Origin of the sequence: Acinetobacter sp. IRS14 (assembly GCF_034650275.1) — a bacterium.
GTDB lineage: Bacteria > Pseudomonadota > Gammaproteobacteria > Pseudomonadales > Moraxellaceae > Acinetobacter > Acinetobacter oleivorans.
In genome coordinates, this window is record NZ_JAOVFN010000013.1 from 1 (window position 1) to 95,014 (window position 95,014).

General features: G+C 36.9%; 49 protein-coding genes and 1 pseudogene. 24 read left to right on the forward strand and 26 right to left on the reverse strand.

Annotation, left to right across the window (positions count from 1 at the left end):
- Positions 1–117 precede the first annotated feature (117 nt).
- Positions 118–1,539 carry a cysteine--tRNA ligase gene (gene cysS / locus ODQ17_RS12445; protein WP_111854818.1) on the reverse strand — a complete coding sequence of 474 codons (1,422 nt, stop codon included), beginning with the start codon at positions 1,537–1,539 and terminating at the stop codon, positions 118–120.
- A 213-nt stretch (positions 1,540–1,752) separates the two neighbouring features.
- Here cysS and ODQ17_RS12450 point away from each other — a divergent pair, with 213 nt between their 5' ends.
- The 11 genes from ODQ17_RS12450 to ODQ17_RS12500 all read left to right on the forward strand — a co-directional run bounded on the left by ODQ17_RS12450 (position 1,753) and on the right by ODQ17_RS12500 (position 12,499).
- Positions 1,753–2,730 carry a KpsF/GutQ family sugar-phosphate isomerase gene (locus ODQ17_RS12450; protein ID WP_013198420.1) on the forward strand — a complete coding sequence of 326 codons (978 nt, stop codon included), beginning with the start codon at positions 1,753–1,755 and terminating at the stop codon, positions 2,728–2,730.
- A 3-nt stretch (positions 2,731–2,733) separates the two neighbouring features.
- Positions 2,734–3,273: a KdsC family phosphatase gene (locus ODQ17_RS12455; RefSeq protein WP_004793423.1), complete on the forward strand. Its 540-nt coding sequence runs from the start codon at positions 2,734–2,736 to the stop codon at positions 3,271–3,273.
- A 37-nt stretch (positions 3,274–3,310) separates the two neighbouring features.
- Positions 3,311–3,859 (forward strand): LPS export ABC transporter periplasmic protein LptC, encoded by a 549-nt coding sequence (lptC, locus tag ODQ17_RS12460; RefSeq protein WP_005303748.1) that lies wholly within the window; start codon positions 3,311–3,313, stop codon positions 3,857–3,859.
- Positions 3,843–4,391, forward strand: a complete 549-nt coding sequence (lptA, locus tag ODQ17_RS12465) for a lipopolysaccharide transport periplasmic protein LptA (protein WP_005303751.1) — start codon at positions 3,843–3,845, stop codon at positions 4,389–4,391. Before lptC ends, lptA begins: the two co-directional genes overlap by 17 nt.
- Positions 4,391–5,137, forward strand: coding sequence for an LPS export ABC transporter ATP-binding protein (lptB, locus tag ODQ17_RS12470; protein ID WP_003650837.1), 747 nt, complete (start codon positions 4,391–4,393; stop codon positions 5,135–5,137). Before lptA ends, lptB begins: the two co-directional genes overlap by 1 nt.
- Positions 5,138–5,410: 273 nt before the next feature.
- A complete protein-coding gene (locus tag ODQ17_RS12475; protein ID WP_192833678.1) occupies positions 5,411–6,877 on the forward strand; it encodes a TolC family outer membrane protein in 1,467 nt (488 codons plus the stop codon).
- Positions 6,874–9,012 (forward strand): type I secretion system permease/ATPase, encoded by a 2,139-nt coding sequence (locus ODQ17_RS12480; RefSeq protein WP_005303757.1) that lies wholly within the window; start codon positions 6,874–6,876, stop codon positions 9,010–9,012. The genes ODQ17_RS12475 and ODQ17_RS12480 overlap by 4 nt, the downstream gene beginning before the upstream one ends.
- Positions 9,009–10,205, forward strand: a complete 1,197-nt coding sequence (locus ODQ17_RS12485) for an HlyD family efflux transporter periplasmic adaptor subunit (protein WP_322903992.1) — start codon at positions 9,009–9,011, stop codon at positions 10,203–10,205. Before ODQ17_RS12480 ends, ODQ17_RS12485 begins: the two co-directional genes overlap by 4 nt.
- A gap of 92 nt (positions 10,206–10,297) precedes the next feature.
- Positions 10,298–10,897, forward strand: a complete 600-nt coding sequence (locus ODQ17_RS12490) for an IMPACT family protein (RefSeq protein ID WP_322903994.1) — start codon at positions 10,298–10,300, stop codon at positions 10,895–10,897.
- Entirely contained in the window at positions 10,890–11,501 is a 612-nt protein-coding gene (locus ODQ17_RS12495) for a chloramphenicol acetyltransferase CAT (protein WP_005303760.1), read from the forward strand. Before ODQ17_RS12490 ends, ODQ17_RS12495 begins: the two co-directional genes overlap by 8 nt.
- 155 nt (positions 11,502–11,656) lie before the next feature.
- Entirely contained in the window at positions 11,657–12,499 is an 843-nt protein-coding gene (locus ODQ17_RS12500; protein ID WP_322903996.1) for a universal stress protein, read from the forward strand.
- A gap of 116 nt (positions 12,500–12,615) precedes the next feature.
- Here ODQ17_RS12500 and ODQ17_RS12505 read toward each other — a convergent pair whose 3' ends face one another.
- The 6 genes from ODQ17_RS12505 to ODQ17_RS12530 all read right to left on the reverse strand — a co-directional run bounded on the left by ODQ17_RS12505 (position 12,616) and on the right by ODQ17_RS12530 (position 19,348).
- Positions 12,616–13,284: an O-methyltransferase gene (locus ODQ17_RS12505; protein ID WP_322903999.1), complete on the reverse strand. Its 669-nt coding sequence runs from the start codon at positions 13,282–13,284 to the stop codon at positions 12,616–12,618.
- Positions 13,285–13,423: 139 nt separating this feature from the next.
- The gene (locus ODQ17_RS12510; protein ID WP_174746768.1) at positions 13,424–14,146 is read right to left on the reverse strand and encodes a D-Ala-D-Ala carboxypeptidase family metallohydrolase; all 723 of its coding nucleotides are present in this window, start codon (positions 14,144–14,146) and stop codon (positions 13,424–13,426) included.
- 131 nt (positions 14,147–14,277) lie between these two features.
- A complete protein-coding gene (gene fdxA / locus ODQ17_RS12515; RefSeq protein WP_003650851.1) occupies positions 14,278–14,601 on the reverse strand; it encodes a ferredoxin FdxA in 324 nt (107 codons plus the stop codon).
- 344 nt (positions 14,602–14,945) lie between these two features.
- The gene (locus ODQ17_RS12520) at positions 14,946–15,476 is read right to left on the reverse strand and encodes a GNAT family N-acetyltransferase (protein ID WP_322904001.1); all 531 of its coding nucleotides are present in this window, start codon (positions 15,474–15,476) and stop codon (positions 14,946–14,948) included.
- A gap of 61 nt (positions 15,477–15,537) precedes the next feature.
- Positions 15,538–18,177, reverse strand: coding sequence for a DNA mismatch repair protein MutS (gene mutS, locus ODQ17_RS12525; RefSeq protein WP_322904005.1), 2,640 nt, complete (start codon positions 18,175–18,177; stop codon positions 15,538–15,540).
- A gap of 259 nt (positions 18,178–18,436) precedes the next feature.
- Entirely contained in the window at positions 18,437–19,348 is a 912-nt protein-coding gene (locus tag ODQ17_RS12530; protein ID WP_322904007.1) for a LysR family transcriptional regulator, read from the reverse strand.
- A gap of 103 nt (positions 19,349–19,451) precedes the next feature.
- Between ODQ17_RS12530 and ODQ17_RS12535 the strand changes: the two genes are divergently transcribed.
- The 3 genes from ODQ17_RS12535 (at position 19,452) to ODQ17_RS12545 (ending at position 60,336) form a co-directional block, all read left to right on the forward strand.
- The gene (locus ODQ17_RS12535; protein ID WP_322904009.1) at positions 19,452–20,642 is read left to right on the forward strand and encodes an MFS transporter; all 1,191 of its coding nucleotides are present in this window, start codon (positions 19,452–19,454) and stop codon (positions 20,640–20,642) included.
- Positions 20,643–21,679: 1,037 nt separating this feature from the next.
- Positions 21,680–59,167, forward strand: a complete 37,488-nt coding sequence (locus tag ODQ17_RS12540) for a CARDB domain-containing protein (RefSeq protein ID WP_322904011.1) — start codon at positions 21,680–21,682, stop codon at positions 59,165–59,167.
- A 71-nt stretch (positions 59,168–59,238) separates the two neighbouring features.
- The gene (locus tag ODQ17_RS12545; RefSeq protein ID WP_322904013.1) at positions 59,239–60,336 is read left to right on the forward strand and encodes a hypothetical protein; all 1,098 of its coding nucleotides are present in this window, start codon (positions 59,239–59,241) and stop codon (positions 60,334–60,336) included.
- Between the two features lie 71 nt (positions 60,337–60,407).
- Here ODQ17_RS12545 and ODQ17_RS12550 read toward each other — a convergent pair whose 3' ends face one another.
- The 6 genes from ODQ17_RS12550 to ODQ17_RS12575 all read right to left on the reverse strand — a co-directional run bounded on the left by ODQ17_RS12550 (position 60,408) and on the right by ODQ17_RS12575 (position 69,523).
- On the reverse strand, positions 60,408–61,214 hold the full coding sequence (locus ODQ17_RS12550; RefSeq protein ID WP_322904015.1) for an efflux RND transporter periplasmic adaptor subunit: 807 nt from the start codon (positions 61,212–61,214) through the stop codon (positions 60,408–60,410).
- A complete protein-coding gene (locus ODQ17_RS12555) occupies positions 61,215–63,215 on the reverse strand; it encodes a preprotein translocase subunit SecA (protein ID WP_322904017.1) in 2,001 nt (666 codons plus the stop codon). It abuts the gene before it with no gap.
- Positions 63,208–65,376: a site-2 protease family protein gene (locus tag ODQ17_RS12560; protein WP_322904019.1), complete on the reverse strand. Its 2,169-nt coding sequence runs from the start codon at positions 65,374–65,376 to the stop codon at positions 63,208–63,210. The genes ODQ17_RS12555 and ODQ17_RS12560 overlap by 8 nt, the downstream gene beginning before the upstream one ends.
- Before the next feature lie 4 nt (positions 65,377–65,380).
- Positions 65,381–67,075: an efflux RND transporter periplasmic adaptor subunit gene (locus ODQ17_RS12565; RefSeq protein WP_322904021.1), complete on the reverse strand. Its 1,695-nt coding sequence runs from the start codon at positions 67,073–67,075 to the stop codon at positions 65,381–65,383.
- Positions 67,065–68,462 (reverse strand): TolC family protein, encoded by a 1,398-nt coding sequence (locus tag ODQ17_RS12570; protein WP_322904023.1) that lies wholly within the window; start codon positions 68,460–68,462, stop codon positions 67,065–67,067. Before ODQ17_RS12570 ends, ODQ17_RS12565 begins: the two co-directional genes overlap by 11 nt.
- Before the next feature lie 623 nt (positions 68,463–69,085).
- Positions 69,086–69,523, reverse strand: coding sequence for a DUF2147 domain-containing protein (locus ODQ17_RS12575; protein WP_322904025.1), 438 nt, complete (start codon positions 69,521–69,523; stop codon positions 69,086–69,088).
- A 330-nt stretch (positions 69,524–69,853) separates the two neighbouring features.
- Between ODQ17_RS12575 and ODQ17_RS12580 the strand changes: the two genes are divergently transcribed.
- The gene (locus ODQ17_RS12580; protein WP_322904026.1) at positions 69,854–70,066 is read left to right on the forward strand and encodes a transporter suffix domain-containing protein; all 213 of its coding nucleotides are present in this window, start codon (positions 69,854–69,856) and stop codon (positions 70,064–70,066) included.
- A gap of 273 nt (positions 70,067–70,339) precedes the next feature.
- Complete coding sequence (locus tag ODQ17_RS12585) at positions 70,340–70,810, forward strand: Csu type fimbrial protein (RefSeq protein WP_267531790.1); 471 nt, start codon at positions 70,340–70,342, stop codon at positions 70,808–70,810.
- A 136-nt stretch (positions 70,811–70,946) separates the two neighbouring features.
- Here the strand turns inward: ODQ17_RS12585 and ODQ17_RS12590 are convergent, their stop codons facing one another.
- From ODQ17_RS12590 to ODQ17_RS12600, 3 genes are all read right to left on the reverse strand, one after another.
- Positions 70,947–71,624, reverse strand: coding sequence for a hypothetical protein (locus ODQ17_RS12590; RefSeq protein WP_322904027.1), 678 nt, complete (start codon positions 71,622–71,624; stop codon positions 70,947–70,949).
- Between the two features lie 47 nt (positions 71,625–71,671).
- On the reverse strand, positions 71,672–73,846 hold the full coding sequence (locus ODQ17_RS12595) for a TonB-dependent siderophore receptor (RefSeq protein ID WP_322904028.1): 2,175 nt from the start codon (positions 73,844–73,846) through the stop codon (positions 71,672–71,674).
- A gap of 156 nt (positions 73,847–74,002) precedes the next feature.
- Entirely contained in the window at positions 74,003–74,587 is a 585-nt protein-coding gene (locus ODQ17_RS12600; RefSeq protein WP_322904029.1) for a GNAT family N-acetyltransferase, read from the reverse strand.
- Positions 74,588–74,767: 180 nt separating this feature from the next.
- Between ODQ17_RS12600 and ODQ17_RS12605 the strand changes: the two genes are divergently transcribed.
- Positions 74,768–75,196, forward strand: a complete 429-nt coding sequence (locus ODQ17_RS12605; RefSeq protein WP_005303853.1) for an MAPEG family protein — start codon at positions 74,768–74,770, stop codon at positions 75,194–75,196.
- Positions 75,197–75,321: 125 nt separating this feature from the next.
- Here ODQ17_RS12605 and ODQ17_RS12610 read toward each other — a convergent pair whose 3' ends face one another.
- Complete coding sequence (locus ODQ17_RS12610) at positions 75,322–76,236, reverse strand: LysR family transcriptional regulator (RefSeq protein ID WP_322904031.1); 915 nt, start codon at positions 76,234–76,236, stop codon at positions 75,322–75,324.
- Between the two features lie 134 nt (positions 76,237–76,370).
- Here ODQ17_RS12610 and ODQ17_RS12615 point away from each other — a divergent pair, with 134 nt between their 5' ends.
- Positions 76,371–77,759: an amidohydrolase family protein gene (locus tag ODQ17_RS12615; protein ID WP_322904033.1), complete on the forward strand. Its 1,389-nt coding sequence runs from the start codon at positions 76,371–76,373 to the stop codon at positions 77,757–77,759.
- A 24-nt stretch (positions 77,760–77,783) separates the two neighbouring features.
- Complete coding sequence (locus ODQ17_RS12620) at positions 77,784–78,242, forward strand: DMT family transporter (protein ID WP_322904035.1); 459 nt, start codon at positions 77,784–77,786, stop codon at positions 78,240–78,242.
- Positions 78,243–78,349: 107 nt separating this feature from the next.
- On the opposite strand, the gene ODQ17_RS12625 is transcribed toward ODQ17_RS12620, so the two are convergent.
- The 4 genes and pseudogenes from ODQ17_RS12625 to ODQ17_RS12640 form a co-directional block, all read right to left on the reverse strand.
- Positions 78,350–79,048, reverse strand: a complete 699-nt coding sequence (locus ODQ17_RS12625; RefSeq protein WP_322904037.1) for a DUF1826 domain-containing protein — start codon at positions 79,046–79,048, stop codon at positions 78,350–78,352.
- Between the two features lie 153 nt (positions 79,049–79,201).
- A complete protein-coding gene (locus ODQ17_RS12630) occupies positions 79,202–81,733 on the reverse strand; it encodes a TonB-dependent siderophore receptor (RefSeq protein ID WP_322904039.1) in 2,532 nt (843 codons plus the stop codon).
- Between the two features lie 58 nt (positions 81,734–81,791).
- Positions 81,792–82,758: pseudogene (locus ODQ17_RS12635) on the reverse strand (FecR domain-containing protein).
- Between the two features lie 30 nt (positions 82,759–82,788).
- Positions 82,789–83,295, reverse strand: a complete 507-nt coding sequence (locus tag ODQ17_RS12640; RefSeq protein ID WP_322904043.1) for a sigma-70 family RNA polymerase sigma factor — start codon at positions 83,293–83,295, stop codon at positions 82,789–82,791.
- A 366-nt stretch (positions 83,296–83,661) separates the two neighbouring features.
- Here ODQ17_RS12640 and ODQ17_RS12645 point away from each other — a divergent pair, with 366 nt between their 5' ends.
- Together ODQ17_RS12645 and ODQ17_RS12650 are read left to right on the forward strand one after the other, a co-directional pair.
- A complete protein-coding gene (locus ODQ17_RS12645; protein ID WP_322904044.1) occupies positions 83,662–85,035 on the forward strand; it encodes a putative bifunctional diguanylate cyclase/phosphodiesterase in 1,374 nt (457 codons plus the stop codon).
- 144 nt (positions 85,036–85,179) lie between these two features.
- The gene (locus tag ODQ17_RS12650) at positions 85,180–87,126 is read left to right on the forward strand and encodes an acid phosphatase (protein ID WP_322904046.1); all 1,947 of its coding nucleotides are present in this window, start codon (positions 85,180–85,182) and stop codon (positions 87,124–87,126) included.
- Between the two features lie 121 nt (positions 87,127–87,247).
- On the opposite strand, the gene ODQ17_RS12655 is transcribed toward ODQ17_RS12650, so the two are convergent.
- The 3 genes from ODQ17_RS12655 to ODQ17_RS12665 are packed head-to-tail and all read right to left on the reverse strand — an operon-like array spanning position 87,248 to position 90,119.
- On the reverse strand, positions 87,248–88,162 hold the full coding sequence (locus ODQ17_RS12655; protein ID WP_322904048.1) for an alpha/beta hydrolase: 915 nt from the start codon (positions 88,160–88,162) through the stop codon (positions 87,248–87,250).
- Positions 88,146–89,045 (reverse strand): alpha/beta fold hydrolase, encoded by a 900-nt coding sequence (locus tag ODQ17_RS12660; RefSeq protein WP_322904051.1) that lies wholly within the window; start codon positions 89,043–89,045, stop codon positions 88,146–88,148. Before ODQ17_RS12660 ends, ODQ17_RS12655 begins: the two co-directional genes overlap by 17 nt.
- 21 nt (positions 89,046–89,066) lie before the next feature.
- A complete protein-coding gene (locus ODQ17_RS12665) occupies positions 89,067–90,119 on the reverse strand; it encodes a sugar phosphate isomerase/epimerase family protein (RefSeq protein ID WP_322904054.1) in 1,053 nt (350 codons plus the stop codon).
- 180 nt (positions 90,120–90,299) lie between these two features.
- On the opposite strand from ODQ17_RS12665, the gene ODQ17_RS12670 reads away from it, so the two are divergent.
- Positions 90,300–90,899 (forward strand): TetR/AcrR family transcriptional regulator, encoded by a 600-nt coding sequence (locus ODQ17_RS12670; RefSeq protein ID WP_322904057.1) that lies wholly within the window; start codon positions 90,300–90,302, stop codon positions 90,897–90,899.
- A gap of 79 nt (positions 90,900–90,978) precedes the next feature.
- On the opposite strand, the gene ODQ17_RS12675 is transcribed toward ODQ17_RS12670, so the two are convergent.
- Together ODQ17_RS12675 and ODQ17_RS12680 are read right to left on the reverse strand one after the other, a co-directional pair.
- Positions 90,979–91,599: an NUDIX hydrolase gene (locus ODQ17_RS12675; RefSeq protein WP_322904060.1), complete on the reverse strand. Its 621-nt coding sequence runs from the start codon at positions 91,597–91,599 to the stop codon at positions 90,979–90,981.
- 238 nt (positions 91,600–91,837) lie between these two features.
- On the reverse strand, positions 91,838–92,725 hold the full coding sequence (locus tag ODQ17_RS12680) for a LysR family transcriptional regulator (RefSeq protein WP_013198349.1): 888 nt from the start codon (positions 92,723–92,725) through the stop codon (positions 91,838–91,840).
- A 106-nt stretch (positions 92,726–92,831) separates the two neighbouring features.
- Here ODQ17_RS12680 and ODQ17_RS12685 point away from each other — a divergent pair, with 106 nt between their 5' ends.
- Entirely contained in the window at positions 92,832–93,752 is a 921-nt protein-coding gene (locus ODQ17_RS12685; RefSeq protein ID WP_199942339.1) for an alpha/beta hydrolase, read from the forward strand.
- Between the two features lie 24 nt (positions 93,753–93,776).
- On the forward strand, positions 93,777–94,691 hold the full coding sequence (locus ODQ17_RS12690; protein ID WP_322904067.1) for an alpha/beta hydrolase: 915 nt from the start codon (positions 93,777–93,779) through the stop codon (positions 94,689–94,691).
- Positions 94,692–95,014: the final 323 nt, after the last annotated feature.

Here is a 95,014-nt window from a genome sequence, read left to right on the forward strand (position 1 = left end):
ACTCGCGACCCCAACCTTGGCAAGGTTATGCTCTACCAACTGAGCTATTCCCGCAATGTGAGCACATTATAGAGTGTTTCACTAAAGTGTCAACACTCTTGTGATTTAATTGAACATTTAATCGGCACGACGCCAAACTGTACCTTGACGAGTGTCTTCTAATACAACACCTTGGTCGAGCAAAGACTGGCGAATACCATCTGCTTTAGCAAAGTCTTTTGCTTTTTTCGCATCCACACGTTGTTGAATAAAATCTTCAATTTCAGCATCAGACAAAGTAAGCGCTTCTTGTCCAATATCTGATTTTAAGAAATCATCTACATTGTGTTGTACCAAACCTAAAATGTTGGTGAGGTGACGTAATGTCGAATAAAGCACAGTCGCTTGGTCAGCTTGCTCTTCTTTTACAGCACGGTTTAATTCTTTGTTCAGTTCAAACAACACAGCCATAGCTTCGGCAGTGTTGAAATCATCACACATCGCATTGTTAAAACGTTCAATAAAGCTTTGATCAAGCGTTTCAGTTGTCGTTTGACCGTACACTTGTTGGTAAGCTTTAAATGAATGATAGAAACGAGTTAAAGAAGTTTTTGCTTCTTTAAGTGCCACATCAGAGAAATTCACAGGACTACGATAGTGTGAAGACACAATAAAGTAGCGGATCACTTCAGGGTGAAATTTTTCCATCACGTCACGAATAGTAAAGAAGTTGCCTAAAGACTTAGACATCTTTTCACCATCAACGTTAATGAAGCCAACATGCATCCAGTAGTTTACATATTGTTCGCCAGTTGACGCTTCACTTTGCGCAATTTCATTTTCATGATGAGGGAACATTAAATCTGAACCACCACCATGAATGTCAAAGTGATTGCCTAAGCAGCAAGTCGACATTGCAGAACATTCAATGTGCCAACCCGGACGGCCATTGCCCCAAGGAGATGCCCATGAAGGTTCATTTTCTTTAGCATGTTTCCAAAGTACAAAGTCAAACGGATGTTTCTTTTCAACTTCTACGTCAACACGCTCACTCGCACCAGCTTGCATGTCATCAAGCTTACGGCCAGAGAGGCGACCATATTTTTCAAATTTGGTGACTTCAAAATAAACATCGCCGTTTGCAGCAGGATAAGCCGAACCTTTATTAACCAGATTGCCAATCATGTTTTGCATCTGATCAATATATTCAGTCGCTTTAGGTGCTTCATCAGGTGCAGCACAGCCTAAGTTAGCTGCATCTTCGTTCATTGCATCAATGAAACGAGTAGTGAGCTGCTGAATGGTTTCACCATTTTCATTCGCGCGTTTAATAATTTTGTCGTCAATGTCGGTAATGTTGCGAATATAGCGAACATTCCAGCCTTGACTACGTAAGAAACGAATAATGTAGTCAAATGCAACCATAACTCGAGCATGCCCGATATGACAGTAATCGTAAACGGTCATACCGCAGACGTACATATCGATGTGACCTTCTTTGCGAGGTACAAATTCAACTTTTTTTCGTTGCTCAGAGTTATATAAAACAAACGGTTGCATAAGGGTTTTCAAACACTCAACAAAAACAGTGTTACATCATAACTGATGCATCATTTTTCACAAAGGTTTATGCAAGAATTTTATAAGCTTGTGAAATCTTATACATTTAAAAACGTGTAGATGATTGAGTTATGTTAGAATGCCCCCAAATCTTTTGATTAAAATCACCGATCTTCATAAGAGATCAGATCAATTATTTTGAGTCAAACTCGTATGCCCAATCCTACAGATTTTCAAAGCAGCGCATTAGCAACCTTGCGTATTGAGCAGCAAGCCCTAGACGTGTTAGCAACACAAATTAATGACAGTTTTAATCAGGCTTGTGAAATATTGTTACAGTGTAAAGGCCGTGTTGTGATTACTGGCATGGGTAAGTCAGGGCATATTGGCCGTAAAATGGCTGCGACTTTTGCTTCAACTGGTACACCATCTTTCTTTATGCATCCGGGCGAAGCTGGGCATGGCGATTTGGGGATGCTGGTTCGCGGTGACGTTTTAATCGCGATTTCCAATTCTGGAAAAAGTGATGAAATCATGATGTTGATGCCACTCATCAAACATCTTGGTGTACCTCTTATTACCATTAGCCGTACTGATAAAGGGCCAATGCCTCAAAATGCTGACATCGCTTTAACTTTAGGCGAGTCTGATGAAGCATGTCCACTAGGATTAGCCCCGACATCGAGCACGACAGCAACCTTAGTATTGGGTGATGCGCTGGCTGTTGCTTTACTTGAAGCGCGTGGTTTTACTGCAGATGATTTTGCTCGCTCGCATCCTGCTGGAGCATTGGGTAAGCGTTTACTTTTACATGTAAAACACCTCATGCATACAGGCGATGAATTGCCAAAAGTTTCACCAGATACGCCAATGAATCAAGTGCTTTACGAAATTTCTAATAAGCGTTTAGGCTTGACCACGATTGTAGATGAACAGGAACATTTGCTTGGTATTTTCACTGATGGTGACTTGCGTCGTTTAATTGATAAACAGCAAGGTTTCGATGTGAATTTACCTGTTTCTGAAGTAATGACAAAAAAACCGTCAACTATTTCTCAAGAAGCACGTGCGGTAGAAGCTCTACAACAGCTTAACCTGAAAAAAATCAGTCAATTTGTTGTGGTTGATGACCAAAATAAAGTGATTGGTGTAATTAGTATGCATGACCTTATTCAGGCAGGGGTAAATTAATCAATGGCATCTTATGCATTGTTAGAACAAGCACGTCACTTACAGGCATTGGTTCTGGATGTCGATGGTATTTTGAGTGATGGCTTTGTAACTTTAACCAATAGTGGCGATGAGATTAAATCATTCGATATTCGTGATGGTTTAGGCATGAAACTTGTGCAGCAAGCAGGCATGAAAGTCATCATTATTACAGGCCGAAAAAGTAATATTGTTGAAAAACGTATGTCTGATTTAGGCGTAGACCTCGTTTTTCAAGGTCGTGAAGACAAAGGTTCTGCGTTACGTGAAGCTTGTGCACAGTTTAATATTTTGCCTTCCGACTGCTTATATATGGGCGATGACTGGCCTGATTTATCTGCTTTTGCAATCGCAGGAATGAGTGTTACCGTGCCAAATGGTCATGAAGAAGTGCGTCGCCGTGCGCATTTAGTTACCCAGTCAATGGGCGGACGTGGTGCTGTACGTGAAGTCTGTGATATGTTGCTGATCGCAAAAGGCATTTACCAAGAACTTCTTGAAAAATATCTTGCAGTACCGCATTAATAATAAGATTACTTAAAAAGGTAGGCTATTCCTGCTCATGGATACCAGAGTTTTATCTATTGTTGCTGTAGTTATTGCTGCTATAAGTGGTGGTTATTACTACTATAGTGGCAAAGCAAAAAAACTAGACATTGGTTCTGCGAAGAATATGACATATTCGGCGCAGGGCGTCCATTTGACTCAAACTGATGATCAAGGCAATTTGTATATTCGTGCTGAAGTTCGTCAGCTTGAACAGGATATGCAACAAAAAACATCAAAGTTGGATCAACTTAATGCCTCTATGTATAAAGATGGCAAGGTTGATGCGACGTTCTTTGCGAAACAGGCAAATGGCTATGATGATAATCGTAAAGTTATATTATCGGGTGATGTGGTCGCAACTAAACTTGCTCCACAAGGGAAAATTGAATTCAAAACCGATGAGTTAACGGGTTATCCAAAGACCAGAGAGATTGAAACGGATCATCAAGTGGTTGTTCAAGCTCCACAAGGCGATTTTGTTAGCAAAGGATTAAAAGCCAATTTGAATAACGGTCAGTACGAATTTTTTAATATTCGAGGAAAGTATGTACCAAAGTCTTAATTTAAAACGTTCTTCAGCTTTCCTAAAACAAGCTGCGGTTATTACATTCGTTGCTTTATCATCAGCTTCGACTTTTGCGTTGCCGTCTGACCGTAATCAACAAATTTCACTCGTGGCAGACCGTGCAACTTATAACGAAAAAACTGGTTTGACGACTTACACCGGTAATGTCGTGATTGAGCAAGGTACGATGAAGCTTCAAGCAGATTCGATTGTTGCTACGCTAAACTCTAAGCGTGAAATTCAAACCATTACCGCTAAAGGCCGACCATCTAAGTTTCAGCAACAAATAAGTGCTGATAAGGGCGTGGCACGTGGTGAAGGACAGACCATTGTTTATAATGCAGATACGGGCATTATTACATTGAATGGTGGTGCATATTTATATCAAGATGGTTCTAGTATTCGTGGTAACTCATTGAAATATAGTATGAACAAAGGTGATGTTGAAGCTCAAGGTTCATCATCAAATCGTGTACAGATTATTATTCCACCATCAAGTTCAAAAAGCTTTCCAGGAGCGCGTGACTAATGCAACAAGCTCTTCAACAACCCCAAACTTTGTGTATTAAGCACTTAGGAAAAAACTATAGTAAGCGTTGGGTCGTCAAAGACGTATCTTTTAGTATGCAAAGTGGACAGATTGTTGGTTTGCTTGGCCCTAACGGTGCAGGAAAAACAACAAGCTTCTATATGGTTGTAGGGCTAGTGCGTATGGACAAAGGTGAAATTCACCTTGATGATCTTGATATGTCCGATTTGGCAATGCATGAACGGGCACGCAAGGGCATTGGATATCTTCCGCAAGAGGCTTCTATTTTTAGAAAGCTAACCATTGCTGAAAATATTATGTCCATTTTAGAAACACGTAAGGACTTAAATAAGCAACAACGCCAGCAACGTCTTACTGAATTATTAAATGACTTTAAAATTAGTCATATTAAAGATTCATTAGGAATGAGCGTGTCAGGTGGTGAACGCCGCCGTGCTGAAATTGCACGTGCATTAGCTGCTGATCCTAAATTTATGTTGCTTGATGAACCATTTGCCGGCGTTGACCCAATCTCGGTTGGAGATATTAAAGATATTATCCAGACTTTGAAGGATCGTGGCATCGGTGTACTCATTACGGACCATAACGTACGTGAAACTTTAGCAATTTGTGAACGTGCATATATTGTGAGTGAAGGAGCTGTAATTGCAGAAGGTACACCACAAGAAATTCTGGATAACGAGCAAGTTCGTAAAGTCTACTTAGGTGACGATTTCACAGTTTAAATAACAAAGTTAATCTATTTGTCTAAAAAGAGGTCAATGCCTCTTTTTAGTTTTTTTATATTTAGTTTTTAAAAACAATGATTTAACTTATTCATTTAATAGAACTATAATGTGTGAATTATTCCTGCAATTATGCTTCTTTATGCAAAAAAATATGTAGAATGTAAAAGCTTTTAAACGATAACAAACAAGATCAACAAGACAAGCATGATTGGATATAACCAGAGAAGAGTAACAAGGACATGTAAAAAGCCGGCTTTCCTGAAAGGGTTGATGCTTTTAACTTCATTGCATGTACCTATGGTGATATATGCTGCTAAACCAAGTGAGCAATATCACACCTTAAAAGACAACTTATCACAGCTTTTTGCCCCAAAAAGTAGTGATGAATTTAAAGTTGCCAAGATGCAAGAGCTGAGTAATTTTAAGTTAGATCGTTCTAGAGTTCAGGAGTTTCCGACTGTTCAACTCAATGATCGATCGGCTGGATCTTATTCAAGTTTGCCATCAAGCAAAATGACTTTGCAGGAAGCGGTGAAAATCGCAATCCAGCGTAACCCTGATATTTCTCAAGCCATTTCTACTTTAGCTGGCCAAAATGCTGGTATTGATTATGCCAAGGCTGGTTATTATCCACAGCTTTCAGGTGGTATCACTACAGGTGACTTGACTAGTGGTGAGCGTGGTAGGCAGTTATTGACCCTAAATGCGACTCAAATGCTCTATGATTTTGGCAAAGTTAAATCAGGTGTTGATGTTGAGCAAGCCAAGGTTCAAGTCGAGCAGGCCAATGTTCTAGTCAGCATTGATGATATTGCACTTGATGTTGCACAGTCGATTATTAATATTCAGCGCTATCTTCAATTAAATAAAATTGCCGAGCAACAAATTGCGGGTATTCAGCGAATTCAGGAAATCGCTAACTTACGTGCAAATGCGGGTATTAGTAGTCAGGCTGACCCGATTCAAGCTCAGTCTTATTTACAAGCTGCCCAGTCTGGTTTGATTGCACAACAATCATTATTGCGTCAGTACCAACAACATTTAAGAACATTATTGGGTGCAGATGTCTCGCGCACGGGTTGGATTATTTCAGATGATTTGGTGAAACAATCTGATTTATATGGCGAACCTGAGTTTAATACCATCCCAAAAATGATTGCGGCTCAAGCCAGTGTTGAAGTGGCTAAAGCTCAAAAGGAACAGACTCGTTTAACACGTTATCCGACCTTGTCTGTTAAAGGTTCTTTGAGTCAAGCCATCAATGGTAGAAACCCAAACAATGATAAAGACGACGGTCTATATAGTTCAGTCATGCTTGAAGCAAGCAGTCAGTTTTATCAAGGTGGAGCCGTTTCTTCTCAGGTGAAAATGGCAAGTTATGCCGAAGAAGCAGCAAAGTCTAAAGTCAATTCAGTTTATCTGGACGTTCTCGACCAAATTAGAACCAGCCGTGAACAAATTGAAAATAAACAACGTCAAATGTTGGTTTTAGCAAATCGCCAAGCCACTACAGTTCGTACACGTGAACTTTATCAAGAGCAGTACAAGCTTGGTACACGTTCATTGGTTGACTTACTGAACGCAGAACAAGCCATTCATAGTGCTAACTCAGAACTCGAGACGGCACGTTACGATATCTATAACAGTATTGTTCAGTATATTTCGGCAACAGGACGTTCCCGCCAAGCTTATGACTTAAATAATATTTCAATTCAGGGGTTCGAAGTACAACCATGATGACAAAAATAAACTACCAGCCCTGGTTACAGGCGGTCTTAACGATTGCTAAACATTACCGAATTGAGCCTTCAGAAGAAAGAATCCGTTTACAACTTGATTGGAACCAGAATCAAAACCTTGATGATGTTTTACAGCTCATTACACGTCAGGTTGGACTAAATTTACGTAAAGTACCTTTTTCTTTAGAGGTACTGAATCCGTGGCGCCTACCTGTTATGGTCGAGTTTAACGACGGACAGGTTGGTGTTGTTGATAAAGCTGATACTCAAGGAAATGTCAGTATCCAGTTGAGTGGAGATCACGGCCTTTCCCAAAATTTAAGCTTGGACGTCTTAAAAACGACAATTAAAAATGTCTATATTCTGCGTCCTGAAACTTCTATTCCTGATGCGCGTATTGACGAATATATCAAACCGTATGAAGCAAGCTGGTTCTGGTCAATTGTACTCAGAGACTGGAAGCGCTACGTTGATATTATGTTTGCCTCACTGATTGCCAATATTTTGGCACTGGCAACCATTATTTTCTCAATGCAAGTCTATGACCGCGTTGTTCCATCACAGTCTGTTCCAACTTTATGGGTGCTGGCAGGTGGTGTACTCATTGCAGCGCTCTTCGAATTTACCTTACGTATATCACGAGTGTACTTATCCGATATTATTGGTAAACGCGCGGATTTACGGGTTTCAGACCGTGTATTTGGTCATGCCTTACGCATCAAAAATAAAGACCGCTCAAAGTCTACAGGTAGTTTTATTTCCCAAATTCGTGAGCTTGAAGGTGTGCGTGAACTGGTGACTTCAACCACCATTAGTGCAATTGCCGATTTCCCATTCTTTTTCCTGTTCCTGACAATCTTTGCGATTATTGGCGGAAAATTGTTTTGGGTGATGTTGCTGGTTGTACCACTTATGCTTTTGCCGGGGATTCTGGCACAGAAGAAGCTAGCTCAACTCGCACAAGAGGGTATGAGAGAATCATCAATTCGTAATGCCATTCTTGTGGAAGCGGTACAAGGTATTGAAGACATCAAGCTTTTACGTGCTGAATCACGCTTCCAGAACCAGTGGAACCACATGAATGAAGTTTCAGCCGACATTGGTATGAGACAACGTAAAATCGTTGGTACCTTAATGGCATGGACTCAAATGCTTCAGGGTTTGACCTATGCGATCGTAGTTTTAGTAGGATGTTTTGCGGTGATGGATGGTGAAATGACTACAGGTGCGTTAGTGGCTTGTTCAATTTTATCTTCACGCATGTTAGGTCCGATTGCACAGATTACCGGTGTTCTAGGACGTTTACAGCAGGCGAAAGTTGCAAAACAAAGCCTAGATGAGCTTATGCAACGTCCAATCGATCAGGCTGATCGTTCACATCTGGTACATAAAGCTGCTTTAAATGGCGATTACGAACTAAAAAATGCTTTGTTCCAATATGGAGAAGAAGACCCAAGACCAAGTTTGGCAATCCGTCATTTAAAAATTCGCGCTGGTGAAAAAATTGCAATTCTAGGGCGTAATGGGGCGGGTAAATCAACATTGCTTCAGCTTTTATCAGGCATGCAAGTCCCAACTCAAGGTTCAGTGCATTTAGATGGTCTGGATCTGTCTTTAATTGATCCATCCGATGTACGTCGTGATATGGGATTACTCAACCAGAATGCGTATCTTTTCTACGGTACGATTCGTGAAAACCTTACTTTAGGTGCTCCGCTTGCAACCGATGAAGAAATTCTTCGGGCTTTAGTGGTGACGGGCGCATTACCTTTTGTTCAAGAGAAAAAAGAAGGATTGGATCACCTGATTTTAGAGGGTGGCGTTGGTTTCTCGGGTGGTCAGAAACAAGCATTATTATTGGCTCGTCTATTGATTCGTCAACCTAACATTTTATTGTTAGACGAACCAACAGCAGCCATTGATGATGTGGCAGAGAAACAACTGATTGATCATTTAAAAGGATGGCTGGCGCATCGTACTTTGGTCGTTGCGACTCACCGCCGAGCTGTTTTAGAACTAGTGGACCGTATTATTGTCGTTAACGATGGCAAAATCGTGATGGATGGTCCAAGAGATCAGGTCCTTAATCAATCAACAGCCCAACAAAAACAAGTGCAAGGGGGTAATTCATGAGCGAACCACAACAAGAACAACAACTCACCCGTTCAATGAATGTCTCTTATAGTGAGCCACCTTTACCACGTGCCAGCTTAGTGATCTGGATTGTGGGGATTGGTTTGGTTATTTTCTTTATCTGGGCATGGGTATTTAAACTTGAAGAAGTTTCTACCGGTACAGGTAAAGTGATTCCATCGTCTAAAGAACAGGTGATTCAGTCTTTAGAGGGCGGTATTTTAACCAAGCTGAATGTACAAGAAGGCGACATTGTTCAAAAAGGCGAAATTCTTGCGCAACTCGATCCAACCCGTTTTGCATCTAACGTTGGTGAATCAAGATCTTTACTTATTTCGGCTCAGGCGACAGCAGCGCGTTTGCGTGCGGAAGTAAACGGTACACCATTGGTTTTTCCTGAAATTGTGATGAAAGAACCAAAACTTGTACAAGAAGAAACAGCGCTATATCATTCACGCCGTGCTGATCTTGAGCAAACACTTTCAGGTTTAAAACAGGCTTTGCAACTGGTGCAACAAGAGCTGGCAATGACAGAGCCGTTAGTTGCTAAAGGTGCGGCAAGTGAAGTTGAAGTTTTACGTTTACGTCGTGAAGCAAACGACCTTAGAAACAAAATGAACGATGCGCAGAACCAGTATTATGTTAAGGCTCGTGAAGAGTTATCGAAAGCAAATACGGATAGTGAAACGCAACAACAAATCGTGTTGGGTCGTAGTGACAGTTTAGATCGTGCGGTGTTTAAAGCACCGGTACGTGGTGTTGTAAAAGAAATTGCAGTCACAACCCATGGTGGTGTTATTCCACAAAATGGTAAATTGATGACGATTGTACCGATTGATGAGCAGCTGCTGATTGAAGCGCGTATTTTGCCACGTGACATTGCATTTATTCGTCCGGGTCAAGAAGCACTGGTTAAGATTACCGCTTATGACTACTCAATTTATGGTGGTTTAAAAGGTAAGGTTACGGTTATTTCACCAGATACAATTCGTGATGAAGTGAAACAAGACCAATTCTATTATCGTGTTTATATCCGCACTGATTCTGACAAGCTTTATAATAAAGAAGGTAAAGCATTCGGAATTACACCGGGTATGGTGGCAACAGTAGATATTCGTACGGGTGAAAAAACAGTACTGGATTACTTACTTAAACCATTTAATAAAGCTAAAGAAGCTTTACGAGAAAGATAATCAAAAAAGCCCCGAGATTCGGGGCTTTTTTATGGGTTTGATTCTATTAAATTCACGTTATAATTTGATTTTTATTATGCTTTATTTAATTTATGGCTTTTACGATTGCATCACAGATTACATTTGAAGAAGAAATTAAAAAAAGCAGATTTCAGGCTATCGCTGCGCCAGTAGAAAATGAACAGCGAGTTAAAGAATTTTTAGAACTCAATAAAGATATCTCTACAACTCACCAATGTTGGGCTTGGAAAATTGGCCATAACGTACGCTTTAATGATGACGGCGAACCGTCAGGAACAGCAGGCCGTCCAATTTTGGCGACCATTGAAGGGAATGACCTGACGAATATTATTGTGATGGTTAACCGCTGGTATGGTGGAATAAAACTTGGAACAGGTGGCCTTGTTAGAGCATATGGCGGCTGTGCTGGGCAATGTTTACTTTTGGCTGAGCGTATTGAACTCATTGCAAAGAAAACGATTTACTTTTCTTGTCACTTTAATGAGTGGGCGATATTTCAATATGAGCTTACTCAACAACAAATTGAATATCAGGAAACCTACACTGCAACGGGTGTAGATATCGGAGCAAGGCTACAAATACATCAAATTGAACCGCTTGCTTTAAAACTTAGAGACGTAACGCGTGGTCGTGAAGAGTTAAAGATTGAAGAGGAATTAACTGATGACTGATTCCTTATTGAAATATCGTGAGCAACACAAGCACCGCTTAAACTATATGCCATGGTTATATTGGACTTTAAAACCGAAACATCGTGCTTGGGCCGAAGAATGGCAAAAAGAATATCAAGCTTATTTGATGGATATGGAAACTGTTGAGATTGGTGAAAACTGTTTTATTTCACCGTTAGCTCATATTTTTGCTGAGCCGGGACGTAAAATTATTATTGGTGATAATTGTTTTATCGCAGCAGATTGTAGTTTGCATGGACCACTTGAAATTGGTAATGAGGTCGCGATAAATCATCATTGTATTTTAGATGGTGGGCGAGCCGGCATAAAATTGCATGACCAAGTTCGTATTGCAGCATATTGTCATTTATATGCATTTGATCATGGGATGCAGTTAGACCGTCCACTTTACCAACAGCCTGTAACTTCTAAAGGAATTGAAGTTGAGCAGGACGTTTGGTTGGGGGCACATGTGGGTATTAAAGATGGTATTAAAATAGGAAAACATGCCGTAGTCGGGATGAATAGTATGGTGACCAAAGATGTTGAGCCTTACCATATTGTTGGTGGAAATCCCGCAAAATTTATTCGTTTAAGAGAATAATGCAGTCTTAAGAATGTAATAAAATGTTTGATCTTTAAACAAAAAAGTTGATTTTTATACATAAACCTTAACATACCAATTTTTATCTATGTTAAGTTAAAGCTAAGTTTTAAGAATAATCTCCAAGGCAATAGACCTGAAGAAGAGAGGCTAACATGAACCGTGTTATTGCGTGTATTGACTCATCACCGTGTATTAATGCTATTGCCGATGCAGCAGCATGGGTTGCTAAAGCAACCGGACGGGAACTTGTATTATTACAAATTCTAGATTATTACCCAGCCAGTTATCATCTTGGTGAAATTAGTGGGGTAATTGGCTTTGAAAGCAATGCAATGCTGCTAAAAGAGTTAGCTGAGCTGGAACAAAAACAAAGTGAACTCGCTTTAGACTATAGCAATAATTTACTCCGTCACATTTCTGATCTTATTCAAGAAAAACATGGGATTACGAGTTCAAAAATTCAAGAAAAAGGTGATTTTTTAGAGCAAAGTTTTAATCTCTTGCATGAAAATGACATCGTCATTTTAGGTCGAGTTGGGGAGCGGGCTGCCGAGAAACAGAAACCAATCGGTAGTAATGTTGAGAACTTTATCCGTGGTGCTAACTGTACAGTTTTGACTATTGGTGAAAACTTTAAAGTGCCAACCCGTTTTATCTTTGCCTATGAATATTCACCAACTTGTCAAAAAATGATGCGCCGTATTGCCCAAAGTGATTTATTGCGAAAACTGCAATGTCATTTGGTATATGTAGGTGATCATCCGGAAATATTAAATGAACCTGAGCATTACCTGAAACAAGCGGGCATTGATGTTGTGACTGTATATCGCTATGGTGATGTTGCACAAAATATTTTAGAGTACCAACAAGAACACGGTATTCAAATTATTGTGCTAGGGGCATTTAGTCATAGCAAGATTCATCAATTCTTCTTAGGAAGTATTGCGACAACCATATTCCGAAACGCGACTGTACCGTTACTTGTGGCTAAATAATCAGATTTCCATATAGTTATCCGCAAATCTTGTGGATAACTATATGGAAAAGCAACAGTAATAAAAGTAATTTATTGATTATAAATAATAAAATAAAAAAGATGATTTTTTAACCATTATTTCACAATTGCAATTGCGAAGCCATCATGACCTTTTGAGCCGACTGTTTGTAAGGCTGTACAAGACAATATTTGTGGGTGATTTTCGAGCGCTTTAAACATTTCACGGATGCCTTCAATACTCGGTTTTTTATTATCTGGATTTAAAATATCACCTGCGCGAATGACATTATCCAGCACGATAATCGTACCCGATCTAGAGAATTTCAGGCTCAATTCTAAATATTCAGGATAACCCTGTTTATCTGCATCAATAAAAATAAAATCAAAAGGCTCGATGGATTGAGGATCAATTTCAGACAGAATATCAGCGGCGCGGCCAGCTCTAAGATCGACTTTTACTGGAAGGTCAGCATGATCGATATTTTTTTGAGCCATTTCTGCATGAGTAGCACGGCCTTCAATTGTGAGTAAATAACCATCTTCAGGCAAAGCACGACCCAACCAGATGGTACTGTATGCAGCAAAGGTACCAATTTCTAAGACTCGTTTGCATTTATTCATTTGAATAAGCATTTGCAAGAACATACCTTGGTTAGGCGCCACTGCAAGATGATTTGAAAAGCCGTGTTCATCGGTATTCTTTAATGCATATTCGAGTCGCGGGTCTTCAGGAATTAAATGTGAATCGATATATTGGTCAATGTCTGTCCACATCTGCTGCATAATCAAATTTACCTATATGTTGATCGGGCTATTTTAAACGTTTATGCATAGAGTGCAAAAATCTTCGTTTCAAGAAATTTTGGTTGATTGAGAAATGAACAATAAAAAAACTCCTTTCAGTTGAAAGGAGTTTTTTGAATTAGAAATTACACATCGAACTGTTTCGGGTGAGGTCTGGTCCCCAAGTACGATAGCCTTGAGTATCAATATGAATTTGTCCAGAGCTATATAATCCAATACCCATATTTAAGCTTTGGCCATGCTGAGCCCAGAATTGACAAAGTTTAAATTTGGTATTTTCAATAAATGCATAATCTTGAGCTTGTGGGAACTCAGGGCCAATACGGAAATCGATTGCCGAGTTAAATAAATGTTTAGATGAGCTTGCGCCACCAGCACATTCATTTAAAGGTAAGTCACGGTAAACCGAGGTTACTTCAAAGTCAGTTAGAACTTTTGCTGCAACTAAATATTTAAATACGCGTAGGGTTGATAAAGAGTTGCCCCAAAGTTCGCGATTAGGCACGGCATATTCTGAGCGGCCACATTTTTGCCAATCACGTGCTGAGCGTAATAACTCAAAACTTGGCACAATGCCTGCGACGTTGTTTCGGGTTAAGAAGTTTTCGTATTCACGAACACGTTGGTAATTTTCACCAGAACTTAACCAGCCTCGATAAGACGCAGGCTCAACTTTAGGGGGGATCGGGCGCTCGATAATAACGCGCTCTTGTGGAATAAAGATTCGTTTACCACTTGGAGAGGTTTTGCCTGTTGTTGTGTGTTGGGGAGAGCTGACACAACCTACCATAACCGCTGGGATTATGCATAAGGGCACCAGACTCTGCAAAAACTTCCGCATAAGAAAAATTAAGCACTTATAAATATTGCGGCTATTTTAATGCAAAACAGTGCACAAATTACGAGGAATTTGCAATGAAATGTTTGAATAGGGTATAAAAAAGATCAGCGGTTGCTGATCTTTTTTTGAAATTACTTTTCAAGATATTGTAATTTATCAGGTTTGCCATTCCATTCTTCACGGTCAGCTGGTTGATCACCAATTTGCGTAATGTTAGGCCATTTTTGAGAAAGATCAGCATTTAATTCAATAAACACTTCTTGACCTTCTGGTAACTCATCTTCAGAGAAAATTGCATTTGCCGGGCACTCTGGTTCACATAATGCACAGTCAATACATTCATCCGGATTAATCACTAGGAAATTCGGACCTTCGTAGAAACAGTCAACAGGACAAACTTCTACGCAATCTTGGTATTTACATTTAATACAATTTTCAGTGACAACAAAGGTCATGGCGACAGCTACCTAAAAAATATGGTTTCATTTCGAATAGCTTATTTTAGGCAAAAAAGGGGTAAACAAACAATTGCTTTTATTGATATTCTTTATTCATGCATATGAAGATAAGTTAATACGTTGATAATCAAACAGATCTTTCAGCCTTGTGAACTACTTGTCTATAAAATTAAAATAATAATATATTTTATAAAACAATAACTTAAAAATTATTTTATTTAATTGTTTAGATGTCATTTAAGTCAAGACATCTATTTTAATAAATACCTTAACTTTTCATTTTTTCTTTTACAAATTTTGATTTTCAGCTTTTTTAGCTAAAAATCTTCAAATATTTAGAGCTAAACCTTACACAGTAAATGAATATCTTCAGGTTCGAGCTGCCAAAGTTGTTGATCTGGAGCACTTAAAGGTTGTGCACCATGCTTCATATAGAAGTCTACAGTGCGCCGACTTGGGGTTGCTGAAATATATAGTTGGTGCGCACCGAGTTGCTTGGCGGACTCTTTTGCGGCTTGCATAAGCTTAGCACCAATGCCTTGACCTTGTAGGTCTGCATCGACATAGAAATAGTGGAGTAATTTAGCGTAAGGGTAGTCCGCTATAAGTTGATTTGAGACTACGCTTACACCAACCAGTTTTTCAGAAGCATCAAATGCGCCGACAAATATTGAACCTTGTTCAAAGAGCTGTTTCAGTTTAGGTGGGTCATTTTCTAGATGATATGAGTCCCAATGTTGTACATTAAAAAAACAATCAACTAAGTCTAGATGTTGCTGTTTTTGTATGTAGTTTTGAGTAATTAATTCACGGCGGCTAATCTGCTGCCAAATAAGATCGATTTCTGAATATTGCAAAGATCTTAAGATCATATAAATATTATTCTCCGAGATGAATAAGCAGACCTAAGCCTGCTTATTCGGATGTGATTTATTAAGATTTGAGTGCAGCTTTCAGCTCATAGAGTTGTTCAAGCGCCTGACGAGGCGATAAGTTATCGACTTCAATTTGCTTAAGTAAATCTAGAGCAGGGGATGAAACTTCGATCTCGACAACTTTTTCTATGATTTGTGAACCAGAGTTTGCATCTGGTGGAGCAAACAAATCATTTTGAAAACTGGTTTGTAGATGTTGCTGCTGCTGTTTTTCCAAAATGCGTAAACGCTTTTGTGCTTCTTTAATAACATTGGCAGGAATGCCCGCTAATTTTGCGACTTGTAAACCATGACTTTGACTTGCAGGGCCTTGTTGAACTTTATGCAATAAAATCAGATTGCCATTAAGTTCTTGCGCCGTAACATGATAGTTATCAATTCCTGCTTCACTACCAAGTTCAGTCAACTCGAAATAATGAGTGGCAAATAAACATAAACATTTTACGCGCTTTGTTAAGTCAACTACGCAAGCCCATGCTAAAGATAAACCGTCATAGGTACTGGTTCCACGGCCAACCTCATCCATTAAAACAAGTGACTGATTGGTGGCGTGGTGCAGAATTTGTGAAGTTTCTGTCATCTCAACCATAAAGGTCGATTTGCCTGTAGATAAATCGTCGGCTGAACCAATACGAGTGAAAATTCGGTCAATTGGACCAAGCTTGGCTGCTTTAGCTGGAACGTAGCTACCGCAATAAGCAAGCAAACTAATTAATGCTGTTTGACGCATGAAGGTTGATTTACCGCCCATGTTTGGACCAGTAATAATTGCCATACGGTGCTGAGCATCAAGGAAAGTATCATTTGGGGTAAATGGTGCTTTATTTAATGCTTCAACCACAGGGTGACGACCCGCCTGAATTTTAATGCCCGTTTCGGGAGTAAATTCAGGACGTGCCCAATTGTTTAAACGTGCTTGATGAGCAAAGTTTGCCACCACATCAATTTGAGCAATTGCCGAACTCATCATTTGTAGGTGAGCAATATTTTCACGAAGGTTTTCAAGCAAAGCTTCGAATAATGCTTTTTCACGTGCTAATGCGCGCGACTCACTCGACAGAACTTTATCTTCAAAACTTTTTAGCTCTGGCGTAATGTAGCGCTCAGCATTCTTTAAAGTCTGGCGACGAATGTAGTCAGCAGGGGCTTGCTCTGCTTGAGCACGAGTGAGTTCAATATAGTAACCACTTACACGGTTATAGCCGATCTTAAGGGTGTTAATGCCAGTACGTTCGCGCTCTTTAATTTCTAAATCAATAAGGAATTGACCAGCATGATCACGAATTTGGCGTAATTCATCGAGATCAGCATCATATCCTTCTGCAATTACATTGCCATCACGAAGTAATACAGGAGGGTTTTCAACAATAGCTGCCATCAAATGCTGATGAAGCGCTTTAAAATCTCCAAGTTCTTGATCAAGTTGAACTAATAACTTAGATTTTTTCGCATGAATAACTGGAGTTAACGCCGTTCTTAAAGCTGGAATTTGTGCACATGCATGACGAAGTTGCACCAAATCACGTGGTCGCGCACTACCTAGTGCAACGCGGCTAAGCACACGTTCAATATCGCCAATTTCTTTAAGCACTAAACGAACAGGACTTTCATGGTAGCCTTGAATGAGTTGCTCAATCGCATCTAAACGAGCATCGAGCAAGGCTGTATCACGAACAGGTTGCATGAGTGTACGGCTTAATAAACGACCACCCATTGCAGTTTGGCAGTCATTTACCAGTTGGAATAATGAGGTGCCATGTTCAAATAGCGGTTCGATAATTTCTAGGTTACGGCGCGTGATTGGGTCGAGCGCGATAAAGTCTGTACTTTGCTCAAGCTGAATTGAACGGATATGTGGTAATGCAGTTTTTTGTGTTTCTTTTGCATAGTGAATGAGTGCAGCAGCAGCAGCTTTAGCTAAAGGTAATGGGTCTAAACCAAAACCTGAAAGCGTTGATACCGTAAATTGGTCACATAAAGTTTTTTGTGCGTTATTTAGATTGAAGTCTACATTTGGACGTTTGGTAACAGGGCATTCTAAGTGTTTTTTAATTTGCTCGATAATATTTGTGTCGACCAGGTCTTCATCAATCAAGATTTCACTTGGCATTAAACGTGCAAGCTCAATAGGCAATTGTTCGGGCTTGTAATCTTGTTGTTGAACTTTAAAAATGCCTGCACTTAAGTCGAGTAACGCGAAACCAATCTGGTTTTGATGAATGCATAATGAAACGAGATTAGACGATTGATAACTGCTGAGTAATGCATCATCAGTTAAAGTACCAGGGGTCAGAATACGAACAACTTTACGATCAACCGGACCTTTACCTGTTACTTCTCCCACTTGTTCGCAAATAGCTACAGTTCGCCCAGCTTTGACAAGACGTGCAAGATAACCTTCTGCTGAATGATAGGGAACGCCTGCCATTGGAATTGGGTTGCCGTTTGCTTTACCACGATGGGTTAAGGTAATACCTAAAAGTTTAGCTGCTAAATGGGAGTCTTCAAAGAAAAGTTCATAAAAGTCACCCATACGATAAAACAGCAACGCATGTTGATAGTCTTTTTTAACCTTGAGATATTGCTGCATCATTGGAGTGTGAGTGGAGAGATCGGCCATGATTTCAGCGCTATTCATGCGTAATAAACCCTTAAAAAATCAATAATATTTTACGTTTGGTCATCTAACCAATTCTAACAACTTCTGTATGAATTGGACTTAATCAAAGAAAAAAGTATACCTTTTAGTGTACCTTTTTTATGTCAAAATTGAGTCAACAGTGTGTGAGAGCTTAACTTAATTTCTCAAGCTTGCCATCTTAACAAATTGCGACTGATTGGCAAAAAGGATTCCTAAAATGAGCGAGGAAATAAACAGCAAAAAAAAAGTGACCTTATCAGCTCGGACTATCACTCAATTTCTGCTGCATGAAATCAATGAGCGCTCTTGTTTTAGCGGGTAAGTAACGACGATTTGAATAAAGTGCGAACAATTGCAATGGGGCTGCCGATTGTTCAAACTTAATTTCGATTAAACGTCCATCGCTAATGTATGGATGGCAGGCTTGTTTCGATAGAATTGCGAAACCGACACCCGATACTGCCGCTTGTCCTGCCATCTCTCCACTGTTTACCCGATAATGTCCTTTAACCTTGATGGTCTCGAATTCCCCCTTTTTATTGACAAATTGCCAAGGAGCACCTTTGAGTGCACTTACCGTTGTAATACAGGGCAACTCTTCAAATTGCTGGATATGAGTCGGGGTGCCGTAACGCTGAATGAGGGATGGGGCTGCAACAATGGTGCAAGGGATAATTACCAGATGACGTGCGATGTAGTCACTGTTATCCATCTGACCACGGGTAATAATGATAGCTAAATCCAGATCATCTCGCAGAGATTCGAAACCTGACAAATTGGTAACACAGCTGATCTCAAGGTCTGGGTGCTGACAGGCAAAATCAGCAATAACAGAACTCAGCAATGCAGGACCTATTTCATTGGGAATACAGATTCGCAATGGGCCTTTGAGTTGCATTTGCCGCAATGTTAATTCTGTCTCAGTTTGCTCAAGCGCCTCCAGTAATGGCTTCGCGCGGGTGTAGAGTAGCTGCCCTGCCTGAGTGAGTCTCATATGTCGGGTGCTACGCTCAATGAGCTGAAGATCCAGTTTTTCTTCTAACTGAGAAATACAGCGACTAACGTTTGATGTCGGCATTTCAAGGATTTTCGATGCCCCAACAAAACTTTCTCTTTCAACCACCGCAATGAACACTTTCAGGGCATTAAAATCCAGAGCAGAACGCATCAATTATCCCATATTTGATAATAATAAGTGCCATTTCTACCATATAATAAACATTATTGATAGCAGCTAAGCTTGGATATCTTTCATCCATAGGTTGCTTGCTATGCTCCCAGTCATGCAGATATTTAATCATAAAGCTCTCATGCGGATAGCCCTTGTAATTGCTTTTGTCCAGTTCACCAATGCACTGGAATATATGGTGTTCAACCCTGTTTTTGTTTTTATGGCAACAGATTTCGCAGTGCCTGTATCATTCTCAGGCTATGTGTCCGGCATGTACACACTAGGTGCTGTTCTTTCGGGAATTATTGCTTTTTACTGGATTGATCATTTCAATAAAAAACATTTTTTAATCGCCAATATGGCGTTGTTGGGTCTACTAACACTTTTGACTACCTGCATATCCAGTTTTAGTCTTCTGCTTGCACTACGATTTTGTGCAGGGTTGGTTGGTGGTACGACAATGGGTGTGGGTATAAGTATATTAATAAACAACGCGCCGCCTAACTTACGCGGAAAAATGTTGGCGACGGTGATCGCGTCATTTTCGATAGTAAGTATTGTAGGAATGCCCACGATATTATTTTTGTGCACACATTATGGCTGGCATGTGGCTTTGTGGCTCATAAGTGCCTTGTGTGTATTGGCACTGCCATTGATTGTATCCATCATTCCCCAAGATCCAGTCTCTTTAGATACGTTTCCTAAGCAGCCTCTTGATATGGAAACTTTACTGTTCGCTTCCTGTAATGCGTTTGTTCAGTTTAGTCCTATGCTGGTTATTCCTATTTTGGCACCCTTAATGATACAGCAGTTGGGTGCTTCCCAAGATCTACTGCCTTGGCTCTTCTTTAGCGGGGGCGTGATAGGTTATCTGTCTACAAAAATCACAGGGGCGTTAACCTCCCGTTTTTCTGCTTTAATGCTGGCTACAGCTTCAACGATCGTCTTTATACTGAGTTTGCTGATACCAATTTTAGGCTATCCGCATGCGACGTTATTTATTAGTTTATTTCTCGGTGCATCTTACAGTCGTTTGGTGACATCTTCGGTGGTTTCGATTCAGTTTCCTGATGATAGACAACGAGCTGGATTTTCTTCATTACAGACCTCAATCATGTATCTGGTTACAACCAACGCATTTTTCCTGTCTGCTTTTTTATTGCCTGATCATGGCATGGCACCACAAAATGTAAACAAGTTACTGGTGATATGTGCAATTTCCGCAGCAGGGTTCCCAATTCTCATTATTATTCTGCAAAAGAAACTGGCTAAACGTTTTCTACCAACATAATTTTAAAGTTGTTATTTTCGATCCATTAAAAGGGTGGTGACTAAACAGATTTGGCATTTGTTTAATCACTAACTTTAAGACTACATTTTTGTGAAATTATTTCTATACATTCTGGGGCATGAGTTTTTGAGGGATAAAGGTTTATTTGCAGCAATAATTAGGCTAAGGGTGTTTTTGTACCATTATCAAGTTGGATTAAATGGTTAATCGAATGACTTTTATGGTGAACACTCGTTCTTGCTATTGAGAAAGAATCAAATTGATTTGACATATTCTTTCCATTTTATTGTATTGAGTACTTTGAAAATATAAATAAAGATAATGAAAATTTCAAAGTATAAAAATTATTTCTTGGATGATAAAAGTAAACTAATCTTAGAGAAATCTATTAACTAAAATTTTATAATTATCATTCACGAAATCGAAAAATGATAGATTTATTCCGTTACAAGATTTGATGTCTTTATATTAATTGTTGTAAAAAGAGATTATAAGTTAGTTGTAAATACAGATGGGATCATAGGGGTAAATATACAAGACTGAATGAAAAGGTAATTTTTTCTTCAAGATGATTAATGGTTGAATTTTATAACTAGAATAAGAAAAATTATTTAATTTAAATTCTTTAAAAATGAATTTTAGTTAACTGGATTGAACTGTGATTAAAATCAATTAATTTTAAAAAAAGTTGATGTTTTTGTGGTATTTTAAATGGTTACTATTTATAAATTTTAATTTTAGTTTTTCTTAAAATTTTTATGAAAAATATAAAAACAATTCTACTTGATAAAATATTATTGTTTAGTTTAATTTAATATATTTGCACATTTTTCATGATTTTGTTTTGTTTTTATAAAGATTAATTAAATTTAGATATCCGAGTGAAAGTTAATAAGGTGTTTTATTTTGTTTAAAGATCTGATTTTATTAACTTAAATAATTAAAAATAAATTGATCCTTATTAAAACAATCTTTACAATTCATATATAAACTTGTTTTAACAAAAATTCACAAATTAGTAACAATTGGGGTGAGGCATGAGCCAACAACAAACGAATACAAATGCACAAGAGCAAATGTGGACAGTTGAACAACTTGAACCAAAACTTTTGCTTTCTGCAGATTTAATGCCAGGAATACAAGAAATTACTGGAGCTATTGATCAACCAGGTCAACAAAAACAATATGAGTTTGTTATTAAAGAGAAAACAAAATTCTTTTTTGATGGTGTAGAAGGTGAAAATTTTAACTGGTCATTGCAAGGTAAAGAATATGGTAAAAATTTTTCTGCAATTGAATTAAATCAAGATAGCCATAAATTTTTAGAGCTTATTCCTGATACATATAAACTAACTATTGATGGTAATAATGATCAAGTTGGAAACTATAAATTTAGATTATTTGGCGAAGAAAGTGCTATAAAATTAGAGCCAAATCAAGAGACACATCTGAATCTTAATCCTGTAAGTCAAGCTGTTTTATATCAAATAGATGTGGCAGCAGGAGATCGTATATTTTTTGAAAGTCATATTAATGATGCAACATGGAGTATTTTTGATAATAATGCTCAATTAGTCAAAAATCGTTTAACTACAAATGATAGTCAAGGATTTGTAGCAGAAAAAAGTGGTTCTTATTGGTTATCTATAGATAGTAGTACTCATTATAGTAATTTAGAAGGTAACTTTACTTTACATGTTTTAAAGCCTGAAATTTCATCATTAAATATAAATGAAGAAAAGACAGTAAACTTTAATAAACCATTTGAGTCAAAGCAATTTAATTTTAAAATAGATCAGGATCAATGGGTGGTATTTGATCAGATTACAGAAGGATTAAAAAATACAGAATGGTCTATTAAAGATGAAAGTTCAAATATTATTTTCTCATCTCTCATTACATTAGAAAGTAAAAGTAAAGCAGTACCCAAGTTTTTAAAAATAGGCACTTATACTTTAGAAATAAATAGCTTAAATATTACAGCTGGTGAAATTAAATTTATTGTAAAAACAAACTCTAAAGTCGATGATCTTATTGATGAAAACAATAAAGGATTGATATTAAATAATATTGGTACTGAGTCAAAATTTGTAAAAATTAACAGTGGGAGTAATGAACTCATTTCACTTATTTCTGAAAGATATATTTCAGAAATTGGATATGCTAAAAATATTGATTTAGAAAATTTCACTGAGAAGTTAGTAAACAGTCACTTCGCATTAAGTAGCTATGATTTATTTGAATTAAAGCTAAACAAAGATGATAAATTACTTCTTGAAAAAGAACAATCTAATACACTCATAAGAATTTTTGATAGATATGGTAATGAGATTGTCAAAGCTGAAGCAAATAGCTTAAGCTTTAATGTGACTGAGAATGGTTTATATTATATAGGTATCAGTACAACTGATAATAATAATTATAATATTAATAGTAAACCAGAAAAAGGTATCGATCAAAACGTACTATTAAAAATAAAGTATAAATCGGCTATTGAAAGTGACAATCAGTTAGATGATGTGAGAGATTCGATTTGGACAGCACAAAAACTTGATATTTTAAAAACAGAAAGATTACAAGTTACTATTGGTGATAACGAAACGGATTATAATGATGTTGATTTTTATAAATTCCAAGTGAAAAAGGGTAACACAATCAATATATCAGTACCACGTAGTACTGAAATACAGGGATTTTTAAAAATCTTTGATATAAATAGAAGAGAGTTAGTACAAACTAGTAATTCAGCAATTTCTTATACATTTAGTGCAGATGGTGAATATTACTTAGCATTTAGTTCAGAAAGTAATAGATATTACAACCCAAATTATGAAAATTCTGGTAATTATGGAAAATCAATTAAAGGAACGATAACTGTAGATATAAAATTAACTACTACAGATATTCCTAAAGTATATTTGCTTGATCGTTATGGGAATCTAATTTTAGATACTAATATTCATCAGCTTGATTTAATCAAACAGAAAATAAATTTAAATGAAGAGTACTATCTTTGGATTAAATCTTCGTCAAAAAATGTGAATAGTTTTGAGTATAGTATTGGACTTTCAAATTCAAAAGAAGATAGACTTGATTTAAATGATAGTAAAAAAATAGAATATAAGTTTGATAGCATTGTTCAGACATATGACGTAGAGTTGAATGTCACGGAGTCTGGAACATATTTTATTTATCCTGAAAAAACACAGGTAAATACAAAATGGAACTTAAATGGACCTGGACTAAAAAATTTAGAGTGGAGTAATAATGTTAAAAAAGGAGATAACATAGTACAAGCAGTATATTTAACAAAAGGTTTTTATAAGCTTTCTATTTCAAACTATGATTCAGTCGGAAGTTTTGGTCTAGATTTCATTTCCAGTAAATTAGCAGCTCCAATTCAATCAGGTCAGGACTACACAGTAGAACATTTACGACCTGGTCAATTTATTACTTACCAATTAGATTCAAGAATTCTAGATGAATATAGCTTTCAACTAAATACAGCAAATCCTGATCTGAATATGACAGTTTGGGATCAATATGGAAAAATTCTTTCTAATTATTTAACAGATAATACCAATTTTTATCAAGATTATGAGCAAAATAAAATCTATATAACTATCGCAAACGATAGTCTGGTAGAAGCTATTGATAATATTTCTTTTAAAGTCAATACAATTAAACATGATCAGCTAGTAAACGTTGTTAAGTCAATCTCTTTAGGACAAACTGTAGAAGATTTTGCTAAAGATTTACCACGAAATATTAATTATGACTTTAAACTTGAAAAAGATAGTTTTGTTAGTTTTGAGTTTTTAAAGAATGTATATGAAGAAGTTTTAATTGTAGGTCCAGAAGGGGAAAATTTATTAAATCAAACTAATATATATGCAGGGTGGTTAATTGCAGGGCAATATTACATTGAATTTAAAAATAAAATAAAAAATAGTAATTTTATTTTTCAAGTAAGAGATGTTAGTCAGTTTGAAACTTTAGATAAAAATATTACAAGACAAGTTGAGCTTTCATCACAAGCGGATGTCTACCATTTTAGTATGGATGAGGAGCATGATTACTCAATTAGTGCGAGTCAATATTCTGAGGATTACAACTTTAAGATCTTAAGTATAGATGGGTTTACACTATTTGATGGCAAACTTTCGAATTATAATTTTTACTTAAACAGAAAAGATTTAATAGATGACTATATATTAATTATAGAATCAACCAATAATGAAAATTCCGAATTGAACTTTCGTTTAAGTTCATTCCCTAAAAAAGTAGAAATTAATGATTCTACTGTTATGGATTTCATTAATTTGTCTTCTGGACGAGAGCAGGAATTTGAGATTAATGTTGATGCTGATGGTCTATACTTTTTTGATTTGACTTATACAGGTTCGTTGAACTTTCGATTTGATGAAAAAAATTTTTATCAAACAATCGGATCACAGAATAGTGAAGAGTCTAACGATCAAGTGCTATCCTTTGCGCTGACTAAAGGAAAGCATAAAGTTTACTTAACAGCGTTGGATAACAACGATGTTAGAGCTAAGCTCAACCTTCAGTCAGTTGCTAATATTCCAGTTCTGGAAAAGGTAGGTTCCGAATTAATTGTTCCTACTCTTGAAGCTAATCAAACTTCTTGGTTGAAATTAGCTACACGTTCTTATGAAGACTTTAAGTTAAATTATATTAATAATCCAAATGTAACTATTCAAATTTTTAATGAAAATGGAGAGTTATATAAATCATTTGATAATGATTTTACGTTAAATGTGGAAGATAACTTAGATTATCTGTATTTTTCTATATATAACAAATCTAGTAATGAAGTTAGTGGGTTAAAGTTTGGTGTAGAACCCAAATATCAATATATTGATATCAATCAAGAGTTACAATTCAATTACTCGAGTTCAGATGTTGAACCATTCTTTTCATTTGATATCGTAAATGATGGTTTCATAACCATTGAATTTTTAAGTAAAAACTATCAAAGTTTTAAAGTAATTGATACACATGGAGAGGTTTATTCAGGGGCTGCTGAATATGTTAATAATATCAGTGGAATGGCTTATCAAACTCTATGGCTACAATCTGGTAAGTATAAATTAGAATTTGAATTAACTAATACGGTAGAAAACAGTTCAATAAATGATTTTTACTTGAACATATCTGATGATAGTCAAACTCAATTAATTAATCTAAATCAGGATACTGAAGTTGATTTAATTGGTAGTGTTGCTTATCAAGTTTATGAATTTAATGTATCTAATTCAAAAAGTTATAGTATAAAGCTATTAAATGATGTAAGTAATATTCAAATCCGTTTGCTAACAATGGATGGCACTGAATGGTTTTCTGGTCAGCTAACATCTGAGTCAACTGATTTAGGACCTGTTGTTTTTTCTCAGAAATATAAGTTGGTGATATGGAGTGCAGCAGATCAAAATTTAGTTAATCCGATAGTTTTACTTGAAGAAACAGAAAATTTAAACAATAGTATTTCAGTCATTTCAAAAAAGATGGTTGAACCAGGCCAAGAACTAATTTTGGATGGGCAGGTTGATGTTAATCAAGATTTTCAAATTGTTACACTTGAGATCAAGCAAGATGGTTTGTATTTTCTTAACCAATTACAGCAAGGTAATCTATTAAACTGGAGTTTGTTAGGTCCAAGAGTTCAATATAATAGTATTAAATCACTGGATGGTTTACATTTAAGAAGAGGAGTCTATTTTTTAGCAATTGCTAATAGTAATCACGAAGCTCTTAATTATAAGTTTAGTATTTTTTCTTCAATATCTATAGAAAATGAATTATTAAAAGATAATTCTATTAATATAAATTCTCTTGCTAAAAATGAGTCTGTTTTTTATAAACTATCTGTTGATCTAGACGAACAATTATCGTTCAAAGCTCTTAGTGATTTTTCTAGGCTAAAAATTGATTTTTGGTCTGATAATGGAGATTTTATTGGTTCTTATATTAATATCGAAAGCGTTTTTGATATTATTTTAAAACAAAAACAATTGTCGAGTGCAATATACTTAAGCATTACTAATATATCCCCTGATATTATTGAGAATATTAATTTTACTGTGGTAAATAAAAGGCCATACATTGATATTTATCGTGACAACATAATTGATTACAACGATCTCTATGATGGTGTTGAATTTGAATTTAATGTTGATGATAAAAGATTATTCTCTGTTAATATTGATAAAAATTTAGGTGTTTCATATCAATTTTTTAAATTAATTAATGGTGATGAGTATGCTGTTAACTCATTATCGGATTCAAGTAATAAATTGTATTTATTTGAGAAGGGTAATTATATAATTAAAATTTACTTTGATTATATTCCCGATTCTGATGGTGCTATAAGTATTAATTTTAATAAGTTTGACGAAAATAAAACTATTGATTTGGTTGAGCATAATACTGTTTCAGAAGATAGTTTGCAAATGTATGAATTCGTTGCAGATAGTACCTTACAATATTTTATTAATTTTCCTGGTCATAATAATTCTGAATATGCAAGCTTTTTGTTGAAGTTGGTGGAAGAAAATGGTCAAATTATAATGTCTGATTATTATTATAGAACTTTATCCTTACCTTTACTTGAGCATAATAAAAAATATTGGTTGATTGTTGAAAATCTTAACGGAGTTGAAGCAAATTTAGATTTCTATAAAACTGAAAGGCAGCAGCAATTTACAGTTAATTATAATACAGCCTTAAAATTTGATGAAAAATTTGATTTTCAAAATCAGCAACAGGAAACTATTTTAAATGTTGAAGAAGCTGGAACTTATTTCATTAAAATTTCTGCTTTTGAAAGTTTCTATTATAGTCTGGTAGGTCTTGGGTCTGATAGTGCAAATAGAGGGCCTATCCATGCAAGTGAATTCAATACTGATTATGGTGCTTTTAGCTTGCAAGAAATGATACATTTACAGAAGGGTACTTATAAACTCATTTCTAATGCTGGTTGGCAAACGGGGTACACCTCTTTTGAAATTTTATCGGCTAGCCAAGCTAATAATTTACTTGTTAATAAGGAAACTATTATTGAGCAATTAGAGCTAGGTGAGACAGTTTTATATAAAGTCTCTCAAGACTATTTTGCTACTTATACAGATAACTATAACCGTTTTACCTTTAAAACTATATCAGAAAATTATGGTATTGAATTCAATTTTTGGACTCAAGATGGAACGAGAATTGATAATAATCCAATTGAGTTATTAAAAACACAGCCATTTTTCTATATTTCAGCAATGAACATTGGTTCTGAGAAGCAAACTGGCGTTAAGTTTTCATTGAATAAAGAAGATTTAATCCATAAGCCAGTTCAAAGTGAGATAATTAGCGTAAATCAGAAAATTAGTAAAAATAGTAGTGAATTAGATGATCGTATCTCGTATAGTTTTGCTTTAAAAGAAGATAGTTTTATCTCATTTAACTTTATAAAAAATGCTTTTGATAATATTAAAATTACTGGTCCATCAGGATTATTGTTTGATGGTTCTCCAAGAATTTTGAATGACATAAATCGTAAAGGATTAGAAGATTTCTGGTTTAAAACAGGCGTCTATAAAATTGAGTTCTATGGGAAAATTGACGGAAATAATTTTGAGTTTATTTTGCAAGAGCAAAGTAGTTTCTTAAATATTGAACAAAATCTACCATCATCAGTGAGTTTAGCCACAAAAGGTGATTATCAATTCTTTAATTTATCTATTGAGAGTAATACTGAATACTGGTTGCACTATAATACATCTGGCCAGAATATATCTAACCTGAAATTTAGTTTATATAGTCAAGATGGTATTATAATATCTACTGGTACTCTTTCATCGTTGTACCAAACGTTACCTAAAAATAGCCTAAATTCTAAATATATATTGTTAATTGAAAATTTAGGCAATACTCAGGCTGTTTTTAAAATTGATTTAATTAAAAAGAAAGTTTCACAGCCAAAAGTTATCGATTTAAATACTACTGTAAATGATCAATTTGTAGGGCTTGAGCAGCAAAGTAAATATTCATTTACTGTTGATAAAATGACAGCTTTAAAAATTATAGATCAATCGACTAATAGTTCGAGTAATACATATAAAATTATAGATAGTAATGGTTTGATTGTGAAATTAAGTCATAGTGTTTATATTTTATCTACTGGTAACTATACTCTTTTAGTTGAAAGTAATAATGAGCCGAATGATATTGTTGGTGAAATTAGTTTTAAAACACTTATAACTAATAGTTTTTTAGATGTTAATTTTGGTTCTAATATGTCTATTAATATTAATCAGGGCTTGCCTGGTAATATTATTAAGGCTGTTTTTGATAAAAATAGAATTTATGATTTTGAGACTAACTATAATTCTGGATTTATTATTTATGATGAAAAAGGAAATGTTGTAAAAGAGATTGGTAGTTATTATGGTTATAATGGTTGGTTTGATGTAAAAGAAACAAGCACTTATTATCTACAAGCATTTAATTATAACGATGATTATACGGGAAGTGTCTCTTTTTCTTTAAATAGTAAAGATAAGTATTTGAATTTAACTGTAGGTGAGATTGTTTCTAATGTTTCCATTAAGAGTAATAGTTTGCAGAAATATAATTTTACTATTACAAAGGACTCTTTATATAAAATAAATAGTTATTTAAATGATTATTCTTCGCAAATTTTTATTTATAAAAAATCTTCTCAAAGTCCTTTGGTTAATTCTAATTTTACTTTTAATGAAACAGAAGCTATTAATTTAGATGCTGGTGATTATGAAATAATTATTTATAATTATAATAATTATCCTGCTAGTTACTCTTTGGAAGTTATTGATTTATTGAATTCAAATATTCCAAGTTTTAACCTTGAACATCCATTTACTATAAGTGCTAATAATAGCCGCAAAGCTAATGTACAGAGTGTTTCTGGTGTAGCTGGTGATTCTTGGCTAATTGATTTAAGAAATATTGGAAAAATTGATCAATATATTCGTTGGGAGTTATATGACCCTTCAGGGAAAAAAGTTATATCATCTTATCAGTATGATAATAATGATAGTGCTGTTAAATATACATTAACTCAATCTGGTCAATATATTTTATTAGTTTTTGGAGTGCTACAAACTACACAACGAGAGACTTCAATACTAATTACGAAACCTGTTGAAGTAAGAAAAGCAATTCAAATTGGTGAGCAAATTTCTGGTCAAATTATGAATGGTGGAGATGTTCACTACTATGATCTGAAGCTTGATAAGGCAACAAGTTTTATTGTTGATGCTACATTAGGGCAAACAATCTTTAATATTTTAAGAGAAGATGGTTCTCTGATTGATTCAAATGCTTATTCAATCCAATATTTACCAGCTGGTACTTATCACTTAGTATTTAAAGGAGTAAATACGCAGACACCTAAGTATTCATTTAAATTAATTGATTATATTGAAAAAGCTCAAGAAATTTCTGATTTAAGTAATATTTCTTTAACATTGCAAGAAAATGAGAGATTTAAATTCTTACAGCTTAATACTATTGCTGACCAAAAATATAGCCTTGATTTTTTGTCATCTACAAATCTTTGGTATCAAATAGTTGATATAAATGGACAGGTTTTACAGTCAGGAAATGACTATAATACTTCTGCTTTTACTGCATTAGCAGATAAATATTATATTGTTATTGGTAGAGACTATAATATTAATACTGTTGATAATTTTAATATTAAAATTTTACCAGTATTGAATACTACTCGGCAGTTAGAATATGGTGAATTAATTGCAACTTCATTTTTAACTCAATTTGATCAGATAGATTATACCTTTAGTATAACTAAAGAGGGTTGGCTGGATCTTAGTGATGTATCTTCTAGTCATTCAAATATTTCTTTAAGACTATTAAATCAAACTAAAGAACAGCTTTTTTACCGTAGTGATTTGCCTGCTATTAATGGAAGTAGTCGTATCTATCTCTTTGAAGGAAACTATACCTTAAGATTAAACTCTAATACTTCACAATCTAGTTATTTGAAGTTGAGGGCTTCTGTACATGAGGCAGATCAATACGATCAAGCTGGTCAAAGTCTTGCTACGGCTTATGAACTATACTTACCAACGCAATCTAAAACAGAATTGTTACAACCAGTTGTTGAACAACCTTACTTATATCGATTTGTTTTAACTCAGGGTGATGTTTTTGGTCTTAAGCTTTCTGACTTACAAGGAAGTCTATCTTTACTCGATGTAGCAGGTAGTGAAATTGCAATTAGCTCTACAGGTGAACTGCAATATAGCGCTACCTCTACGAGTATTTATTATCTTAAAATTGTTAATAAAACTAAAATTGATAAGCAAGTCTTAAATTTCACTCGTAGCAAATTAAATCAATTAATGAGTGATGATGTAGGTGATACTACTGAAAATGCTAAAGAGTTGAATTTTAAGACAGGTACTAAACTTGAAATTAAGACTAATATTGGTAATGGTATAAATGCAAATAAAGATGTTGATCTTTACCAAATTATGCTAGTTGCGGGTGAAAAATTAAATATAGATTCTTATTCAAACTATGGTTTCTTAACTCAAATTTTTAATTCTTCTGGTAATCGTGTTTATAGTACTGGTGGCACAGGTTCATATACTGCTGAGCAAACTGGTGTTTATTATATTGGATTTAGTGGAAGTGAGAATAATCACTACGACCCGATTACTGGAAAAAATACTTATAGTTCTAATACTGGGCTAAATACTGTTGTATTAAGCCGTCAAAGTGGCTTCATTCATCCTATTACTCAATTTTCTGAGCAAATTTTAATACCTGATAATGCAACTTCAACAGAAAGTTGGTCTGGAAGTCTAACTGCTGGTACAACCCAAGACTTCTATCTAGATGTAAAAACTGATGGTCTGTACTATTTAGATCGGACAACTTCTGGATATTATGCTTCAAATTATGATCAAGTGACTTTAATAGATTTACAGTCTAGAGTACTAGGGACTAGCTTTAATGCAGCATATTTTCTTAAAGCAGGTAAGTATAAATATACGATTTTAAAGAGATATAATAATGATTATATCGATTTTAAATGGGTAAATTTAAGCTCACAAGCAAAAGAAATTCAATTTGGTCAGTCAGTTTCATTAGGTTTTTCAAAAAATGCAGCTGCTGATCGTATTTATAAGTTCTATGCAGACGCGAATCAAGTCCTACAGTTTAATAGTCTAGGTAATATATCTGGAACTGCGCCAAAATATAAAATCATAAACGAATATGGTCAAAATATTTCGGATGTTAATTTAGATGCATCTTTAGATAGTCAACCAATTAATATTAAATATTCTGGAAATTATTATATTGTTTTTGATGATGTATCTACAGGATATAGTTCTGAATATTACCAGTATTCAGGCTCTGTGTCCTTTCAGATAGATCATGTCGATTTGAAAAAATTACCAGTACTAAGTTTTAATGAAAACGTAACAGGTATATTAAATCCAGATAAACAGGAAGTGACATATCAATTAAATATAAATGAAAAGTCTAATCTATTATTTGATTTATTAACTCTAACTGATCCAGAAGTGCAGATTTCAATTGCTGATTATAATGGAAGTATTGTTTATTCGAATTATTCTAATAATATAAATGCTTCATTATTCACTTTAAATGTAGGTAGCTATACAGTTAAGGTTAAAACGACAAGTTTAGTGCAGCAAAAATATGGTTTTAAACTCCTCAATTTGGCTCAAGTACAGCAGATTGAAAGTGGTCAAGCAGTAGAAGGCCGCCTTAAACCAGAAGGTGAAATGCTTTCATATCAGATTGATGTGGATGCTGGCGATAGAGTGTTTATTGATTTTGATCAGTTGATTACGCAAACATATGGCTATTTCAATGGAGTCTGGAAACAAAACTATCTTACTAGCTTAGTCGTAATTGATCCTTATGGTCGTAAGCAAACAATATCACGAAATGATTTAAATAATTTGGGGTCTGAATTTGTTGCTAGTGTCTCGGGTAAGTACACCATATTATTTGATGAATTAGATCGTTATGACATTGAACTACCATTCCATATGGCGGTATATGTTCATGCTCCATCAAACCCAATTGTGATTGATTTAAATAATAATGCATCAAAAGTTGATTTTTCTGTTCAAAATTTAACTGTTCAGAGTAGTGACCGTGAAACCATCAAATCTGGAAGCCAGTTAGAAATTAACTGGATATTGGCAAATATTGGTAATAATAGTTCGTTTGGTGACTTTACAGATCGAGTTCTGATCAAGAATAAAACTACTGGAGAGATTATTGCAGAGAGTCTAGTGCCTTATTCTGAACAGAATGATGGTTCTATATCTTCTAATCAATCTATTACGCGTACTACTAAAATTAAGTTGCCTGAAGGTATTTCAGGAGCTGGAGATTTTGAGGTTATAGTTGAAGCAGATGTCTATAATCAACAAAATGAAACTGTAGAATCAAGAAAAAACAATCAAACATCTTACGTTTTTAAAAGTGAATTAAGAGCTTATCCTAATTTAACTGTCGAACATATTTCTCTGTCACCTGCACTTAACTGGCAGGCGGGCGATTCAGTTACTTTAAATTGGGAGGTTAAAAACTCTGGACAGGCTCCAGCGACTGGATCATGGGTAGAGAAAATTGAAATTATCAATCTCACAACAGGAACAGTTGTTGTTAGTAAAGATCTTCTTATCTCTAATCAAACCCTAGAGCAAGGCAACTCTACTCAACGTCAATTTAATTTTATTTGGCCTTCGGATAAATACGCTGTTGGGCAATTCGCTATAAAAGTCAAAGTAGATGCTCTTAATACTATTTCTGAATTTAACCAAAGTGGTTCATTAGAAAATGACAATGAAGGAATGATTGAAGTAGTCGCAGGACCAGACCTAGTTGTTAAGAACATCCAACTGTTACAGCCGCAAATCCAAGCAGGGGAACGTGTGACAGTGGTATGGCAGGATGTGAACCAAGGTAGTGTTACAACCCCAACAAACTTTCAAGATCGAATTATTATTCGAGCGCGAAATACAGATGGTAGCATCGGTAAAACCATATTAAATTTTGCTGTGGCATTTAATGGTCAAGATGCTTTGCCAATTAAAGCTGGTGAAGTGCGCAATCGTAGTTTCAGTTTCACTATGCCGGAAGGAGTGGCAGGTGCTGGACAATTTGTTATTGAGGTCGTTGCAGATAGCAATATTACTGGCCAAGGAATTATTTATGAAGTAAATGCATTAAATAATGCAGAAATCAATAATAGCTCGACTGAAGCATTTATTTCATCGCCTAAAATGTATGCTGACTTAGCAGTATCTCAAATTATTGTTCCAGAAACTATTGGTGCGGGTAATTTAACTCAAGTGCAATGGACTGTGACAAACCGTGGCGATAAAGCCGCGGAGGGCCAGTGGGTCGATCGTATTATTTTAAGTCGTGACTCTGTCATTGGTAATGCTGACGATATTATTTTGGCTAGCTACAATAGAGTGAAAGATTTAAATGTTGGCGAAAGTTACCAGCAAAAAGCTTCGATTACTATGCCAGCTCGTCTTGAAGGAAGCTACTATATTGCTGTAATAAGCGATATTAATCAAATTGTTAAAGAACCAGATACTAGAGCGAACAATCAGGCAATTTCTGCTCAGTTTAATGTTGTTAGAACTTATTCTGATCTTAGTCCTGAAATTATTTCTTCTCCAACAGTATTAGGGAAAAATGAATCTGGACGTATTGCCTGGAAAGTAACAAATAATGGAACTTTAGCAACAGATGTAAATCGTTGGGTGGATACAGTTTATATTTCAACTAAATCATCTTTTGATTCAAGTGCAAGTGTGCTGGGTTCTGTTACACATACGGGTGGTCTAGCTGTTGGAAATGCTTATCAAGCATATCTAGATTTTGCTTTGAATGGGAATGTTGATCAATATTATTTATTTGTTAAAACAGATAGTTATGGCGCTGTATATGAGCCAGACCATACTGAAAATAATATTGTTGTTTCTCAATCAATTGCTTTAGAAGCGGAAAAGCTTCCAGATATTCAAGTATCTGATATTTCAGTCGAGAGCCAGTGGCGGTCTGGAAATCAGGTTCAATTAACCTATACATTGACGAATATGGGGACAGCTGACTTTACAGGTTTTGTATATGATCGTGTCCGTTTAGTAAATATTACAAACCCAAGTCAAACTTATGCGTTAGCAACGCCTTCTTTTAATCGTAGCATTCAAAAAGGAGATAGCTTTACACAGCAAATGACGATAAATGTACCTGCGCTTAGTTTAGGAGCTTGGCGTTTAGAAGTTATTTCTGATGTTAATAATTATGTTCGTGAGCTAGATTTAGTAAGCCATCAAGGTACACAAAACATTGAAATTGTGAGTCCTGATCTTGTTGTTGGTAATGTAAAAACAACAGGAGTTTTACAAGGTGGACAAAATATTGATATTTCATGGACAACGTATAATCAGGGAACTACAAAAGCTGCTCAGGTTAAAGATATCGTTTATTTATCACTTGATGATGTGATTGATTATAAAGATATTAAAATTGGTGAAGTAGTTCACTCAGCAATAGAGAGTCAACAATCTATTTCGTCTATTTTAAATTATAAAATCCCAGAAAGTTTATCTGGGCGTTGGCGTTTACTTATTGTCACTGATGCTGACAATAAAAACTTTGAATACAATGCTGAACAAAATAATCAATATCAGCAAAGTCTAGAGATTGCTAAAGCAGAATATGCAGACTTGATCGTAAGCAATATTAAGGCTCCAACCCAAGTTATTGGTGATCCTGCTTCTTTAAGTGTTGAGTGGACAGTGTCTAATATTGGAACAGGCACTGGATTAAACACGACTTGGACAGATACGGTTATTTATTCTACTGACGATATTATTGGCAATTCGGATGATATTGTTTTAGGCAAAGTTGTACATGATGGGACTTTGGAAAAAAACAATAGTTATACCTCGTCTATTCAGTATCGTTTTGGTCCTAATTTTACTAGACATGGTCACGTTTTTGTTCAAACAGATAGCTTAAAGCAAGTTTGGGAAAATGATCTCGAATCGAATAATACAGTGGAATTCGATCATCTTGTTGATGTAATGCCAAAAGCTTATGCTGATTTACAATTAACTTCATTATCAATTGATAATGCAGAAAAGTTGATCAGTGGTTCATCTACAACTGTTCGATGGTCAGTAAGTAATAACGGTATTGGTATTACAGACAAAGATTCATGGTTAGATCATGTATGGCTAAGCAGTCAGGCAGATGGAAAAGGGCAATTATGGGATCTTGGTTCAGTTCAACATTTAGGTTATTTGGCAGCGAGTGATAGTTATGAACACTCGCTTACAGTTACATTACCGGATGGATTGTCAGGAAATTATTACTTAAATGTCGGTACGAATGTTGGTCATAGTGTATTTGAGTTTATTTATAATGATAATAACCAAAAAACCGGTTTAGCTATTCCTATACAACTTGCTGAATATCCTGACCTTGTTGTAACAAATATTACTTTACCAGATATGGCAACTGAAAGTTCAGAAGTTGAGTTTACATGGACTATTACTAACCAAGGTCCAAAGAATGCAAATGGTAGTTGGACGGATAGTCTTCGCCTGATTTCTCTCGATGGTAGTAAATCAGCAATTTCTTTAGGTAATTATACTTATACTCAAGGTTTAGAGTCAGGTAAGACTTATAGCCGTACTGAAAAGGTTCGCCTGCCTTCTCGTATGGAGGGAGCGTGGCGTTTAGAAGTTATCACTAATGCTGAGCTAGGTAAAAATTCAGCTAGTCAAATTTATGAGTATGCTACCGCCCGTCAAAATAATAGCTTAATTTCAGATGATATTTTACAAATAAACCTAAATCCAAAACCAGATTTACGAGTTACATCGATTGAAGCACCAGATAAAGTTATTGCTGGTGGTAAAGCAAGTGTAAAATTTACAGTAAGTAATATGGGTCCTTTAGTGACGAATACTCAATGGAGTGACTCTGTATACTTATCGCTTGATGGGAATCTCAGTTCAGATGATATTTTAGTAGGTCGTTATAGCAGTGGAGCAGCTTTAGCACCTACGCAGAGTTATACAACTATCACTGATGAATTTACTGTACCTTTACGTTATAGAGGGGATGTTTACATTATTGTGGTAGCCGATTCTGGTAATGCTTTAGATGAATATCCAAATGAAAACAATAATATTCGAGTAGAAAAGCTTTATATTGAACCTATACCTTTTGCTGATTTGGTGACAAGTGATGTAGTTGCGCCAGATCAAGCAAGTCATGGTAGCAAAATCACAGTTGACTACAAGGTGACAAATAAGGGATCGGCAAAAACTCAAGGCGATCAAAGTAATATTAATAGTTGGGTAGATAGTGTTTGGTTAACTGTAGATAAACATCAACCTAATCCATCAAAAGGTGATATTAAGTTAGGAGATATCCGTCATACAGGACATCTTGAGGTTGGTGAAGATTATCTAGGGCAAGTCACAGTAACCATACCTGAGGGAACATATTCAGGTAAGTACTATATTACTGTCTGGAGCGATACTTACGATGCAATTTTAGAAGATACGCTTGCGACAAATATCAATTTGGATGATCCAACTCAGGTAAATAACAATAACTTCAAAGCTAGAGCTATTGATATTTTAGGTTTTGCACCTCCAGATCTGTCTGTAATTGATATTCAGGCACCTCGAGAGGCAGTTGCTGCAGGCAGTTATCAATTTAGTTATACGGTTCAGAATCTAGCCGATGAGTTTGAAGGTTCATGGACTGATGAAGTTTGGTTAGCTGACCAAGCTGACTTATCTAAAGCAACCATAAAATGGAAGTTAGGTGAGTTTTCTCAAAAGAGAAAATTAGGTTACAAGGAAACTTACACTGTTGAGCAGACGATTCCTTTATTGGCGCCATCGGTGACTGGTCTTCAGTTAGTTGTACAAACCAATGTAACTGATTTAAAAGACTCGAATGGCAAATCAAAAATAGAAAAGAACAAACAGAATAATACGTTTGCTGTTGCTTCTCAGGTAACAGCATCAGCTTCAGATTTGGCTGTTACTCAAGTTGTGGTCGATCAACAAGTATTTTCAGGCGAAGCTGTTAATGTTACTTGGACTGTAGAAAATAAGGGCGCAGATGTTTGGGCAGGTACAAGGTCTTGGAATGATTATATTGTTATCAGTGCATATCCGGAATATATGCCGGAGTATTCAAAGCTAATAGGTGCTGTGCAGCATTCTAATGCACAAGGTTTGAAGACTGGAGAGCGTTATACTGCAACTGGCCAATTTAAGCTACCGGTCGGCTACGATGGACAATATTATATTTTTGTAGTGAGTGACGCTAAATTAGATTTGGATGCTAAACCTTATTTTGAAAGAGATGCTCTAAATGGTTTTCATAATGATGCTATTTTAGAGTTTTATCAAGGAACTGTATTTGAGAAGAATAGTATTCAGAATAACCTTTCTGCAACTTCATTAAATATTATTTACCGTGAGCCCGATCTGGTTATTAAAGATATTCAGATTTCTAATCCGAATCCAAATGCTGGGGATACTGTTACAGTCAGTTGGACAGTTAAAAATGAAGGTAGTCGAGATACACGTGTATCGTCTTGGTTTGATGGTATTTATCTATCAAATGATAAAACTATTGATAGATCAGATTATCCATTATTTGATCGGGGTAATGAATTTGAAGTTAACCTAAAAGTTAAGCAAACACTTATTCGAAATGCGGAAGGTAAAGTAGATGTTCTGAAAATTGGTGAGAGCTATACTCAAACGGCTACCTTTACTATACCATCGGCAATCGGTGGAGACTTTAATATTATTGTCAAAGCAGATACTAACTATGTTCGTGGAAAAGAGGTATCTTCAAGTATTCGAAAATCTTTAGATACACTTGATAAGATATTTAATTATGATCAAGGTGCTGTTTTAGAGTTTAAAGACGAAGCGAATAATGAAAAATCAATTGTTTTAACAATTAATTATGTTAGTCCACCTGATTTACAAGTTGTAAAAGTTACTAGCCCAACCAGTGTCATTTCAGGGCAAAAAATTGATATTACATATAAAGTCAAAAATCTTGGAGGACAAACACCTTCGGATCAAGGTGCTTGGACTGATCTTATTTATTTATCTACTGACCGAGTGCTAGATTTAAACAAAGATAAACTTTTAGGTTTCGTTGATCATAGTGGTGGATTGGCTACAAATGCCGAATATTCAGCCTCTATTCAAGCGCAAATTCCTACAGAACTCAAAGGGACATATTATGTCTTTGTAGTAACAGATCCAGCCTATTATAGAGATGGTGCAACAGGTAAGGTTTTAGAGTTTGAAAATGATTTAAATAATACGCTTACATCTGAACAACCATTATTAATTATTCAACCTGATCCAGTTGATTTACAGGTCACTGATGTTTTATTGCCTAAACAAGTAAAAACAGGTGAAAAAGTTCGTATTGAATACACTGTAAAAAATGTAGCTGATTACCAAGCTCATGGTCAGTGGTCAGATGCGGTATATCTGTCTAGAAATAATAGCTGGGATAACCAGGATATTTTGTTGGGAAGATTTACACGTCAAGGTGGTTTAGATGCTCATCAACAATATACTGGATTTGTTGATGCACTTTTACCAATGATTCAGGATGGGCAATGGTACATTGTTGTTCGCTCAGATATTTATAACGAAGTATATGAAGGCGATATTGTTTATACCGAAACCGGTTTGAACATTGCTCCTGCTGAAGCGAATAACGAAACAGCTTCAGCCACTACTTTTAGCGTAACGGTTCCTAACTTATTGTTGAATACCAGCACTGACTTGCAATTAAGTAGTGGCGATAAATACCTTTATAAACTTCAGGTTGGAGAGGGTGAAACGCTTCGTGTTCGTCTAGACTCTAGTGCATTGAAAGGCTCTACGGAACTGTATATCCGTTACAAAGCCGTACCTAGTGCAGGGCAATATGATTATGCTTATAGCGTGCCTAACTCTTCTGATCAGGAATTGATGATTCCAACTACACAGGCGGGGACTTATTATATTCTTGTAAAAGCGAGCAATTCTCCTAAAGGCACTGCTGCAACAATTCTTGCGGAAACTTTACCACTCTCTATTACTAAAGTGACGCCAGATCAGGGTGGTACAGGTACAGATGACTATCGTTGGGTAACCATGGATATTTATGGTGCTCAATTTGCAGCTGGCGCTTTAGTCAAGCTAAGCCGTCCTGGCGTTTACGAAGTTGAACCAGAACGTTGGCAAGTTTTAGATGCTACACATATTCGTGCAATATTTGATTTGCGCCAAGTACCACATGGTCTCTATGACATTATAGTGACTAATCCAAATGGTGACCGAGTTGTTGAGCCATATCACTATTTAGTTGAACGTGCGATTGAACCAGATGTCACTATTGGTTTAGGTGGCTTAAGCCAAATCGCCCCAGGTGAAACAGGTATTTATAGCGTTTCACTTCAAAGTTTAACCAATGTTGATACACCATATGTCCGTCTAGATATTGGTGCTGTGGAGATGGGTTATAACGAATCACTCATTGAAGGGCTAAATCTACCTTTCTTAATTTTTGGTTCAAATGTAGGGGGACAGCCGTCAGGTATAGTCGTTGGTGATCAGGCAAATACTCAGCAATACGGTGTTACTCCAACAGATAAAAGTAAAATTAATCAAATTCCTTGGGCAAGCCTAGATGGAACATTAAATACTTCTGGAATTAACTTAGCACCTGGCTATGCTTTTGATGTTAATGCTGCTGGATATACTGGATTTACCTTTAATATTAAAACTTATCCAGGTTTAGCCGAATGGATGAAAATGGATTTTGAAGGGTTACGTGAGCAACTCTATATCATACATCCAGAGTGGAAATTACAAGGTCTATTAGATCGAGGAGTTTCAGATCTAGATAATATTCAACGTGGACTTACAGCACGCTTCTTAGATCCAAAGGAACGCTTAACTAAAAAAGAAACTTTAGCATTAGATTTCCGCTTCAATATTGCTGCAGCGGCAACTCCGATTACCCGCAATGAATTTATTCAAGATCAAATCAAACATGCGTTGAAAATGCGTGATGCAATTTTGAAAGATACTTCTGCTAGTACAAGTCTGAAAGTATTAGCAGCAGATGAAGCTCAATGGACACAGGGTTGGTTAGCTGCTTTAGAGGATGCAGGATTATTACGACCTGAAAATCAGGCACCAGCTGTTAAAGAAAGTATTCAAGTCCTTAGTCTTACTGCAAATTTAGCAACAGGCATTTTATTATCTAAAGCTGGTGAAAATTTCCAAACGAAAGCAAGCGTATTGGCTTTCTTTGAACAAATGCAAAAGTGGTATGGTGATACTTCTAAACGAACAGGTGATCCAGAAGCTTCGAAAGCTCAAATTGAATATACCGAATATCGTATAGATGATGAAGGAAATGTTGTATTAAGCCCAGTTCCTAAAAATATTACTCAAGAAGATCTTATTTTAAATAATGAGAGCAATAAACATTTTATCAATTTTAATATTTTTGCTGGGGATAGGTCTCAATTAGAGTATTTACGTCATTTAGGCTTATTGGATAGTGAGTTTCGCCCAATAGGCGCCCAAGCACTTGCTTTGAGTCAGTATCTTCAGCAAATGGCTTCTGTAAATACAGATATAGTACATGTACAAGGTCCATCAGTAATGCCACATACTGATGGTAAGAGCTATGTCCCGAGCGAGACGGCGTTACCATTTAAACTGAATTTCCAAAATACTACAGAGCAGTCACTTCATGAAATCCGTTTAGTTACAGCAATTGATGAGCGGCTAGATCCATATAGCCTACGTTTAACGGATATGAAAATTGGTGATATTAATATTCATGTTCCAGAAAACCGTAGTAGTTTTAGCAGCGACTTTGATTTTACAGGTAGTTTGGGCTTTATTTTACGAGTCAGTGCAGGTGTTGATACTGCAAGCCATATTGTTACATGGTTGATTCAAGCGATTGATCCAAATACAGGTGAAGTCTCAACTCAAAATTTACATCGTTTATTAAAATTGAGTGAAAATAACAAAGGTTTTGTTGGTTATACCATTCAAGCAGCGGAGACAGCAAAATCTAATGAAGAAATTATCACGCAAGTTCGTATATATCTAAATAATACACCACCTGTTGATAGCCAAAGTTCAACGTATATTTTAGATAATCAACGTCCTGTTTCTACAGTACAGGTTGTATCTGAGCAAAGTACCGTTGAAAATCAAGTACATTACAAAGTCAAATGGTCTGCACAAGATGATGTAAGCGGCATTAAACATGTCACCTTGTATGTTGCAGAAAATGGCAGGGACTTTAAAATTTGGCAGAAGCAACTGACACAAGCCAATGGTGAGCTACTATTTGTAGGGCAAACAGGTACCCAATACGAATTTTTAGCAGTTGCTACAGATGTGGCTGGTAATCAGGAAATTGCTAAAGTATCTAATGCAGTAATTCCAGATGATGGTTCACGTCAACAACTACTAACTCAAATTGGTAGTAATGAGGCATTACAACAAACTGCTCAAATCCCTCAAGCAACGCAAGATCGTAGTTATTTAAATAACACTATTTTTGCAGAGGCTCAAAAAGGTTTAGTGGGCCAAACTGATAAAAATCAAAACACCGATTTAAATACAGTTTTATCTCCATTTACTTTAAATGCATTTGCTAGTGGTTTTAATGCTAGCCAAGGTGAAGTAGGCGCACTCGCCATGGTTGAGTTGCCTGACCATCGTATTTTAGTCAGTGCTGGGCAATATCGTAATCAGCTGTTTATTTATGGGGAGCATGGAGGAACCCAACAAAAACCTCTCTATACTTTTGAACAGCCGATTATGGATATGGCCTTAGATTCTAAGGGCCAACTATGGGTATTAACTGGTCAAGAGTTGTGGTTATTGGATTATTCAACTGGTCAGATTATTGAACGTATTAAAGGTCCTGCTAATGAACCTTTAACACATGCGTTAACAATTGAGCCTGAAACTGATCGTATTTATGTTTCGTCAGGAAATGGTATTGAGATTTTTGACGCTAATGCGCCAAAAGGACAGCAATGGACGCACTTCTCTAATGCATTAGTCTCAGATCTAAGTTTTGCACCAGATGGACGTTTATGGGCTGTACGTTGGACGAGTGCCAATGTTCTGTCTCATTTAGCTAAAACCGATATTATTAGTTTGCCATTAACTGGGAAAACGAAAGGTCGTGCTGAAGTTGAATATACGTTAAATGGATTAATTGATAGCTTAGTCTTTGGTCAAAAGGGCACTGCATTTGAAGGTTTGTTATTTGCTTCTGCAAATAATAGCCAACAATTAAGCAATAGTAGTAAGTCGTTGCCAAAACTGGATAATGCCGCCGTTTGGATGATTAGCTTGGCAAAACGTCAAGCGGTTCAATTGGCTCAAGGTGGTTCTCGTGGTGAATCAATTCTGATTACTCATGACCAACGTATTTTAGTTGCTCAAACCAATCGCATTGATGAAATTGCCTTACTTAAAGCACCAACCATTACTGCAAGTTCAATTCAGGATGGGGCATATATTCCACTACCACTCGCTAATGCAACTATTACTTTCGATCAAGCAATGTGGTTAGGAAATAATGGAAATGATAGTACGGATATTGCGAGTGTTTTAAATCCAACAAATTACAGATTTGTTGGGATGGGCAAAAATGTTAATCAAGTCTTGTCTCCTGAGTCTGTGCGATGGGATAACGCAACCAATAGTGTCATTTTAACTTTGCCAAATATTGCAGCTGGACAATGGCGTCTTGAAGTGTCATCCAATGTGCAAAGTGCAAAACAAACTCGCCTAGAGGGAGTGTACACCGCAGCTTTCACTACCGTGACCGATTACAGTGCTTTCGTTAGCATTGAGTTTGATAAAACTCGTGCAGACCGCTTAAATGGTACAGTGAGTTATGATGTAAAAATCACTAATATCGGTCAGGATAATATTCAAGGTCCATTGCTGTTATTACTCGATCCAGGGCATTATTTTAATGGTGGGGTTGTTTCGGCAACGCAAGGGCAAGGCATCCAAAATGAATTATGGTTACTCGACGTCAGCAGCTATTTACAGGCTCATGGTGGATCTCTAAAAGTTGGAGAGAAACTCACAGGCATTACTGTATCTGTAGTTAAACCTGAAGATTTAGCATTATCTAATAATGCAGCTCGCTTATTAAAATTTGATCTGACACACCAAATTTATGCACTTCCTTATGACAATCAGCCACCTGTAATTAGTTATGATGAAACTAAACTCAAGGCCAAAGTAAATGAGAGCTGGAATTTAGATTTAACAGCCATTGATCAGGATGGTAAACAGTTCTACTGGAGTATCGTAGAAGCACCTAAAGGTGTCAGTATCGATGCTGGGACTACAGGGCAAGCTTCTGATCAAGGTTATCAATCACATGCGCACTTGCATTGGACACCAACGGCTCAAGATCGCGTAGATAGCGAAATTCTGGTCAAAGTCGTTGATAGTCGCGGAGGTTTTGCACTTAAACGACTTAAAATTCAAGTTGATGGCGCGAATCATGTGCCAGTTATTACTACCATACGAGATATTGACTTAACTGAAGGACAAAGTCTCAGTCAACAGTTATTGGCTGCAGATGAAGATGGTGATCGTATCAGTATGGTGGTACGTAATTTACCTGCTGGAGCTGAGTTTGATGTGACTACAGGTATGTTGACTTGGACACCTGCTTATGATCAGGCCGGTAAATATGAAAATATCGAGTTAGTTGTATCTGATGGAAAACACGAAAGCCGTTATCAGTTTAATATTACGGTAAAACAAGGTTATGAAAAACCTGTGTTATTGCCAGTGGCAGCACAGCAATTGCGTGAAGGTGAGCGTTTTAATTTGCAGTTAGCAGGAAGCTTACCACATGGACTAATGCAGTATGCTGGTCAGGATATTAAACTGAACTATAGCGCTGAGTGGTTACCAAATGGTGCGGTCTTAAATAAAGATACCGGTTGGTTGGAATGGACTCCGGGTTATGCACAGGCGGGTAGTTATGATATCCCAATTCGCTTAGTGGCAACATATACCCCAACTAATGGCGGTATTCCTGTTCGCACAGTTGCAACGCAAACACTATCTTTGGTAGTCGACAATGTTAATGCTACGCCTCAATTTGAATCTAATCCAACATGGACTGTGCTCGAAGGTGCAAGTGTTCGTTTAAATATATTTGCTTTTGATCCAGATAATCCAGGATTTGAACCTGCTTTTAAATCGCATCCGCAAAGTAAAGCAGTTCAAATGTCTGATGTTCCAGCTTCTGTAAGTTATGAGGTAACAGGTTTACCAGAAGGGGCGACATTTGACCCTGAAACACTAGAAATTGAGTGGAATCCAAATTACCAGCAATCAGGCATTTACAAGATTAAAGTAGTCGCAACTGATGATGGTAACGGTACTGGTCAACCACTTTCTACAGAACGTACTTTTACGATTAACGTACTTAATGCGAACCGTACACCTGAAATTGGTGATGTTCAAAGTGTGATTGTTGATAAGGGGGCTGTGATTGAAATTCCAATTACAGCAACAGATAAAGATGGTAATCCGATTGAATTACAAATTGAAGGCTTACCAAACTTTGCTACATATACTCAAAGCCAGTCGGGTAGTAATGTTAAGGGAGTAATCCGTTTTGCTCCGCAAGCAAGTCACCGAGGTGATTACACGATTACCGTGACAGCAAGAGATAATGGTGATGGTGATATTAATCAAGTACAGGTAGAGCGTAAGAGTTTTATCGTTACAGTTAGAAGCTATAGTGAAGCACCTAACCTCAGTGTGCCTACACGAAACGTCGCCGTAGTTGGGCAACAAATACGTGTACCAATTACTGTAGCCGATTTAGATCAGGACACGTTAAATTATATCGTGCAGGGTTTACCTGCGGGTGCACAACTTGTTCAAAGTGCGAAATATGGTTATGCAGAAATTGTTTGGACACCAACGGCAAATCAAGTAGGTCAATACGATTTAAGTGTTCAGGTATCAGATCAGGGCTTACCGCCAAAAGATTTAGGTTATCCAGTTCCAGAAGGTTTTGTCGCTGTACCAAATGTAGTTGCACAAGATATTCGCATAGTGGTACGTGCAACCAATCTTGCACCAGAATTACTCGATGTGCAGGTACAACAAGGTGGAAGTGTTGTACAACAAGCAGATCAAGTTATTCTTCAAGCACAAGAAGGACAGCCGCTTACATGGACTATGACGGTTAAGGATGCTGATCTAGATCAACTCTACTGGTCCTTTAGTGCTTTACCAAAAGGTGTCAATATCACCACTCAAGCATTAGGCAATGGACAAAGCCAGCTTGTATTGAAGTGGTTGCCATCTATGTTTGCTGCACAAAGCAGCTTGGGAAGCAGTCAGTTAGGTAACTACAACTTTACCGTAACTGTAACCGATGGTAGTGCCAAACTTAATCGCAATATCCAAATACAGGTTGCAAATGTTAATCAACAACCTGTATTTACAAGCCTGCCATTACAACTGGTTTATGAAGGTGAAACTCTTTCATTTAATTTATTGGCCCAAGATGGTGACAATGATGCTCTGCGCTACCAATTAGTACATGATGCTAATACGCCAGCAGATATCTATGTTGATGCAACGACAGGCTACGTTGAGTGGACGCCAGCGAATAATATTGTCGATAACCAGTTTGGTGATCAGAAGGCCTTTGACTTGACCTTTATGGTGACTGATGGACAAACATCAGTTCTCAAAACTGTACAGGTTCGTGTTCTTGATGTGAATAAGACACCAAAAATTCAAAGTAGTAACCGTACTTTAGTGGTAGGCCAACAGTTCCAACTTGACGTTGTGAAGTCGGCTCAAAATAGCTTAAACAATAATAGAAATATTTATGTATCTGATATTGATGGGCAAACGCAGACTCAAGGTTTGATTGTAAGCTTTGACCAATTGCCACAAGGCGCAAGCTACGATGCTGTTACAGGACGCCTATCATGGACACCAAATGCAGGACAAATTGGGAAGTTTGTCACATATGTTAGGGTTTCAGATGGCTATGATACAGTTCGTCAAGCTATTACCTTTAATGTAGTTGCAGACCGTAATGCTTATGAACCTGCTTTACATATTGAAACTACGCCAGCAATTCCAGTGGTTGCGGGACAAATTGTAACAGCGACGGTACGAGCAGATAGCTTTAGTATTATTGCTAATACTATGGTTGAAGTTCGAGGCAGCGCGTTAGGAACTGATCAATGGCAAGTTGCAAGTTTGGATTCTACTGGGCGAATTAAACTGACTGGGCAACAGCCAGGACTTATAGAAATTCGTGCAACTGCTATAGATATTGATGGTTTTAGTCAGCAACAAGTTCAAACAATTCGTGTTAAAGATCCGCAAGATAATTTGGCACCAGTTTTAGCATGGCAAGGACAACTTAAAGGTGCAGCAATTACGACGGCACCTATTGTGGTACAAAACATTACTGACCTGACTGCATCAATTAAAGAGCAGCAGCTTATGGGCTATAAATTAGAAATTGCCCATAATACGACAGGACTATTGCAATGGCATACATTGCAAGATGTGTCGTTGAAAGCAAGTTATAGCAATCAAACGCTAGATATTTTTACAATTGATCCAGCATTGTTTGTAAATGGGGCATATCAATTACGTTTAACTGCTTGGGATTTAGTTGGTCGAGTTGAAGAACTATATGCCAATATTGAGATCAATAGCAGTACAAAACAACTGAACCAAGCAACACATGTAGATGCTAGCTTACAAATTGGTTCGCAAACAATTGATGTGGTTCGCTCAATTACGACAGATAGCCATGGCGATTTCGCCAACTGGACAACTGGACTATTTGATACCCAACTGACTCATAACCAACGTTTAAATAACAGTATTGGTACTGTTGCTGCTTGGCAAACTGGAGCAAAAGTCTGGTTGCAAATCCCACAAGGTTTAGCAGGTGTAGCTGCAATACAAACTCAATATTTGAATTTTACGCTGAATTTGCAGACGCAAAATGTGACTAGCGAAAATACGGGTATTCATCAATTCACACCACAGTTTAGTAATGCTCAAGGTTGGAGTTTAACTGCACATAGCTCGGCCGATCTTCATATCGATAACTTGATTCAACAAGGTCAGAGTTTATATAACGAAAGTACAGGTCTGGCTTGGGTTCCGAGTTATTTCAATCTGACTGCACCAGATGGTACACGTTATTTACTAGACCAAGCAGGCAAAGTGCTTTCTATCCACTTTAATACAGGCGAGCAATGGCTTGTTAGTCAAAATAATATTGTGTTGGTAAATGGAAAAACCTCTCAAAGTATTGAGTTTAAACGTGATAGCCAAGACCGTATTAGTCAGATTCTTGGGCAAGGTAGTCAAGGTGAACCGATCAGCTTGTTGTATAAATACAATAGTGCCAACCAACTTGAGTTAGTGCGGAACCTAATCACTGGAGAAGTAGTTCAACGCTATAGTTACACTTCAACAGGAGAAGTCCATCTAGAAAAAGCGATAGCTTATTTAGGTGCAAGTGTTGATTGGTTGAATCAAAATCATTCTGCATCACAATGGCAAGGCGATCTAAATAATCAAACTCAATATTTTGATTTTGCTATTCGTGAATCAGAACTGGCATCAACCATTAAAGCGATGGGTGCAACAGGAGCTGTTTTAGTTGCAATTGAAACTCAAGGTAATGTTCAAAATATTAATGTTGCCGATGCAACTATTGTGTCACAACAACGACATGGTGAGCATACAGTTACCTTAGTACGTATTACGTCAGCAGGCTTTAAGCAATTAGCTATAAGTGGAGTTGGTGCAGTCGCCGTCCGACTGTCTATTGTTGGGGATCTTAACCATGATGGTAATGTTGATGGTTTAGATAGTGCCTTGTTGCAACAAGCACAAGAAGGACAAAATCAGTTTGACCTAAATGGTGATGGTCTTATTAATAATACTGATCTGCAAATCTTGTATGCAAACTATGGTTGGAAATCAAATAAGGCACCTGTCAACGTTGTAGCACAAGGGACACAAGCTTTAAAAACACATCGTGATTTATCTGTAACTGGTCAATTAGACCAGATCGCAGTTGATCGCGAAGGTGATGCAGTTTATTGGAATATCTTAAGCAGTACTCATGGTGTTGCTCAGCTTTCATCTAATGGTAAAAATTTAAGTTTTAAACCTGAAGTAGGTTTCTCAGGTTACGCAACGGTAACTTTGCAAGCCGATGATGGATATAGCAAAGGACAGCCAATTGAACTGAAAATATATGTCAGTGATGCAAAACTTGTCTTAATTCATATTGAGCGTTTAGCTGCTGTCGCTTTGGGCAATAGTGCAGGCTTGCATGTAACAGGTGATTTTGCAGATGAAGATGACGTTACTTTAACTGCTGATTATTTACAGTTTGTAAGTGATAACCCTGATGTGCTTACGATAGATGCTAAAGGTAATATCACAACGAAAAAGTCGGGTATTGCTACAGTCCATGTGTCTGCTAGAGGTATTGAGGGGGTGAATGTCATCTCTGTTGATCACAGTATTTATACTCCTTATGCTGACCAAGATGGTTTTGAAGTAGATGTTTATCCAAGAGCAGTAAATTTACCTCTTTCTGCTACAAGACAGCTCAAAGTTCATGATGCTGATGGTAATTATATTTCTCAAGCAACTACAGGGATTAAATACTATATTAGCGATAGTAATATTGCAGATATTACAGCAGACGGTTTAGTGATTCCTAAAGTACTTGGAAAAGCAAAAATCACGATTATTTATCAAAACATGCAGACAGAAATTGTACTTAATGTTCAGCAAGAACTCTTGGGTACAATTAAAGTATCAAATAAAGAGGGAGGAATTACATCTGATTCTTCGGGGAATATTCTTATGGTTGCCTCAGGCTCCTTACCTGATGGTACAGCCGTATCAATCGAAAAAGTTGCTTTAGATAGCGTTGGTATTCCATTGCCAGCCAAAGAATATTTAGCTGGTTTAGGTGCCTTCGCAATTGATTTATCTGGTGAAACCGCAACTAAACCATTACAGCTCGGAATCAAAGTTGGTGATTCTTATATTGATCCTCAAACAGGAAATACAGAACAGCTGAATGAAGGAACAGAGGTATTGTTTTGGAGGAAAGGTATATTTACTGATGCCAATGGCGTTGAACGTGAAACATGGTGGTTACTGGATAATGGATTTGTTGATGCGAATGGGATGGCAAGAACAGCAAGTCCACCATTTGGAGGAGTGACAGTTTCAGGAACAGTGGTTATTACAACACGGATAAAAAATGTGGATAAAAAGACTGGAGCAATGACAATTGTTCAGTCATCTACTGATTATTCCTTCATATATAGTATGGCAGCTAATGCTGTGATGAGCGTTGGTCGTGGTGGTTTGATAGGTTTAGCGATAGACTCGGCTTTCACACTTTATGACAGTTTCTCTGTCGTGACTTATACGCTTGCAGGTAGCTATAGCAAAGAAGTGCCAGTAAATAAAGATGATGGTGGAATAACCATTAATAAAATTGAAGTTCCAAAAAATAATAATGTAGAGGAACCAAGTATTTCTGGATATTCATTTAATGCAAATACAAATGAGTTAACTGTTGATGTACAAAATGTATCTAATGCATTTGATCTAAATATATGGCTGGTCCCACAAGGTGATCAACTTGACCATCCACGTGATAAAGCAGAACATGGGCTCATATGGAAGTCTTATAAAGCTAATTGGAAAAGTGGAAATACGTATTCAATTGTAATAGATGATGGTATTGCTCTAGGTTTACATAATATTTACCTCGAGAAGAAATTATATACTTACACAGATAATGGTATTCGAATAGCGAGTGATTATTCTGAGTACTCAGATTTTGTAAGTTTAAAAGTTCAAGCACCAAAAGTTTCAATAGCATTGAGTAATAAAGAAATTATTATTACAGAGCAAGGTAAGCAAACTTCAGATTTTGGAGTTAAGCGTACTGTTAATGCTGATGAAAAAGGTAATGGATTATTCTTATATTTGCCATCAAATAAAACTGATCCAATTACATACAATGAACAAGGAACCTTAGCATTTATTGCGGGGAGAAACACAATTTATGTGTTAGATATGATCTCTTATAAGATCATAGACTCAATAGAGGTTAAAAGTTCTGGTGATCATATTTCGGCACTTTTATATAATGATGGATGGTTATATGTAAGTAGTTTTGGTCCGTCATCTCTTGTTCGCATTAATGTTGATGAGTTATCGTCAGAGTTCCTTAAAGTGCAGCAAACTCTAGATATTAAAACTTCTAATGCAGTAGGTTTTGGTGATATGGCTATAAGCCAAGGACGATATTTAGCTGTTATTGCATCAGTTTCAGAGTATAGACTTTTGGGTGGTATAGGTGGCGCTGTATATAAAACAAAAGATCCAGTAGGCAATGTTTATATAATTGACTTAAATAAACTCAACTATCAAGGTGAGTTTATAGAAGAAAATGCAATAGATATTATTAATTCAAATGACTTAGGCATTATAGGACAGTCTCCAGTACGTATTTCCGAAGGGTTATATGCTGGTGAATTTATAATGACGAGTTTAAAAGACGTTAATCGCGGTGTAAGTACAATTAAAGTTGGATTAGATAGTAAAGGTAATTTCACACAAACATCTATTCATAAACAAATAAAATTAAAACCAACCTATAAAATGGCGGATTTTAATCCAAGAGCTAGGACTAATCGTCAGGAAATACAAAATTCTTCTGATGTGGTTTTAGTTAATTACAATAATATGCTTTATGCATTAGTTGCTGATTATAATTTTTGGTTTAATGATCCATCTGTAACAGAAGAAGGCTTATGGGGAGTCAATAAAAGAATAGGTGGGAAAATTGGTATTATCCAAGACCCGTTTGGTTATTATGGCGAACCAATGTTTATTGGTTCAACAATACCTATTATAGGTGCATCTATAGAGACATTGACGATTACTGACAATGGTTTATTACAAGCTAGTGTCTGGATGGATGAAATGGGAGGCCCTGATGATAGCTATTATTCAAGGATGTTTAGAAGTGTTTTTGTCTGGAATGTTCAAGACTTATTAGATTCTGCTGATAGGTTTATTAAAGCTGGGAAGGTGGATACTCAAAAGCCAATTGATGCGGCTTTACCTTCTCGATTTGATGATTTAACAGGAACTAATGTTTTCTATAACTCTGTGAAAACTATTCAAAGTTATTCACATGAGCATAGTTCTATATTTGATTTAGATAGTTATCTACATTCTGAATCAGATAAGGATGATCAACCAACTGCACCTACACCTTCTTCAGAAAAACCTGATTATAGTGGTCTTGACATTAAATCTATGGGTTCAGTAGGAAATTCTCTAGTTAGAGAATATGCAAAAAATCTATATATTTCATCTATGGTTCAAGCTGAGCTTGTAAAGAACTTGTATGGCTCTGCGACTCCAGAATTAGAAAAAGTAGATATTGCTAAGCAGCTATTCTTATCAACATTTGCTGATGCTAAAAGTGCTGAATTTGCTTTAACTACAGCTGATACCGAGTTATTTGGTGTATTCAGCCAGCTTATTAATATGTCAATTCAAGAGATTGAAGTTACGCTCAGACTTTCAATTTTAGGGGAGCATCTATTAAATAAAGATATGAAATGGATGTTGGATCAATTAAATATTGTTTTTCCAACTCCAACAATTTCAATTGAGGCATTAAACGACTCAATTAATTTAGAATCTTTAAATGGTTTATTAAACGGTGAAGATGTAGAAATCCAACTCACTGATAATGCGATGTCATTAAAAGGAGCTGGGCAGGCTTTGGTTGTGATCTTAAGTTTAACTAAAGGTGCTCCACCAAATACTATATATATGGCTTCGAAAGCAGAAACTGTGGTGGCGACTAATGTTGTCAGAAGTTCATTCCGTACCGCTGCTCAAATCGCAAAAGAGGTTAGTCCTCAACTCCTTAAGCAGAGTCTACAGCGATCTAAAAATTTAGCTGCAACAGCTGCATCTGTAGCAAGTAAAAATGTTTCAAGTATCATTAAAGAGCAAAATCAGATTGTAAAAATACAAAAGAGTGTTGCTACTGCTATTAGAGATGCGATTGCAAAGAATGCGAAGACGATTAAACAAGTTGCAGCGACTACAGCAGCTATTGCATCTGTATCTTCAATAATTTCTCAATCAAGTGGTGTGACTAATCCTGGTTCAGGTACTTCAAGTGGTTCGGAGAAAAAAGAGCAAAAGCGTAAAAATACAGATTCATATTTTGTTGGTGGTAATTCCATTCTAACTGACAAGACTTACAATATATTTAAAGATCTGATAGAGAACAGCGATGGCATTAAATATGATTCTGCAACGCAAGCGAGTTTATTGAAGGAGTATTTAGAAGATTTAATCAGCCGCAAAATTTTATTTGCAGGTTGGAGTAATCTCGTTGAAGCGAAAGTTGTAACATTATCGACAACTGGACAAAAAACTAGTGATAGTAAAGGATTTGCTCAAATTGCCATAGAACTATATTTACCTATGAGTCCAACAGGTAGCAAAAATGAAGGTTTAGTGGTAGAGAGTAATGTTGTTACATCATCTAAAGTGCTATGGAAAACGATTCAGATCAATACTAGGAATTTAAGTTACTTATTTGATCATTACATTAGTAAGAAAGATTTAAAGGGAGAAAAATATCAGTACAACTACACCTATGATACGAGTGCTTTAGAAAATAAAAATAAAATTATGGCCGGTTTCACAATTAATGTGAGAGCTGAAAATAACGAAGTTGTATTTGATGCAATGTGGAGAGATACAATTGAAATTGACTTAAATCTTAAGGCTTTAAGAGATAAAAATTTATTTGCTTCTGTAATTCAGCACGAGCTTACGGAAATAAGTCAATTATATATGAAAGCCAGTAAGTTGAAGTCAAATGCTGCTGCATTAAAACTAATATTGACAGACGAACGTTATGATGAGCATGAGACTGCAAAGCGTGCTAGCGATGAACTGCTGGCAGAACAGTTAGCTGTGGAGTTTGATGATGGCACAACATTACATCGCTATTTAAATGATGAAACCTCTCCTCATGGTGAGCCTAAATGGATGGGCAGCCTACATGAGGAAGCTGTACAAAAGCATATACAAGAAACGCATGATCTTTCTAGTGATGAGTATTTTGGACAGGTCAATTACCAGCTATATGTCAAGTCAAAAGATGCAGACGGTAAAGATATTTATGTACCAAAAGTATATAAGTTTATAGATTCGAAAACAGGCGCGTATGAACAATCAGTTCGTGGCTATTTTGATGGACTTTACTTTGATGCTAAAAATATGGCTTTGCAAATTGTTGAAGCAAAGTCTTCATTACAACAATATATGGAAGATATATTTAAAGATGGCATAAATAGTTTAAATGCCCAGCTCTTAGATAATCTGTATGAAGAAATCAAAAATTCAATTGGTTATCAACCAAATCAAAAATATCTTTATCGAGATATTTTAAAACAGGATGATGAAAATGAAGAAATTGTTATTCGAATATTTAATGATGATTTAATTAAAAAATTAAAAACCATTGAAGAAGATAGTGGTATTAATATCCTTGTTGAGGGAGATGATGGAGGCTATTATCTTAAAAAACAAGGTAATATCCAAAAAAATAGTGGTTCTGTTGGTGTAAACCAAAGTCTAGAACTGTATTTACGTTTTTATGAAAAAACTACTTATTCTGATACGGCTGAGCAAAACATTAAAAAAGCGACTCCATATGATAAATATTATATTGTAAATAGTAGTAACTACACTCAATTTGCAGATGGGACAGTGAAGCGAGCTAAAAATCAAGATCAGGCTATGCAGATACTTCTTTCAAGTGTAGTGGAACAACAGTATCAGCTTAATCGTGTGTCAATAGAGCATTTGTTGAAGTCGGCTCAGCAATATTGGATTAATTTAGGTGTAGATGCCGCATTATTTGATCAGGTTAGCCTATCTATTCAAGATATTAATATTAATGGAACAATTGCTTATGTAGAAAACGGTAATCACATTGTTTTATCACCAAATGCAGCAGGTTATGGTTGGTTTATAGACGAATCTCCATTTGAACATACTGAGTTTACAATGAATTCCCCCCAAAATTATGGAGTGGCTTCAAACAGTCAGATATCGACTCAAATTGATTTACTTACGGTACTTATTCATGAGTTGGGTCATACAATTGGTTTGACTGATACATTTATTAGTCAAGATTTAATGGGTGGGTTTATTCAACAAGGTATACGTTTATTACCAACCCAGCAAAACTTACAAGGTTGGCAAGCGCAAAAACCATCAAATACTCAACAAGAAGATAATGGATCAACCCATTATTTTGTAGTGGGTGCATTGAGTATTAACCCTAAAATGGCACCTTTATGGAATAGTCAAAATTTACAGATTCAGCAGATGTTCCAAAATACCAATACTGGATTATCAAGCTGGACAACTTTTGGAGAAATAAAACAAAATCAAGAAGATATTGTTTTAAATGAAACTCAGCAACAACACACCAATCTTTCACAAGCCTTTAAACTTGGTACACAAGATAAGGTATTAACATTCACTGTAAAAGATCAACATTTAACAGACTATAACAATAGTCCAGATGATGCTTTTGAGGTGGCATTGTTAGATGCTCATACTGGCGAAGCATTGTTTAAGGTGAGTGACCTGAACAATACCGATGCCTTGTTTAATCTACAGGCAAATGGTCAAAACTATTTGGCACAAGGAATTGAGAGAGTAATCAATAGTGATGGTAGTCAAACTTTCTTTATTAACTTAGACCAAGCACTAGTGGGTAGAGATGTTTTATTATCCTTTGACTTACTTGGTTTTGGTGCAGCAGATAGTTCTGTCACACTCAACAATATCCGTTTAGTCGCTGAACCATTAGCAGTGAATGATCACTACCAGTTCGATGAAGATACAACTATTACAGGCAATGTATTAAATAATGATTTATTGATTGGTAAGTCAATTGAAAACGTTATGTTAGTGACTGCACCACAACATGGTGAATTGGTATTACTTGCCAATGGTGAGTTCAGTTACGTACCGCACGCGAATTATTTTGGTCAAGACCAGTTTAGCTATTACTTTACGACTGTTGATGGTCAACAATCTAAAGTTGCTACAGTGCAATTAGAGATTAACGCAGTAAATGATGCGCCAGTATTCAATACACAACCGCAATGGGAAATTGTGGCAGGTGAGCGATTAGTATTAGATTTTGATGCTTATGTTCAAGATGCTGAGAACAACCCGATTACTATACAAATTGCCCAGCAGCCACAAAATGGCTTGATCAATTATGATGCAGTAACAGGGCATTATGTTTATTTGGTTGATAAAGCTTTTGTTGGTGATGATACGTTTAGCGTTGTGTTAACGGATGGTGCAGACTCTTCACAACCTTATACTTTTACTATTCATGTATTGGCATCAAATACAGCCCCTGTGTTACATGAACAGATTATAAGTACTGATGAAGATCAAACTTTAGCTTTCGACCCATTAGCAAGTGCTTATGATACAGAGGGCGACCAACTGACTGCCCAATTCAGCGCCTTACCACAACATGGTCGTTTAGAGCAGTTAGCAAATGGCCATTACCAATATGTGCCAGACGCAAATTACTTTGGTTCCGATAGCTTTAGTTACTTTGTGACTGATGGCAAATTAAACTCGCAAGTAGTGAATGTGTCTATTACAGTAAACGCAGTAAATGATGCACCAGTAGCAGTTCCGAAAACTATTTATGGTTCAGAAGATCAAGTTCTGCTACTACACTGGAATGACTTTTTGGTAAGTGATGTCGATGGTGATTCATTAACTATTAAAATTACTGAGTTGCCAGCCAATGGTCAATTACAGCACTTAACTTCAGAAGGTCAATGGGTTGCCGTTCAAGTTAATGATGTATTTACTCAGTCTGAAATAGAGTCAGGAAAATTGAGATTTATACCGGAGCTTAATGTTTCGGGTGGTCAAGGTTCTCTCGCACAAGGTTTGGGTAACAAAAAACAGCACTATGCTCAATTTGTGTATGTCGCATTAGATGGAAAAACACAAAGTCAAAACACTGTAATGACTATTGACATTGAAGCTGTTGCTGATAAACCAGAATTAGTTGTTGGTGAGCCTCAAACAGACCAAGAGGAATTGTTCCGCACCACTTGGGAAGCTGCTCCAAATAAAGATAAAACATCTACACTTTTAGAACGTCGTTATTTGGATGGCTGGCGCTTAATTAAAACTCCTAATCGTTCGCAAACAGGACGTGATGGATTTGAAATATGGAGTAATGGCGATCAAATGCAAAATGCAGCTGATCAGATGATTACTGTATATGCGAATAAGACGGCAGCTGGACAAAACTGGTTAGAACTCAATGACGCTGATGCATTTGTCGCACAAACTTTAGGTATTGAGCGTGAAGTACAAACTGTACTTGGTCAAAAATATACGCTGACTTTTGACTATGCAGGACGTTTAGGTTTCAGCCAAAGCTTTACTCAAATTGGTATTTATGTAGATGGCAAGCGTATTGCAAGTTATGCCAATACGAGTCCAAATGATCAACTGAACTGGCAAAATATTCAGTTTAGCTTTATAGGAACTGGGCAGATACAAAATCTTCAAATTATCATTGAGGCTCCGCTCACTCATGCAAGTGGTCGAGGAGCAATGATTGATAATATTGTTTTATCTAAATCTAAGCTTTTAAACCATGGTAAAGAAGATCAGCCAATTGCGCTCTCAAGTATTCATGCCAAGTTGACAGATAACGATGGTTCCGAACAATTGAAAATTGCGTTAGCAGGCTTACCATTAGGTAGTAAACTTAATGATGGTGTAAATGAGTTCATAGTAACCGAACTGCATACGGTAGTAGATATTACCAATTGGAATCTCGATACCTTGAAATTGACACCTCCAAAAGATTTTAGTGGAGAGTTAAAGTTACAAGTCATTGCAAGTAGTATTGAACAATCAAATTCAAGTATTGCTACATCTACTCAGGAGCTTACTGTATTTGTAGAAGCAGTTGCAGATGCGCCAAATTTAGAAACTCATCAATCGCAGCATGCTCTAACGAGTCGAGAAGTTTTCCATACAGAATGGCGTGGAGTGTATAACTCAATCCTAAATAAGAATCCGACCGTTGTTTATGGTTGGAACTTGGATAGTTGGACAACACACAAAGAGCAATTGTTTAAATTAGATGCCTTTGAGGTGTGGCACTCTGGTGACCAACTCAAAAATACTTCTGGCCAAAACATTCCTTTACAAGGTTTAAACTCAAATGTCTGGATTCGTTTAAATGATGGTAAAGATACGCTATATCAGCAAACTGCTATAGAACGTCAACTAAATACAGTCGCTGGTACAACTTATAGCTTAAGTTTTGATTTAGCTGGTCTGTTGGGGCAAGCAGCAAATATGGGGCGTGTCGGAGTTTATGTTGATGGGCAGCAGATTGCGGTATTTGATGCTGCTAGCGGTCAAAATGTATTAAATTGGCAAGAGCAACATGTGTCTTTTGAGGGGAATGGTTGTAATCGTACAATTCGTTTACAGCTAGAAGGTAATACATTTGGTCGAACTGCTTTTGTAAGCAATATTCGCTTAGTTGAAACTTACACCTCAACTGAAAATTTGGTTTATGCAATGATTGGGCAAACCAGTTATTTACCAATAATTGCTGCACGTAGTAATGACCAAGATGGTTCAGAGCAACTGAAGCTAGAGCTTAGTGGTTTTAACCAAGGTACGGTGCTCACTGATGGAACACATTACGTTACTGTAAGTTCAACTCAACAACTAGTTGATATAACACTATGGGACTGGACTCAAATCCATTTTGCAAGTGACCGTAATCTGGATATGACAATTCAGATTAAGGCCACATCAATTGAGCAAAGTAACCAGCAAAGTGCAAGTACTCTAAAAACAGTCGTAGTGAAAATGATAGGTGGACAAGCATGTGTAAGCCCTTGGCAATTGGTAAATGGTTTTGTTTCTACATGGGTGAACCACGTTGAATCTATTCCATTACAGGTTAAAGCGCATTGGTCATGTCAGATTCCACTGCTTTCAACCCAGTTAGATTTAAATATTCTGCCAAAAAATGAAGACGAAGATCTGATTATACTTGGTCAGGAAGAGCAATCTGACGCATGGTTAAAAGCCTTGGAGCAGACTGCACAACAAAACTGGAAACAATTGTTTTAATTAAAAAAGTAGGGATGATTCATTCATCCCTACTTATCTATCTATAATTTACATTTAAAAAGGGGAATCGCGTGTCATCATTATTTTATATTTGGGATGCAAATGAGCATCATCCTGATGTGAAAATTACTACATTAGAACAAGCAGAATATTATGCAACTCATGCACAAGTAACAGGTTTAACAGACAAGTTAAAAAAATGGTTATTGACAGTTGAAAGTATTGTGGGGCAGCCAGAACTAGCGGTTAACTTTGATGAAGAAATTATTAGCTTATTCACAAAAGTAAAAGCTTATTTTGATTATTCTGAAAATGTATTTTGTATTGAACAAGGCCTATTAGCTAAAAGTAAATATTTATATAAAGTTTTAGTTGAAACTTTACGCCAACATGACTTGGTTGCCTTTGATGCAAGGTCATATATATTTTTTAGCCGTGAAAAAATATTCCCTGATCAGCAAAGCATTGAACAAATGCTAGATGCGGTAAAGCCTGTTACTAAAGAAGAACTTGAACAGTTTAAAGCAATACCTTCAACTAAAGAAAAATTGAGTATATTTGCAGATCACTGGATAGAGTTAAATAAAGCAGCTTTAGGTTTTACACGAAAGAGAAAAATTAATCAATTTAATCAAATAACTAATTATTTTAGAGAGTTCGATGATCAAATTTATGAAGGGATAATAATATTAGGGACTAATAAAACTGATACTTTAGCTTATTGTCAAGTGAGCTTAACAAGCTACATTCAAACTACACCTGAAAAAGCAATACGGATATTACGTCAGCATTTAATTAATGATGACACCTTACAATATTTACCAAAAGTTCATGGTACAACAGGTGAGCCAAGCCATTTTAGTGAACCAAGTCAATTAAAGCATGTTTTAGATCAAGTACATGATTTTTTAATCTATGATGCAAAGAAACATCAAGATATAGAAACATTAAATCAATGGCTGAACCATGGTGATGAAAAAGAATATATTACAGGTTTGGGGGCAATCTCTCGTTTAGTGTTGGCAAAATATGTGAATGATCCTTTATATGACCAATTGGTTCGCGAAGCTATGCCTTATGTAAATAGAAATAGGTATTTTAAAGATATGACGGTAGAGCAGTTTCATGAAAGATTGGAACAAGAAATTCAGAATATTTTAGGAAGTTAATGTAACGAATGAGTATAAAAGGATCTTCACGTCTTTTTATACTCATACATTTAAAGAAAGTTAGCACAAAGTTATAAATACATCTTACAACGAATACCACTTGGAAATTTTACACTATTACTTTTTATAGTTGCACCTGTACTAAAAGTACCAGAGCTTGCATCAATGACTTGATCAACATGGTCAAGTTGAATGTTAGTAGCAAACTTATCAAATGGGCTTTCAGGCACAATTTTTACTTTTTGACCCTTTTTAATCTGATTAAAGTACTTTAAAGGCACAATTGCATTTATTTTAAATTGGTCAGTTTGAGCAATTTTTAAAATTGGGTTTTTACCCTCGGTTGGGCTGACTAAGCTACCTGCATGAATGTACTGTTGTATAACTACACCATTGAAAGGACTGTAAATTTTTCTACGGTTCAAATCAGCTTGGCTTTGCTTGTATTCATATTCTGCTTGCTTGATATTTTCTTGAGCTGATTGTAGCTCTGAGCGAGCTTGTTGTAGCTCACTATAAGCATCTTCATAGGCCTGACGGGAAACGAAATTTTCTGCTAATAGTTGTTTCATGCGTTGCACTTTACTTTCAGCATGTTCAATTTTAGATCTTGCTATGTTGGCTGAACCTTTAAGTTGGGTTTTATAGTAAGCAGATTGAGTTGCAGATTTTTCAACACTCGATTCGATTTGAGCGAGAACTTGTCCTTTTTTAATCGGACTTCCTGCTTTTACAGGAATATTCTGTAAGACCCCCGTAATTGGACTTCGTACTTCAACAATTTTTGCAGGTTGTATCATGCATGCGAAATTGATAGCTTCCGCATAAGTCGTACTTGATAAAAGAAGTGTAATAGGAAGAATAAGAGAATATTTCATTTAATAAATTTTTCCTGCAAAGCCAATTTGAGAATTTAATTTTTTGTCATGTTTAAACATGGATATACGGTTTCGGTAAGCACGTTTTTGACATTTTTTTTGCATACGTTTTACCGCAAAAATTAAAAAAATATATTGCAAATAAATGAATGGAATGAAGTTTATAAACCGTATAAGCCATGGGATATTTTGTTGCATTAACTGATCTTCACCAGAAATATAGGCAACACATGACCCTTGATCGCCTTGACGACCAGCTCGACCATAAAGCTGTCGGTCAATTCGAGCTGATTCGTGAAACTCCGTCAAAATGACATGGAGGCCACCAGCTTGTTTGGTTTCAGGACGCAATTTAATATCTGTACCACGCCCAGCCATATTGGTGGCTATTGTAATTTTTCCACTGTGTCCTGCTTCAGCAATAATTGAAGCTTCGTGTGCATCTTGGCGGGCATTTAATACAATATGTTCAATGTTAAGTCGGGTAAGTGCTTCTGAAATAGCTTCGGAGGCTTCAATGCTACGTGTGCCGACTAAAACTGAGCGTTTGGTATCGGCAATTGCTTTAGCATGTTTAGCAATCGCCTGATATTTCTGTTCATTATTTTTAAAGTATCGGTGTCTAAATTGTTTACGCTTGGACGGAATATTAGGAGGAATCTGACATACTTTTAAACGGTAGATCATCCACAGTTCCCGTGCAACTTCAAGTCCAGTTCCTGTTAACCCTGATAAAAGTAAATATCTTCTAAAGAAACGTTGAAAGGTCATTCGGGCTAGAGTGTCTCGGCCTTTGGTGAGCTCAATATTTTCTTTAGCTTCGATGAGCTGATGTAATCCTTGTTCCCATGAGCGATCAGCCATAATTCGGCCTGTAGACTCATCCACAATCTGAATTTTATTATCCTGAATAATATAATGCTGGTCTTTATGATAAAGATATAAAGCAGTAAGTGCTTGTTTAACCAGTAGCATTTTCCATGCATGGTTATACCAGATTGGTCTGATATCTTGAGGTAAGGGAACCTTTTTTTCTGGGACAATATTTTCTATTTCAACATGGTGCTCAGCCTCAAGTATCGTGAAATCGACATCTCGAATAAGTTCTCTTGCTTGGGCAATTGCCCAATGAATAACTGGCGCTTCAATAAGCCCTTCGGTTTCTTGCGAAATCACCATTGGTGTTTGGGCTTCATCAATAAACACGCTGTCAGCTTCATCTACAATACAAAAGTGTAGGGCTGGTACAATCATCGTCTCATCAGCGATTTTTCCAGTTGCCAATGAACGTAAATTTTCAATTTGTCTAGGTTGAGTACCTTTTCCAGAAATGTGATCTTTTAAGTAATCAAAGACGATTTCATTTGCACTGACATAGCAAATTTGTTTTTGATAATTTTCCTTCCTTTCAGGAACTTCCATTTCACTCTGGATTGCACCGCTGCTGAGTTGGAAAAACTCAAATAGTGGACGTAATTCTTCTTCATCGCGCTGAGCCAAATAAGCATTTGTAGTCAAAACATGAACGAAATTACCAGTCGCAGCCATAATGGTTGCCGCCATACTTGCGACAAGCGTTTTTCCTTCACCTGTAGGCATTTCAGCAAGTCTACCTGTTAGTAATATATATGCCCCCATAAATTGAACAGGGTGAGGATAGATATTAAAAACGCGAGAAATCGCTTCTCCCACACATGCAAATATTAATGCGATAGACTGATTGTGATTAGCCTCGCGTGATAATAATTGAACTGTATGTTGGAATTTCTGTACAAGCTGTGATTGGTCCAGCTCTTTTAAAGCATCTTTATGAACTGTTATTGCTTGTGCAAATTTATGAATATGTCTTCTGGAAATTTTCTTTGCTGGAATCCAGCCTAATAAGTTTGCAAAAAATATTTCAAGCTTATGTAGCTCTATATCTTTTTGTTCTACTCGCGCCACATTTGATAAATAAAAAGGGTGCAGTGACATATTTTTGATAGCACGTAGATTAGACATAGAATTGCTCCAAAAATAATTGACGCAATTTTCTAGTCCACTGCCATGCAAGAGGCGAGTAACCTAAATGATAACGAACATACGCAACATCACCGAAAACAGAAGAGTCTAATGGTTGTGACAGTTGAATATCTAAATCAAAATAATTCTGTAAAGCTGTTTTGCCTTCCTGATCATTAGGATCAACTGTAATATTTCCACCCGCTTGACTACCTAATGCTGAAGATAAAAGTTTCTTTTGTGTTTGCGGGGTACTTCTAATGATTTTGCCTGTATAAATCACATCAAAATGATTTTTAAAGCGGATTTCAATATTTTTTAAGCGGTTCTGAATTAAATCATAATCTTGCTGTAAAACCGCACTACGAACAATTTGTGCTGGTTGGTTAATAACATAACCAATAATGTCACCACGTTTATAGTATCTTTGCTTGATCTCAATAGCATCTTTAGCAAACCATTTTCCAGAAACTGTGCTCGTGACTTGAAGCTGTTTAATTTTATATTGGTACTGTTGAAGCTGCTGAACGGCACCTTGCTTTTGATATTCTAATTTGCGGCGTTGAGCCAGATCATCCAAAGAGGCTTGTCTTAGCTTGTAATCTAACTCTTCAACTTGAAGTTTTTGTAACTCATATTTTTCAAGTAAATCGGGATTAGAAAGTTGAAAAAGAATTTGGTTTTGTTGAATCTGGTTGTTCTTAAAATTAATGCTTTGGATATGCCCTGACTCATTTGCACGAATAATCGATTCTTCTGGCATCCATACAATGGCTTGTTGGGTACTGTAATATGGAAACGGGATAATAAAAAATATAAGAACAATTGCCGCAATAATAATCCATAAACGTTGAATGGCCTGTTCACGATATTTTGACAAGGTCGCTCCTTGATAAATATGTTTTATTCCTTTGTATATAGGTAAAACAATAGTCATAAAACCAGAGATAGCAGCCAGTATCACACCAAAGAAAAAGTACTTTTGTGCTATAAACCAGACTAAACTGAACATGATGGTAATGCGGTAAATAGGGGACAGTAAACCGTAAATGAATAACCAAAATCTTTCATTTTCAGTTGCATAAGGTGGCTGTACTGTTTTTGCACCAAACAAATAATGGTCTGATAAATAAATCCAATATTTAGTCGCTCGACCTGCCAAATTGGGAATCTCAAGCAGGTCTGACAAAATGTAGTAACCGTCATAGCGCATGAGTGGGTTACCATTTACTAATACTGTAGAAATAGTGGCAATAAAAATGACGTTATAAGCAAATGCATGAATCAACCCTTGTTCAGTCGATAGCCAGATATAAATTGCGATTGCGCCCAGTAAAAGCTCAGTGAGAATTCCGGCAGCCGATACCACAATCCTTTGCCATTTAGAAACAAAGTGATAAGAAGAGGTCGCATCGACGTAGGGAATGGGAATGAACATAATGAACATAAGGCCCATTTCTCTGACATTTCCATTCCAGGCTTTTATTGCTAAACCATGAGCAAATTCATGGATTAATTTAACAATTGGATACGTTAGCCAAAGGATAAAAAGGTTACTGGTTGATAGCACTCGATCCGATAAATTACTCGTTAAACTTTGCCAGTGCTCACTCAGCAATAAAAGTGCAGGAGTTACGACTAAAAACCAGAGTAAAAATCCCCATACACTAAAAATGGAACGCGCTAATTTACTTAATTGACCAAAAAAAACATCGGGATAAAGCAGAGGTATTTTTAAACTAATTGGGTTTAAAAATGATTGCTTTAATTTATTAAATTTTTGTTTTTTATAACGCTTAAATAGTTCTTCAGAGTCAAAAGACACTTCAGTTTGTAATAAGTCATTATTATAAAGCTGAGTGAGTAATTGTACTAACTCATTTTGACTAATTGCTCGGTAGTGTTGGTCGAGATTGATATTTTGTTTTTCAATATATTCGGCCGCTTTATCCCATATTTGTTCAACATTAGTTTTGCCATCTAAAAGAGTAATCACATACCATGTTTCGGGGTTAACTCTGACGAAGCGTTGTGACATCGGTTCAAATAATAAAAACCAAGCACGGCCTCGTAAAATACGTGGTAAAACCTCAACATTTTGTCGCAATTGAGGTTTTAAATGACGTACAAGATGCCAGTGTTCTGAAAACAAACTTTGCATGACTTTACCAATTTGACCAGATCTTTAATTTCATCCAGTTAATGAAATCTCGTGACCAGCGAAAGAGTAGATTGGTTTTACCCACTGTAATTTTCCCAACACCTTGCATACCGGGGGTTAGGGCAGACGGAGAACCTATCCATGCAGCTTCGACTTTAAAGCCATTTATATTGTTTTGAACTGAAGCAACCGGAGTAATACGGGTGATACGAATTGGAAAAGTTTGATCTGGTAAGCCTGTTAACTTTAAAACGCCGTTCTGGTTTTTTTGAATGAAGTGAATGTCTTTATCAGCAACATGCAAAATGACTTTATAGGCATCTTGTGATGCGATCTGGAATAATTCTTTACCATCTTCAACAGGTGTTCCAATTTGTTGAGCCCAGTCGCCGTCAATAACGGTTCCAGTAATTGGCGCAGTTACTTTAGTTTGATTAATCTTTCTTTGGATGGTCTGGATTTTTGCCTCTTGTTGCCTAATCTGATTGGCAGCTAAACCACTATCTGTCAGGTTCTGATCTGCCATAGCCACACGAAACTGATGTTGTGCCTGATCAAGTAAACTTTGTTGCTCAGCAATTTGTATTTTTAGATCAGTATTATCGAGTTGGATTAATGCTTGATCTTTTTTAACTTTATCTCCAGGTCGGACAAAGACCGTTTGTATAAAACCTTGAGTTGGGGCTGAAATAATCCAGCGAGTTTTACCTTCAACATTTAGGTTGGCAGTGACTAACTTATCAACCGGAATCAAAGTAATACACAGCAAAAATACAACGATAAGGCCTGTAATAATTTTCCAAGCATAGTGACCTTCAGTACTGTATTTTTTTAATATATTTTTTCCAGACTTGACGCTATGTTGAAGAAGGCTTTGTTCGGATTGATACCAATGTTGTAAAAGTGGATGAATTAAATCGATATTGCTTTTTAAGTATAAGCTTAACGCATTATGTACTTCATATTGTTCAAAATCACGGTCTTTCGCCACTAAAATAGCCTGAATTTTTCCATGATGAAAAATAGGATAGGCAAACCACTGATATTCTTTGAGGTCATGCTGTAAAAATAATGCTTGTAATGCGATTTCATTAAGTTTTTGCATTTCTGCTGCTCCTTTTTCTGTCCATGACAGTTCAGAGGAGACAACCCATTTCACTTTATGAGCATCTTTAACTAAAAAGTAATTTAATTGAATATCCTGATATTGTGCAAACTGTTTACGAATTTGGGTCGTGGTTTGATTGACCCATTCTTGTGCCGCAATTTGGAACTGTGTTTGATTAATGACATGTGCAAAAATTTCAAGAAGTTGTTCAGCTTGAATCGCATGTTGAAGCTTTTGACTTTGTTGCTCGTAAAATAACCACCCCATGCTGGTTCGTATAAGTTCCAGCGTTGTTTCATGAATAGGTGGTGTGATGGATAACCCAAGATACGAGGATGAGCTAGAATTTATCAGTAAATAGCCAATAAGATAACCTTGTTCACTTTTTTGAATAGCAACAGGTTTATCTAGCGTTAACTGTTGTTTGATTACATTCCATAACTCATTAATTTGAGAGTCTTCAAAAGCATGACTACCAAAATCTGTTAAATTTTCATAACAAACAGCTAATACATTAATATTCAGACGTTTAAGGTTAAGTAACCAGTGCTGAATAGTATCTGGTAAATTTTGTAAATTATTATCTGTCATAACGAGAACTTAATTGGGAAGAGGTTGAATAAAAAATATGGTCTATATCAATGATTTGCTGTTCAGTTAAAATACCTGTCGTAATTTTCAGTTTGATATAGTTTTGCCAAGCCTCATACCAAGCACTTAAACGTTCTTGTTTGTTTTCAAAATATTTTGCTTGTGCTTCCAAGACCTCAGCATTTACTCGCATTCCTACTTCATAGGCACGCTTATTGGCAATCCATGCTTTTTGAGATGAATCTTCGGCATCTTTCATGCCGTTTGCTTTATTAATTGCAGATAAAGTGCTGTAAAAGGCATCGAGCATCTGTGCTTTTTGTTTTTGAGTTGAGAGTTGTAGTTCATATCTACTTTTTTCTAAACTTGCTCTTTTCTCCTTAATTTTATAAGACGTTTCAGTGTTATACATTGGAATATTTAATTCAAAGCCATATAAGTAATCTAGGCCATTTTGTTTACTGGTAAACGCAGAATCTTGTGAATCCAGATTTCTAGTTAATTTCGCAGAAAAATTTAAAACAGGATATCTTTCTGCTTCAGATTGTTTAATCTCACCTTTAGCTACATCTAGATTGAGTTCTGATAATTTAATTTGATTATTCTTCTCTAGTAGTAACTGATTGTAGTGTGCCTGATCGGTATATGAGAGAGGAGGGAGTTTTTCTAAAGATGTTTTATTTTCAACAAAACTGATGGCATCAGTTCCTATAAACTCGGCTAATATACTTTTTTCTTTCGCAATTTCAAAACGCATACTATTTTCTTGACTTTGCAGGGTAGATAGTTTTGCTTCTGCTTCTCTTAAATCAGTAATAGATACCATTCCCTGATTAAAATTTGCAGTTGCCATTTTCTTTTGTTCAAGAACTAAAATTTGCTGTTGTTGAATAAGATTAAGTTTAGAGTTGAGATTTAAAATTTTAAAATACTGCTCCACAATATTTTGTAAGAGTTCATTGTAGTTTGCTTGAAGTTGCTCTAAAGCAATTTTCTCTCCAATTTTATTTGTTTTAATTGCTTCATCTTGAGATTTATTATAAACGGGAATCGAAAACTGAACTGCATAATTTCTTGAACGATAATCAGTTTCTTCGCGGGTTGGTTGTTTATTAACTCCCTTTTTCTCTTGAGCTGTAAAATTGATTTTGGGATCTTTACTAGCAAGTGCTTGGTTTGTTTTTTGTTTAGCAATTTCACTTTGAGTATAGGCCAATGGTAAATGTGGAGAATATAATTTTGCTTTATTAAATAATGTATATAAATCATCTGCCTGAGCAGAATTTATTGCTAAAAGAGAGAGTGCCCCAGCAAATGTGTTTTGTAAAAATAAAGAGGTAAATTTGTTCATCATGTAAAAAATTGTATGTTTTTGTAATTTTCTCATAAAAATAATAAACTTGGTAGAGGGATTGAAAATTGTTTTATTAAAATTATTTGGGATTATCTCAGTATTGAAGTTATTAAATTAAAAAGGAAAATTGAGTAATTAAAAATCTATTTAAGTTTTAATAAACTGAGTTATTACTCTTATATTAAAATTGAACTTTAAATTAAAGAATAAGTCCTATTTTATCTTTAAAATGTTGATTGGTTAGCATTTGTAAATATAAAATTTTTAATTTAAGTTAATGAATTTTGATTTTTAAATAATAGAAATCACATAAATTTTAGTCTGAAATAGGTTGAAATATAACAGGTGATATTTTAACAAAATGATAAATCCAACTATAGATGAGGTTTTATGCCTAGGCGTGTGCTTATCAATTTTCTGATAAATAGAGAATGTACCTGATAAATAAAATTTATAGCCAGTTCATAGAACTAAAAGTTGAGGCTAGCTTTCATGTAAGCTCAGATGAGGATGATGAGAGGAAAAAGGTGCTGGATCGTTTTTTGGTGGCTTTGTTTAATATCAATAAATAATTGAAATAAAAATCACATGGTCCTTGAGGTAAATGATCACTTCAAAACCATGCAATTTATAAAGGCTTTTAAGAATTTAGGAGCTTATTTAATTCGATACCACGTTTGGTTTCGGCCAATTGCAGAAATGCCAATATATCCGCGAGCAATAAGTTTTTCCCCATCTGGTGATACGGTTACACTAAATTTATAAGTCTTATCTGACTGTGGGTCGAGGATAGATCCCTTGTCATATTTATTTTGACCAACATTTTTTAAATTTTTGACAATGGTTAGGCCAATCAAAGATTTGTTTTTGTAGGTACCTTCACACATCGTACATTTGTTAGCCTCATTTGGAACAAGTATTTTTTCGATATTCGCAGACAGATTGCCATTTTTATCTTCGCTAAATCTTACCAGTGCTCTCGGTTGATTGGTTGCATCATCAATTGTTTTCCAAACACTGCCATGTAGTTTGTCCGAAGCAAATGAATGAATCGAATAAAAGCTAAGTAAAAGTAAGAGTAAATATTTTTTCATATCAATCATTTCTCAAATTAAAAATTGATGGTTTTAAAGGTCTGAATTATTCATTTTAAATTTAACTTCACAGTTTTCTTAGTATTGAAACTTTAAGCTAAACAATATGTAAAGTTGTAATCTATTTGTATGGATATTATTTTGATCAATTTATTTATGCAATTGCGAGAATGGACAGAATTATTCATCTTTTAAAGATTACGCATGAACTGACAGATTTGATGATTAAAAATATTTTAAATCTCCATGCTCTTTACACACTTCTTAAACGTTCTTTACACAAAGAAATAAATAATGGAATTTATGAATTTTTAAAATGAAATGAAGTTGATGCCAAAACCAAAATTGAATCTCAAAAAGAAAATTGGCTTAGTCTTATTAGGATTTGTAGCCCTGTATTGGATCTCTTTTCCTATTCTTCCTTTTTTAGATATTCCTTATAAAGCAGTCGTGATCACGGGGCTGATGGTACTAGGAGAGGTTCTATTTTTAATTGCAATTGCTCTATTAGGTAAGGAATATTGGGGCAAGATTAAACAATGATTTTCTAAAATATTTCGGAAAATGAAGTTAAAGGAAAATTAAAACGCTCCTAAGAGTAATAAAAAACATCAACTAATTTTTAAATTAGTTAGATTGCGTGTAATACGTCACAAATTATAAAAATAACATTCAAATCATGTGTTTAGTATTTATTGACAGTGTGCAATATTAAGTTTTATAACTAAAAGATCCTGAAGCTGTTTCTTTAACCAGAACAGAAAAAACACAATATAAAGATGAATAGACATTAGAACAAAAAGTTAAGGAGAAGAAATGAAAGTCCTTAAATACACTTTATTTTCTCTGATGAGTATGCTGACAATAAATAGTGCAGATGCTGGAAATGCATCTACATCATTAAGAGTCAGTTTAACGATTATTGAAACGTGTGAAGTTTCTACACAAGGAAATTTAGATTTTGGTTCAGTCGTTCGTTCTCAGCCAGTTGCTACTGCAAGAACGGATGTATCTGTGCAATGTAGTCAAAATACACCGTATCAATTGGCGGTAACTTCAGACAATAACTTTGAACTTAAATCTGCTGCTAGCCCAGCATCTGTTGCATATGTACTTTATCAAGATGCTGGCCATACTCAAATTTGGGGAGGCCAGGGAAGTAAAATATATTCAGGAGTTGCCACAGGGATGAAAGAAAATATTCCTATTCATGGGGCAATTACATCAAGTACCAATGTTCAGGCGACCAAGTATGAAGATTGGGTCCGTGTGAACGTTATATATTAATAAAAGAATAATAAATAAAGCGCTTCTGCTGTAAAGCTGAAAGGCCAATATTTTAATCACCGTGATTTGAGATCAAATTCTTGCCTAGCTCAACAAGGTGCGATGAGTAGAACCTTCTTGAACTACATAAATGATTTTATTTATTGCTCAACCATTGAATTGAGGCATCAAACAGTTTTAATCCATCGTCAGATAGATTGGTAAATGTGTCGTTGTTAAGAAAAAACATAAGTCGTTTTGCTGGCGCTAAAGATTCATAGTCCATGGTTGCACCTTTCTCATAACCCCAGATTGCCACTTTTTCAGGTTGCCCATACACAGTCGCGATAATGGTGGCACCTAAACCGGGTTTGCCCCAACTCATAGGTGCTTGGGCTTTATACACATTGTGAGTTCCCGCAGAAAGATGTGCAGAGAGAGGATGTGGCGCATTGACCAACCACAAATAACGTTCTTTCTCGACTTCGCCAAAATCACTATTAATTCGTTTACCTGTCATAGCCAAATCATCAAGATAATCGTTTTCCCACGTCATCAGTGGAATGGCTAGTTGGCGCCAACCCGATTGAAGATTTTTAGACGCGACTGTAGAAGAAATAATGACTAAATCTGTGTTCTTTAAATTATTCGGTGAAACAGATTGATCTAATACTTCAACTTGATAGCCTTTACTCTGCAAGTATTTTTGAATAGCGACATCTGTACTGGCCGATGAACCCTTGATCTGTGAAATCAGGGCAATTCGTGTTTGGGCGTAAATAGAAGAACTAAACAGTGTGCCAATCAACACCACCGTAGAAAGAAGCTTTTTCATATTGTTCTCGAAAGAGCAGTGATTTAACACTGCTCTGATCCTGTGTTTTAAAATTTAAAGGTTGCGCGTAATACTGCTTGGCGAGAGTCACCTTGAGACACGGTCACATTACTTACGCTGGCTGTGTAGTAAGTGGTGTCAAAGATATTATTTAAATTAAATTGGAAAGTGACCGCTTGTTTAGCAATGGTTGTGTCATAACTAACAAAGGCATTGGCAAGCGTATAGTCAGGTAGGTCAAAGTTATTTTTTGAATCTCCAGCGCGTTTCCCAACATAATTACTGCTTACACCAAAACGTAAATTACCGTTGTAAAGTTCGCCATAGTTATAGGCTAAGGCTAGAGAAGCGGTATTTTTCGCTACATTATTTAAGCGATTGCCCTCTAGGCCATTTTCATCCTCAGTCACTTTCGCGTCTGTGTAAGCATAGGTAAGGGTTGCATCAAGCTGATCGGTCACACGTCCTGTCAGGTCGAGTTCAGCGCCTTTAGAACGCACTGCACCTGTAGTATGTAATTCTGTGTTCTGACCATTAGTGATTGTGACTAAAACATTACGTTTTTTAATATCGTAGAGTGCAAAGTTGGCTTTGATACGGTCATTTAACTCGTATTTTGCACCAACTTCATAAGACTTGGCTTGTTCAGGTTGAACACTAGAATCGATGATAGCATTACCATTGTTACCTAAAGGAGCGATTGATGAAGATGGTTTAAGCGACTCGGTATAACTACCATAGAATGAAAGCTGGTCATTCCATTTATAAACTAAACCTGCATGTGGAAGCCAAGCATCATCATTGGTATTGGTATTTTCTTTAAAAGGTCTGCCACGTCCAGCAGTTTGCTGGTAGTTCAGGTAACGACCACCAAGTACAGCAATCCATTTCTCATTTAAATGAATGGCATCTTGAACATAAAAACCATAGGTATGCAGTTTATCGGTTTGATCACTCTCTGATGCGACAACATTTTGAGATGGTTCGACATTTCCATAACTTGGATTCAAATAATCTATTGTAGAGTTGGTACTACTACGGACCATATCTGGACGGAAATATTTGCGATATTCAATGTCTGAACCGAACTGAATATCATGCTTTAAACCAAACAGATTGGTTGAACCATTAATATAGGCTTGGGCATTACTGTCTATACTTTCTGCATTTAAAGTCGCATCAGTACGGCGTGTAACCGTGTGATTAGTCGTATCTAATGAAAGTACACGTAATTGGTTGGCATCATAGGTTTCGTAGTTGTAGGTATAACCAAAGTGAGCCGACCAATTATCATTAATTTGGTGATCTACCAACAGTTGAGCTAAATGATCTTCACCTTTCATTTGGTTAAAAGCTTCATCTAGACGTTGATATTTAGCAATGGGTAAGGCTTTGTTTGTTTTTGGATCAAAAACGGTAGAGCGGTCAAAAGGTACATCAAAGTGGCGGTATTGATAGCTCAGGTTCACTTTAGTTTGACCATTATCCCAGGCTAAAGATGGAGCAATTAATGACTGTTTGAGGTTACCGAAATTACGCCAATAGTCTGCATCTGAGTGATCGGCAATAAAGCGATAAGAAAAGTTACTATCACTAATCGCGCCCGTGGTATCTATGCTTGCGCCTAAACCATTTTTACCCGCTGCAAAGCTTGAACCATATATTGAAAGTTCAGTTTTCTGGGTAGTCTCAGGTTTCTTTGTAATGACATTGACCACTCCGCCCGGGTCCATAATGCCATAGAGTAACGAAGACGGGCCTTTTAAAACTTCAACTTGTTCAACAGCCGCATTCATGGTTCGGCCTTGCACAATCGGCATACCATTTACGGTAATTGAACCATCACGGTTATCACCAAAACCACGCTTCATTACGGTATCTTGCGTACCGCCTAAAGTATTACCTTGCGTAATGCCGCTGACTTGGGTCAGTGCATTGTCCAGATTTGCAGGTAAATAGTCTTTCATATATTGCTTAGAAACGACATTTACGGTTTGTGGGCTTTCTAGATTTTTTTGATTGCCTCGTAAGGTCGATGCCGTTTGATTTTCGATATAGCTTGAGTTCGCTTCCGCCTGAACTTTAATAGTCTCTAGCTGCGCTGGTTGGATCGCGGTTGTTTCTGCCCAAGACACGATAGGGATGAGGGATAAAAGCAAGGGGCTACTATGTTTTAAAATTTCAACAGTAATTAAATTTTTACGCGGGGAGAAAGAAAACATACGTATACCTAAGTGATATAAACATCGTGAAAGGCTAAAAAAGAGCGACTATTCAAGCGAGCAAGAGAGCCGACTAGACTCAAAAAAAGTGTGTAAAGTATATATAAATGAGACTCATTTGCAATGTTTTTAAAGAGGAATAAAAGAGAAGAAAAATTAATAATAATTTAACTTTTTAATAAGATTCTCTTTTATGCTCGGCCACTCTTCATCAATGATACTAAATCTGACAGAATTCCTTTTTCTTCCATCGGGCATAATTCTCTCATTTCTTACAACACCTTCCTTTTGAGCACCGAGTCTTAAAATCGCATTCTGTGATTTTTCATTGAGTACATCTGTTGTAAGCTGAACCCTCACACAATTTAATTCCTCAAAGGCATATTTAAGAAGCAAATATTTTGCTTCCGTATTTGCGTATGTTCGCTGCCAAGATTTTGAGTACCAAGTACTTCCAATTTCTAACTTTAAATTTTTTCTATCTATTTTCCAAAATCTTGTAGACCCAATGATTTTTCCTGTAGCGATATCTTCAACAACAAAAGGAAGAACTGTACCTGATTGATAACCTTCTAGCGCAAGGTGAATATAGTCATCTATTGTTTCTGCTGAAGGTACGACAGTGAAAGGGAGGTTCCATAGCTCTCCGTCTGAAGCAGCGGCGACTAAATCTCTTGAATCTTCAATCTTTAAAAGGCGTAACCGAATACGATCACTTGAAAGTATGATGTTTGGGGGCATAACAGAGGTCCTGTCTGAAAGTTATCAAAAAAGAGTTTTACCCAAATCTTATTTAAATCGACTTTGGATCGTATTTAAAGTCAAATTACCATAAGTACTAAAGGAGTATTTTTTTATTAATAACAATGTGATAAATATTATATAGTTACATAAATTATAATTTGTGCCTCAGAGAAATAAATGAATAGTCTTTTATATGTTTACGCATTATGTACGGTTTTATTATTTGTAAAAATGTTCGGAATATCTGCATATCAAGGATATTACAGAATTAAAAACAAGGCTTTTAAGAATATAGAAGATGCGGGCTTTTTAAGAGTGCCAGCACATACTGCCGAGTTACCACAAGTGGCTAGAGCGCAACAGGCTTGGTTGAATGATTTAGAAAATATTCCAATTTTCTGGGTATTGGGTGCTTTATGTATTTTCTTAAATACAGACTATATCATCACGAAGTGGTTATTTATTATTTTCACATTTTCTAGAGTCACTCATACTTTGACATATCTAACTTCTATGCAGCCATGGCGCACAATTTCATATAGCGTAGGAGTGCTTTGTTTATTTGTTATGGCTAGTCAGATCATATATAGGGTTATTTCTTTCTAAAAAAGTGGATGTTTTCTAAATAAGACTGTTTCATATAAGTCCTTTCAGTTGAAAGTAATATATATAATTAGTAGTAACTTACTTTAAAGGACTATTTTTAATTATGAAGCCTTAAAAATAACCCTTTAAATTGAGTCAGATTGTTGATCACTTATTAGCTCTGCCATCCAGTCTGCAAATACACGTACTGCGGGTGAAAGAAACCGCTGATGCGGATAAAGTAAAGTCACAGCAACAGGTGGTGGGCACCACTCTTGTAATACTGCGATGAGCCTTCTTTCTTTTAAGTGTTCTATCACAATACTTTCAGCAAGTTGAGCGAGTCCATATCCCTCAAGACACATTTTTATATAAAGTTCAGTTTCATTAACAGCAACCGTACCTTGCATTTGTACAGTTTTTTTCACTTCGTTTCGTACAAAGCGCATTTCACCCGCATGTCTGTTGTTCCCTGAAAAATAATGAATAGCTCGGTGATGTGCTAAATCATCGGGAGTTTGTGGAGTTCCTTTCTCTTTTAAATATAGTGCCGAAGCGCATGTTACCCAGCGGAACTCACCAAGAGGGCGGGCAACCAGCGTGGAGTTCTCCAAATTTCCCATGCGGATTACACAGTCTACACCTTCCTTAATAAGGTCTACTTGTCTATCGCTGACACCTATCATTAGGTAGATATCGGGATAACGCCTTTGAAACTCTTGCAGGTTCGGCATAATCACCGAATGAGCTATGCCCGCAGGCATATCAACTCGTAATCGACCCTGTGGTTGTTTGATAGCGTTAGTCAGGTTAGATTCGGTATGTTCAATCAAGTCGAGTATTTCTCGGCACTGGGTCAGATATTCTGCTCCCTCTGGCGTCAGGCTAACGCGTCTTGTTGTTCTGTTTAACAGACGCACTTGTAAATACTTTTCAAGATTTTTAATTGTACTAGTGACTGTTGAGGCAGGTAGGGAAAGTGCTTCTGCCGCATGGATAAAGCTTTCAGCTTCTGCCACCCGAACAAAAATCTGCATTGCTTGAATACGATCCAATCTCATACCTTTGTCCCAATACTATACTCACACTCTTAGATTATTCGCTTTCACTGAATAATAAAAACAGTTTAACCAGCTTTTTCAGCATTATCACTTCAGATAGATTTTCAGCATACATTTGAGAAGTTGGAATAATGATGACTGATTACAACAGAAATATAGTGCAGCTGACTGAGTCTTCACCAAATAGAATGCTCATTCGAGGGGCGACGATCCTAAGCATGGATAGTGTGATTGGGAACATGGTTCGTGGAGATATTCTTATCGAGAGCGGCATGATTACTGCCGTGGATGAAAATTTAGAAGCCGAAGGTGCAGCTCTTATTGATGCATCCAATATGATCGCGATGCCGGGTATGGTCGATACTCATCGACATTCATGGGAAGGACAACTGCGACGGATTAATCCGAATGCCCAAACGTTAGAAGACTATTGCAACGCGACGCACTATTCTTTTGCGAAGTACTATCGCCCAGCAGATATGTACATTGGTAATTTACTTACAGCTCTAGGCTGCATAGATGCCGGTATTACAACAGTGATTGATAACTCGCACAATAGTCGTAGTTCCGCTCACTCTGATGCGGCTGTTGAAGCTTTACTAGATGCTGGTATTCGAGCTGTACATGCTTCTGGTGCACCAGTCTCAGGAGACTGGGACAGAGCCAACTGGCCTAGCAATCTCGAACGTCTTCAAGAAAAATATTTTAAAAATAGTAAAAACGGTTTGGTGTCATTAGCTGCCATGGCTCAGTTAGAACCCGAATTATGGGCTGAGGCACGCAGATTAGGGCTACCAATCATTACTGAATTTTTTGGTGGGGAAATGGCTGCTGCATTAGAGGGTCTGCATCAACAAGGTCTGTTAGGGCCAGATAATATCTTTAACCACTGTACCTCGCTGCCAGATGCTGGATGGAAAATTTTGCGCGAAGCTGGAGTGCGAGTAAACGTATGCCCACGATCAGATGCTCACTATGGTATCGAAGACGGTATGTTTGCCATGCAATCGGCTCTACGTCATGGCATTAGACCTGGTTTGAGTGTAGATAATGAAACATCATACAGTGGCGATATGTTCATGGAAATGCGTGTAGCATTTTACTTACAGCGTGTAATGGGCATGCATCAAAACAAATGTTGTGGCTCAGCACATTCGCCAGTGACCTTTCAGGCGCAAAACCTTCTCAAAGCTGCAACGGCTGATGGTGCTGCTTGTGCAGGTCTGCAAGAAAAAATTGGCAGCCTGACACCTGGTAAACAAGCTGACCTGATATTAATTCGAACGGATGACATTAATCTTTATCCGTCTGGTAATGCATTTGGCACGGTTGTTCATGCAACTGAACGCAGCAATATCGATACGGTGATGATTGGCGGAAGAATCGTTAAACGTGATGGTAAAGTGTTGGGTGTGGACAGTGAGCGACTTCGTGCAGCGATTGATGAATCTCGCCAGCAACTTTTCGTTGCGGCTGGTTATACTCCAGATATTTTTGCCGAGACGTTTCTACCTCTGGAATAAGTTGTCTAAGAGGGAGCAAACAATATGTCTATAAATGTTATCTATTACCTCATGGCTTTTGGTGCGGGGCTGGGGATTACTCTACAAACCACATTGAATGGCCAACTGGCTAAAGGTATAGGCGGGAATTCTGTCGCTGCGGCATTATTTTCATTTACTGCTGGTGCGGTATGCCTTGGGTTTTATTCTCTGGTTCGAGGCGGAATAGCTTCTTCACTGATCGCTATTCCTAATCAACCATGGTGGAGTCTTATGGGCGGAGTTCTAGGTTCTTGCGCATTACTGAGCTACGTCGTCCTTGCACCTAGAATCGGGTTATCGGCTTTGCTGGGGCTGGCAATTGCTGGACAAATTATCTCGTCATTGTTGATTGATCATTTCGGGCTGATGGGAGCGGCTGAACGACCAGTTTCCATGATTAAATTGGTTGGAACAGTGGTCATGCTAATAGGTCTAGGGATTGCTCTTTTCGGTGACAGATAAGAGGCTTTAAAACCAATATTGTTGATATAAAGTGACTTCAAGCCATTCCAGTCATGGGGTGGCAATATATATTTCAGTCATTAAAGACCAGTGAGCCACCTAAACATTTAACAAATCAAAAGCAATCGATATTCACCATCTTTTTCAACAGGTGCTCGATGAACACAAGGCAAAACCTTTTGAGTTGGATGATCTACGGCCAAACGCCAAATATGTCCCGTGCCTAAATTTACAGGTTGAGCATTGGGTTTAGGCTGATAATGCAAATCAAAGAAATACTCTGCCAAGAAAGCTTCAAATTCAGTCTCTGGACCGTCATGTAATTCTTTGAGCTTTTCTCTAATTTCGGAAATAAAAACTTTTTGTTCAACCTGATCATTGGAAACAATATCACTGGCAGCGCCGTGATAGGTACATAAGAATGTATCGGTTTCAATGGGAGAGCGGTCAACATGAAATGAATATACATCTGTTGAAATGAAATCTAGCTCTTCATCACGCTCATAATGTTTAAGTAAGTTAAGTACGGGCGATGCACCAAAATCAGTTAACTGCTCGATATCTTCTAAAATAGTTTTTCTTGCCAGATTGCCTTTTTCAGAAAGTTGTAGCGCTAAAAGGTCTTCAACAGAAACTTCTGTAATATTTTCATTTAACTGAAGCTTATTCACAATTTCTTTAAAGTCGCCAACCAAATTTCTGTGCCAGCAAATCGCATTTGTCTCTCCTTGGAACTTTGTATTTACAAGTTCAGGGAAACTAGACACTTGTCTAATTTGTTTGCTGTCAGAAAACACATTCTTCATAGGAGAATTAAATAAAATAATAGTGCATGTCTAATATTATAGCCTGAGCTTAGCCAAAAATATTCCATTCCAATTGATTAAGCCAGTTTAACCTTACTTCAGAAGAACATTATTTGCCTCTGAAGTAAGACCTTTAAACGTCGAGTAATTTATTTACCATTCATATTTCACACCCACTCGGAAATTAGTCGGAGCGCCGTAATAGCTATTTGTGGTGGCTAAATGGTATTTCTCATTAAATAAGTTATTCACATTAAAGTTGAGCATAAGATTATTATTGACCTTATAACGTGCCATTAAGTCGACCAAAGCGTAACTTTCTTGAGTAAATCGACCTGTTGCAGAGATCGCATTTTTTTCATAAATTTCGCTTTGCCAACGAATACCGCCACCAATGGTGAGAGCTTCATCAAGATAAGGCAGGGTATAGGTGGTAAACAGTTTGGCTGTATTATTCGGCACGCCGGTATTTAATCGGTTGTCTTGGCTATCTTTTGATAGGTTACGGCTAAAGCTTGTGGAAACTTGCCATAAATCAGTCAATTTACCTGTCGCCTCAATTTCAAAGCCGCGGCTTTTTGTGCCAGATTCTGTGCGATAGGCTTGGGAACCATCTGGGGCAAATACATCTGCTAATGCAATCGCTGTGTTGTCCTCTTTAGTTTCATAAATAGCGGCGCCAACATTTAACTGATTATCAAAAAACTCACCCTTAATACCCAGCTCGCTACTATTACCTATTAATGGGTCTATGTATTCGCCTGTAACGGCTTTCTTATCTTGTGGTGAAAAAATATTGGTGTAGCTTGCGTAAGCAGTCCAGTTGTCAGTGAAATCATAGGTAATACCGACATATGGAATTACCTTGCCACTTTCTTCTTGTGTTGTGTAGGTGGTCTTATTGTTAGCATCTGAATGGTTGCCAGTTACGCGCTCCCAGTCTTCAATTCGAGTGCCTAAAATGACTGCAAGATTGTCGGTGGCTTTAAGACGAACAGCACCAAAAATAGATTGGCTACGATCATCGCCACTGTACCAACCATCTATTTTTGTTTCAGGGCGGTTAGGTGTACTGCCATCCCAACCAAAAATATTTTTTAGAGTTCCATCCCATGTCATCCCATTATTCCAGCCAGAATAGGTAGGGCGTTTATTTTTACTTTTTGTGTAAGTCGTGCCCAACACCACGTCATGAGTTTGATTAAATAAATCAAATGAACCGTTTAAGGTTAAATTGAATAAGTCTTGAGTAGGGCGATAATCCCAACGGGTTGCATATAACATTGCCCCGCTACCAGTAGCTTTATCGATCCCTTTACTTGAGAAGGTATAGCCTACAATTTCATCTGAATCGGTAATGGTTCTAGACACTACACCTTTTAATTTCCAGCGGTCACTAAACTGGTGTTCAATGTCGGCAAAGTAAGATGTCGTTGAGCGGTCTGAACCCGTCCAACTTGCTGCTGCTGAATCTGAGCGTGACCAATTAATGAGTGTGCCATCTGTATAAAAGCTTGGCAAACCACCTCTAGCCACACCAGACAAGTCGATTTGTTGGTAACTTGCACCTAAACTTGCTTTGGTTTGGTCTGTTAAATCAGCTTCTACAACTGCATAAGCAACTTTACGTTCTTCATTGTAGCGGTCGATATAAGAGTCTGACTTTTGGTAGGCAAAAAGAGTACGACCACGAATAGTTCCAGACTCATTAAGGGGTGTAGAAACATCAATATCGGTACGGTAGGAATCCCATGAACCAATGTCAGCACTCACCGAAGCCTTAAAGTCTTGTAATGGTTTTTTTCGGACCAGATTAATACTTGCGCTTGCACTGCCAGCACCTGTCATTAAGCCATTTGCACCGCGCACGACTTCGACTCGGTCAAATAAAGCCATGTCCTGACTTTGGAAAATACTTGCATATGAACTCATGAGCTTCACGCCATCGAGTAAATAGCTATCTACTTCTTTGCCGCGAGCGTAAATAGGTGAGTTATCACTACCAATATTGCCGCCTTGTTTAATAGAGAGTCCTGCTGCTTGACTGACAACATCGGTTAATTGTGTGAGGTTCTGATCTTTCATCTGTTGGTTGGTGATTACACTGACCAGCTGAGGTGTTTCTCGCAAACTTAAAGTTAAGCCATTAGATGCGGTGGTCGCTTTCGCCGTATATAAACCTGAACCTTCGGTTGTTAGGTTTTCACCATGATCAGCATTAACATGAATTGTTGCTAAATGCGCCGTACCGGTTTCACTGCCTGCCGTATCAAATTCATTATTGTTATTCGCTTTTGTTTTAATGGCTTCTAACTGGAAAACTTTGGGTTCAATTGGAGCGGGTGGAGCCTTCACTCGGATGCTGTAACCACCATTGTTGACTTTAACGGCTTCAAATGGATGGTTTTGTAATAACAGACTTAAAGCATCTTCAACAGCGTAATTGCCTTGAAGCGCTTTGCTTTTTGTTTTTGAAAGACTGGCATTATCGTAGCTAATGGTTGTGCCTGTTTGAATAGCCAGTTGTTTAATGGCCTGATCAAGCGTGCTCTGGCGAATTGAAATACTATAAGTTTGCGCAGCGTAAATAGAAGTTGAGGTAAGCGCCGTGACCACCAATGGCGTACTCCATAGCACTGCACGTATAGCCAAAGCCAATTTACTTTTTGCTTGATAATCCTTCATGTGGTCTTCTCGACAGGGAGTGTATTTCTCTATAAGTCGAACCAGATCAAAAAAAGGGTCACATTTTTTTATCTTTTTTTAATATTTAACAAATAGGGACTGTAATAATTCAGTTCAAGTTGATGGCTATAGGCTAAAGTTTCTAAGCTTTGCTCAGGATTTTTTAGAGAAAATACGCCCGAAATTTTTATATTTTTTAATTCTGGGTCGAGATGGTAGCTTCCTTTTTTATAACGAAATAGCTCATCCAACACTTTTTGAAGTGGCCATTGATCTACAACCAAAAGTTGTTGGGTCCAATACGGTTGATCATTATCGAGAGGAAGAGCTTTTGATATATATTTTTCGTCAAAAAAAGCACGTTGACCTTGTTTTAATATTTGCCGTTTAGAAGCGTTCTCTGGCTCAATGGCTACCGCATGTTTATAGACTTTGACTTTGGTCTGTTCGGTATTTTCTTGGCGAACCGTAAATTGAGTACCTAAGGCTTCTACTGAACCATTCTTGGTTTCGACAATAAATGGTCGATGTTGAGCATCCTTTGCCGTTTCAATATAAATTTCTCCATCAATCAGTTTTATCTGACGTGTCTCTTGCGTGAAATTTACATCGACATAGCAATCACTGGCCATAATCAGTTGAGAACCATCTTTTAACGATACTTTTCTAATTTCACCCACTTTGGTGTGGTAGTCCGACTGCCATTTTTCCCAAGGTATGAAATAGGCAGACAAGCCAACGATCATTAAACCTGAAAGGCTTAACAGCATATTGCGTTTTGCAGCAAGATTAAATTTTTGATTAGACTGAACTAAAGCTTCGGAAGGGAAGTTACCTGCAAGATTTGATAAACCATGGCTAAATTTTTCCATTTGCTGGAGTGCTAGCTGGTGTTCTTTTTTTTCGACTTTCCATTGCTCAAATTGTTGTTGCTGTAATGCGGTCATTTCACCCGAATGTAAGATTACCAACCAGTCTGCGGCCGCATCTAAAACATGAGGAGGGATTTTAGTAATATCAGACATAAGGTAACAAATTAAGCGCAGCTAACAGGGTTAATTATAGAGGTCTATACAAGCTAAAAAAGCTTGTTTCATATCTCTTTTCACAGTGGCTTCAGAAATATTCATTTTTTCACTAATTTCTCGATAAGTCATGCCATCTAGTTGAGACATTAAAAAGACCTGAGCTATGCGGGTAGGCAGTTTTTCTAATATTAAATGGACCTGATATAAAGTTTCTTGAATATAAACTTCATGTTCAGCGGAGGGATAATATTCTTCTGGAAGATGCTGTAGGGCATCTAGATAAAGGTTTTCAATATGCTGACGGCGCCAATAGTCAATCATGACATGCTTGGCGATGCCCATAAGCCATGCCTGGGGTTCCTTAATTTTTTGAAAACAATATTCACTTTTTAAAGCACGATAAAACACTTCCTGACTCAGGTCTTCAGATTGATGATGGTGCTGAAGTTTGTGTTTAAACCATGATAAAAGCGTAGTTTGCTGAGAACGGTAAATTTGGCTAAACCATACCTGTTTGTCTACATCGAGGTTCATAGCAGTGAAGTCCACAAATTGGCACTGAGTAGCGCAATTAAACACACATTTAAATTATTCTTAAATAGTAATGATAATTATTATTAATATCAATCATTGGAACGATATATTCTAGAAACAATAATGTTCTAATTTTTCGCTATTTAGAGCCTGTACCTTAGTCGCAGACACATGTATCGTTAGGGGATGATCCTTTAAAATTATAAGGTGTTTGATAAGCAACATCGTTCAATTAAACAACCAAACTATACCACCACGATAAAACAACAACGTTCTCAAGATGAGTCGTATAAATAACAAGGAATAAAACATTTTGTTTTATTGGTGAATCTTGAAGTGGGGTATCAATGATCCAGATGGGGGTCTATGAAGAAATATTTTATGGTTGATTTATTTATGTTAGCTTCGTCTTTTTTTAAGAAACACAAGAAAAATTACCGCAGCGTAAAGGACCAGCAGCTTACAATTGCAGCCAAAGCAAATATCTTTATTTGCATCATTTTTTGCTTGTTTTGGACCATATATTTTGCATTTGCACAAATATGGTTGATTGTTTACATGGATATCTTTTTTACATTGATCTCCATATTTAGCCTTTTTCTTATTTATATAAATCGAATTTCAGCGGGTATTCTTCTTTCACAGGTCGTACTGCTGGTTTTTCCAGTGGTGTTCTGCCTATTTTTTGATATAGCTACCGTTGATCGTCCGCAGGTAGCTCATTTATTTTTACCTGCTGGAGCGATATTGGGGTATTTGAATTACCGCAGAGACCCAAGCTATTTACAATTCATTTTAATTTTATTGTCGATTGGGTGTTTTATATTTTTTAGTGGGAGCTCTTTTAATCTTGAGAGTGCTATACCGCTGCCTGAAGATATTCGCGATCATGGCGGATGGATTGCAACTTGTGCTGCCACATTAATGATTTGTATTTCAATTTATACCATGCAATTAGAGATACAAATAGAAAACAGCATGGTGAAAGACTTACGCTTAGCTCTTGCTAAACAACAATTTGAGCTTTTTTATCAGCCACAAATCAATTCATCTGAAACGCTGATTGGCGCGGAAGCTTTATTAAGATGGCATCATCCTACTTTAGGGTATGTTCCTACAAAAGATTTCATTCCAGCAGCTGAAACGTTTGGATTATTGCCAGAGATTGGGGAGTGGGTGTTAGCTCAAGGCTGCAAAGTTTTACAAGACTGGAGCAAAAAAGACGAGACCAAAGATCTTACGCTTTCAATCAATATTAGTGCTGATCATTTTATGCAAGCTAGCTTTGAGCAAACCGTAATTGGAATGGTTCAAAAATATCAGATAAATCCATCGCGGCTCATTTTAGAAATCACTGAAAATATTGCTTTAAATAACTGTGTAAGCATGATCGAGAAAATGCATTTCCTGTCAAAAAATGGAATTCAGCTTTCCCTTGATGATTTTGGTACAGGTTATTCATCTTTAAGCTATTTACAAAAAATGCCCATTAGCCAAATCAAAATTGATCGTAGCTTTGTGCAGGCAGCTTTGGATGATAAACGTAGTAATAAACTCGTAACTGGCATTATTAAAATTGGAATAGATTTGAACCTTCGAGTTTTAGTCGAAGGCATTGAAACGACTGAACAATTTAGTGCATTTAAAAACAATGGATGTACTGAGTTTCAAGGTTATTTATGGGGATGTCCTATGCCGTTAAATGACTTCTTAAAACAGATTGCCCATTTCAAAAAATAGGCAAAACAACTATTTCAGCAGTTAAGTATAGAAAGTAAAAAGAGAGTTAGCATTGTTTAGAAAAATTTAAATTAATTTCAAATATGTAATAACAGCTAAACATTTATGGTGAAAGATACGGATATTTATTAAACGGATCACACCATGTCAAGCTTTAAAATAAATACACTTTTACTTTCTCTTATCTCTTGTTCAGTCTTTTTTACGGGGTGTAATGACAGCAATAGTTCAGATGATAATTCGGCTGCAAACCAAGAAATACCCGCAGCGCCCAAGGGCGTAGGCTTTGAAGATACTGCTCCAGTTCCATCGAATATCAGCACCATTGTAGATTCGTGGACGACCAATCAACGTGGCGATGCACGATATGCCACGGTTGAAACAAATGCTGGCGTACGTGTGCTGAGCGGCTTTTTAGATGTATGGACGCCTTCGAGTTTATTTGTAGATGCAGGCCAATCTGCTGAGGCAAGAGATGGTTTTCCAGCAGTAGTCGCATCAAACTGGACAGGTTTACCCGGCGACAGTACGGACGGTACAAAAAAGAATGTAGATGTATTGAACTACAACATTAATTATTCAATTCAAACTACGCATAAACGTACAGACGAAGAAGCTATTCGGGCTTATTTAGATGATAGACGCGGAAAAAGTTATAGCGTAACGACAGGGATGGGAGCGCTAACTGATCCGTGGAGAAAGCTCACTGGGCAGACCACTACAATCAATTCAGTGCCAACCGATGCTGCACAAGTAAAATACGATGATAAAGGCAATAATAGTGGATTAACCACGGCTGATGGCAATGCCAATTTCGGAAAAGTGGTTGAGTTTGTTCAAGCGATGGGTAATAACTCATCGACGGAATCAGCAAAGCGTTTTTATAAATATGCTCGTCCGTGGCGCTGGAGTTCAGAAGTCATTGTTGTGCCTAGTTTAGAGTCTGCAAAAAGTAGCACACCCGCAATTGACGGTGGTTTTCCAAGTGGGCACACCGCCGAAGCTGGTCGAAATGCAATTGCGATGGCGTATTTAGTACCTCAGCGTTATCAGGAACTGATTGCTCGCGGTATGGACCTTGGTGATTCACGTATTATTGCGGGCATGCATTCAGCGATGGACGTGATTGGCGGACGACTCCAGTCGATTGCCGCAGATGTTGCAAACTTAAATGCTATGACTGTAGAGCAACGAAAAGAAGCTTATCTACAAGCTCAAACACAGCTCATGAAAGAGACCAATAGCGCAACGTTTGAATCATTTTATAGTTTGGCCAAAACACCTTATGACACGAATGACCGTTTTACCGATCTTGAAAAATTAAAACAGCAGGTTAATCACTGGATGACCTACGGTTTTAACCAAATTGGCGATAAAACAAAAATAGCAACAGTGCCTAAAGGCGCAGAGGTTTTATTGGAAACTCGACTGCCTTATTTAACTGCCGATCAGCGCCGAGTAGTTCTAAAATCGACAGCGCTTGCCTCGGGTTATCCAGTCATGGATGACATTGAAGGTTATGGTCGCCTAAACCTATTTAGAGCGGGCGCAGGTTATGGCAGTTTTGATGGCGATGTTAATTTGACCATGGATGCAAGTTTAGGCGGCTTTAACCAATATGACCAATGGAGTAATGATATTACGGGTGCGGGTAAACTGACCAAATCAGGCACAGGAACTTTAGCACTGACAGGAAATAACGTATTTACGGGCGGTATTGATTTAAAGCAGGGTGGTTTAGAAATATTGTCTGAGCATGGTGCTGGTCAAGGCGATATTTATATGCATGAAAATAGCCTATTAAAAACCAACTCAGCTAAAACAGTTAACATTGCGGGTAATTTAACTCAGCTTGCAGGAACGACATTCAACATCACGTTTAAATCGAATGTACTTCCAGCAGTTCAGGTGGCAAATACCCTGACTTTAAATGGAACATTGCAGCTCGTCACAAAAGACAATTTAGCGGCAGGAACGTATACGGTGTTATCAGCTAAAAAAGTCCAAGGCACCTACAAAAAAGTGACACTGAATGGCAAGGATATTACGCCAATCTATCAAAATAATAGCGTTAAGTTCACGGTGTCATAAGCGTAACTGAGATAACCAATATCCATAGTTAAAATTTAATTGGGCCACTCCAGAAGTGTAATTAAACAATTTTAAAGAGTGGCCCGACTAAGCAATATGTTTGAATAATGGAAAAATATATCTACATACGAATTTTGCTATAGATAGATTTTACATTCTCGGGACTAATTGCCAGCATGTGAATCGCGCCGTGAATCATTCCGTCTAACAAATGAAAGTTCACCTGAATACCGGCATCCCACAGTTTTTGAGCATATCTTTCACCGTCATCGCGAACGGGATCATATTCACAAATAAAAATGGTCGCATCCGGTAGCCCCTTTAAAGATTGAGCAAGTAACGGGCTGATAAGTTCATTTTGTTTTTCACTTTCATGCGGCACATATTGATCCCAGCAATAAACCATTGTGGATGATTCCAAACCATAACCTTCGGCGTATTGGCTATAAGAATTGCTACTCATTGTTGCATCTAAAGCAGGGTAGAAAAGAAGTTGATGGCTCACCTTAATTTCTGGGTGTTGTTTTGCCATGAGACATGTGGCCGCAGCTATGTTTGCGCCCGCACTATCTCCACCTACAGCAATACGGTTTGGATCAATTCCAAACAGTGAAGCATTCTCATGGATATAACGGAATGCCGTAAAAAAATCATTCAAAGGTGTTGGGAACTTAAACTCTGGAGCCAATCGATAGTCCACAGAAAACACAACCAGTTGAGTAGATTCTGCTAATAACCGACAAGCGCGGTCCCATGCATCTAAACTTCCAAGGCACCAGCCTCCACCATGAGCAAAAACTAAAGCGGGCCGTTGCTCAGTGTTTTCTAGGGAATGGGGAACATAAACACGAACCTCAATTTCCATATCATCTGAAACAGCAACATGAAAACTTTGCTGATAGCTTGCATCATGTTGAATGCCTTGCTGATCAATAATGTCTTTATTTACTTGTTCCCTTAGCTCTTGCAACGAGTTTACAGCCTGTGTGGTTGGTCTGGACTTAAGCCAGCTTTCAATTTCAGCAAGTAGAGGCATCGCTTTTTTCCTGCTGTAAAAAATCTAAAATGAGAGAGCTAAATGTTTCTGACTGTTCTTCCATAATGAAATGACCGCAGTCTTTTACAATCGCACTGGTTAAATGCGGTGAAACCTTTTTCATGGTTTCATAAGGTGCATTGTCTGTGGCATGTTCAGCACCTATGGCTAAAACTGGCATGTCTAAGCTTTTAGTTTCTCTGATTTTATTTTGACGTATGGTCTCTGGAATAGAACGGTAATAATTAAAACCCGCCGTTAATCGACCCGGAATTTTATAGGCTTCAATATAAGTTTCAATCGCCACTTTATCTTTGTGCCACGACCATTTATCAAACATATAATTTAAATAAGTATCTTCACGGCCCGCGATTAAGGCTTCGGGTAAATCTAAGGTCTGGTTAAACATGAAGTGCCAAAGAAAGATATTTTCACTCGGCTCAACAAAAATAGGTGGTGCAGGTGCTAAACCAGGAATCACAGCTTCTGTTACCGCAAGACGAGTCACTGACTCAGGAAAGTCAGATGCAAGTGCATAGGCAACCCACATGCCAATGTCGTGACCAACCACTGAATATGTTGGATATTCAAGTTCAGTCATCAGCATTGATAAAATTTTAGCAATACGCCCCGTATCGTAACTTCCATCCAGTGGAGCTGAATTTCCTGTTCCGGGTAAATCAACAGCGATTGCTTGATAACCCTGTTTCGCCAATTCAAGCATGACTTTGTGCCACGCGTACCATGTTTGCGGCCAGCCTGGAATAAGCAATACAACGGGACCTTCACCTAAGGTCACGTAGTGTAATTTTTTACTTTCGATGTGAGTGTAATGATGTTGGAATTCGTTATGTGAGTTTTCATTGAATAATTGAGTTTTCATGTTGAGTTCTCTTACGATTCCTTAAATACCTAATAACTGATTAATTTGAGTCTGATTCACAGGGGCAGCAGCAAAGTCATCAAACACTTTATCGGTAACATGAATAATATTTTGCTTAATAAACTCGGCACCTTCGCGTGCGCCATCATCCTTATTTTTTAGGCAGCATTCCCACTCCAACGTTGCCCAGCCTTCGTAGTCGTAATGCGCTAACTTGGAAAAAATCGCTTTAAAGTCAACTTGACCATCACCCGTAGAACGGAATCGAGCCGCTCGATTTCCCCAGCTTTGATAGCCGCTATACATTCCTTGGCGGCCTGTTGGATTAAATTCGGCATCTTTAACATGAAACATGCGGATGAAATCTTTATAGATATCGATATATTCCACATAGTTCAGTTGCTGCAAAACAAAATGGCTTGGGTCAAAAAGAATATGGCAACGAGGGTGGTTGCGAGTCCGCTCTAAAAACATTTCAAATGTAATGCCGTCATGCAAATCTTCACTGGGGTGAATTTCATAGCAAAGGTTGACGTCTTGTTCATCACAAGCATTCAAAATAGGAAGCCAGCGACGCGCTAATTCATCAAACGCCGTTTCTATGAGCCCTGACGGTCTTTGAGGAAATGGAAATACATAAGGCCATGCTAGCGAGCCTGAAAATGTCCCCATGTCTTTAAGACCTAAACGGGCAGATGCTTGAATTGAAGCGAGCATTTGTTGTTTTGCCCACTCGGTTCTAGCTGCTGAATTGCCATGCAAATGAGATGGGGCAAAGTTATCGCACATTGAGTCATAAGCAGGGTGTACAGCCATTAACTGCCCAAAAATATGAGTCGTTAACTCACTAATTTTTAAGCCATGATTGTTTAAAGTACCTAAGATTTCATCGCAATAATCTTGGCTTTCTGCTGCTAAATTGACATCAAATAAACGCTTATCCCAAGCAGGAAGTTGTACTGCTTCAAAGCCTTGGTTTGCTACCCAACCAGCAATATCTTCTAGACGGTTAAACGGGAAAACATCATCGCTAAATTGAGCAAGATGAATACTTGGGCCTTTGATGGTTTTCATAATAAAACCTAATTAGTTGTCGATCGACAAACAATAGGCTTAATTTTTGAGAAAAACAACTTTTTATTTGAAAATCAAAACAAAACAGGACTATTTTGAATAAATCTCATTGATTTATTTGTGAAAATATTTTTTTCGAATAATAATGAAAACACGTACTAAGTTTGATAAAGGGTCATTATGGCTGGTAGACCAAGAGAGTTTGATCGAGAAGAAGCCCTCGTAAAAGCGAGAGATTTCTTCTGGCTTCACGGCTATGAAGGCACATCAATGTCAGATTTAGTTGAAGTTTTGGGGATTGCCTCAGCTCGAATTTATAAAGCGTTTGGCTCAAAAGAGGCCTTGTTTAGAGAGGCTGTAAATCACTATGAAAAGAACGAAGGTAATTTTGCGCTAAATGCTTTAAAGCAAAAAAATATTAAGGATGCAATCAACCAATTATTTCAAGATGCACTAGCGCTTTACACGCAAACCAACCATTCCTATGGATGCATGGTGGTGTCAGCAGCGAGTGTGCTAGGCGAAGAAAACCAAGCTGTTTTAGACTGGATGAAAGCACAACGTATTGCACGGGGCCAAAGTCTGGCCGATCGATTTATTCAGGCAAAATCAGACGGTCAATTGGTGGCAGAGGCTGACCCTAAAGCTTTAGGGCAATATTACGCGCTTGTTCTTCATGGGCTATCTGTTCAGGCAAGAGATGGATATTCAAAAGAAGAACTTGATCAAGTGATTAATTTTGCATTAAAAAATCTAGATCAATATATTGTAAGTGCTTAATTAATTAAGCATTTATCTGATCCGTAGCGTAATAACAGAACTCCAAATATATGATATCTGCCTTACATTGAGTTTTTAATTAATCAAACTTAGTAACGTCTGGTATTGACTCTAAATAATCAAAAAATTGCTGTATTTGTTCTTCTGTTACACGTGCTGTAGAAATAGGCGGTAGCTCATCTCTACCAAAGAATCCAACTTCGGGTGTTTCAATACTTGGTGTCAGCTCACCATCAATAATTTCACACCAGAAGAAAGCCTTATACACATGTAAAAACATCGGAGGGTGAGGGTGCTTGGTTCTATCTGTTAAAGCTAATAATTTAATGGCTTTAACTCGTAGACCTGTCTCTTCTATAACTTCTTTTTCAGCATTTTCCGATGCTGAGTAACCTACGTCAGCCCATCCACCAGGAACAGACCATCGTCCATCCTCAGTTTCTTTCGCCAATAGTAATTTATTTTCTTTAAAAACAACTGCTCTGACATCTAGTTTCGGAGTGGCATAACCCACATCTTGAAGAACGTTATTAATAAAATTTTCTGTTTTGATTTCTTTTAATTCTAATAAATACTCAATATGCCCTAAAAGTTGCTGATATCGTTCTTTGTCATAAACATCTTTTGAGTAATGCAAACCTGTTTGAGCAATACCAGTAATTTTATTTAAAGTTTCTAACCACTTAACTGAGTCATTCATTGCAACGGATGCCTTCAAGCTTATATCTTTTAGCTATGGTAAGGCATACTCAGGCGAAGCACTATTAAACAGTTGTTAACTGAAATTTCAAACGAATTTTTTTAAGATTAATAGCTCTACTAGCTTTAAATTTACGGTCTCATAAGTTGAGTTTCAGTACTGAACAATGACGGTAGTAAAATAGGGCGGAGTAAATGGCAAAGTTAGATTTACACTTACTCCTTAAGGATTTTAAGCTTTATATTTCACTCAACGTATCTTTAACAATTTTAAAGGCAGGGGACATTAACCGACGGCTCGTATAAAACAAGTAAAAAGGAGGTAAGGTAACAGCGTGTTGTTCCAATAAACTTACTAACTTTTTTTCTTCTAAAGCTGGTTTCACTAGAAAGTAGGGCAAATAAGCTACTGCGCAACCATCAAGTACAGCATCAAGCATTTCATCTAAACTGGTCATGACCAGTTGAACGGGCCCTCTAAAAAATACACTTTTATTTTTATCTTTAAACTCCCATGCCATTAAAGAGTTATCAGTTAAAAGACGAATATAAATGCCTTTGTGCTTTTTTAGATCGTCTATAGATTGCGGTGTTCCATACTTTTCTAAATATTCAGGTGAAGCGATTAATCGGAAGGGAATTTCTTTACTAATTGGAACCGCAATTAAATCTTTTTCTACCAAGTTTCCAACACGTACCCCAGCATCATATCCTTCTTTTGCAATATCAATTCGTCTGTTTTCGGAAGTCAGTTCCAAAGATATATCGGGATATTGTTTTACAAGCTTTTTAAGCTTTGGCCATAAATAATACTTAATGGTAAATGCATCGGCAGAAATACGCACATGACCACTTGGAAGGTCTTTCATAGAACTAATTTGTTCTATGCCTAAGTCGATATTTTCAATGTTTTGACCAACGAGCTCAATAAGGCGCGAACCTGCTTCTGTAAGGGTGAGACTACGGGTAGAACGGTTTAATAACTTTATTCCTAACTGTGCTTCAAGATTATTAATACTCTGGCTTACAGCCGATTGGGTCACACCCATATATGCCGCAGCTTTCGTAAAATTTTTAGTTTTTACTACTTCAGAAAATGTTTTTAAATCATTCAGATTAATTTTCATGATTCATAAGTTCTACTAATAGTTACGATCAGATTATAGCATCTAATCAGAATAATCTTTGCTTGTTACTATGTTTTTCATGAAGTTCAACACAGGTGAGTCAACAATGAAAAATGTAAAAATCAAAGCACCTTATTGGGAAATCGCTGCAAATCTTCATTTCCCAGAAAATTTTGATGAAAGTATTCAATACCCAGCAATTATTAGTGGACACCCAATTGGAAGCTGTAAAGAACAAACCTCTGGAAATGTATACGGTGCAGCATTAGCAAAAGCTGGCTTTATTGTGATTGCATTTGATGCAAGTTTTCAGGGTGAAAGTGGAGGTGAACCACGTTCAACAGAAAATCCGGTACTTCGTGTAGAAGACTTCCGTTTAGTGACTGATTATTTGATGACGCTTAACTATGTCGATGAAAACCGAATTGGTGTACTAGGAATTTGCGGCGGCGGTGGCTATGCACTCAATGTTGCCATGACTGAAAAACGGATTAAGGCAGTTGCTACAGTAGACGCCGTAAATTTTGGTCGCTTATCGAGAGAAGGCTTTAGCAACTGGAATCCTTTAGAGAAATTAGAGCTTATTGCAAAACAACGTACTGCCGAAGCTCGCGGAGAAACAAGAAGAGTCGATGATTTGCTGCCAAGTTCAGTTGAAGAAGCCAAAGCGGCTGGAATAACAGATATTGATGTACTAGAAGCAACTGACTATTACAAAACCGATCGTGGCTATCAACCAAATGGTGTTGCTAAAACATTATTTTCGCATTCGGCTGTGGCAATCGGTTGGGATGCATTCCACCTAGCTGAAGTATTACTTACACAGCCTTTATTGCTGATTGCAGGTGATAAGGTCGGTGGTTTTGGTTCATATCGAGACAGTTTAGAAATCTATGGTCGAGCACGTTCGCAAAATAAAGAGCTTGTGATTGTAGAAGGTTGGTCTCATTACGATTTATATGACAAACCTGAACCAGTGGCACAAGCATTAGCAAAACTCATCCCATTTTTTCAAAAGAATATCTAAGTTAAGCCTATAAAGGAGCTAACCATGAATACAGTTAAATTTCAAAATTCAAATGGTCAAGATATTACCATTGCAGCGAATATTCACTATCCATCAAACTTTGATGAAACACACAAGTACGTAGCAATTGTTGTTGCTCATCCGGGTGGAGGCGTAAAAGAGCAGACCGCAGGTTTGTATGCTTCCAAGCTTGCTGAACAAGGTTTTATTGCAATTGCATTTGATGCAAGTTTTCAGGGCGAAAGTACAGGTTTACCTCGCCAGTTAGAAAACCCTTACATTCGTACAGAAGACATTAGTGCCGTGATTGATTATCTAACAACCTTAAGCTATGTCGATGAAAACCGTATTGGAGCAATGGGTATTTGTGCGGGCGGTGGTTATGCCGCAAATGCTGCAATTAATGACCGCCGTATTAAAGCAGTAGGTACGGTAAGCGCAGTGAATATCGGTTCTATGTTCAGAAATGGTTGGGAAAACACAGTTAAAGATGCAGATGCTATTCCATACATCCAAGCGGGTTCAGATGCGCGTACAGCAGATGCAAATAGTGGAAATGTTGCAACCATTCCGCTTGCACCTTTAAAAGAAGAAGATGCACCGAATGAAGAGCTTCGTCAGGCGTGGGAATATTACCATACGCCAAGAGCTGAGCACCCTAACTCACCAGGGGTTGCAACAGCCCGTAGCTTAACTCAAATTATTACTTACGATGCTTATAACAAAGCCGAAGCTTTCTTAACTCAACCATTAATTGCAATTGCTGGAAGTGTTGCAGGTAGTAAATGGATGAGTGAAGACCTAATTCAGCGCGCTGCAAGTCAGGATAAAACTTTACATATTGTTGAAGGTTCAAACCACATGGAGTTATACGACATTCCTAAATATGTAAATGAAGCTTCGAACGTACTTGCTGATTTCTTTAAAATGAAATTGTAAAATTACCACTATTGATTTAATAAAAGCCCGTTAATGGGCTTTTATTATTTAAACGGAATTTGCTCATTTTATTGAAAGCACAAGATTGCTTTAGACAGAAAATACTTATTTATAAACCAAACGTTAACAATAAGTTCCTCATTATTTAGCCTTACTTTTTTAATGATCTAATTTAAAACAAATGTCCTTTTGCGTGCTTGACTGAAACAGAGCAGGCTACTATCCTTTGCCTGCTGGCCACATTGCCAGTCGGTTTTAGCAGACCGTGATGAAAGATCGCATCAGAGTTATTCCGTCTGAGGGATACTCTTATGTGTAAACTC

Excerpts from the sequence above, each read along its gene's own strand:
- ODQ17_RS12480 (WP_005303757.1), top strand. The coding sequence starts at position 6,874 with ATGATGACAAAAATAAACTACCAGCCCTGGTTACAGGCGGTCTTAACG.
- ODQ17_RS12560 (WP_322904019.1), bottom strand. The coding sequence starts at position 65,376 with ATGCAAAGTTTGTTTTCAGAACACTGGCATCTTGTACGTCATTTAAAA.
- ODQ17_RS12570 (WP_322904023.1), bottom strand. The coding sequence starts at position 68,462 with ATGAGAAAATTACAAAAACATACAATTTTTTACATGATGAACAAATTT.
- ODQ17_RS12575 (WP_322904025.1), bottom strand. The coding sequence starts at position 69,523 with ATGAAAAAATATTTACTCTTACTTTTACTTAGCTTTTATTCGATTCAT.
- lptB (WP_003650837.1), top strand. The coding sequence starts at position 4,391 with ATGCAACAAGCTCTTCAACAACCCCAAACTTTGTGTATTAAGCACTTA.
- ODQ17_RS12475 (WP_192833678.1), top strand. The coding sequence starts at position 5,411 with ATGCTTTTAACTTCATTGCATGTACCTATGGTGATATATGCTGCTAAA.
- ODQ17_RS12555 (WP_322904017.1), bottom strand. The coding sequence starts at position 63,215 with ATGTCTAATCTACGTGCTATCAAAAATATGTCACTGCACCCTTTTTAT.
- ODQ17_RS12620 (WP_322904035.1), top strand. The coding sequence starts at position 77,784 with ATGTCTATAAATGTTATCTATTACCTCATGGCTTTTGGTGCGGGGCTG.
- ODQ17_RS12595 (WP_322904028.1), bottom strand. The coding sequence starts at position 73,846 with ATGTTTTCTTTCTCCCCGCGTAAAAATTTAATTACTGTTGAAATTTTA.
- ODQ17_RS12600 (WP_322904029.1), bottom strand. The coding sequence starts at position 74,587 with ATGCCCCCAAACATCATACTTTCAAGTGATCGTATTCGGTTACGCCTT.
- ODQ17_RS12455 (WP_004793423.1), top strand. The coding sequence starts at position 2,734 with ATGGCATCTTATGCATTGTTAGAACAAGCACGTCACTTACAGGCATTG.
- ODQ17_RS12550 (WP_322904015.1), bottom strand. The coding sequence starts at position 61,214 with ATGAAATATTCTCTTATTCTTCCTATTACACTTCTTTTATCAAGTACG.
- ODQ17_RS12640 (WP_322904043.1), bottom strand. The coding sequence starts at position 83,295 with ATGAACCTCGATGTAGACAAACAGGTATGGTTTAGCCAAATTTACCGT.
- ODQ17_RS12685 (WP_199942339.1), top strand. The coding sequence starts at position 92,832 with ATGAAAAATGTAAAAATCAAAGCACCTTATTGGGAAATCGCTGCAAAT.
- ODQ17_RS12610 (WP_322904031.1), bottom strand. The coding sequence starts at position 76,236 with ATGAGATTGGATCGTATTCAAGCAATGCAGATTTTTGTTCGGGTGGCA.
- ODQ17_RS12540 (WP_322904011.1), top strand. The coding sequence starts at position 21,680 with ATGAGCCAACAACAAACGAATACAAATGCACAAGAGCAAATGTGGACA.
- cysS (WP_111854818.1), bottom strand. The coding sequence starts at position 1,539 with ATGCAACCGTTTGTTTTATATAACTCTGAGCAACGAAAAAAAGTTGAA.
- lptA (WP_005303751.1), top strand. The coding sequence starts at position 3,843 with ATGTACCAAAGTCTTAATTTAAAACGTTCTTCAGCTTTCCTAAAACAA.
- ODQ17_RS12680 (WP_013198349.1), bottom strand. The coding sequence starts at position 92,725 with ATGAAAATTAATCTGAATGATTTAAAAACATTTTCTGAAGTAGTAAAA.
- ODQ17_RS12485 (WP_322903992.1), top strand. The coding sequence starts at position 9,009 with ATGAGCGAACCACAACAAGAACAACAACTCACCCGTTCAATGAATGTC.
- ODQ17_RS12520 (WP_322904001.1), bottom strand. The coding sequence starts at position 15,476 with ATGATCTTAAGATCTTTGCAATATTCAGAAATCGATCTTATTTGGCAG.
- lptC (WP_005303748.1), top strand. The coding sequence starts at position 3,311 with ATGGATACCAGAGTTTTATCTATTGTTGCTGTAGTTATTGCTGCTATA.
- ODQ17_RS12655 (WP_322904048.1), bottom strand. The coding sequence starts at position 88,162 with ATGCCTCTACTTGCTGAAATTGAAAGCTGGCTTAAGTCCAGACCAACC.
- ODQ17_RS12660 (WP_322904051.1), bottom strand. The coding sequence starts at position 89,045 with ATGAAAACTCAATTATTCAATGAAAACTCACATAACGAATTCCAACAT.
- ODQ17_RS12670 (WP_322904057.1), top strand. The coding sequence starts at position 90,300 with ATGGCTGGTAGACCAAGAGAGTTTGATCGAGAAGAAGCCCTCGTAAAA.
- ODQ17_RS12590 (WP_322904027.1), bottom strand. The coding sequence starts at position 71,624 with ATGAAAAAGCTTCTTTCTACGGTGGTGTTGATTGGCACACTGTTTAGT.
- ODQ17_RS12450 (WP_013198420.1), top strand. The coding sequence starts at position 1,753 with ATGCCCAATCCTACAGATTTTCAAAGCAGCGCATTAGCAACCTTGCGT.
- fdxA (WP_003650851.1), bottom strand. The coding sequence starts at position 14,601 with ATGACCTTTGTTGTCACTGAAAATTGTATTAAATGTAAATACCAAGAT.
- ODQ17_RS12585 (WP_267531790.1), top strand. The coding sequence starts at position 70,340 with ATGAAAGTCCTTAAATACACTTTATTTTCTCTGATGAGTATGCTGACA.
- ODQ17_RS12565 (WP_322904021.1), bottom strand. The coding sequence starts at position 67,075 with ATGACAGATAATAATTTACAAAATTTACCAGATACTATTCAGCACTGG.
- ODQ17_RS12580 (WP_322904026.1), top strand. The coding sequence starts at position 69,854 with ATGCCAAAACCAAAATTGAATCTCAAAAAGAAAATTGGCTTAGTCTTA.
- ODQ17_RS12675 (WP_322904060.1), bottom strand. The coding sequence starts at position 91,599 with ATGAATGACTCAGTTAAGTGGTTAGAAACTTTAAATAAAATTACTGGT.
- mutS (WP_322904005.1), bottom strand. The coding sequence starts at position 18,177 with ATGAATAGCGCTGAAATCATGGCCGATCTCTCCACTCACACTCCAATG.
- ODQ17_RS12500 (WP_322903996.1), top strand. The coding sequence starts at position 11,657 with ATGAACCGTGTTATTGCGTGTATTGACTCATCACCGTGTATTAATGCT.
- ODQ17_RS12625 (WP_322904037.1), bottom strand. The coding sequence starts at position 79,048 with ATGAAGAATGTGTTTTCTGACAGCAAACAAATTAGACAAGTGTCTAGT.
- ODQ17_RS12665 (WP_322904054.1), bottom strand. The coding sequence starts at position 90,119 with ATGAAAACCATCAAAGGCCCAAGTATTCATCTTGCTCAATTTAGCGAT.
- ODQ17_RS12690 (WP_322904067.1), top strand. The coding sequence starts at position 93,777 with ATGAATACAGTTAAATTTCAAAATTCAAATGGTCAAGATATTACCATT.
- ODQ17_RS12510 (WP_174746768.1), bottom strand. The coding sequence starts at position 14,146 with ATGCGGAAGTTTTTGCAGAGTCTGGTGCCCTTATGCATAATCCCAGCG.
- ODQ17_RS12505 (WP_322903999.1), bottom strand. The coding sequence starts at position 13,284 with ATGCAGCAGATGTGGACAGACATTGACCAATATATCGATTCACATTTA.
- ODQ17_RS12530 (WP_322904007.1), bottom strand. The coding sequence starts at position 19,348 with ATGCGTTCTGCTCTGGATTTTAATGCCCTGAAAGTGTTCATTGCGGTG.
- ODQ17_RS12490 (WP_322903994.1), top strand. The coding sequence starts at position 10,298 with ATGGCTTTTACGATTGCATCACAGATTACATTTGAAGAAGAAATTAAA.
- ODQ17_RS12615 (WP_322904033.1), top strand. The coding sequence starts at position 76,371 with ATGACTGATTACAACAGAAATATAGTGCAGCTGACTGAGTCTTCACCA.
- ODQ17_RS12645 (WP_322904044.1), top strand. The coding sequence starts at position 83,662 with ATGAAGAAATATTTTATGGTTGATTTATTTATGTTAGCTTCGTCTTTT.
- ODQ17_RS12495 (WP_005303760.1), top strand. The coding sequence starts at position 10,890 with ATGACTGATTCCTTATTGAAATATCGTGAGCAACACAAGCACCGCTTA.
- ODQ17_RS12630 (WP_322904039.1), bottom strand. The coding sequence starts at position 81,733 with ATGAAGGATTATCAAGCAAAAAGTAAATTGGCTTTGGCTATACGTGCA.
- ODQ17_RS12605 (WP_005303853.1), top strand. The coding sequence starts at position 74,768 with ATGAATAGTCTTTTATATGTTTACGCATTATGTACGGTTTTATTATTT.
- ODQ17_RS12650 (WP_322904046.1), top strand. The coding sequence starts at position 85,180 with ATGTCAAGCTTTAAAATAAATACACTTTTACTTTCTCTTATCTCTTGT.
- ODQ17_RS12535 (WP_322904009.1), top strand. The coding sequence starts at position 19,452 with ATGCTCCCAGTCATGCAGATATTTAATCATAAAGCTCTCATGCGGATA.